100 protein-coding genes and 4 pseudogenes (2 of these 104 running past the window's edge) are annotated in these 114879 nt (G+C 70.7%); 65 read left to right on the top strand and 39 right to left on the bottom strand.

Translation table 11 applies throughout. From position 1 onward, the window contains the following. A protein-coding gene (locus tag LWJ43_RS11605; RefSeq protein WP_277332203.1) for a serine/threonine-protein kinase crosses the window boundary here: on the bottom strand, positions 1–1191 show its 5' portion. Its footprint begins 258 nt before the window's first position; the window shows 1191 of its 1449 coding nt (coding positions 1–1191); the start codon lies at positions 1189–1191; its stop codon lies beyond the left edge, outside the window. A 179-nt stretch (positions 1192–1370) separates the two neighbouring features. Here LWJ43_RS11605 and LWJ43_RS11600 point away from each other — a divergent pair, with 179 nt between their 5' ends. Beyond that, positions 1371–2675, top strand: coding sequence for an Nramp family divalent metal transporter (locus LWJ43_RS11600; RefSeq protein WP_277332202.1), 1305 nt, complete (start codon positions 1371–1373; stop codon positions 2673–2675). A 94-nt stretch (positions 2676–2769) separates the two neighbouring features. Here LWJ43_RS11600 and LWJ43_RS11595 read toward each other — a convergent pair whose 3' ends face one another. After that, entirely contained in the window at positions 2770–4500 is a 1731-nt protein-coding gene (locus tag LWJ43_RS11595; RefSeq protein WP_277332201.1) for a chitinase, read from the bottom strand. Positions 4501–5060: 560 nt separating this feature from the next. Between LWJ43_RS11595 and LWJ43_RS11590 the strand changes: the two genes are divergently transcribed. The 15 genes from LWJ43_RS11590 (at position 5061) to LWJ43_RS11520 (ending at position 18332) form a co-directional block, all read left to right on the top strand. Then, a complete protein-coding gene (locus LWJ43_RS11590) occupies positions 5061–5927 on the top strand; it encodes a hypothetical protein (protein ID WP_277335866.1) in 867 nt (288 codons plus the stop codon). An 82-nt stretch (positions 5928–6009) separates the two neighbouring features. After that, on the top strand, positions 6010–6714 hold the full coding sequence (gene cpaB, locus LWJ43_RS11585; RefSeq protein WP_277332200.1) for a Flp pilus assembly protein CpaB: 705 nt from the start codon (positions 6010–6012) through the stop codon (positions 6712–6714). 7 nt (positions 6715–6721) lie between these two features. Then, on the top strand, positions 6722–7996 hold the full coding sequence (locus tag LWJ43_RS11580) for an AAA family ATPase (RefSeq protein WP_277332199.1): 1275 nt from the start codon (positions 6722–6724) through the stop codon (positions 7994–7996). Then, complete coding sequence (locus LWJ43_RS11575; RefSeq protein ID WP_277332198.1) at positions 7993–8412, top strand: TadE/TadG family type IV pilus assembly protein; 420 nt, start codon at positions 7993–7995, stop codon at positions 8410–8412. The genes LWJ43_RS11580 and LWJ43_RS11575 overlap by 4 nt, the downstream gene beginning before the upstream one ends. Before the next feature lie 6 nt (positions 8413–8418). Further along, entirely contained in the window at positions 8419–8814 is a 396-nt protein-coding gene (locus LWJ43_RS11570; protein ID WP_277332197.1) for a TadE/TadG family type IV pilus assembly protein, read from the top strand. Positions 8815–8845: 31 nt separating this feature from the next. Then, positions 8846–10183: a CpaF family protein gene (locus tag LWJ43_RS11565; RefSeq protein ID WP_277332196.1), complete on the top strand. Its 1338-nt coding sequence runs from the start codon at positions 8846–8848 to the stop codon at positions 10181–10183. Between the two features lie 10 nt (positions 10184–10193). Continuing rightward, positions 10194–11129, top strand: coding sequence for a type II secretion system F family protein (locus tag LWJ43_RS11560; RefSeq protein ID WP_277332195.1), 936 nt, complete (start codon positions 10194–10196; stop codon positions 11127–11129). A gap of 13 nt (positions 11130–11142) precedes the next feature. Further along, on the top strand, positions 11143–12030 hold the full coding sequence (locus LWJ43_RS11555; RefSeq protein WP_277332194.1) for a DUF5936 domain-containing protein: 888 nt from the start codon (positions 11143–11145) through the stop codon (positions 12028–12030). A 10-nt stretch (positions 12031–12040) separates the two neighbouring features. Further along, entirely contained in the window at positions 12041–13393 is a 1353-nt protein-coding gene (locus tag LWJ43_RS11550) for a sensor histidine kinase (RefSeq protein WP_277332193.1), read from the top strand. Between the two features lie 75 nt (positions 13394–13468). Further along, positions 13469–14569: a response regulator transcription factor gene (locus LWJ43_RS11545; protein WP_277332192.1), complete on the top strand. Its 1101-nt coding sequence runs from the start codon at positions 13469–13471 to the stop codon at positions 14567–14569. Between the two features lie 224 nt (positions 14570–14793). Beyond that, entirely contained in the window at positions 14794–15018 is a 225-nt protein-coding gene (locus LWJ43_RS11540; protein ID WP_277332191.1) for a hypothetical protein, read from the top strand. After that, positions 15015–15656: a pilus assembly protein TadG-related protein gene (locus LWJ43_RS11535; protein WP_346772009.1), complete on the top strand. Its 642-nt coding sequence runs from the start codon at positions 15015–15017 to the stop codon at positions 15654–15656. Before LWJ43_RS11540 ends, LWJ43_RS11535 begins: the two co-directional genes overlap by 4 nt. A gap of 225 nt (positions 15657–15881) precedes the next feature. After that, a complete protein-coding gene (locus LWJ43_RS11530; RefSeq protein WP_277332190.1) occupies positions 15882–16271 on the top strand; it encodes a hypothetical protein in 390 nt (129 codons plus the stop codon). A gap of 8 nt (positions 16272–16279) precedes the next feature. Further along, positions 16280–16930: an OmpA family protein gene (locus tag LWJ43_RS11525; protein ID WP_277335864.1), complete on the top strand. Its 651-nt coding sequence runs from the start codon at positions 16280–16282 to the stop codon at positions 16928–16930. A 97-nt stretch (positions 16931–17027) separates the two neighbouring features. Then, on the top strand, positions 17028–18332 hold the full coding sequence (locus LWJ43_RS11520) for a hypothetical protein (RefSeq protein WP_277332189.1): 1305 nt from the start codon (positions 17028–17030) through the stop codon (positions 18330–18332). Here LWJ43_RS11520 and LWJ43_RS11515 read toward each other — a convergent pair. Both LWJ43_RS11515 and LWJ43_RS11510 read right to left on the bottom strand, forming a co-directional pair. Beyond that, positions 18320–18511 carry a hypothetical protein gene (locus tag LWJ43_RS11515; RefSeq protein WP_277332188.1) on the bottom strand — a complete coding sequence of 64 codons (192 nt, stop codon included), beginning with the start codon at positions 18509–18511 and terminating at the stop codon, positions 18320–18322. The genes LWJ43_RS11520 and LWJ43_RS11515 overlap by 13 nt on opposite strands. Before the next feature lie 11 nt (positions 18512–18522). Beyond that, positions 18523–18806 (bottom strand): annotated as a pseudogene (locus LWJ43_RS11510) (Scr1 family TA system antitoxin-like transcriptional regulator); the annotation flags it as partial. Here LWJ43_RS11510 and LWJ43_RS11505 point away from each other — a divergent pair. Further along, positions 18696–19181: a hypothetical protein gene (locus LWJ43_RS11505; protein ID WP_277336069.1), complete on the top strand. Its 486-nt coding sequence runs from the start codon at positions 18696–18698 to the stop codon at positions 19179–19181. The pseudogene LWJ43_RS11510 and the gene LWJ43_RS11505 overlap by 111 nt on opposite strands. On the opposite strand, the gene LWJ43_RS11500 is transcribed toward LWJ43_RS11505, so the two are convergent. Beyond that, the gene (locus LWJ43_RS11500) at positions 19110–20192 is read right to left on the bottom strand and encodes a hypothetical protein (RefSeq protein WP_277332187.1); all 1083 of its coding nucleotides are present in this window, start codon (positions 20190–20192) and stop codon (positions 19110–19112) included. The two genes, LWJ43_RS11505 and LWJ43_RS11500, sit on opposite strands and share 72 nt — an antisense overlap. Positions 20193–20435: 243 nt before the next feature. Between LWJ43_RS11500 and LWJ43_RS11495 the strand changes: the two genes are divergently transcribed. Together LWJ43_RS11495 and LWJ43_RS11490 are read left to right on the top strand one after the other, a co-directional pair. Then, positions 20436–22733, top strand: coding sequence for a Tox-REase-5 domain-containing protein (locus tag LWJ43_RS11495; protein WP_277332186.1), 2298 nt, complete (start codon positions 20436–20438; stop codon positions 22731–22733). A 52-nt stretch (positions 22734–22785) separates the two neighbouring features. Further along, on the top strand, positions 22786–23514 hold the full coding sequence (locus LWJ43_RS11490) for an Imm52 family immunity protein (protein WP_277332185.1): 729 nt from the start codon (positions 22786–22788) through the stop codon (positions 23512–23514). Between the two features lie 25 nt (positions 23515–23539). On the opposite strand, the gene LWJ43_RS11485 is transcribed toward LWJ43_RS11490, so the two are convergent. Genes LWJ43_RS11485 through LWJ43_RS11475 form a run of 3 tightly spaced genes read right to left on the bottom strand, consistent with a single transcriptional unit; the run spans position 23540 to position 26596 of the window. Continuing rightward, positions 23540–23983, bottom strand: coding sequence for a DUF3592 domain-containing protein (locus tag LWJ43_RS11485; protein WP_277332184.1), 444 nt, complete (start codon positions 23981–23983; stop codon positions 23540–23542). Between the two features lie 20 nt (positions 23984–24003). Further along, entirely contained in the window at positions 24004–24582 is a 579-nt protein-coding gene (locus tag LWJ43_RS11480; protein ID WP_277332183.1) for a hypothetical protein, read from the bottom strand. A 19-nt stretch (positions 24583–24601) separates the two neighbouring features. Further along, complete coding sequence (locus LWJ43_RS11475; RefSeq protein ID WP_277332182.1) at positions 24602–26596, bottom strand: hypothetical protein; 1995 nt, start codon at positions 26594–26596, stop codon at positions 24602–24604. A gap of 898 nt (positions 26597–27494) precedes the next feature. Here LWJ43_RS11475 and LWJ43_RS11470 point away from each other — a divergent pair. Continuing rightward, positions 27495–28682, top strand: a complete 1188-nt coding sequence (locus LWJ43_RS11470) for a hypothetical protein (RefSeq protein WP_277332181.1) — start codon at positions 27495–27497, stop codon at positions 28680–28682. Positions 28683–28776: 94 nt separating this feature from the next. On the opposite strand, the gene LWJ43_RS11465 is transcribed toward LWJ43_RS11470, so the two are convergent. Beyond that, on the bottom strand, positions 28777–29166 hold the full coding sequence (locus tag LWJ43_RS11465; RefSeq protein ID WP_277332180.1) for a DUF192 domain-containing protein: 390 nt from the start codon (positions 29164–29166) through the stop codon (positions 28777–28779). 104 nt (positions 29167–29270) lie between these two features. Between LWJ43_RS11465 and LWJ43_RS11460 the strand changes: the two genes are divergently transcribed. The 3 genes from LWJ43_RS11460 (at position 29271) to LWJ43_RS11450 (ending at position 31511) form a co-directional block, all read left to right on the top strand. Then, complete coding sequence (locus LWJ43_RS11460) at positions 29271–30062, top strand: prepilin peptidase (RefSeq protein ID WP_277332179.1); 792 nt, start codon at positions 29271–29273, stop codon at positions 30060–30062. A 71-nt stretch (positions 30063–30133) separates the two neighbouring features. After that, complete coding sequence (locus LWJ43_RS11455; protein WP_277332178.1) at positions 30134–30952, top strand: class I SAM-dependent methyltransferase; 819 nt, start codon at positions 30134–30136, stop codon at positions 30950–30952. Between the two features lie 103 nt (positions 30953–31055). Next, entirely contained in the window at positions 31056–31511 is a 456-nt protein-coding gene (locus LWJ43_RS11450) for a hypothetical protein (RefSeq protein ID WP_277332177.1), read from the top strand. Between the two features lie 97 nt (positions 31512–31608). Here LWJ43_RS11450 and LWJ43_RS11445 read toward each other — a convergent pair whose 3' ends face one another. Continuing rightward, complete coding sequence (locus tag LWJ43_RS11445; RefSeq protein ID WP_277332176.1) at positions 31609–32787, bottom strand: winged helix DNA-binding domain-containing protein; 1179 nt, start codon at positions 32785–32787, stop codon at positions 31609–31611. Positions 32788–33105: 318 nt separating this feature from the next. Then, entirely contained in the window at positions 33106–34143 is a 1038-nt protein-coding gene (gene mgrA / locus LWJ43_RS11440; protein ID WP_277332175.1) for an L-glyceraldehyde 3-phosphate reductase, read from the bottom strand. A gap of 206 nt (positions 34144–34349) precedes the next feature. Here mgrA and LWJ43_RS11435 point away from each other — a divergent pair, with 206 nt between their 5' ends. From LWJ43_RS11435 to LWJ43_RS11420, 4 genes are all read left to right on the top strand, one after another. Then, positions 34350–35111, top strand: coding sequence for an isoprenyl transferase (locus tag LWJ43_RS11435; protein WP_277335863.1), 762 nt, complete (start codon positions 34350–34352; stop codon positions 35109–35111). Positions 35112–35448: 337 nt separating this feature from the next. Next, positions 35449–36771, top strand: coding sequence for a PhoH family protein (locus LWJ43_RS11430; protein WP_277332174.1), 1323 nt, complete (start codon positions 35449–35451; stop codon positions 36769–36771). A gap of 389 nt (positions 36772–37160) precedes the next feature. Continuing rightward, positions 37161–37865, top strand: coding sequence for an aggregation-promoting factor C-terminal-like domain-containing protein (locus LWJ43_RS11425; RefSeq protein ID WP_277332173.1), 705 nt, complete (start codon positions 37161–37163; stop codon positions 37863–37865). 131 nt (positions 37866–37996) lie between these two features. Beyond that, on the top strand, positions 37997–39403 hold the full coding sequence (locus LWJ43_RS11420; RefSeq protein ID WP_277332172.1) for an AI-2E family transporter: 1407 nt from the start codon (positions 37997–37999) through the stop codon (positions 39401–39403). Between the two features lie 123 nt (positions 39404–39526). Here the strand turns inward: LWJ43_RS11420 and LWJ43_RS11415 are convergent, their stop codons facing one another. Both LWJ43_RS11415 and LWJ43_RS11410 read right to left on the bottom strand, forming a co-directional pair. Further along, positions 39527–40063, bottom strand: a complete 537-nt coding sequence (locus LWJ43_RS11415) for an alkyl hydroperoxide reductase (protein WP_109881012.1) — start codon at positions 40061–40063, stop codon at positions 39527–39529. A 12-nt stretch (positions 40064–40075) separates the two neighbouring features. Further along, the gene (locus LWJ43_RS11410) at positions 40076–40630 is read right to left on the bottom strand and encodes a peroxiredoxin (protein WP_014154322.1); all 555 of its coding nucleotides are present in this window, start codon (positions 40628–40630) and stop codon (positions 40076–40078) included. Between the two features lie 132 nt (positions 40631–40762). Here LWJ43_RS11410 and LWJ43_RS11405 point away from each other — a divergent pair, with 132 nt between their 5' ends. Continuing rightward, a complete protein-coding gene (locus LWJ43_RS11405) occupies positions 40763–41722 on the top strand; it encodes a hydrogen peroxide-inducible genes activator (RefSeq protein ID WP_277332171.1) in 960 nt (319 codons plus the stop codon). A gap of 51 nt (positions 41723–41773) precedes the next feature. Here the strand turns inward: LWJ43_RS11405 and LWJ43_RS11400 are convergent, their stop codons facing one another. From LWJ43_RS11400 to LWJ43_RS11380, 5 genes are all read right to left on the bottom strand, one after another. Next, a complete protein-coding gene (locus LWJ43_RS11400; RefSeq protein ID WP_277332170.1) occupies positions 41774–44110 on the bottom strand; it encodes an ABC transporter permease in 2337 nt (778 codons plus the stop codon). Next, the gene (locus LWJ43_RS11395; protein WP_277332169.1) at positions 44107–44793 is read right to left on the bottom strand and encodes an ABC transporter ATP-binding protein; all 687 of its coding nucleotides are present in this window, start codon (positions 44791–44793) and stop codon (positions 44107–44109) included. Before LWJ43_RS11395 ends, LWJ43_RS11400 begins: the two co-directional genes overlap by 4 nt. After that, positions 44790–45314 carry a PadR family transcriptional regulator gene (locus LWJ43_RS11390; protein WP_277332168.1) on the bottom strand — a complete coding sequence of 175 codons (525 nt, stop codon included), beginning with the start codon at positions 45312–45314 and terminating at the stop codon, positions 44790–44792. Before LWJ43_RS11390 ends, LWJ43_RS11395 begins: the two co-directional genes overlap by 4 nt. 103 nt (positions 45315–45417) lie before the next feature. After that, positions 45418–45684 carry a type II toxin-antitoxin system antitoxin gene (locus LWJ43_RS11385; RefSeq protein ID WP_277332167.1) on the bottom strand — a complete coding sequence of 89 codons (267 nt, stop codon included), beginning with the start codon at positions 45682–45684 and terminating at the stop codon, positions 45418–45420. Next, positions 45681–46652, bottom strand: coding sequence for an SPFH domain-containing protein (locus tag LWJ43_RS11380; protein ID WP_277332166.1), 972 nt, complete (start codon positions 46650–46652; stop codon positions 45681–45683). The genes LWJ43_RS11385 and LWJ43_RS11380 overlap by 4 nt, the downstream gene beginning before the upstream one ends. Before the next feature lie 222 nt (positions 46653–46874). Between LWJ43_RS11380 and LWJ43_RS11375 the strand changes: the two genes are divergently transcribed. Next, complete coding sequence (locus LWJ43_RS11375; protein ID WP_277332165.1) at positions 46875–49106, top strand: transglycosylase domain-containing protein; 2232 nt, start codon at positions 46875–46877, stop codon at positions 49104–49106. A 78-nt stretch (positions 49107–49184) separates the two neighbouring features. Here the strand turns inward: LWJ43_RS11375 and LWJ43_RS11370 are convergent, their stop codons facing one another. From LWJ43_RS11370 to LWJ43_RS11355, 4 genes are all read right to left on the bottom strand, one after another. Next, the gene (locus tag LWJ43_RS11370) at positions 49185–51131 is read right to left on the bottom strand and encodes an ATP-binding SpoIIE family protein phosphatase (RefSeq protein WP_277332164.1); all 1947 of its coding nucleotides are present in this window, start codon (positions 51129–51131) and stop codon (positions 49185–49187) included. Between the two features lie 382 nt (positions 51132–51513). Beyond that, complete coding sequence (gene fomD / locus LWJ43_RS11365; protein ID WP_277332163.1) at positions 51514–52233, bottom strand: cytidylyl-2-hydroxypropylphosphonate hydrolase; 720 nt, start codon at positions 52231–52233, stop codon at positions 51514–51516. 44 nt (positions 52234–52277) lie between these two features. After that, positions 52278–53681 (bottom strand): class II fumarate hydratase, encoded by a 1404-nt coding sequence (locus LWJ43_RS11360; RefSeq protein ID WP_277332162.1) that lies wholly within the window; start codon positions 53679–53681, stop codon positions 52278–52280. Positions 53682–53846: 165 nt separating this feature from the next. After that, positions 53847–55514 carry a fumarate hydratase gene (locus tag LWJ43_RS11355; protein WP_277332161.1) on the bottom strand — a complete coding sequence of 556 codons (1668 nt, stop codon included), beginning with the start codon at positions 55512–55514 and terminating at the stop codon, positions 53847–53849. A 202-nt stretch (positions 55515–55716) separates the two neighbouring features. On the opposite strand from LWJ43_RS11355, the gene LWJ43_RS11350 reads away from it, so the two are divergent. Together LWJ43_RS11350 and LWJ43_RS11345 are read left to right on the top strand one after the other, a co-directional pair. Continuing rightward, positions 55717–56388: a DUF1707 SHOCT-like domain-containing protein gene (locus LWJ43_RS11350; protein ID WP_277332160.1), complete on the top strand. Its 672-nt coding sequence runs from the start codon at positions 55717–55719 to the stop codon at positions 56386–56388. 166 nt (positions 56389–56554) lie between these two features. Next, entirely contained in the window at positions 56555–56926 is a 372-nt protein-coding gene (locus LWJ43_RS11345) for a WhiB family transcriptional regulator (RefSeq protein ID WP_277332159.1), read from the top strand. Positions 56927–56987: 61 nt separating this feature from the next. On the opposite strand, the gene glpX is transcribed toward LWJ43_RS11345, so the two are convergent. Next, positions 56988–58019 (bottom strand): class II fructose-bisphosphatase, encoded by a 1032-nt coding sequence (gene glpX / locus LWJ43_RS11340; protein WP_277332158.1) that lies wholly within the window; start codon positions 58017–58019, stop codon positions 56988–56990. Positions 58020–58163: 144 nt separating this feature from the next. Between glpX and LWJ43_RS11335 the strand changes: the two genes are divergently transcribed. Continuing rightward, the gene (locus tag LWJ43_RS11335; RefSeq protein WP_277332157.1) at positions 58164–58724 is read left to right on the top strand and encodes a DUF4245 domain-containing protein; all 561 of its coding nucleotides are present in this window, start codon (positions 58164–58166) and stop codon (positions 58722–58724) included. Between the two features lie 101 nt (positions 58725–58825). On the opposite strand, the gene LWJ43_RS11330 is transcribed toward LWJ43_RS11335, so the two are convergent. From LWJ43_RS11330 to LWJ43_RS11315, 4 genes are all read right to left on the bottom strand, one after another. Continuing rightward, on the bottom strand, positions 58826–59416 hold the full coding sequence (locus LWJ43_RS11330; protein ID WP_277332156.1) for a malonic semialdehyde reductase: 591 nt from the start codon (positions 59414–59416) through the stop codon (positions 58826–58828). 153 nt (positions 59417–59569) lie between these two features. Beyond that, positions 59570–59827, bottom strand: a complete 258-nt coding sequence (locus LWJ43_RS11325; protein ID WP_277332155.1) for an exodeoxyribonuclease VII small subunit — start codon at positions 59825–59827, stop codon at positions 59570–59572. A 40-nt stretch (positions 59828–59867) separates the two neighbouring features. Continuing rightward, positions 59868–61079, bottom strand: a complete 1212-nt coding sequence (gene xseA / locus LWJ43_RS11320; protein WP_277332154.1) for an exodeoxyribonuclease VII large subunit — start codon at positions 61077–61079, stop codon at positions 59868–59870. A 30-nt stretch (positions 61080–61109) separates the two neighbouring features. After that, the gene (locus LWJ43_RS11315) at positions 61110–62459 is read right to left on the bottom strand and encodes an APC family permease (RefSeq protein ID WP_277332153.1); all 1350 of its coding nucleotides are present in this window, start codon (positions 62457–62459) and stop codon (positions 61110–61112) included. 79 nt (positions 62460–62538) lie between these two features. On the opposite strand from LWJ43_RS11315, the gene LWJ43_RS11310 reads away from it, so the two are divergent. Together LWJ43_RS11310 and ppgK are read left to right on the top strand one after the other, a co-directional pair. Continuing rightward, entirely contained in the window at positions 62539–63579 is a 1041-nt protein-coding gene (locus LWJ43_RS11310) for a 4-hydroxy-3-methylbut-2-enyl diphosphate reductase (RefSeq protein ID WP_462100876.1), read from the top strand. Positions 63580–63687: 108 nt separating this feature from the next. Continuing rightward, positions 63688–64425, top strand: a complete 738-nt coding sequence (gene ppgK, locus LWJ43_RS11305; protein WP_277332151.1) for a polyphosphate--glucose phosphotransferase — start codon at positions 63688–63690, stop codon at positions 64423–64425. Positions 64426–64442: 17 nt separating this feature from the next. Here the strand turns inward: ppgK and LWJ43_RS11300 are convergent, their stop codons facing one another. Next, entirely contained in the window at positions 64443–65051 is a 609-nt protein-coding gene (locus LWJ43_RS11300; protein WP_277332150.1) for a DUF6542 domain-containing protein, read from the bottom strand. Between the two features lie 230 nt (positions 65052–65281). Between LWJ43_RS11300 and ychF the strand changes: the two genes are divergently transcribed. Beyond that, positions 65282–66370, top strand: a complete 1089-nt coding sequence (ychF, locus tag LWJ43_RS11295; protein WP_147959315.1) for a redox-regulated ATPase YchF — start codon at positions 65282–65284, stop codon at positions 66368–66370. 132 nt (positions 66371–66502) lie between these two features. On the opposite strand, the gene LWJ43_RS11290 is transcribed toward ychF, so the two are convergent. Then, positions 66503–66895 (bottom strand): cupin domain-containing protein, encoded by a 393-nt coding sequence (locus tag LWJ43_RS11290; RefSeq protein WP_277332149.1) that lies wholly within the window; start codon positions 66893–66895, stop codon positions 66503–66505. Further along, positions 66895–67146, bottom strand: a complete 252-nt coding sequence (locus tag LWJ43_RS11285; RefSeq protein ID WP_277332148.1) for a hypothetical protein — start codon at positions 67144–67146, stop codon at positions 66895–66897. The genes LWJ43_RS11290 and LWJ43_RS11285 overlap by 1 nt, the downstream gene beginning before the upstream one ends. Before the next feature lie 563 nt (positions 67147–67709). Here LWJ43_RS11285 and LWJ43_RS11280 point away from each other — a divergent pair. Beyond that, positions 67710–69890 (top strand): DEAD/DEAH box helicase, encoded by a 2181-nt coding sequence (locus tag LWJ43_RS11280; RefSeq protein ID WP_277332147.1) that lies wholly within the window; start codon positions 67710–67712, stop codon positions 69888–69890. Between the two features lie 13 nt (positions 69891–69903). Continuing rightward, a pseudogene (locus LWJ43_RS33050) lies at positions 69904–70097 on the top strand (hypothetical protein); the annotation flags it as partial. Between the two features lie 202 nt (positions 70098–70299). Here LWJ43_RS33050 and LWJ43_RS11270 read toward each other — a convergent pair. Then, complete coding sequence (locus LWJ43_RS11270) at positions 70300–72885, bottom strand: glycosyl hydrolase family 65 protein (RefSeq protein WP_277332146.1); 2586 nt, start codon at positions 72883–72885, stop codon at positions 70300–70302. A gap of 90 nt (positions 72886–72975) precedes the next feature. On the opposite strand from LWJ43_RS11270, the gene LWJ43_RS11265 reads away from it, so the two are divergent. The 7 genes from LWJ43_RS11265 to LWJ43_RS11235 all read left to right on the top strand — a co-directional run bounded on the left by LWJ43_RS11265 (position 72976) and on the right by LWJ43_RS11235 (position 80805). Continuing rightward, positions 72976–73458, top strand: coding sequence for a cupin domain-containing protein (locus LWJ43_RS11265; RefSeq protein WP_277332145.1), 483 nt, complete (start codon positions 72976–72978; stop codon positions 73456–73458). 338 nt (positions 73459–73796) lie between these two features. Continuing rightward, the gene (locus tag LWJ43_RS11260; RefSeq protein ID WP_277332144.1) at positions 73797–74549 is read left to right on the top strand and encodes a GntR family transcriptional regulator; all 753 of its coding nucleotides are present in this window, start codon (positions 73797–73799) and stop codon (positions 74547–74549) included. A 202-nt stretch (positions 74550–74751) separates the two neighbouring features. After that, positions 74752–76473, top strand: coding sequence for a purine-cytosine permease family protein (locus tag LWJ43_RS11255; RefSeq protein WP_277332143.1), 1722 nt, complete (start codon positions 74752–74754; stop codon positions 76471–76473). Between the two features lie 202 nt (positions 76474–76675). Beyond that, complete coding sequence (locus tag LWJ43_RS11250) at positions 76676–76858, top strand: SPOR domain-containing protein (protein ID WP_277332142.1); 183 nt, start codon at positions 76676–76678, stop codon at positions 76856–76858. A 43-nt stretch (positions 76859–76901) separates the two neighbouring features. After that, positions 76902–77306 (top strand): (deoxy)nucleoside triphosphate pyrophosphohydrolase, encoded by a 405-nt coding sequence (locus tag LWJ43_RS11245; RefSeq protein ID WP_277332141.1) that lies wholly within the window; start codon positions 76902–76904, stop codon positions 77304–77306. 285 nt (positions 77307–77591) lie between these two features. Continuing rightward, positions 77592–78029, top strand: a complete 438-nt coding sequence (locus LWJ43_RS11240; protein WP_277332140.1) for an ATP-binding protein — start codon at positions 77592–77594, stop codon at positions 78027–78029. 193 nt (positions 78030–78222) lie between these two features. Then, positions 78223–80805: a SpoIIE family protein phosphatase gene (locus LWJ43_RS11235; protein WP_277335862.1), complete on the top strand. Its 2583-nt coding sequence runs from the start codon at positions 78223–78225 to the stop codon at positions 80803–80805. A 16-nt stretch (positions 80806–80821) separates the two neighbouring features. Here LWJ43_RS11235 and LWJ43_RS11230 read toward each other — a convergent pair. Together LWJ43_RS11230 and LWJ43_RS11225 are read right to left on the bottom strand one after the other, a co-directional pair. Further along, positions 80822–81199 (bottom strand): annotated as a pseudogene (locus tag LWJ43_RS11230) (PspA/IM30 family protein); the annotation flags it as partial. Next, on the bottom strand, positions 81130–81897 hold the full coding sequence (locus LWJ43_RS11225) for a TPM domain-containing protein (RefSeq protein ID WP_462100875.1): 768 nt from the start codon (positions 81895–81897) through the stop codon (positions 81130–81132). The gene LWJ43_RS11225 and the pseudogene LWJ43_RS11230, both read right to left, overlap by 70 nt. Positions 81898–82163: 266 nt before the next feature. Here LWJ43_RS11225 and LWJ43_RS11220 point away from each other — a divergent pair. The 14 genes and pseudogenes from LWJ43_RS11220 to LWJ43_RS11155 form a co-directional block, all read left to right on the top strand. Beyond that, positions 82164–82319, top strand: a pseudogene (locus LWJ43_RS11220) (cysteine hydrolase); the annotation flags it as partial. A gap of 193 nt (positions 82320–82512) precedes the next feature. Beyond that, positions 82513–84738, top strand: coding sequence for an ABC transporter family substrate-binding protein (locus LWJ43_RS11215; RefSeq protein WP_277332139.1), 2226 nt, complete (start codon positions 82513–82515; stop codon positions 84736–84738). A 335-nt stretch (positions 84739–85073) separates the two neighbouring features. Continuing rightward, positions 85074–86948 (top strand): translational GTPase TypA, encoded by a 1875-nt coding sequence (typA, locus tag LWJ43_RS11210; protein WP_277332138.1) that lies wholly within the window; start codon positions 85074–85076, stop codon positions 86946–86948. Between the two features lie 447 nt (positions 86949–87395). Next, the gene (locus LWJ43_RS11205; RefSeq protein WP_277332137.1) at positions 87396–89021 is read left to right on the top strand and encodes a peptide ABC transporter substrate-binding protein; all 1626 of its coding nucleotides are present in this window, start codon (positions 87396–87398) and stop codon (positions 89019–89021) included. Positions 89022–89142: 121 nt separating this feature from the next. After that, positions 89143–90072, top strand: coding sequence for an ABC transporter permease (locus LWJ43_RS11200; RefSeq protein WP_277332136.1), 930 nt, complete (start codon positions 89143–89145; stop codon positions 90070–90072). Next, a complete protein-coding gene (locus LWJ43_RS11195; RefSeq protein WP_277332135.1) occupies positions 90065–91006 on the top strand; it encodes an ABC transporter permease in 942 nt (313 codons plus the stop codon). The genes LWJ43_RS11200 and LWJ43_RS11195 overlap by 8 nt, the downstream gene beginning before the upstream one ends. Before the next feature lie 11 nt (positions 91007–91017). Further along, positions 91018–92076 (top strand): ABC transporter ATP-binding protein, encoded by a 1059-nt coding sequence (locus LWJ43_RS11190; RefSeq protein ID WP_277332134.1) that lies wholly within the window; start codon positions 91018–91020, stop codon positions 92074–92076. Beyond that, positions 92069–93211 (top strand): ABC transporter ATP-binding protein, encoded by a 1143-nt coding sequence (locus tag LWJ43_RS11185; RefSeq protein WP_277332133.1) that lies wholly within the window; start codon positions 92069–92071, stop codon positions 93209–93211. The genes LWJ43_RS11190 and LWJ43_RS11185 overlap by 8 nt, the downstream gene beginning before the upstream one ends. A gap of 162 nt (positions 93212–93373) precedes the next feature. After that, a complete protein-coding gene (locus LWJ43_RS11180; RefSeq protein ID WP_277332132.1) occupies positions 93374–94999 on the top strand; it encodes a peptide ABC transporter substrate-binding protein in 1626 nt (541 codons plus the stop codon). Positions 95000–95142: 143 nt separating this feature from the next. Then, positions 95143–96066, top strand: a complete 924-nt coding sequence (locus LWJ43_RS11175; protein ID WP_203182282.1) for an ABC transporter permease — start codon at positions 95143–95145, stop codon at positions 96064–96066. Further along, the gene (locus LWJ43_RS11170; RefSeq protein ID WP_277332131.1) at positions 96059–97051 is read left to right on the top strand and encodes an ABC transporter permease; all 993 of its coding nucleotides are present in this window, start codon (positions 96059–96061) and stop codon (positions 97049–97051) included. Before LWJ43_RS11175 ends, LWJ43_RS11170 begins: the two co-directional genes overlap by 8 nt. Before the next feature lie 13 nt (positions 97052–97064). Then, the gene (locus tag LWJ43_RS11165) at positions 97065–98042 is read left to right on the top strand and encodes an ABC transporter ATP-binding protein (RefSeq protein WP_277332130.1); all 978 of its coding nucleotides are present in this window, start codon (positions 97065–97067) and stop codon (positions 98040–98042) included. Beyond that, the gene (locus LWJ43_RS11160) at positions 98032–99234 is read left to right on the top strand and encodes an ABC transporter ATP-binding protein (protein ID WP_277332129.1); all 1203 of its coding nucleotides are present in this window, start codon (positions 98032–98034) and stop codon (positions 99232–99234) included. The genes LWJ43_RS11165 and LWJ43_RS11160 overlap by 11 nt, the downstream gene beginning before the upstream one ends. A 215-nt stretch (positions 99235–99449) precedes the next feature. Continuing rightward, complete coding sequence (locus LWJ43_RS11155) at positions 99450–100574, top strand: hypothetical protein (protein ID WP_277332128.1); 1125 nt, start codon at positions 99450–99452, stop codon at positions 100572–100574. 28 nt (positions 100575–100602) lie between these two features. Here LWJ43_RS11155 and LWJ43_RS11150 read toward each other — a convergent pair whose 3' ends face one another. After that, on the bottom strand, positions 100603–102729 hold the full coding sequence (locus tag LWJ43_RS11150; protein ID WP_277332127.1) for a S9 family peptidase: 2127 nt from the start codon (positions 102727–102729) through the stop codon (positions 100603–100605). A 166-nt stretch (positions 102730–102895) separates the two neighbouring features. Here LWJ43_RS11150 and LWJ43_RS11145 point away from each other — a divergent pair, with 166 nt between their 5' ends. The 4 genes from LWJ43_RS11145 (at position 102896) to LWJ43_RS11130 (ending at position 106810) form a co-directional block, all read left to right on the top strand. Next, complete coding sequence (locus tag LWJ43_RS11145) at positions 102896–103090, top strand: hypothetical protein (RefSeq protein WP_014154257.1); 195 nt, start codon at positions 102896–102898, stop codon at positions 103088–103090. 78 nt (positions 103091–103168) lie between these two features. Next, positions 103169–104104 (top strand): N-acetyl-1-D-myo-inositol-2-amino-2-deoxy-alpha-D-glucopyranoside deacetylase, encoded by a 936-nt coding sequence (mshB, locus tag LWJ43_RS11140; protein WP_277332126.1) that lies wholly within the window; start codon positions 103169–103171, stop codon positions 104102–104104. Continuing rightward, the gene (locus LWJ43_RS11135; RefSeq protein WP_277332125.1) at positions 104101–104565 is read left to right on the top strand and encodes a DUF6113 family protein; all 465 of its coding nucleotides are present in this window, start codon (positions 104101–104103) and stop codon (positions 104563–104565) included. The genes mshB and LWJ43_RS11135 overlap by 4 nt, the downstream gene beginning before the upstream one ends. Before the next feature lie 175 nt (positions 104566–104740). Beyond that, positions 104741–106810, top strand: coding sequence for a hypothetical protein (locus LWJ43_RS11130; RefSeq protein WP_462100874.1), 2070 nt, complete (start codon positions 104741–104743; stop codon positions 106808–106810). A 250-nt stretch (positions 106811–107060) separates the two neighbouring features. Here LWJ43_RS11130 and LWJ43_RS11125 read toward each other — a convergent pair whose 3' ends face one another. The 3 genes from LWJ43_RS11125 to LWJ43_RS11115 all read right to left on the bottom strand — a co-directional run bounded on the left by LWJ43_RS11125 (position 107061) and on the right by LWJ43_RS11115 (position 110960). Further along, positions 107061–108854 (bottom strand): coagulation factor 5/8 type domain-containing protein, encoded by a 1794-nt coding sequence (locus tag LWJ43_RS11125; protein WP_277332123.1) that lies wholly within the window; start codon positions 108852–108854, stop codon positions 107061–107063. A gap of 226 nt (positions 108855–109080) precedes the next feature. Beyond that, positions 109081–109932, bottom strand: a complete 852-nt coding sequence (locus LWJ43_RS11120) for a transglutaminase-like domain-containing protein (RefSeq protein ID WP_277332122.1) — start codon at positions 109930–109932, stop codon at positions 109081–109083. Continuing rightward, positions 109929–110960 (bottom strand): GNAT family N-acetyltransferase, encoded by a 1032-nt coding sequence (locus LWJ43_RS11115; RefSeq protein ID WP_277332121.1) that lies wholly within the window; start codon positions 110958–110960, stop codon positions 109929–109931. Before LWJ43_RS11115 ends, LWJ43_RS11120 begins: the two co-directional genes overlap by 4 nt. 117 nt (positions 110961–111077) lie before the next feature. Here LWJ43_RS11115 and fdxA point away from each other — a divergent pair, with 117 nt between their 5' ends. Together fdxA and dapC are read left to right on the top strand one after the other, a co-directional pair. Next, positions 111078–111398 (top strand): ferredoxin, encoded by a 321-nt coding sequence (gene fdxA, locus LWJ43_RS11110; RefSeq protein ID WP_014154250.1) that lies wholly within the window; start codon positions 111078–111080, stop codon positions 111396–111398. Positions 111399–111517: 119 nt separating this feature from the next. After that, the gene (dapC, locus tag LWJ43_RS11105) at positions 111518–112621 is read left to right on the top strand and encodes a succinyldiaminopimelate transaminase (protein ID WP_277332120.1); all 1104 of its coding nucleotides are present in this window, start codon (positions 111518–111520) and stop codon (positions 112619–112621) included. A gap of 89 nt (positions 112622–112710) precedes the next feature. On the opposite strand, the gene LWJ43_RS11100 is transcribed toward dapC, so the two are convergent. Next, complete coding sequence (locus LWJ43_RS11100) at positions 112711–113073, bottom strand: ATP-binding protein (protein WP_277332119.1); 363 nt, start codon at positions 113071–113073, stop codon at positions 112711–112713. Between the two features lie 308 nt (positions 113074–113381). Continuing rightward, complete coding sequence (locus LWJ43_RS11095) at positions 113382–114284, bottom strand: hypothetical protein (protein WP_277332118.1); 903 nt, start codon at positions 114282–114284, stop codon at positions 113382–113384. Between the two features lie 62 nt (positions 114285–114346). On the opposite strand from LWJ43_RS11095, the gene dapE reads away from it, so the two are divergent. Beyond that, a protein-coding gene (dapE, locus tag LWJ43_RS11090; RefSeq protein WP_277332117.1) for a succinyl-diaminopimelate desuccinylase crosses the window boundary here: on the top strand, positions 114347–114879 show its 5' end (the start). Its footprint extends 547 nt past the window's final position; only the first 533 of its 1080 coding nucleotides appear in the window; its start codon is at positions 114347–114349; its stop codon lies beyond the right edge, outside the window.

Raw genomic sequence — 114879 nt, 5'->3', positions numbered from 1 at the left:
GGCCTTCCTCCGCTCCAGCTCCTGCTGCCACTCCCGCTCGCGCAGCCGCTCCTGGGCGAGCAGGGCCCGCTCGCGCTCCACCCGCTCCTTCTCGGCGCGCTCACGTTCGGCCCGCTCCCTCTCGGCGCGCTCGCGTTCGGCCCGCTCCCTCTCGGCGCGCTCGCGTTCGGCCCGCTCACGTTCCTGCGTGTACACACGGGTCGGTTCCGGCGGCGGGACCATCCCCGTGCGCTGGTCGACCGTGATCCCCTCGGCCGTCGCCCCCGCGCCGATGCCCGCACCACGTGCCAGGTCCCGCCCGTGACGCTCGTACGCGCCGATCAGGTCCGTCCAGCGCTGTGGCAGCCAGCGGCGGCCGCCCTGCGACACCGGAAGCCCGGCGAGTGATTGCCGGAAGCGCGCCAGCATCTCGGCCGGGACGGGCCGCCGGCCGGGATCGACCGCCAGGCAGGGGCGGATCAGCGCCGTGAGTTCCTTGGGCAGCCCGTCGAGGTCGAGCTGGCCCCGCTGCACCTGAGCCAGCAGGCCGAGCGTGTCGCTGTCGGCCCGGTAGGGAGGCCTGCCGAGCGCCAGATGGAACAGGGTCGCCCCGAGCGAGTACACGTCGGACGCCTCGGTCGACGGTTCGCCCCGCGCCTGCTCCGGTGAGGTGAAGGCGATCGTGCCCAGGGTGAGGCTCGTGCGGGTGAGGTCGTTCGCGTGCGAGATGCCGAAGTCGATCACCCGCGGGCCCGGGAGCGGCAGCAGGATGTTCTGCGGCTTGAGGTCCCGGTGGATGATGCCCTCGCCGTGCAGGGTGACCAGCGCCTCCGCGGTGCCCGCCGCCAGCCACTGGACCGCCGATGCCGGCAGCACGCCCGCGGTGCGCACCAGTTCGGACAGCGGTGGCGCGGCGATGTAGTCGATCGCCATCCACGGCAGCTCGGCCTGTGGGTCGGCGTCCCGCACGCGTGCGGTGAACGCGCTGTCGATGCGCTGGGCCAGCTCCACCTCGCGTGCGAACCGCCGTCGCTCGACGTCGCTGACGACGCCCTCGGCGAGCAGCGTCTTCACCGCGACCAGCTGCCCCTCGGCGCTCCGGGCGAGATAGATGCGCCCCATGCCGCCGGAAGCCAGCCTCCCGATCAGTTCGTAACCGCCGAGCGTCGCCGGATCCCCGTGCACCGGCGGATCGACCCGTGCGCCTGCCATGTGACTTCCCCCGTCCAGCGCCCTACGGTCCAGCGCGACAAGCGTCCCACGAGGACGGGGTGACTGCACCGATATCTCCTGTCACGGAACGTCCACAGCTGTCCTGACGAGGAGAGGGCCTGGCGGGGGTATCACACGCCCCCTTGTGCGAACCGGAACTTTGCGCTTCGTTGATCGACATGGCCGAGACGAGCGACACCACAGAGACCGGGGAGCTGGACTCCCGCCCACGTAGATCGAGTTGGAAGTACATCGGACCCGGCATCGTCGTCGCGGCGACGGGTGTCGGAGCCGGCGACCTGGTCGCGACCCTCATCGCGGGCAGCAAATTCGGCTACACCCTCATGTGGGCGGCGGTGATCGGCTGCCTCGTCAAGATCTCCCTCGCGGAGGCGGTGGGCCGCTGGCACCTCGCGACGGGCCGCACCCTCTTCGACGGCTGGCGCACCCTCGGCGGCTGGACCACGGGCTACTTCGCCGTGTACGTCGTGGTCTGGGGCTTCGTCTACGGCGCGACGGCCATGTCGTCCAGTGCCCTGCCCATCGTGGCGCTCTTCCCCGACGGGCCCGGCCTCAAGACGTGGGCGATCGTCACCGGGCTGATCGGCCTGGTCTTCGTCTGGTTCAACCAGTACGCCGTCTTCGAGAAGGTCATGACGGTCCTCATCGGCGTCATGTTCGTCGTCGTGGTCTACGTCGCGATCCGGGTGGTGCCGGACATCGGCGCTTCCTTCGCCGGGCTGCTCCCCGTGCTCCCGGACGGCTCGCTGATCTACACGCTCGGTCTGATCGGCGGGGTCGGCGGCACGATCACCATGGCGGCGTACGGGTACTGGGTGAACGCCAAGGGCTGGTCCGACACCTCCTGGATGAAGGTGATGCGGATCGACAACCGGGTCGCCTACATCACGACGGGCATCTTCGTCGTCGCGATGCTCGTCGTCGGCGCCGAGCTGCTGCACTCCTCGCAGATCGCCCTGACGAAGGGCGACCGGGGGCTGATCGACCTCGGCCAGGTCCTGGAGGACCGCTTCGGCGCGGGCACCGCGAAGCTCTTCCTGGTCGGTTTCTTCGCGACGTCGTTCTCGTCGCTCATCGGTGTCTGGCACGGCGTGAGCCTGATGTTCGCGGACTTCGTCGAGCGGATCCGGGCCGCACGTGGTGAGACGGCCGTGGAGAAGGCGGGCAGCGACACCGTCGGCCGGCAGGAGCGCTCCGTGCCCTTCCGCGCCTACCTGCTCTGGCTGACCTTCCCGCCGATGACGCTGCTCTGGCTGGACGAGCCGTTCGGGCTGGTCATCGGCTACGGAGTGCTGGGCGCGTTCTTCATGCCGTTCCTGGCCCTGACCCTGCTGTGGCTGCTCAACTCCTCCCGTACACCCAGGGAGTGGCGCAACGGCTGGCTCAGCAACGGGATGCTGGGTGCTGCCGGACTCCTCTTCGTCGTGCTGTGCGTCCAGCAGGTGCGCGAACTGCCCTGGTGACGACCGCGTGCGGATCCACGCGCACGTGGCAGCGCCGCCGGGGGAGCGGCGGCGCTGCTGGACGGACGGGCCGGTGGAGCGGCGGCAGCCGGGGTTACGGCAGCCCGTGGACGTGCGGGCCGACCGCGTTGGACCAGGCGTTGCCCGCGGTGGCGTCCCAGTTGGTGGACCAGGTCATCGCACCGCGCAGGTCCGGGTAGGTCCTGGAGGGCTTGAAGGAGCCGCAGCTGGTGCCCTTGGCCAGGCAGTCCAGGGCCGCGTTCACGACGGACGGGGCGACGTAGCCGCTGCCCGCACCGCGGGTGGAGGCGGGGACACCGAGGCCGACCTGGGACGGGGCGAGGCCGCCCTCCAGCTGGATGCAGGCGAGTGCGGTGAGGAAGTCCACCGAACCCTGCGAGTAGACCTTGCCGTCGCAGCCCAGCATGGAACCGCTGTTGTAGTACTGCATGTTGACGACGGTCAGGATGTCCTTGATGTTGAGCGCCGTCCTGAAGTACTCACCGGAGGTGGACTGCATGTCGATGGTCTGCGGCGCCATGGTGATGACGAGGCCGGAGCCCGCCTTCGACGAGAGCGAGCGCAGGGCCTTCGTCATGTAGGTGGAGTTGAGGCCGTTCTCCAGGTCGATGTCGACGCCGTTGAAGCCGTACTCCTGGATGAGTGCGTACACCGAGTCGGCGAACGCGGTCGCGGAGGCGTCGCTGTTGACCGCGACGGCCCCCCGCTCGCCGCCGACGGAGATGATGATGTTCTTGCCGGCGGCCTGCTTGGCCCTGATGTCGGATTTGAACTGGGCGACCGTGTAGCCGTTCAGCCCCGCCGAGTCCAGGGTGAAGGTGACCGCGCCGGGCGTGGCGGTGGCGTCCGCGAAGGAGACCGCGATGATGTCGTAGTTCGCGGGGACGTCACTGAGCCTCTGGACTGCGGCGCCGTTGTCGAAGTTCTGCCAGTAGCCGGTCACCGCGTGCTTGGGCACCGAGGTGGTGGGGCCGCCCGGGTCGGTCGCCTTCGCCGTACGACCGCTGACGGTCGCGGACTTCACGGACTCACCGGCGGCGTTGGTGGCGCTGACGGCGAACTGGTACGCGGTGTCGGCCGCCAGCCCCGTCACCGTCGCGGAGGTGCCGGTGGACGTGGTCGCCTTCGTGCCGTTCCGGTAGACGGTGTACCCGGTCGCGCCGGACACGGAGCTCCAGCTCAGGGCGACCGAGGACGTGGTCGTCGCTCCCACGGTCAGCCCGGCGGGGGTCCCGGGGATCGCGGGCTCCGGGTCGGTGCCACCGCCGCCGTCCGGGCCGGTCACCTGGACGTCGTCCGCGAAGTACGCGGCCTGGCCGTACCAGCCGTGGGTGTAGACGGTCACGGAGGTGGTGGAGGGGCCGGTGGTGAAGGTGGTCTTCAGCTGGGTCCAGCTGCTGGATCCGGGTGTCCAGGTCGAGACGTCTGTGGTCCCGGTGCCGCTCGCCCCGAGGTAGGCGTAACCGCCCTGCACCCAGGAGCTCAGCGCATAGGTGGAGTTGGGCTTCACGGCCACGGTCTGCGTGCACTTGGCGTTGTCCTGCCCGGCCGGGGTGGCCTTGAGCGCGGAGGTGCCGCCGTGCACGGGGGAGGAGACGGTGGTGCCGCTGCCCGCGGAACAGGTCCAGTTGGCGAGCCCGGACTCGAATCCGGCGTTCCTGGCCACGTTGACGTCGGCGGCCTGCGCAGTGCTCACGAGCCCGGTGACGGCCAGCGCCCCCGCCGCGACGACGGCGACCGCCCCGCCGAGGAGAGGCCGGACCCGGCTCCTTCTGTGTCTGCTGCTGCCTGCGGAGCGTTCCACTTGCTGCCTCCGGTGGGGGAGTTGGGGGGTGCTGGCGGAAACGGTGGCCACCGTTGGCCGATAAACTGGTCCAGACCAATCGAGTTGTCAAGACCTCTGGCGCCCGGATGTGTGCGACGGGCCGGGGTCGGATGGCCGCCGGTGTTCGCGCACACCTTCGGGTGACTGTTCGCGGAGTGTCGGGTGTGCACTCGCGCGGGTGACCCGGCGGGGGTGTCCGGAACGTGACGAGGGGGATATCGCGGAAGGCCCGGGAAAACGTCCGCAATCCGCTCTGACGTGGGCGGATCAATTCCATCGCTTTTCAAACCGGTTCGGCCGGGGTGACTCTGCGCAGTGGTGCAGAAGTTAACCACTTTGCTTTTCGTCCGATTTCGCACAGAGGCGTAGCGAACGCCGGTGCCGCACGTCTTCGTACTGGGTTCCGATATCTGTTCTCTGCCCGGTCTGACGTGGTTAAAGTGCTGGGGAAGAAGCACGGAGCAGGAGCGATTGCGGCCGAAGTCACCCCCGACGACGGCCGGAGCCGAACGGGGAAGAGCGTGCCCACCGCAATAGCAGTGACCAGTGCCGATCTGGTGCTACCGCCGACCGATCAGCAGACACCCACGGCGGCCCTGCTGCAGGCACCCGAAGCCCAGTCCCTCGACCAGGCCATCGGTGACATGAACCTGCTCCTGGAGCAGCACGGTCACGTCGTCGCGGTTTGTCCCACGGGCATCGGCGCCGCACACGAACGCAGACTGCACGCCATCCGCTCGGTCCTGGAGAGCGACCGTATCGCCCTGCTCAGGACGGACCTGCCGCCCCTGGGCGTCGCCGTCCTCGTACGCCAGCTGCGCCAGCTCTCCGTCTGCGACTTCAGTCCCGGAGTGGTGGCGTCGGCGGCCCGCCTCCTCGCCCACTACATCCACGCCGGCGCCCTGCTGAACTCCGTGGCCAGGCTCGACCGGGTCCCCGTCAGCCTCAAGACCCACGCCAAGTCCTGGGTCCCCGGATCGCAGTTCGCCGTGGTCGCCGGCCCCAGCCCGCAACTCGTCAGGATCGGGCCGTCGGTCGAACCGCCGGCCGGACCGCCGTTCGCCACGCAGCTGCTGGTCGCCAGGGGGCAGCTGACCTCCGAATGGGTCCAGCAGACCCTCGCCCCGGCATGGGGCGTACAGGCCGTTCAGGAGTGCGCGCTGCCAGCCGGCTCGCCACGCTGGTGGGGGACGGGGAAGCTGGTGGAATTCGCGTCTTTCCTTCCGGACATCTCGGTGATCTACCAGCTCGTTTCCTCCGTGCGCCGGGAAAACTGCCACTGGTGCGGAATGGAGCTCATCGGCGACCGCTGCGCCTTCTGTTCCTCCCCGCTCACCCCGCCGGAGAACCGAACGCACTCCCCGGGTGTCCTGAGCCAGGGAGCGCCCGCACCGCCCGCCACCTAGTGCGCTGGGCTCTCCGCAGACACCGCGCATCCCTCTCTGTCCGCTGCTCCACGCATCCGATTCGAACGAGGTTGTCCGGCTCATGAACTCCCGCCAGCGCCGCGGCGTGATACTCCTGCTCCTGTCGGTCCTGTGCGCCTTCGGAGCCTTCGCAGGGGTGCTCTCGGTGATCAGCGACGTCAACTCGAAGGTCGGACCCGAGGTCGACGCCTACCGGCTCAAGGACAACGTGTCCCCGTACACGGCCCTGTCCGCCAAGCAGTTCGAGAAGGTCTCCATGCCGAAACGCTGGCTGTCGGAGAACGCCGTCACGGACATCGACGAGATCAACGGCAAGATCGCCGTCACCGAACTGCGCGAGGGCTCCCTGATGCAGTCCGACATGATGGTCCGGAGCCCCGAACTGCGCCCGGGCGAGCAGGAGATCGCCATCATGATCGACGCGGCAACCGGCGTGGCCGGCAAGATCCGGCCCAACGACAAGGTGAACATCTACGCCACCTTCGAGGGCGAACGGGACGGCGAGGCGGCCCAGTCCAAGGTCATCGTCTCCAACGCCAAGGTCCTCGACGTCGGTGAACTGACCGCCCTGGAACCGAAGAAGGACGACAGGAACCAGGCCTCCGAGGCCGTGCCGATCACCTTCGCCCTCAACACCCTCGACACCCAGCGCGTGGCCTACGCGGAGTCCTTCGCGCAGCACGTGCGTCTCGCGCTGATCGCCCCGGGCAGCGACGGCGTCATCCGTCCGGGCGACCGGACCTACACGCTCGACAAGGACAAGTGAGGATCGGATGACCACCAGAATCCTCCCGGCGGTCGGTGACACCGACGCGGCCAGGTCCGTGACCACCCTGCTCAGCCAGCTCCCCGACGCGGAGCCGGCCGCGCCGGTCGCCGACTCGACGCAGCTCATCGACACCCTCGCCCGGCTCGCCGGCGAGTCCATCGAGGAACTGCCCGAGGTCGTACTGGTCCACGAGCGGATCGGCCCGGTGCCCGCACTGGAGCTGATCCGGGAGGTCTCCCTGCGCTTCCCCGCCGTGGGCGTCGTGCTGATCACCGCCGACGCGAGCCCCGGGCTCTTCGCCGCGTCCATGGACGCGGGGGCGCGGGGCCTCGCGACCCTCCCCCTGAGCTACGAGGAGCTCGCCAACCGCGTCCAGGCCGCCGCGCAGTGGTCCACGGGCGTACGGCGCCACCTCGGGACGGGCAGCGACGTGTTCACCGGCCCCGGGGGCACCGTGGTCACGGTCACGGGGGCCAAGGGCGGAGTGGGGGCGACCGTCACAGCCGTGCAGCTGGCCCTGGCCGCGCAGGCGTCCGGGCACACCGCCGCACTCGTCGACCTCGACCTCCAGACGGGCGACATCGCGGCCTACCTCGACGTGCAGTTCCGGCGTTCCGTCGTCGATCTGGCAGCCATCACCGACATATCACCACGGGTCCTCTCCGACGCCGTGTTCTCGCACGACACCGGCCTGGCGCTGCTGCTGGCACCCGGGGAGGGCGAACGCGGCGAGGAGGTCAGCGACCGTGCGGCCCGCCAGATCGTCAGCGCCCTGCGTTCGCGCTACGAGGTCGTCGTCATCGACTGCGGAAGCCAGATGAACGGGGCCAACGCCGCGGCGATCGAGATGGCGGACACCGCAGTGCTGGTGACGACCCCGGACGTCGTCGCCGTGCGGGGCGCCAAGCGCATCGTGCGGATGTGGGACCGCCTCCAGATCCGCAAGGCCGAGGAGACGGTCACCCTCGTCAACCGCCTCAACCGCAACACGGAGATCCAGCCGCCGCTCATCCAGCGCATCACGGGGACCCGGATGTCGGGCACCGCGGTACCGGCGAACTTCAAGGAACTCCAGGGCGTGGTGGACTCGGGCCGGATGCACGAACTGGACCCACGCTCCACCGTGAAACAGGCCCTCTGGGCCCTGGCGGGAGAGCTCGGAATCGTGAAGCCTTCGCAGAAGACGGAGGCGCGCGGCGGCATGCTGCGCGGCGACCGGGGTTCGATCGGCGGCCGCAGGCGCAGGGGCGGCACCACCAGCGGGGGAGGCCGGCAGTGACGCAGCGCAGGGGAGAACCCGACCGGATACGGGCGCGGGCGGGACGCGACCGCGGGCAGCTGAGCATCGAGTTCACCGGGATGGTGCCCATCATCCTGGTGACGCTGGTGCTCCTCTGGCAGGCGGTCCTGGTGGGGTACACCTTCACCCTGGCGAGCGGCGCCGCCGACGAAGGCGTACGCAAAGCCGCCGCAGCGGGCGACGGTGACCGCGAGAGCAGGTGCAGGGACGCCGTGTACGAACGGCTTCCGAGCGCCTGGGAAGGCCCCGCGGAGATCAGCGGCCCCTGCGGGGCCCAGGGGGACGACGTGGTCACGGCCACTGTCGTCCTCAAGGCCCCCGTCCTGTTCCCGGGCTTCGCCAGCCTCCCCATCCCCGTCGAGGCCACGGCCGGCGCGGCCGCGGAAGGGAAGTGACGGGTCATGGCACCGGTACGCACCTCACACACCGCCGGCCGGGGACGCGGCAGGCGCGGGGACCGCGGCTCGACCGCCCTCGAGTACCTGGGCTTCCTCCCCGTCCTCATCCTCATCGGTCTCGCCGGGATCCAGCTGGGCCTGATCGCCTACACCGCGCAGCAGGCCGGCACCGGCGCCAGGGCCGCCGCCCGCACCGCGTCCCAGGACGACCTGCGCGGGTCGTACGAGCGCGTCGGCAAGGCGTCGATGACCGGCTGGGTGGCCCAGCGGGCCCGGATCGCCCCGCCGACGGGAGGCGACTCGGTCACGGTGACGGTCACGGTCACCATCCCGGACGTCCTCCTCGGCCTGCTCGGGGACCGGACCGTCGAGAAGTCAGCCACCATGCCCCGCGACTGAGTTCACCCACCCCATCCGAGGAGTACCACCCATGAGCCTGCGGGCACGCATCACCGCCCCCGAGGAGCGCGGAGGGGGACGGGAGGACGGCCACCTGGTCGCCACGTACCGCGCGAAGCTCCTCGAGGAGATCGACCTCGCGGAGATGTCCTCGCTGGCCGCCACCGACCGCCGGGCCCGCCTGGAGCGCGTACTGGGACACATCATCAGCCGTGAGGGCCCCGTCCTCTCGACCGTCGAACGCTCCCAGCTCATCCGCCGGGTCGTCGACGAGGCCCTGGGACTCGGCGTCCTCGAACCACTCCTGGAGGACGCCTCCATCACGGAGATCATGGTCAACGGACCCGACCAGATCTTCGTCGAACGGGCCGGCCGGGTCGAGCAGCTCCCGATGCGCTTCGCCAGTCACGAGCAGCTCATGCAGACGATCGAGCGCATCGTCTCCACCGTCAACCGGCGGGTGGACGAGGCCAACCCGATGGTCGACGCCCGCCTGCCCAGCGGCGAGCGCGTCAACGTCATCATCCCGCCGCTCTCCCTGACCGGTGCCACGCTCACCATCCGGCGCTTCCCCCGGTCCTTCTCGCTCCAGGAGATGATCGCCTTCGGCTCGCTGGACCAGCAGATGCTGCTCCTGCTCGCCGGGCTCGTCCAGGCGAAGTTCAACGTGATCGTCTCCGGGGCCACCGGCACGGGGAAGACCACCCTCCTCAACGCGCTCTCCGGACTCATCCCCGAGGGCGAGCGCATCGTCACCATCGAGGACTCCGCCGAACTCCAACTCCAGCAGAACCATGTGATCCGGCTGGAGTCGCGCCCCGCGAACGTGGAGGGCAAGGGCCAGATCACCATCCGCGACCTGGTCCGCAACTCCCTGCGCATGCGCCCCGACCGCATCGTCGTGGGTGAGGTCCGAGGCGGCGAATCGCTCGACATGCTCCAGGCGATGTCGACCGGCCACGACGGTTCGCTGGCCACCGTCCACGCCAACAGCGCGGAGGACGCGCTGATGCGCCTGCAGACGCTGGCGTCGATGTCCGAGATCAAGATCCCCTTCGAGGCCCTGCACGACCAGATCAACAGCGCCGTCGACGTGATCGTCCAGCTCACCCGGCACGCCGACGGCACCAGGCGCGTCACCGAGATCGCGGTACTCGACTCACACGGGCGCGACCCGTACAGGATCGTCACCGTCGCACGGTTCGACGCCCGGCCCATGGACACCGACGGCGTGATCCACGGCGAGTTCCAGGCCCTCCCGCTCCCGCGTCGTATCGCCGACCGGCTCCACATGGCCGGACAGCCGATCCCCCAGGCCTTCGGGGTCGCCCCGTCAGAGGAATACCTCGCCACCCGAGAGGCCAGATAGGTACCCCGACATGGACAACCTCGCACCGCTCACCATCGGCGTCACGCTGCTGTGCTGCGTACTCGGCGTCCTGGGCCTGCACGCCTACACCTCGGGCAAGGCCCAGCGCGAAGCGCTCGTGGACCGGCTCTCCTCGACCGGCCAGATCGACATGGGCCCGCAGCGCCGCTTCCGGGGCCTCGACCGCCGGCTGCGCCGTACGAAACTCGGCAAGAGGATCGAGCTGAAGCTCGCGGCCACGGGCCTCGACATCACTCCGGGCGAGTACTTCCTCTACGTCGTCGCCTCCGTGGCGGCACTCTGGCTGATCGCGGCCTCCGTCCTGGCCTCGTTCTTCGGCCCGCTCGCCGGACTCGCCGCGATCTGGGGCGCCGGCACCTTCCTGAACTGGCACCGGGCCAAGCGCACCGAGGCCTTCATCAGCCAGCTGCCCGAGATCTCCCGCGTACTCGCCAACGCCACCCAGGCCGGGCTCTCCCTGCGCACCTCCATCGCCATGGCCGCCGACGAACTCGAAGCGCCCGCGGGCGACGAACTCCGCGTCGTCGCCGACCAGCTGGGCGTGGGCCGCACCCTCGACGACGCCCTCGGGGAACTCGCCGAACGCCTGCCCTCCCGCGAACTCGTCGTCCTGGTCTCCACGTTGATCCTGTCCAACCGGGCCGGCGGCCAGGTCGTGTCCTCGCTGCGCAACCTCACCGTCACCCTGGAGGAGCGCAAGGAGACCCGGCGCGAGGTCCGCACCCAGCTCTCACAGATCAACGCCACGGCCTACGCCGTCCCGGCCATCGGCGTCGGCGCGATGCTACTGGTCAACTCGATCCTCCCCGGAGCGCTCGACCGGATGACCGGATCCGTCGCCGGACAGGTCGCCGTCATCGTCTCGCTCGGCCTCTACGCCCTCGGCTTCGTCGCCATCCGCCGCGTTTCCAAGATCGATATCTGAGGAGGGGGCCGTCATGGAACTACTGCTCGCCCTCGTCGTCGGCTTCAGCGTCTTCGGCGTTTTCAAGGGCGTACGGATGTACCGCGCCGAGGCCACCCTCCCCGGCGACCTCGCGCTCGCGCTCGAAGTCGGGTCGACCCGCACCACCGCGGTGGGCTCCGGCATCGACCGCCTCGGCATGCGCTGGGCGCCCCTGGTCCTGCGCCTGATGGGGCCCAAGAAGGTCAACGAGAAGCGCCGCAGGATCGACATGGCGGGCAACCCGGGCGGCCTCACCATCGACCGCTACGCGGCCCGGCGCGCCGTCTACAGCGCCCTCGGAGGATTCGCCGCCTTCGCCATGCTCACCAGCGGCAAATTCTTCATGGCCCTGTTCATGATCGCCTTCGGCCTGTTCTGGGGCGAGGTCGGCATCTGGGCCGCCGTCCGCAAGCGCAGGGACGACATCGACCGCACACTCCCCGACTTCCTGGACGTCCTAGCCGTCGTCGTCTCCGCGGGCCTCGGCTTCCGGCAGGCCCTCGACCGGGTCGCCGAGAAGTACCAGGGCCCCTGGTCCGACGAACTGCGCATCACCCTCCGGCAGATGGACATGGGCGTCAGCCGCCGCCAGGCCTTCGACGAGCTGCGCAGGCGCAACGACTCCGAACAGGTCGCCATGTTCGTCACCGCGCTCCAGCAGGGCGAGGAACTCGGCGCGCCCATCGTCGACACGCTCATCGCCATCGCCAACGACATGCGCCGCACCGACGCGCAGAACGCCCGGCGCAAGGCCGCCAAGGCAGTCCCCAAGGCAACCCTGATGGTCACCACCTTCATGATCCCCGCCACCATGATCCTCATGGGCGCCGCCATGCTGCTCGGATCCGACACCGACCTCGGATCCTTCACAGGGGAGTGAGCGGCCGCCCATGACGATCTCCCTGCACCCGGGCGCCGAGGACGCGCGGCACGCCGCGCTGTCCACTCCCGCCGGCCCGGCGCCCACCGTGTCCATCCAGGTCAACGCCCTCTCGGCGCTGGCCCGCCAGGTGTTCCTCTTCCGCCTGGCCATGATCGCCATCGGCACCCCGCAGGCCCTCGACAACACCGCCCCCGGCCTCGCCAGCTGGCTGGTCGCCTCCGCCGTCCTGGTGACCTTCGTCGGTTCGTACGCCCTCTACCGCGACTGGGAGCGCTTCGGACCACTCCTCGTACGCTCGCCGCTCCTGCTGGGTGCCGACACCGTGTTCGGCGCCCTGCTCCTGTTCACCGCCACACCCGACTCGACCCTCGGCTACGCCGTCGTCTGCACTCCGCTGCTCGCCGGACTGCTCTACGGCTGGCGGGCCGCCGGAGTCTTCGCCGTACTCGAAGTCCTCATCCTGGCCGCCGCCTACGGCGCCGACCAGCAGTTCCGGGGAGGGCTGGCCAACGCCCTGCTGCTCCCGGGCTTCTGCGTCCTCGCCGGCGCGGTGGGCGTCACGCTGCGCAACCTGATGCTCCGCGTCGGAGCGGCCAGCCAGGCACTGACCGAGACCCGGGCCCGCCTCGCCGTCAGCGTCGCCGTCGAGGACGAACGCGCACGACTGGCACGCGAGATGCACGACTCCGTGGCCAAGACCCTGCACGGCCTGGCCCTCGCCGCCGACGGACTGGCCCACTCCTCCGGGCGGACGGACCCGCTCACCCTCCGGCACCAGGCGGAACTGGTCGCCAGGTCCGCCCGACGGGCCGCCGCCGAATCACGGGAACTCCTCTCCGACCTGCGGCGCGAGTCCGGCCTCGACGGCGGGGTGGACCTCATTGCCGAACTCCGTTCCAGGACGCAGGACTTCACCCGGAGACGCGGATTGAACACCGTCTTCCGCACCCTCGGCGACACACCCGTACCCCCGGTCCCCCAGGTCGTCGCCCGGCAACTCCTCACCGTCGCCTCCGAAGCGATGGAGAACGCCGACCGGCACGCCCACCCCACCTACCTCGTCGTCCTCGCCGGTATCAAGGGCGACGTCCTGCGCGTCAGCGTGTACGACGACGGGCAGGGCCTGCCCGCGGGCACCACCCTCGACGACCTGAGGCGGGCCGGCCACTTCGGGCTCGTCGGCATGGTCGAACGCGCGGCCTCCATCGGCGCCCGCATCCGGATCGGCAAGGGCAAGGCGGCCAAGGGCACCGAGGTCCGCGTCGAACTCCCGACCGCGGCCCTGGCACCGGCCCGGGCTGCGACTGCCGCGTCAGCGACTGCCGTCGCCCCTGCGGCGGATCCGGCTTCCAGCCCTTGACCGCACCCGCACGACCCCTGCCCCAATACCGCTATCGCACCCTCGTCCCCATGACACCTGAGAGGAGGTCGCAGAATGCCGGACGACGTCTCCCGCACATCTGGCCAGGACCGGGCCGCACAGAACCACGCCTCCCCGCACACGTCCTCGCACGGCTCCCCGCTCAGCAGTGAACTCAGCTCCCCCGCATTCCCGGCCACCGCACCACCGCCCACGGCGGCACAGCCGCTGCCCGCCTTCCCCGACGCCCCCGACCGTCCGGCCCCCGGGTCCCTGCGCGTCGTCGTCGCGGACGACAACCCCGTGGTCCGGGCGGGACTCGGCGTGCTGCTCAGCGGCCGGGCCGACATCGAGGTCGTGGCCGAGGCGGCGGACGGGCGCGAGGCCTATGAAGCCGCCGTACACCACCGGCCGGACGTCATCCTGCTCGACGTACGGATGCCCGGGGTGGACGGTCTCTCCGCCCTGCCTCACCTGGTGCAGGTTGCACCCGTGATGATGCTGACGTACAGCCGCGAGAGCGACATCGTGCACGAGGCACTGCGCATGGGCGCGGGCGGCTACCTGGTCCACGGCGAGTTCACGGCAGACGAACTCGTGCAGTCCGTACGCGATACGAAGAGCGGCCGCGCACCCTTCACCGCCACGGCGGCGAGCGCGCTTCTCGCCCATATGCGGCAAGGGCCGAACCAGCAGCCGAGGTCGCTCCCGGACGGGCTGGGAACAGCCCTGAGCGCCGACGCCCCCCACGGCGGGCCCGGCTCACAGACCCAGCCCCCGGGCAGCGCCTCCCACCGCGTGCGGGCCCCTGCGCCGCGTTCTGCGCATCCGCTGCGTCCGCCGCATCCGGCCGAAAATCCACAAAACCTTTCGCAACTGCAACCTTTTGTGGGACAGTCTTCGTCCGGTACGGAATCCAACGGGCCTCAGGCGCCCAACAGGCGGCAGTACGAACTGAGTTCGAGGGAGGCGGAGGTCATGGAGCTCATCTCCTCGGGCCTGAGCAACCAGCAGATCGCCGCCACCTGCTTCATCAGCGAAAAGACCGTCAAGAACCACATCAACAGGATCTTCACCAAGCTGCACAGCACCAGCCGCAGCGAGGCGATCGCCCGCTGGCTCGGCACGGCGCCGGGCTCGGGACCTGGAACGAGGGGGACAGGCAGCCATGGCTGAACGGGGGAGGAGCCCCGGCGCGGGTACGCACGCGCGGCAAAGGGCCCAACGTCCGCTTTGGGCCCGGTTTTGGGCCCTGGGGCCCTGCGGCGGACGGGGTGTCCAGCCGTACGTTTCTCATGTCGCGAGCGGCACCGGCCAGGAGGAAGCCGGTAACGCGAGCGCCACCGCACAGACGTACACGCCGGCCGGCATCCGGCCGTCCGCAACCGGAGGGGAACACCATGAGCAAGCTGATGCTGAAGGCTTCCGTCAACGCCAAGGTCTGGGCGAACACGTCCGTCGAGCGCATGAAGGCCCGGGCGGACCGGGGCCAGGGCGCGGTGGAGTACCTGGGCATCATCGTGGTGGTCGTGGCGATCATCGGGGTGCTCATGACGACGAACTTCGGAACCACGATCGCGACGGCCATCACCACGCAGATCAACAAGATCACGGGCGCAGGCTGATCGTCAGAAGGACTCGTGAGGCAGGGCAGGCCTTCCCCATCTACATCATGGTGGTGGCGGGCCTGCTCTTCCTCGCGTTCGCTTACTTTGCTGTCGGGCAGGCTTCGATGAAGAGGAACGAGGCACAGACGGCCGCCGACGCTGCCGCCCTGGCAGCGGCGCAGGACGCGCGCGACGAGTGGAGCTGGCCGGGGGTGTTCGATTTCGGCGAATGGGACGACCTGCTGAGTGGCCAGGAAATCGGAAGCGGATCGTGCTCCGCCGGTGAATCGCTCGCGTCGCAGAATGACGCCCGTCAATTGACGTGCTACGGGGCTCTCTCGCCCGAGGCGTCGTACACGGTCACGGTCGAGACGAACAAGACGGTCGGAAGCTCGGTGATCGCCAGCACGAAGACGACGAAAGCCTCTGCGACCGCACGCGCCGTCATCGAGCCACGCTGCCGCATCGAAGAAGACACACGTCCCGCGCCCAGCCTCCCCGCCGATGACGACGACGGCGACACGGAAGAGGCCGAGGAACAGAAGGCGTACAAAGTTGTCTGCGACGATGTCGACGACTTCCGTATCGACCCGAAAAACCTTGACCTGCTGCCCGATCTGGCAGACCTTTTCTCCGTCCACCTGGCCGACAACTAAGTGAACGTCACCGAGAGGAACACGCCGATGCGTGCAGCCATGACCCGGATTCGCTTCAGGGGGGCCGCCGTCGCTGCCGCCTCCGTAGCCATGGCTGTCGTACTGACGGCTTGTGGGGGCGACGGGGGGTCGGACGAACCAGAAGGCAAGCCTGAGGGGTCTGCGCCTTCGGCGTCCAATCAGGATAGTGAGACACCTGCACCTGCTGAGGACGACGAGGGTCAGGTGCTGGCCTCGATCAAGGGCAAGGACGGCGTCGAGGCAGTCATCAGCTCGGTCAAGCGCGAAGCCGGTGGTTTCGTCACCGTGAAGGGCCGGGTCAAGAACGGGTCGAAGCAGATCTGGGCGGCGGTCGGCTGGCAGGGGATCGAGCAGGAACTGGTGAACAATGGCGCGTCCATGGCAGGGGCGACACTCGTGGACCAGCAGGGCAAGAAGCGGTACCTGATCCTCAGGGACACCGACGGCCGCTGCCTGTGCACCAAGTTCGAAGGGTTGACGCCGGGAGCGGAGGCGCCGTTCTTCGCTCAGTTCCCCGCCCCGCCTCAGAGCACCACCGAGGTCGACTTCCAGATCCCCACCATGCCCACCGCGACGATCAAGATCTCGGGGTGACGAACGTAATGCAGCCACCCACCCCCACACCGGTCATCCCGCGAGGCGCACTCCGATGCCGCATCGGTCTCTGCGCCGCCGCTGCCGTCGTGCTCGGCACCTCGACCCTGTGGGGTGCCACGTCGGCCTCGGCGGACGAGAACCCCACCGCTGTCCCGAGCGCCTCGCCCCCCGTGGAGGTCGACGCCAACTCGCCCGGTCTCATGCTCGGTGACGGTGCGACCCTCGGTGACGTCCGCGTACTCGACATCAAGTCCATCGTCGAGGACATGGGCGGCGAGGAGCGCCGCGAGGACACCAACGCCGACATCACCTTCGCCCTGCAGGCCGAAGTCCTCTTCGGCAAGGACAGCGCCAAGCTCAGCGGCGAGGCCACGGCCCGCATCAACGCGATCGCCACCGAGATCCAGACACAGAACGCCCCGAGGGTGCGTGTGTTCGGCTTCACGGACAACCTCGGATCGTCCGCTCACGGTGACGTCCTGTCCAAGCAGCGTGCGAACGCCGTCCAGGGCGTGCTCGCCACCAAGCTGCCGAGCGTCACCTTCGAGATCCGCGGTTACGGGGAGCAGTACCCGATCGCCAGTAACGACAACGAAGAGGGTCGTAAGAAGAACCGGCGTGTGGAAGTCTCCTTCCCGCGCACCAACGGCTCGTAGAGTCAGCACGTAGTCCCGGGGGGTTCGGCACCTTGGCCACAGGCCGTTGGCCGAGCCCTCCACGAATGGTTTCCCGTTTGTCGGAGGGTAGGAGCGAATGGTGTCGAGGCCCCGAGGCGGTGCTGCCGCCGGGGTGGCGGCAGCGCTCTGCGTACTGCTGCTGCCGACAGTCGCGGCAGCGCACCCGCGCTCGGACGACGCCCCAGGAGGCGCCGTCCCCTCGTACCGGCTCGCCGACGGAGCCGTGCCCGTCACCGGCACCGCGTCGAGCGCCGACGGCCCCCAGCTGGAGCGCGCGAAGGTCTACTCGGACACCATCTCCCCGGGCGAGAAGAAGTACTACCGCGTGCGGCTCGACGACACGTCCAGCGCCTTCGTTTCCACGGTCCTCGCCCCGCCCCCCGGTAGCGAGAGCGCCATCCTCGACGGCATCCAGGTCTCCCTGGTCTCGACCGACAACAGGTCGTGCGGTTCCAGCCCGGCCGTCTACTTCGGGGGCGAAACCGCCCGGCCGATCGCGGCCTACGCTTCGCGCCGTATCGGCGACAGCAGCGTTCCCTGCCAGGAGGCCGGGGACTACTTCTACACCGTGGCCTGGGCGGGGTCGAAGACCGGTGGGACGTCCAAGTGGCCGATCGAGCTGAGGTACATGTCGGAACCCGGCCTCAAGCCCGGTGCCGCCGAGCCCGAGGCGCCGACCGGCTGGAGCTCGAAGGCTCCGTCACCCGGAGAGGGCGGAACCCCGCAGAAGGTGAGCGGTGGCACGGGCTTCAACGACGCGGCAGCCGTGGACGACGGCGCCTGGAGGGACGACATCAGGCCGGGCGAGAGCCGCTTCTACAGGGTGCCGGTCGCCTGGGGCCAGCAGCTCTTCCTCCGCGCCCAGCTGGCCAACACCACCTCCGACGGATCGTCCTTCACCGCCAACGGGCTGCGCCTCGCCCTGTACAACACGGCCCGTGGCCGCGTCGCCGACAAGAGCACGGGCTATACGGGTGCCCCCACCGGGGTCGATCTCGGCACGGCCCCGGCCGCCTACGCGAACCGGTTCGAGGGTGACACCGACGCGGAATCGGCGATGCGGTTCCAGGGCTGGTACTACGTCCAGGTGAGCCTCGACCCCAAGGTGTCCGGCAGCGTCCCCCTGACGCTGGACGTCGGCATCGAGGGAACGGCACAGCAGGGGCCGGCGTACGACGGGGACGCGGCAGCGGCAGGCTTCGGCCTCGGAGACGCGGACGGCTCGACCAGCGGTACGTCCTTCCCCATGCGGGCGCTCGGATTCACCGGAATCGGCGTCGGAACCGTACTGGTCCTGGGCCTGGGCGCCTGGCACCTCCTGAGCCGTCGCAGGCACCCGGCCGAGAGCCGTACGGACACGGAGCCCGCCTACAGCAGGTGATCGGCCTTGCCGGCCTTGATGTCCCTGATCATCTGCTGGAGGGCTTCGCGGCTGTCGGTGAGGTGACGATCCTCCTGTCCGAGGACGGCGATGAACGCATTGCCCTCGGTGTCCGTCCCCAGCCGGAAACAGTTGTTTCCCTCGCCGCAGTAGGGCTCTTCCCAGTTGATCTCGGCCATCGTGAGACTCCTCAAAGTTGACGTGCGACGACGTGGATGAAGTCCCTTGACTCAGCGGCGCCCAACGCCGCCTCCTCCATCCAGTCCAGATGGGCTCGGTACTTGGTGAGCTGCGCCTCCGCGTGCATGAACTCCGGGCCGTGCGCGGAATCCAGCTGCACCGTGTCCAGCTGAGGCACCACCCGTGCGCGTAGAGAAGGGCGTGCCCTGCGCCAGGGAAGGCTCCGCGGTCCACCGGGACGACCCGCAGCTCGACGTTCTCGCGCTCCGATGCCTCACACAGATGCGCGAGCTGGCCACCGCCGCCCTGCCCACGTACGGGTTCCGCTCCCATGCCTGGCCGGTCACCCACGCCGTCACCGAACTGATCGCCGTCAACGCCGCACTCACCCCCGGCCGGGACCTCTACCTCTCTCTACGTCAACGTGACGGCGCCCTCCGCCTGGTCCTCTGGGACCAGCACCCCCGCCACGCCGACCCGGACGCCCTCGCTGGCTGCGAGCTTCGCCGCCGCCGGGCGCTCTGGTTGCTGGCGGCCGTCGTCGACGACTGGGGCGGCAGTGGGGGCTCGCCGGTGCCCAGCCACCGCACACGGGTGTCAGATCCTGGGTCGTGCTGCCGCAGTAGGTGGAAAGAGAGCTGGTTCGGACGAAACGCCACAGGCGGCTGAAGAAGAAGTGCCGGATTCCCTGGGGAAGTCGCTCTCCAGCCCGTCCAAGGCGGCGCGGACCTCGGCGACGAAGCGGTCCGGGTGGCGGAAGACCTCGGTGGCGGTGAAGCGCAGGATGCGGCGGACCTCCGGGCAGCTCTGCAGTTCGTTGAAGCGGTGGAGGTCCAAGGCATGCGCCTCGCGGGTCCAGTGGAAGGCATACCCCTCCACCTCGACCACCAGTCCCTGGGCGCGGAAGAGGAAGTCGGGGCGGAGCGAGCGGCCCGACGCGGTGCGCAGAGCCGCCTGAGCGACAGGGCGCAGGCCCGCGTCGTGCAGGCGGAGGCGCGCGATGGTTTCGGCGGGCGAGCCGGAACGGGGGTCGAGGAGGGGCAGCCAGGCACGGGCACGGGTGGAGCCCGCGCGGCGGGCGGTCAGCTCCGTCCGCAGGGTGGCCGTGTCGAGCAGCGCGGGCCGGCGAACTCCTCGGACCGTACGGGTGCTGAGCGCGGAGTCCGCGGCTGTGACTGCCTCGTCGCGCGGGAGGCACCGTATGAGGTCCCCGACCGTGCGCGCCGGAGCGGTCGTGCACAGGCCACGGCGCACCGTCCGGTCGGCGGGGCCGAGGGCCATCTGGTGCACGCGGACGCCGGGGCGCTGGTACACGCCGGGGCGGGGGTCGGTGAACTCCGCCTCCGGGCGCGGGCGGCCCAGCAGCTCCACCAAGTGGAGCGCGGCGGCCGTCCGGTGGCTGCAGACCAGGTGCGGCTGCAGCTTCTGCGCGACCCAGGCATGGGTCAGCCAGTCCACCAGTCGGCCCGGGGCCGCCCAGGCGCCCTGGTGTACCCGCTGCCAGCCGCCCTTGTGCAGGCGTCTGTTCAGCAGCCGCGGCGGCCAGTCGGCAGCCAAGGCCGTCGAGATGAGGAGGATGCCGCCGATCGCCAGGGCGGCCAGCTCCCGCAGCTCACGGTCACGGCGGCAGGGGCGGGTCTCCCTGGCATCAGGCGGGGTCCATGCGTTGATCCAGCTCATGCGCCAACGATCCACGATCGGGGCGTGAGCTGCACAAGCCTGTGGATAACCTGCGTTTTTGGGCCCTGGGGCCCATGCCTGCCGCCTCTCCCTTGTGGTCCGATGGCCCGGGCGGGTGAACTTTCGCCTCACAGCGTCTGGTTGGGGGCCGGGATGTCTGGTGCAGGGGGATTCGCGGCGTCGGGGGACTTCGGTGGGGTGCCGGCTCCGACTGGCAGGGCCCCGCTGCCACGGACGTTGCAGGTGGTGCTGCTCCTTGTGCGGACCTTGTTCGTGTTCACGGTCGTCGGAGGCATCGGCGTACTCCTCCAGGCGTCGTCGCTCGACGCCATCGACGGTGAGCTGCTCGGGCTCCTGCTGTACGCGGCGCTGCCGGGTACGGCCGGGTTCGCCCTCTCGCTGTACGTGCGATCCGGGGACACCTGGATCTGGCGTGGACTCGTCGCCGTACACGGGTGGTTCGTGCTCGGTGCGCTGGCGACGCTGGGTGGCGACGACGGAGCGCGGGGCGTACCGCAGCTGGTGATCCCGGTCGTCACCCTGGTCCTGCTGCTGCGGCGCAGTTCGCGTGACTGGTTCGACCTGCCGGCCGCGCAGCGGATGGAGCACCGGCCGTTCAGCGTCGCGCGGCTGATCAGATGGCGCCGGGACGGTGGCCAGTCCGCGGTGGAGTACCTGGGTCTCATCCTGATCGTCGGCGCGCTCGTGGGTGCGCTCCTGATGACCGGTATCGGCGGTCAGATCAGTGGAGGGCTGCGCAGCGCCATCTGTGAAGTGACCGGCAGCGCCTGCCCGGCACCTGGGGGCGAAGAAGTGGCCGCGGGCGACGGGCCCGATTCCGGCGAGAAGCCCGACCCAGGAACCGGGGATTCCGGCACTGCCGGGGCAGACGGCGCGGCTGGAGGCACCGGGGGAGCCGCTTCGAGTGGCACCCGCGGGGGCGCGACCGGGGGAGCGGAAGGTGGCACCCACGGCGGCACGACCGGCGGCACCCAGGGCGGCGCGACCGGGGGAGCCGAGGGCGGCACGACCGGCGGTGCCACGGATGGCGCCACCGGGGGTGCGACGGATGGCGGCACCGGCGGATCCGGCGGCGACGCCGACGCCGTTGTGCCCGTCGGTGACGGCGGTGACGACGTGGACGCCTCGGAAGGGGCGGACGGCGGCGGTCCGGGGAACGGCGTCACCGACGACGAGGAGAAGCCCGGAGAGAGCTGCACCTCGGGGGTGGGCGCGTTCTTCTCCTGCGCCGCGCATCAGACCGGCGGGTTCTTCACCGGGGTGTTCGCCAACGGCCTGTGGGGAGACGTCACCGGCACGTTCGACACCGTCCTCCACCCCGTCAAGGCGTGGAACGGCCTGATGGACTACGGCAAGAGCCTCGGCGACAAGTGGTCCCAGGACTCGGCGGGCGCCGGTGACAAGTGGTCCGACGGCGACTACCTCGGCGCTGTCTGGGACTGGACCAAGGCCGGCGGCGGCACCGGTGTGAAGGTGCTCGACGACGTCTTCATCGGCGACGAGGTCCGGGACCTGTGGAAGGACGGGAACGAGGGCCAGGCGATCGGCACCGGCCTCTGGAACATCGGCTCCCTCTTCATCCCCGGCTACGGCGAAGCCAAGCTCGTGGGAAAGCTGGGGAAGCTCGGCAAACTGGGAAAGCTGGGCAAGCTGGGCGAGGTGGCCCAGAAGGCCTCCGAAGCCGCGGCGAAGGCCAAGAAGGCCGCCAAGGCCGGCGACGTGGACGGTGCCGAGAAGGCGGCCGCCGAGGCGCAGAAGCACGCCGACGACGCGGCGGACGAGGCGGGCCTGACCGGCTGCACCGTCGGACTGGGCGGTCTCCCGCGGGTTCCGTACGCCACAGGAGGCGGCGGAGGCACGGGCACCGCCACCATGGCCGCGGTGCGGGCCTCCGTGCCCGTCGGGTTCCTTACCCAGCAGTGCGACGAGGTCGACCCAGAGAAGAAGGAAGCCGCCGAAGAGGCGCAGCAGCAGGCCGACGAGGCCAAGAAGGCGGCTGCCGAGGCCAAGCGGAAGAAGGAGCTGGAGCGGGCCAGGAACCAGCCGAAGCCGGCGTGGTACAAGGACCTCAGGAATCCGCGGGCGGGATCGAAGGACGGCGGCACGGGCGCCTGGACGAAGATCAAGCCCGGCGTCTGGAACTACCCGACCGAGATGGGCGCCCGCTACCAGGAGCAGATCTCCAAGGTGACCCGCGGCAAGGAGTACCAGGTCCCACTCGACAAGCTCACCGGGAAGCCGGTCGACTTCGACGGCTGGGACGCCGCGAGGGGCACCTATCTGGAGGCGAAGTACGGCTACCGGGGCAAGGACTTCTACGACGCCGGGACCGGGGAGCTCACCCCCAAGGTCCAGCAGCGCTGGGCGGACCAGGCCACCCGGCAGGTGGACGCGGCGCGCGGCAAGCCCGTCGAGTGGCACCTGTCCGATCCGGACGTAGCCGAGGCCGCGCGGGAGCTCTTCGAGGACCGGGGCATCGACGTTAAGGTGATCAACACGCCTGACGATGTGACGGGGTGAAGGGCCGGCAGGAGCGCGCGCCGGAGCTGTCGAGAAGGCCGAGGAGAGCATCGTGCTGAACGTCGTCGTCAACGGATTCTGGGGCGCCAGGGAAGAGGACCCGCAGGCGATCGCCCAGCGGTGGTACGACACCCTGGCGCGGCTCCGGGACATCGACGGCGGGACGTTCCACGAATGGCACGAAGCGGGGGACGGCATCCCGTCCGACCCTCTGCTGATGCCCTCCGTCCCCGCTCTGGCCGACTACGTCGTCCGGGAGAACACCGGCCCTGACCTCGACGTGGTGGGCTACGGGGCATCCCTGTGGGCGCACAACCAGGAGGCGGCGAAGGTGACCTCGGCCGTCCGGGCAGGTGGCTCGTCCCCGTACGTCACCCGCTCCGTCTCGGTCTCCTTCCGCTCGCGCACGGTGGACGAGGACGCGGACGTCATCCGCCGCACACCGGAGATCCTGGCGGTCATCGGCGAGGCGTGGGACATCGACGCGGGGCAGGTGTACGACAGGGCGCTGTACAGGGCGGTGGCCGGCCACTTCGGCCTGGAGAACTCCGATCCCCGCTGCGGCAGGGCGGTCTTCCTCTCCGAGCGACGGGCCGCACTCGCCCCCGAGGGGCTCCCGGGCGCGTACACCCCGGTCGCGAACGGCGGGCTGGTCATCGACCTGACCCGGGGCGGTACGCGAGCACCGTCCACGGAGACCGTCATCGGCGTCAACGAGGAGCTCCGGGCCACCGGCGCGCTGGAGCCGCTCACCGTGCCCTTCGACCGTGCGAAGCTCTGACGGACCGGCCTGTCGGCCCGCTCCCTCAGCCCACCGTCACCGCGAACGCGCCCAGCAGTCCCAGTGAGAACAGACCCAGTACCGCGGCGAACACCGCCGGCATCAGCAGCGGGCCCCAGGCCCCCGGTCCCGCGACCGTGGCCCTGAGGTCCGGGGCCGCCGGGTCGTAGGAGACGCGCACGGGGGCCCCGACCTCGAAGCCGAACGGGCCCGGGGCGTGATCGGTGAACTCCACCTCCCGGCCGTCCGGGGTGCGGAAGGCGAAGACGTACTCCGTGCGGTAACGGTTCTCCGTCCCTGTCCCGCGTTCCTCCACGCGCCGGTCCGAGCACCTGCCCTCGGCGCGCTCGCCGCGCCGGACCAGCCGCAGCACGCGGTACAGACGCAGGCAGGAGCGGATCGCGAACACGCCGAGGAACACGCCGAAGAGCAGCAGGAAGGTGGCCGTGCCACCGGGCAGTACATCCATGGACAAGGCTCCGCTGAGGGTCACTTGACGGTGATCGACGCGACGAACGAGTCGAGGTCCGCAGGGCTGAGCGCACCCTTCACCGCGTTGATCCGGATGGCGAACGGTACGTCCTTCGAGTCGACACCGGCCACCACGACGCCCGTCATCCGCGTCCCCCCGGCCGGGGTCGACTCCTCGCCGCTCGAGGTGAACTCGTAGTCGATCCTGCGTGCTTCGCGGGCGCTCTCCGCACCCGCGAGCCGCACGTCCCGGGTGTCCTCGCGGGTGGCTCCGAGCCCGATCCCGGCGCCCGCGGCTGCGGCCGCCTCACCGGCGTCGCCGACGCCCGTGGCGAAGTGCAGCTGGACCGAGACCATTCCGGTGCGCACACCCTTGTCCTCCTTGAGCGCGACGGCCGCGTTGGCCTTGCTGCGCTCGGCGGCGGGCTGCGGCGCGTACCCCTGGTCCTCGGGGTAGCCGACGGACACGCTCTTCGTGTCGAGCGTGCCCCAGCCGTCCGGGACCGCGGCGGCCTCCGGGCCGCCGCAGCCGCTGAGCAGCGTCAGACCGAGGGCGGCGACGGCCGTGCCGGTCGTCCTGGACTTCGTCAACGTCATCGCCTCTTCGCGTGGGTGGTCACTGCGCGCAGTAGCTGTACGGGAGGTAGGTGCGCTTGTCGCCCTGCGGAGCTCCGAGGAACCGCGCGTCCGTCAGTGTCTCCTCCTTGTGCTCGTCGGAGACCGAGAACCCGAGACTCATACCCAGGGAGACCTCGAAGCCGAACTCCTGGGCGTCCGTCTCGCCGTGGTACTGCATCGTGCTGGACAGGCCGTCCTGGAACATCAGCTGCTCGAAGGGGTCGGTCCCCGCGGGCTTCTTCTGCAGGGACCGGTCGCCGAACATGTACTCGAACGGGGCGGTGTTGTCGCCGGAGCCGTCCAGCCACTGCTCGGCGAGGGCGCGCTTGTCCTCCGTGGCCTGGTCGGTCTCCTTCCCGAACACGATCGAGTTCGTCTCGACCTCGATGCCCGTGTCCCCGGAGGAGTCCGTCACGCTGCCCTTGCCGCCCCGCTTGTCCTTGTCCTTCTTGCCGTTGTCCCCGCCGGCCTCACCTTTGTCGGACGTCGAGGTCTTCTCCACCGTCTTCGTCATGTCGATCCGGACGATCTTCCCGGTCTTCTGGTCCCGGGTGACGGTGAGGGCCCCGGTGCGGGTGTCCTTCGCGCCGGCGGTGCCGCCGAGCGGGCCCGCGTTGCCGCCCACCTTGCCCTCGATCTCGAGCTTGGCGGTGTAGGTGTACGACTCGTTGCCGTTGACGTCGTCCTTGGTGATCGTGACGTCCGGCGAGAACTTGGCCTTGCCGCCGAGCTTGGCGCTGAGCTTGTTCTCGTCGCCCGGTTTCAGGGAGAGGCCCCCGTCCGCGTAGACGTTCAGCCCGATGGTCGAGTAGGAGATCTTCTTGTCGCCGATCTTCTTCTCGATGTCCTCCTTCTTGTCCGCCCACTTCATGCCGGAGTACCAGCCGCCGCCGTAGCCGCCGCTGTGCTTCATCGAGGTCTCCCACATCTTCATCTCCTCGATGTCGTCCCTCATCTTCTGGGCGTCCGCCTCGCTCCTGAACACCCAGGTGTCACCATTGGTGATCTTGATGCCGCCGCCGATGTCGACGTCCGCCTTGCCGAGGCTGCCGAGTTTGACGCCGGGCGTGCTGGCGTTGACGCCCGCGGAGGCGGCGTCGGTGAACGTCATGTAGACGAGCTTGTCGTTCTCGTCGACCTTCCCGTCCCCGTTCACATCGGTGTTGGCCTGGGCGACCTTCTGCTGGAAGCCGTACTCCTCGCCCCATTCGAACCAGCCGATCTTGACCTTGCCGCCCGCCGTGTCCGAGACGTTCGATATCTGGCAGAGCTTCGGTTCGTAGTCGGCGTCGGTCTTCGGCCCGGCGGTGCCGTCACCGCCCGTCGTGCAGCCGCCGCTGCCCCCGGTGAGCGAGGTGATGGCACAGCGGATGCCCTCCCCGATCCGTCCCCCGAGTCCGGCCAGGGCGAGCGCGCCGATCAGTGCGACGACCAGGACGATGACGCCGAGGTACTCGGTCGCCGTGGCGCCGCCGTCGCGCCAGTCGTAGGAGCGTCGGGACGAGGACGAGGACGAGGGCCCGTCGTCCCGGTCATCGAGGAGCCGGTCCAGGGCCAGCCCCACGGCGGAGCCGGTGACCATGGCGACCGCCGGCATCATGAGGCCCTCGGTCCCCACGACGTCCCAGGCGACGGCATAGCCGTACGCGAGTCCGGCGACGGGCACGGCGAGCGAGCCGAGGAGATGCAGCGGGCGTGAGTCGCGGTGGCGGGCGGGAAGTACCCGGGCGGCTGCCAGGACCGTCAGCACGGTCACGAGCACGGCGGGCAGGTGCAGCAACGCCAGTCGCCAGCCATAGAGTTCGAGCCGTTCGTCGGTGGCGAGGGTCTCGACGAGCGCGCGAGTCATCAGGAACCCGGCGACGACGTAGACGAGGGCGCCGGCCGCCCAGCTGAGGCTCAGGGGGAAGAACCAGCCGCCCCCGCCGCTGCCGTGGCCGCCCGTTGGTACCGGGCCCGGGACCCTGCTTCCCCAGTCGCTGCCACCGCTCACGGTTCACCTCTCCCCGACACACCCTGTTGTCCCTCGGGGCGAATGTATGACCGGGAACCCGTGCCTGACCTGGGCCCCCGGCCCCAAATACGGGCCCAACTCCGCCCGTTCGCCGCCCGGCCGGGGACGTGCAGGACCCGCGGATCCGATGCGGCCGCCCGGTGAACGCGGGGGCGGTGCACGTCGGACAGACGTGACCAGGGGCCCCGCTTCGCGCGGTCAGCGTCGATGACGTGTCTCGTCCTGAGGTTGTGCGTCGTCGGTCGCGGAAGAAGGTGCCCGAGGAGGAGACCGCCCCGGGAAAGGGCGCCGAAGCCGTCGGGACGTGGTCCGGCTGGTTGCAGCTGCGGGTGGTGAGGGGCGGTGCGGGCGCCCGCCGTCATCTCCTGGAGCTGCTCGCCGGGCACGGCAGGACGAAGAGGATCCGCCGCCTCGCGTCCGGGTCCGCGGCGGACCTCCGCGAGCGCCGGCCCACGGCACGGCCGAGCGCTGAGGGCCCGGGTGGGGCGCGCCCCCGGAACCGGCCGGGAGGACTGAGCCCCGGGTTGGGTCCCTGGGCCCAAGACGCGGGGCCGCCGGGACATTAGCGTCAGCGCCGCAGGTGATCGACGCCCGTCCCGGCGTACCCCCACGGCGCCGGGCCGGGCCGCAACCGGAAGGTGGCCCCACGTGCCCACGGCGCAGCAGCTGACCCCGTGACCATGGGTCTCGACGGCGCCCAGGACCTGAACCGGTGCGGCACGTCGATGCAGCTGAAGCTGATCCAACCGTCGCTCCGCTGGCCGACCGCGGGCTCGGCACCCGGCCGGATCCGCACAGCGAGGTCCTGAGGGCAGGAGGGGGCCCCCGCCGGGACCCGTGCGGTGAGCCGGGCGCAGGCAGGGCCATAATCGCCCGTATGCCTGATCAGCTCACGCGCTGCCGCCCGGAGTCGCCCGGAACCCGCGGCAATCGGCACCGTGCCATGGCTCTGCTCACCGCCGCCGCCCCCGCCCTCGGGGCCTACGCGGCGGTCAGGGCCCTCGGGCTTCTCGTCCTCCAGGTGTCGGCGTCGGCCGCCGGGAAGGACGCCCTGCATCTGCTGGGAGGCCGCTGGGACTCCGTCTGGTACCAGCGGATCGCCGAGCACGGCTACGGCCACACCGTCACGCTCCCCGACGGTGGCGTCCACCCCGACCTGGCCTTCTTCCCCCTCCTCCCTGCCCTGGAGCGCGGCCTCGCCGCCGTCACCCCGTTCACCGTCCAGGGCGCCGGCATCGCCGTCGCCTGGCTGGCCGGGCTCGTCGCGGCCTGGGGGATCTTCGCCGTCGGCGCGCGGCTGCACGGAGCGCGGACCGGGATCGTGCTGGCCGCACTGTGGGGCGCGTACCCGACGGCGTTCGTGCAGTCGATGGCGTACACCGAGACCCTGTTCACCGCCCTCGCCGCCTGGTCGCTGTACGCGGTGCTCCGGAATCGCTGGATCGCCGCGGGCGCGCTGTGCGTGCTCGCCGGACTGACGCGCCCCTCGGCGGCCGCGCTCATCGCGGCGCTCGCCCTCACCGCCGCCGCCGTCCTCGTGCGGGAGTGGCGGTCGGGCGGACGGCGGGGTCTGCTCCGGCGGAACGCCCGCATGCTGCTGGGGGTGTGCCTGGCACCGCTGGGATGGCTGGCCTACGTGGTGTTCGTCGCCGTCCGCGAGGGCGGCCCGTTCGCGTACTTCGACGTCCAGGCGCAGTGGGGCAACAGCATCGACGGGGGCCGGGCGCTCGCCGCGTTCATTGCCGGGCTGCCGCTCCCCGCCGCTCTCGGGCTCTGCGCCGCGCTGGGTCTCCTGGGGTGGCTGGTATTCCTGTGCGTACGGCAGCGGCAGCCGCTCCCCGTGCTCGTGTACGGAATCGCGGTCGTCGTCGTCTCGCTCATCGGCTCCGGCTACTTCGGCTCCCGGCCGCGCCTGATGATGCCCGCGTTCCCCCTGCTCCTGCCCCCGGCCGTCGCCCTGGCACGGCTGCGCACGACGCTCCGCACCGGGGCCGTCGTCGCGGCGCTGGCCCTCGGCTCCGCCGCGTACGGGGCGTGGACGCTGCTGGGGCCGGGGCCGCCGTGAGTTGGGCCCACGGGCCCACGGGCCTACGGACCCACGCGCCGGAGCCGCGCCGGCTTCCTGACGTCGACGACGCCCGAGGCCCCGGCCGCACGCGTCACCGCACAGGCGGCGAAACCTCCGTGACCGGAACCGAGACCCGGACCCTCGTCCCGGGCCGCAGTCCCCACCCCTCCATCGCCCCGGCTTCCGACTCCACCACATGACGGGCGCGGAACCTGGGCCGGCCGAGCCGGCCGGGCTTCATCGTGCGGACCGCCAGGACGTTGAACCCGCGGTCCAGGTACGCCACATCGATGGTGAACCGCATCCGGAACGTGTGCACGCTCCCGCACGGTGTGATCAGCAGGGCGCCTTCGACGCCGTCCGCACCGAGCAGCCCCCGCGCCCGCGCCCGGTAGGAGGCGGCTATGCGCAGGGGCACCTCCCGTACCTCGGAGGCCGAACCGACCGTCAGTGTCCCGCTGCCGTCACGCCATTTCCCCATGGGAGCCGACCGTAGCCCTCCCCGCCCGCGCGTGGGTCCCGAACGGGCCGCAGTGGGCCCCAGGACCCAAGACCCCGCCGTGCGGGCCGGATTAGGGTCGGATCGTGGACGCCACACTGATTGCGGTCGCCGCGCTCTGGGGCGCCGCCGCCGGACTGCTGCTCCCGCGCGCCGCGTACCGCTTCTCCGTCGAGCCCGAGGAGCCCTGGCGGGACGCCTGCCCGGCCGGGCACGCGCTCACCGGGCCCGCCCGTGGCTGGCTCGGTCCCGCCAGATGCGCGGCGTGCGCCGTGGCCGTCCCCTCGCTCCCGGCAGCCGCCGCCCCCCAGGCCCCGGTGCCCGCCGGGCAGGGCCGCTACGCCCCCTCCGCCGCCGCCCCGGTGGTCACCCTGCTCGCCTGCGTCGCCCTCGCGGCCGCGGCAGGGGCCCGCCCCGAGGCCGTCGTCTGGGTGCTCCTGGCGCCCGTCGCCGTGCTCCTCGCAGTCATCGACCGCCGCGTCCACCGGCTCCCCGACGCGCTGACCCTGCCCCTCGCCGGCGCGGCGGCGGTGCTTCTGGGCGGAGCCGCCCTGCTGCCCGGACACGGCGGCTCCTGGACCTCCGCACTCCTCGGCGGGGTGGCACTCGGAGGCTTCTACTTCGTCCTCTTCCTGATCAACCCGAACGGCATGGGCTTCGGCGACGTGAAGCTCGCCCTCGCGCTGGGCGTGGCGCTCGGCTGGTACGGCTGGGCGGTGCTCTTCGCGGGAGGCTTCGCGGGATTCCTGTTCGGCGCCCTGTACGGGGCGGGTCTGATGCTGGCCCGGCGCGCGGGGCGCAGGACCGGTATCCCGTTCGGCCCGTTCATGGTCGCCGGAGCGCTGATCGGCCTGTTGTCCGGGGGCATCGCCTCCTGAGCCTCACCCGGCGCACGGACATACGGAATATGGGATCGCGCCGGGCCGTGCCGGGCTGACACCCTGCCCGTGTGACCGGATCATCCGCACCTCTCGGCTCCTCCGCCTCCGACGCGCGCTTCGACGCCCTCGTGGCGGAGGCGGACGCCGTCTCCGTCGACGGCTGGGACTTCTCCTGGCTCGACGGACGGGCCACCGAGCAGCGCCCCTCGTGGGGGTACGCGCGCGCCATGGCGGGCCGGATGGCGCTGGCCGGGGCCGCGCTCGACATCCAGACCGGGGGAGGGGAGGTGCTCGCCTCCGCCCCCGTGCTGCCGCCGCTCACGGTGGCCACGGAGTCCTGGCCGCCCAACACGGCCCGCGCCGCCGCGCTGCTCCGTCCCCGCGGTGCCGTCGTCGTCGCGGACTCCGACGAGCCGCCGCTGCCCTTCGCCGACGACGCCTTCGACCTGGTCGTCAGCCGCCATCCGGTGAGGGCCTGGTGGGACGAGATCGCCCGGGTGCTCGCCCCCGGAGGCACGTACTTCTCCCAGCAGGTCGGCCCGGAGAGCGTGTTCGAGCTCGTCGAGTACTTCCTCGGCCCCCGCTCCGCCGAGGAGCGCGGTGCCCGTGACCCGCGGCGCGCACGGGAGGACGCGGAGGCCGCCGGGCTGGAGGTGACGGACCTGCGCGCCGAGCGGCTGCGCGTCGAGTTCCTCGACATCGGATCCGTCGTCTACTTCCTTCGCAAGGTCATCTGGATGGTGCCGGGTTTCACCGTCGGTGCCTACCTTCCCCAACTGCGATCCCTCCATCGCCAGATCGAGGAGGACGGGCCTTTCGTCGCGCACAGCGCCCGCTTCCTGATCGAGGCGCGGAAACCGGCTAGGGCGCCAACGACCGTACGCTGAGGGCGCCTTCACAGGCTGCCGATGCAACGGCATCCCCTGCTCCTCCGTCCTACCCATGAGTAGTGCGATTCTGGTGGTTGAGCGCACAACGAAGGAGCAGGTCATGTCGGTGGGAAGGGAAATGCCGGGCGGAGAGATCAGCCCGCCGGCCGGCCGTCTGCGCCACGGGAAGGCCGACTGGCTCACGGGCGCGCGGATCACCGCCGTCCTCGGCCTGTTCTACCGGCCCGAAGGGCGCGCAGGGGAACCGGAGGCCGTCGAATTCGTCCTGGAAGGAGGGCAGTCGGTCCTGCTGACCTGCGCCTCCGACCACACGCTGAGCATCACCTCCGGAGCCTGGCCCGGCCTGCCCGACTGGTGCGTGCCCGCGGGCCAGTGGCAGTTCGAGCAACTGAGCCGGCTGCCGCCCCCTCCGTACGGCGGTGCCTGGACGGTCACCGGCACACAGGAACGGCGTGACGAGCACGGCGAGGTGCGCGAGGCGGTGATCCGGTGCGAGAACGGCGACTTCGCGGTCGTCGGAGGCGACACCGTGGCGATCCGCTTCCTCGCCCGCTGAGCCCACCGAGTCCGCTGAGTCCGCTGGGCCCGCTGAGCTCCCTGGGCCGCGCTGGGCCCGCCGGGCCCCTGAGTCCGCCGAGCCCGGCGAGCCCCTGCTACGCGTGGCCGCCCACCGTCACCTTCCCCACCACGAGCTCCGGGGTGCCCTCCATCACCTCGCCCAGCCTCTCCACCTGTTCCCCCAGTGCCCGCGTCCGCCCGGCGTCCAGCGGGCTCAGCGGCTCCACGGTCACCGTGATCCGCCGGCCCGAGCGCCGCTGGTGCCACACCCCGGCGACCTCGCCGTCCACCAGCAGCACCGGGAAGTTGCCCGCCTGGCCGCCGGCCAGCGCGCGCTCGTACGCAGCGCCGGGGAAGAGGCGCTCGCGCGGCTGGGAGGCGATGGTGAACGCGTCGAAGTAGGGGAGCAGCCGCACCCCGCGCGGCGCCTCTGCCGGGAACCGGGTGTCGCCCGCCACCACCCACGCCGCCCCGCGGTCCTCGAAGGCCACCTCCTCGATCTCGCCGGCCCCGGCCTGTTCCCCGAAGAGCCGGCCGGCCCAGCCGCGCGGTGCCGCGAGCCACCGCGCGAAGTGGGCCGGGGTGGCGGGACCGTACGCCAGCAGATAGCGGCGTACGAGCGCGGCCGTCGCCTCCCGCTCGGGCATCGGGACGGTCCCGGGGTTCGTGTACGTGGCCTTCCGGCCCCGGTTCGGCGCGTAGGACAGGGCCCCGCGGTGGCCCGCCAGGTGCAGCACCTGGCGCCAGCGGGGCCACATTCCCTGGAACGCGGGCATCACGGGGTCACCCGCCCAGGGTCCGGTACGGCCGATCACCTCGTCGGAGAGCTCGTCGATCGTGAGCTCGGCATCCTCCAGGGCGTCGGCGACGGCGGCCACGACCACCTCGACCTGGGCCGGCGTCATCCGCGCGTCCTTGGAGAAGGGGCTGCTGCCCGTCGGCACGGCCGACAGGGCTCCGGTCCACATCGGTAGGTCCTCGGCGGGCAGCAGATGCACGGTGCCGCGCGGGCCGAACGTCTTGACGAGGGTCCGGTCGGTCCACAGAGCAGTCCGCACATCCGTGCGTGTCGTCCCCGGGGAGCGGAGCCCGACCGAGAGTTCGGCGGCGGACAGAACCTGCGCGTGTGCCCCGAGCATCGCGGCGACGGCCCCCGTCACGCCGTGGGCGGTGCGACGGGCGGACGGGGCGCTTCCGGCGGGGAACTGCCTGTCCAGCCGCCGGGCGTTCGCCCGGGACCAGCTCACGGCGGTCTTGTGGGTGCGTGTCGTCATGGGCCGAATGTAGGACGGCAATAGGACGGAATCCGTCCTCGAAGACTGCGTCCCGGCGCCTTTCGCATGCGCTTGGAATGTGCCCGCAGCGCATTCCGATGAATTCGGAGAGTAATTATTCGGTGGCGTGGCACGCAGCAGCACTTACGAAGGGTTATGGTGGAAACCCCCCCTCGGGCCGGTCCGTACCCCCCCCCACGGACCGGCCCGTTTTTTGCCCGGACGACTTCCCGGGTGTGTGGCCTTTGTGCAGGGCCGGTGGTGTTCCTGTGCGCGACCCGGTAAACCCGGGGAATTCGGAGCCGGGAAGGCCAGGAATCAGCTGCGGTTGGCCCAGATGTTGGTGCTCGCGGTGTCCACGGCGAACGTGTCGATCTCCTTCAGCTCGGCGGCGGTCAGCGCGGGCGCGGCGAGCGCGGCCACGTTCTCCTCCAGCTGCTTCACACTCGACGCGCCGATGAGGGCCGAGGTCATGCGGCTGTCCCTCAGGACCCAGTTGAGCGCCAGCTGGGCGAGGGACTGCCCACGCCTCTGTGCGATGTCGTTCAGCCCGCGCAGCCGGCGGACCATCTCGTCGGACAGCAGATCCGGGTCCAGGGACTTGCCCTGACTGGCGCGTGAACCCTCGGGGATGCCCGCCAGGTACTTGCCGGTGAGCAGCCCCTGGGCGAGCGGCGCGAAGGAGATGCAGCCCATGCCGGCCGTCTCCAGCGCGTCGAGCAGCCCGTCGGACTCCACCCAGCGGTTCACCATCGAGTAGGACGGCTGGTGGATCAGGGCGGGCACCCCCATCTCCCGGAGGATCCGGGCAGCCTCGGCGGTCTGCTCCGCGTTGTAGGAGGACACGCCCGCGTACAGCGCCTTCCCCCGGCTCACCGCGGAGGCGAGGGCGCCCATCGTCTCCTCGAGCGGAGTGGAGGGGTCGAAGCGGTGGGAGTAGAAGATGTCGACGTGGTCGAGGCCCGTCCGCCGCAGCGAGGCGTCGAGCGAGGACAGCAGGTACTTGCGGGATCCCCACTCGCCGTACGGGCCGGGGTGCATCCGGTACCCCGCCTTGGTGGAGATGATGATCTCGTCCCGGTACGGGGCGAAGTCCTGGTGGAAGATCTTGCCGAAGTTCAGTTCGGCGGAGCCGGGCGGCGGGCCGTAGTTGTTGGCCAGGTCGAAGTGGGTCACACCGAGGTCGAAGGCGCGGCGCAGGATCGCCCGCTGGGAACCCAGGTCGCGGTCGTCGCCGAAGTTGTGCCAGAGGCCGAGCGAGACGGCGGGCAGTTTGAGCCCGCTGCGGCCGGTACGGCGGTACTCCATGGAGTCGTAGCGCGACGCGTCGGGGAGGTAGGAGAGGGAATCAGTCACGTTTCACTCCTTATCACGGACTTGTGACAGGCCGGGTTGGGCCCCCGTGACCCGTCCGCAGTAATGTGGCCGCTTCGGGACATGCCGGTCCGCAGCGCGAGAGCGCGGTGTGCGGACCGCACGGTGATCCCCCGGGGGGCGGCCCCGGACCCCCGCCGAGGGGGAGCGCGGGCCAGGGCCCGTACGGAACCGAGAGGGTGAACTCAGTGAACTTGCGCGACCTGGTGTACGGGCTCTACGCACGCCGGGTGGGAGGCCGCCTGGATCACGACCAGGTGCCCAAGCACATCGGAGTCATCCTCGACGGCAACCGGCGGTGGGCGAAGGCGTCCGGCGGTTCGGCCGTGCAGGGGCACCAGGCCGGGGCGGACAAGATCTCGGAGCTGCTCGGGTGGTGCAGCGAGACCGACGTCGAGGTCGTCACGCTCTGGCTGCTGTCCACGGACAACTTCGACCGGCCCGAGGCGGAGCTCATCCCGCTGCTCGGCATCATCGAGAACACCGTCCGCCAGCTGGCGTCCGACGGGCGGTGGCGCGTCCACCACGTCGGCACGCTCGACCTCCTGCCGTCCAGGACCCAGACCGTCCTCAAGGAGGCGGAGGAGGCCACGGCGGGGGTCGACGGGATAATCGTCAACGTCGCCGTCGGCTACGGCGGACGCCAGGAGATCGCGGACGCGGTCCGCTCCCTCCTCCTCGAACACTCCTCCCGCGGCACCACCTTCGAGGAGCTCGCCGAGGTCGTCTCCACGGACCTCATCTCCGAACACCTCTACACCCGCGGCCAGCCCGACCCGGACCTCGTGATCCGTACGAGCGGGGAGCAGCGGCTGTCGGGCTTCATGCTCTGGCAGAGCGCCCATTCGGAGTACTACTTCTGCGAGGTCTTCTGGCCGGCCTTCCGCAAGGTCGACTTCCTGCGCGCCCTGCGTGACTACGCGGCGCGCCACCGGCGTTACGGGGCCTGAGGGCGCACCGCGTACCGGCCTTGCGGCCGGAGGACGGCGGCGGCGCCCGGACGCACCTTGTCGCAGGCCGGGGCATGGCTTCGCGTGTTCGAGGGAATACAGCTCTCAGGTCGACGTCCGGTCAGTAACCAGGCGGATGTCGCAGCCAAGTGAGCGGCACCCAGCCCGCTCGCCCGGGAGGCCCTTTGCACACGAAGGACCGCACACCGTGCGGCCGACGCGCAGAGCCGGTGTTCGGCCCGCGCACGGGGCCCGAACCCGGTCCGTCCTCTCCCTTCGGGAAGTTCCGCGACCTCCGTCGCACTCCCCGACCTCGTCCGAGGGGGTACGTCCTTCCGTGGTGACCAGCAACAAGCGCCGCATGCCCGACAGGCGCACCTACGTTCTCGACACCAGCGTCCTGCTGGCCGACCCCAAAGCCATGACCCGGTTCGACGAGCACGAAGTCGTGCTGCCGATCGTCGTGGTCACGGAGCTGGAGGCCAAAAGGCACCACCCCGAGCTCGGATACTTCGCCCGGCAGGCCCTGCGCCTGCTGGACGACTTCCGGATCCGGTACGGCCGGCTGGACGCCCCGATCCCGCTCGGGGACCTGGGCGGGTCGCTCCGTGTCGAACTCAACCACTCCGATCCCGGCGTCCTGCCCGCCGGCTACCGGTTGGGGGACAACGACTCACGGATCCTCGCGGTCGCACGCAACCTGCAGGCCGAGGGGTACGACGTCACCGTCGTCTCCAAGGACCTGCCGCTCCGGATCAAGGCGTCCTCGGTCGGCCTCCTGGCCGAGGAGTACCGCGCCGAACTCGCCGTCACCGACTCCGGCTGGACGGGGATGGCGGAACTGACCCTCGCCGCGGACCAGGTCGACCTGCTGTTCGGCGAGGAGAGCCTGTACGTCCCCGAAGCCTCCGAGTACCCCGTGCACACCGGGCTGGTCCTCCAGTCCGAGCGCGGCAAGGCGCTCGGCAGGGTCACGGCCGAGGGCAACGTACGCCTCGTCCGCGGCGACCGGGAGGCCTTCGGGATCCACGGCCGCAGCGCCGAGCAGCGCATCGCGCTCGATCTGCTCCTGGACCAGGACATCGGGATCGTGTCCATGGGCGGCCGGGCGGGCACCGGCAAGTCGGCCCTGGCGCTCTGCGCGGGCCTGGAGGCGGTGCTGGAGCGCCGGCAGCACAAGAAGGTGATGGTCTTCCGGCCGCTGTACGCGGTCGGCGGACAGGAGCTCGGCTATCTCCCCGGCAGCGAGGCCGAGAAGATGAGCCCCTGGGCGCAGGCCGTCTTCGACACGCTGTCGGCGGTCGCCGGGCGCGAGGTCATCGAAGAGGTGCTCGGGCGCGGGATGCTGGAGGTCCTGCCGCTCACCCACATCCGGGGCCGTTCACTCCACGACGCGTTCGTGATCGTGGACGAGGCGCAGTCCCTGGAGCGGAACGTCCTGCTGACCGTCCTGTCCCGCATCGGGGCGAATTCGCGGGTGGTGCTCACCCACGACGTGGCGCAGCGGGACAACCTCAGGGTCGGCCGGTACGACGGAGTCGTCGCCGTGGTCGAGAAGCTGAAGGGGCATCCGCTCTTCGCGCACGTCACGCTCACCCGGTCCGAGCGTTCGCAGATCGCCGCGCTGGTGACCGAAATGCTGGAGGACGGCCACATCTGACCCTGAACGTCCCGTAGATGCCGCCCGGCGAGCGAAGGAGCTTAGCCGGGCGGCATCGTGTTGCGCCGTCATTTCCGAAAAAGTTGTGCGCCAAACGGGGTGTGAGCTTTCACACGCAACACAGAATTGCAACGCGCCGTGTCCTTCCGGCAGAGTCTTGCTTCCGTCAGGCCCCGCATACGGCACTTGGGCACCTCCAGAGGCGCCACGCACCACACAACTCAACAATCGCCGTCCGTATGCCGCCCGCGAGTACCACGTGGCGCTCCCGTGAGGGAGCGCCCACCGGGCCCGTGCCTCCCGTGACCCAAGCAGTAGGGAGGCCAGTGTCAGGGGGCACGATTGCGCCCGCGAGGTCACCTAAGCGGGCGATGCTGGAAGGACACCATGTGAGCCGGATCTCGGTCCGGGGGTTCGCCGTGGCATCTGCCACCGCGGTCACCACCGTTGGCGCCGTCGTAGGCGTTGCGTCGGGCAGCACTCCCGCTGTCGACGACAACAACTTCGAGGCGGCCGCAGCCGACACCACGCTGCTCGCAGACATCCCCGCGGGCCAGCAGGCCCAGGTCCAGACCGCTTCGCTGACGCAGCAGGCCGACGCCCAGGCGTCCGCGGCCGACGCGGCGGCGAAGAAGTCGGCCGAGGAGACGGCCCGCATCCAGGCCGCCAAGGACGCCAAGTCCAAGAAGCAGGCGGCCGAGGACAAGCTGGAGGCGGAGCGCGAGGCCAAGGAGAAGGAGGCCGAGCGTGCGAGCCGGTCCTCCGTCCGCGACGCCTCGTCCTTCTCGGCACAGGGCTCCTACTCGGTGGCCGAAGTACAGGCGATGGCCCGGCAGATGATCCCCGGCGACCAGTTCCAGTGCTTCAGCAACATCGTGAACCACGAGTCGACCTGGAACTACCGGGCGAGCAACCCGTCGTCCGGGGCCTACGGTCTCGTGCAGGCGCTGCCCGGCTCCAAGATGTCGTCCGCCGGCGCCGACTGGCAGACCAACCCGGCCACCCAGATCAAGTGGGGCCTCAGCTACATGGACGGCCGCTACGGCAGCCCGTGCGGCGCCTGGTCGTTCTGGCAGGCCAACCACTGGTACTAGGACCCCGCGAGGTCCAGCGACCGACTTCGAGATGCCCCGCACCGCTCCACGGTGCGGGGCATCTCGCGTGTACGGTCGATCCGGACATCTCCGGGGGCGTGCGGGGAGCGAACGGGGGAAGGGAACGATCCATGTCAAAACTTCCGGGGTGGCTCGGTCGGCTGGGCGCCGAACTCACCGAGATCGGGGCGCGACTGGAAGAACGCCGCGCCGAGGACGAACGCCGGGCCGACGAGAACGCCGTGAGCGTCTCGTCGTCGACGATCTCCACGGTGGCCACCGAACAGGTGCCGCGCCCGCCCGCGTACGCCCCCGCCGTGGCGGCGAGACCCGACCCGGTCTCCGCGATCCCCTGGGGGATGCGCGTCGCGGCCGAGGCGGGCTGGCGGCTGCTGGTCCTGGCGGGCACGCTATGGATCCTGATGCGCGTCATCAGCGCCATCCAGCTGGTCGTCCTGGCCTTCGTCGCCGCCCTGCTGGTGACGGCGCTGCTCCAGCCGACCGTCGTGCGTCTGAGGCGGCTCGGGCTGCCGCGCGGGCTCGCCACCGCGGTGACCGCCGTTCTCGGCTTCGTGATCATGGGCCTGGTCGGCTGGTTCGTGGTGTGGCAGGTGATGGACAATCTGGACACGCTGTCCGACCGCGTCCGTGACGGCATCGACGAGCTGAAGCGCTGGCTCCTGGACAGCCCGTTCCACGTCACCGAGTCGCAGATCAACGACATCGCCAAGAACCTCAGTGACACCATCGGCACCAACACCGAGGAGATCACCTCCGCCGGGCTCCAGGGTGTCACCGTGATGGTCGAGGTCCTCACCGGGCTGCTGCTGGCGATGTTCTCGACGCTCTTCCTGCTGTACGACGGCAAGCGCATCTGGCAGTGGGTGCTCAAGCTCGTGCCGGCCCAGGCCAGGCCGGGTGTCGCGGGCGCCGGGCCGCGTGCCTGGCGGACGCTGACGGCCTACGTGCGGGGCACGGTGATCGTCGCCCTGATCGACGCGATCTTCATCGGGCTCGGGATCTACTTCCTCGACGTGCCGATGGCGGTCCCGCTCGCCGTCTTCATCTTCCTCTTCGCCTTCATCCCGCTGGTCGGCGCCGTGGTCTCCGGCGCTCTCGCCGTGGTCGTCGCACTCGTCACCCAGGGCGTGTTCACCGCCCTGATGGTGCTGATCGTGGTCCTCGCCGTGCAGCAGATCGAGGGCCACATCCTGCAGCCCTTCATCCTCGGCCGGGCCGTACGCGTCCATCCGCTGGCCGTGGTGCTGTCGGTCGCGGCCGGCGGCATGATCGCCGGGATCGGCGGCGCCGTCGTCGCCGTGCCCTTGGTGGCGGTGACCAACACGGTGGTCGGCTATCTGCGTTCGTACGGGCAGGACCCGGCCGCGCTCCAGGGGCCCGGGCCGCACGGCGCCACCGCTCTCTCGGCCGTGCCGCCGAAGCAGCCTCCGGCCCCTGCGGACGCCCCGGTGGCCGGAGCCGCGGACGACCGCGGCGGCGAGGGCGCGGACCGGTCGCCGGACGACCGGAAGCAGTAGGACACGGCGGCCCGGACGCCGGGGAGGCGGCCGGGCCCTTCCCGCGCCGGACGCGGACACGAAGAAGGGCCCCGTCGACGGTCGGTCGTCGACGGGGCCCTTCCCGTACAAATGTACTGCGGGTCACTGACCGGCGAGCACGGCCTCGGAGTCGAGGGTCACGCCGACCGCCTGGATCACCGAAGCGATCTTGACGGCTTCCTGGACGGTCTCACGGTCGACACCGGCCTTGCGCAGCACCTGCTCGTGCGAGTCCAGGCACTGGCCGCAGCCGTTGATCGCGGAGACGGCGAGCGACCACAGCTCGAAGTCGACCTTCTCCACGCCCGGCTTGCCGATGACGTTCATCCGCAGGCCGGCACGGAGGTTCCCGTACTCGGGGTCCGACAGCAGGTGCCGGGTGCGGTAGAAGACGTTGTTCATCGCCATGATCGCCGCGGCCGACTTCGCCGCGGTGTACGCCTCGGCGGAGAGGTTGGCCTTGGCCTCCGGCTCCAGCTCGCGCAGCACCTTCGGTGAACGCGAGGCGATCGCGCAGGCCAGGACGGTGCCCCACAGTTGCTGCTGCGGGAGCTCGCTGTTGCCGATGACCGAACCGAGGTTCAGCTTCAGGTCCTTGGCGAAGTCCGGTATGGCGGACTTCAGTTCGTCGAGTGCCATGTCGGTATCAGCTCACTCGCCGGAGAGGAGGGCGACCGGGTCGAGGGTGTTCTCGCCCTTGGTCCAGTTGCAGGGGCAGAGCTCGTCGGTCTGCAGGGCGTCGAGGACCCGCAGGACCTCCTTGGGGTTACGGCCCACGGAACCGGCGGTCACCATCGTGAACTGGATCTCGTTGTTCTGGTCGACGATGAAGACGGCGCGCTGGGCGAAGCCGTCCTCGCCCTCGATGCCGAGGTCACGCATGAGCTCGTGCTTCGAGTCGGCCAGCATCGGGAAGGGCAGGTCGGTCAGGTCCGGGTGGTCCTTGCGCCAGGCGTGGTGCACGAACTCGGAGTCGCCGGAGAAGCCCAGGACCTGCGCGTCACGGTCGGCGAACTCGTCGTTCAGCTTGCCGAAGGCGGCGATCTCGGTGGGGCACACGAAGGTGAAGTCCTTCGGCCACGCGAAGACGATCTTCCACTGACCCTCGTAGGTCTTGTGGTTGATCTGCTCGAACTCCTTGCCGCTCTCCAGCGACACACAAGCGGTCAGGTCGAACTCGGGGAACTTGTCACCGACAGTGAGCACGCGCACTCCTTGCTGCGTAGGAACTCCCCTTTTGAGGGCGTTCCTGGGGGTTGGACTGCCCCCACCTTGGCACACAGTGCATTGATCGCGGAAATAGCTACACTCGGTCGGGATGATCGGAGGTGCCTATCAGTGGCGTATGTAAATCAGGTCAATAGGGTCAAGCAGCCCAGCCTCTCGCAGCTGCGCGCCTTCGCGGCCGTGGCGGAACATCTGCACTTCCGGGACGCGGCGGCAGCAATCGGTATGAGTCAGCCGGCACTCTCCGGAGCGGTGTCCGCGCTCGAGGTGGCACTGGGTGTCCAGCTCATCGAGCGTACGACCCGCAAGGTGCTGCTCACGCCCGCGGGGGAGCGCCTCGCGGTGCGGAGCCGGGTGGTGCTGGAGGCGCTCGGCGAGCTGATGGAGGAGGCCGAGGCGGTACGCGCGCCGTTCACCGGGGTGCTCCGGCTCGGTGTGATTCCGACGGTGGCCCCGTATCTGCTGCCGGCCGTGCTGCGGCTGGTCCACGAGCGCTACCCGGACCTCGACCTCCAGGTCCACGAGGAGCAGACCTCCTCGCTGCTGGAGGGGCTGGCGGCCGGACGGCTGGACCTGCTGCTGCTCGCCGTGCCGCTCGGAGTGCCGGGCGTCACGGAACTGCCGCTGTTCGACGAGGACTTCGTGCTCGTCATGGAGAAGGAACACCCTCTCGCGGGGCGCACCGGCCTGCCGCGCGAGACGCTCCGGGACCTGCCGTTGCTGCTGCTCGACGAGGGCCACTGCCTGCGCGACCAGGCGCTGGACATCTGCCGGGAGGCAGGGCGCACGGCGGGGGCGCCGGTGACGACGACCGCGGCGGGGCTCTCCACGCTGGTGCAGCTCGTCGCGGGCGGGCTGGGGGTGACCCTGCTGCCGCGCACGGCGGTGACGGTGGAGACCGGGCGCAACGAGGCCCTGTCCACCGGGTACTTCACGGATCCGGCGCCTTCACGGCGGGTGGCGCTGGCCGTGCGGACGGGCTCGGCGCGGCACGAGCAGTTCGAGGAACTGGCGGACGCGCTGCGCGGTGCCATGGGGACGCTGCCGGTACGGATGTCGGAGAAGGGGTGAATGCGCCCCCCGGCGCACTCACTCCTCCGGCTCACTCGGAGTCTTCGGGTGTCACTCCGTACGCAGCCCGTCCGGGCGCATCAGACGCCACAGAAGGGGGAGCGAGAGCAGGGTCACGGCCACGACGAGGGCCGCGCCCGCACCCGCCATCGGCAGGAACAGCGACCACCGGGTCACCGTCTTGGCCAGCATCCAGGTCATGGCGGCACCGAGTCCGAGACCGCCCGCGATCGCGACCAGGAGGCCGGCGGTCATCGGCACGGCGGTCTGCCAGAGCACCGACCAGCCGAGGGTGACGCGCCTGGTGCCGAAGGCGACCAGGACCGACAGCAGCCGCTTCCGCTCCCGGAGCTGCTCCAGCTGCGAGATCAGCATCGAGGCGGCGATGAGGAGGAGCGTCGCCACCGCGCCGGACCGCAGGCCCGTCTGCACGCTGGCGTACTGGCGGTCGCGTTCCGTCGAGGCCAGGGTGGTGACGCGCATGCCGGGGTCGATCCGGGCCGCCGTGTTCCGTACGTACTCGGAGACGTCCTCCACGCCGTCGTCGACCTTGATCTGGGCGATCGTCCGGGCGCTCGGCAGGCTGCGGGGGTCGACGGCGCCGACCGTCGCCATGATGCCCGAGTGCTCCTCGCCGATCGGGTCGCGGCTCGTCGTGACCGTGGCCGCGTCCGCGGGCAGGGTCCACCGCACCGACTCGGCCCCCGGGTCCCATTCGACGGAGGAGTTGAGCTCGATCTCCTCGCCCTTGCGCGCGGTCTCGTCGACCCAGTCGCTCAGCTCCTTGTCGCCCCGGGGGTGGACGACGAAGGCGTCGCCCTCCTTGCAGGAACGGATCTCGGCGAGCTCCTTCAGGGTGCCGCAGTCGCCGACGGTCAGGGAGGTGGTGGGCGTGACCTCGTTCTCCCCGAACGTCCCCGGCCTGACCACGTAGGTCTCGACCGTGCCGATGACGCGTTCCACCCCCTCGGTGGCCCGGAACTCCTCGATGGTCCGGGCGGCGGCTTCGCCGGTGACCACCTCCGAGGAGGTGTGGAACCGGGCGCGCGAGGGGTCCTGGCCCGTCATCGTCCGGAACTCGTCGCCGACCGCCGCGAACAGCATCTGGAGGGCCACCGCGCCGGCGACGGCGACGGTGATGCCGCTGACGGCCCGGGACGCCGCGCCGCTGTTCAACTGAAGCCGGCGCACCGCCAGCTGCCAGGGCAGCGGACCGCCGTGCAGCCTGCTCACACAGGCCTCGAGCAGCCAGGGCAGCAGCAGCGCGAGCCCGAACAGGACGAGTACGGCACCGGCGGCGATCGGATACGGGTTGACGGTCATGTCTGCCTCGACCCTGCCCGTCAGTCCCAGGACGGTCAGGCCCAGGGCCGGCACCAGCAGACGCCACCAGACGCGGCGCCGGCGGTTGCCCGTGCCGCGCATGACACCCAGCGGTTCGACGGCCACCGCGCGCATGGCGACCAGTGTGATGAGCACGGCGCACAGCGGCACCGCCACGGCGATGAGTGCGGCCTGCCAGGGTGCGGGGGTGAGGTCGGACGGGAAGACGCTGAGGTTCCACAGCTCGATGTCGCCGACGAATCCGCGGCCCACCAGGAAGAACACCAGCCCCGCCAGCAGTCCCAGCAGCGAGCCGAACAGCGCCTCGCCCGCCGCGATCCGGCGTGTCGTCCGGATGTCGGTGCCCACCAGGCGGAGGGCGGCGAGCCGGCGGTCGCGGCGCTCGCCGCCGAACCGCACGGCGGTGGCGATGAAGATCGCGACGGGCGCCAGCAGTACGACGCAGATCAGGATGACGAGGACGACCAGGACGGGTGTGAGCGGTTCGCCCGGGGTGTCGTCGCCGTAGCCGGCCAGCCGGTGCCCGCCGGCGTCGCGGGTCAGTGAGTCGCTGCCCACGTAGAAGTACAGCTCGTGCGGGGAGCGCAGACCGGTGTCCGCGATCGTCGAGGTGACCCGGTACGGCAGCCGTTCCCTGAGGAGCGCACCGCCGGGAGAGGCCAGCAACTCGCGGAGGGCGGGCGAGGCCGCCATCTCGCCGGGTCCGGGGAAGGCATCGACCCCGGGCGGCACAGCCGGGTGTGCCCCCTCCGCGCGCATCAGGAACCCGCCGACCGTCCGGCCCCGGTACGTCGTCGCCGCGTTGACCCGCAGGACCGTGGTGTCCGACTTCGGGACGTCGGCGTCGCGCGACGCCGGGACCTCGGCACGGGCCTGGTCGCGCGAGGAGCGCTGGTCGAGCAGATGGGGCACGGACGCCGCTGCCAGCAGCAGTGCCACTCCCAGTCCCACCCCGACGGCGGTCAGCGCGGTCCGCGCCCAGCCCTCACGCCCGCCCGCGGCGGCGAAGCGCAGGCCGAGGCCGAGGTCGCGCAGCCAGGTCATACGGCGTGCTCCAGGTCCCGGCAGCGGCCGTCGCGCACGACGACGTCGCGGTCCGAGTACGCGGCCACGCGCGCCTCGTGGGTCACGAGCACGACGGCGGTGCCGGCGGTGCGCGCGGACTCGGTGAGCAGTTCCATGACCCGCTCGCCGTTGAGGGAGTCCAGCGCGCCCGTCGGCTCGTCGGCGAAGATCACCCTGGGGGTGGCCACCAGGGCACGGGCCACGGCCACGCGCTGGCCCTGCCCGCCGGACACCTCGCCGGGGCGCTGGGCGGCGACGTTCTCGACCTCCAGGCGCTCCATCCACTCCAGGGCGGTGCGCTCGGCCTCCTTCCGCTTGACGCCGTCGAGGCGGAGCGGCAGGGCGACGTTCTCGACGCAGGTCAGTTCGGGGACGAGCTGGCCGAACTGGAAGACGAAACCGAAGTCGCTGCGGCGCAGGGCGCTGCGCTCGGCGTCGGACATCGCGGACAGCTCGCGGCCGCCGTAGGTCACGGTGCCCGAGTCGGGGGTGACGATCCCGGCGAGACAGTGCAGCAGGGTCGACTTGCCGGAGCCGGACGGGCCCATGACGGCGACGACCTCGCCGGGGTGGACGGAGAACGAGGCGCCGTCGAGCGCGGGGGTCGAGCCGTAGGTCTTGTGGAGGTCGTGGGCGGCGAGCAGGGAGCCGGTGGGAGTCACGGGAGGACCACCTCGGCGAGCCGGCCGAGACGCGCGGAGGTCAGTTCCAGCCAGCGCAGATCGGCTTCGAGGTGGAAGAGAGCGTGGTCGCAGATCAGCTGGTCGGCGAGGTCGCCCTTGCGCTTGCGGTCGGTGAGGACGCGCATCAGGCGCAGGTGCTCGGAGCGCTGGGCGTCCAGCAGGTCGGCGGCGTCGCGGCCGGTGAGCAGGGCGAGGACGACCTTGGTGTACAGGGTCGACTGGAGGTAGGGCTCCGGCTTCTCGGGCTGTGCGAGCCAGGCGGTGACGTCGGTGATGCCGGCGTCGGTGATGGCGTACCGCTTGCGTTCGGGGCCGCCGTCGGACTCGACGCCGTCGACCTCGACGAGTCCGTTCTTCAGCAGGCGGGACATGGTCGCGTAGACCTGGCCGTAGTGCAGGGGGCGATCCTGGCCGAACTTCTCGTCGAAGCTGCGCTTCAGGTCGTAGCCGTGGCGGGGGCCGGACTCGAGGAGCCCGAGGAGTGTGTGACCGATTGACATGCCGCGCACAGTACACGGTGTGTATACATCGCATGTATACGGGCCGCGGGCTGCGGGAGCTGGGAACGGGCGGTGGGGGCGGGCCGCCGGCCCGCCCCCACGCTCACTCCACCGCTCCGGGCGGCTCCGGCGGGGCCTTCGGCGGTCGGCCCCTGCGTGCGATCGGGGCCGCGCCGCCGGGGAGCCTGCCCGCCTCCGCGAGGGCCCGCCGCAGCAGGAACTCGATCTGCGCGTTCGCGCTGCGCAGCTCGTCCGAGGCCCACCGGGCCAGCGCGTCGTGCACCGCGGGATCCAGCCGCAGCAGCATCTGCTTGCGGGCGGGGCCGCGCCGGGGCGTCCGGCCGGGGGGAGGGGCCGCGTCGTCGGTCACTGGTAGAGCGTGCCCGTGTTCAGGACCGGCTGGGCCGCACGGTCACCGCACAGGACCACCATCAGGTTGCTGACCATGGCGGCCTTTCGCTCGGAGTCGAGTTCGACGATGTCCTGCTCCGCGATCCGGGTCAGTGCCATCTCGACCATGCCCACGGCGCCCTCGACGATCTGCTGACGGGCGGCGACGACCGCGCCCGCCTGCTGCCGCTGCAGCATCGCCGAGGCGATCTCGGGGGCGTAGGCGAGGTGGCTGAAGCGGGACTCGATGATGCGCACGCCCGCCGCCTGCACCCGTGCGGTGAGCTCGACCGCGAGCTTCTCGGTGATCTCCTCGGCGTTGCCGCGCAGGGAGAGGCCGCCCTCCTCGTGGGCGTCGTACGGGTACTCGATGGCGATGTGCCGGACGGCCGCCTCGGTCTGGGTGGCGACGAACTCCAGGAAGTCGTCGACCTCGAAGAGCGCCTGTGCGGTGTCCTCGACCTTCCAGACGACGATCGCGGCGAGCTCGATCGGGTTGCCGTAGGCGTCGTTGACCTTCAGGACGGCGGTCTCGTGGTTGCGGACCCGGGTGGAGATCTTCCGGCTGGAGGTCAGGGGGTTGATCCAGCGCAGGCCGTCCGCCCGGATCGTGCCGACGTAGCGTCCGAAGAGCTGGATGACCCGCGCCTCGCCGGGAGCGACCATCTTCACACCGCTCATGCAGAAGAACGAGGCGATGGTCAGGAGCAGCCCGAGGATGAAGAGCGGGACGCCGGTGCCGTTGTGGCCGTCGGACCCGAGGACGCCCCCGACGATGCACAGGGCCACGCCGAGGAAGACTCCGAGGACGGTCAGCAGGAGGCCGACGCCGCCGGGGATGGAGTGGGCGACCGTCTCCCTGACCTGCGGTGCGGGCATCTCGGGAGCGTCCGGCGTCAGGTCGGCGCCGGGGCCGGGCGTGCCGGGAAGGTCGTGCGGTGCGGACATGGATCCCCCGTTTCGAGCGGCATAGCGCCGCGCTAGCAATGTGATTACACATTATCGCGCCTCGCAACCTTGCGCATCCCTCGCGAGTCGGTTCCTTCGGGACCGGGTGCTGATTCTCACGTCCGGAAAAGACCGGATCGCCCGCCATTTGTCCAGGCTTTCGGTGTTAGCTGGCAGGTCTGACCGGAGCGGTACGAGCAGAAGAACAGGAGCACCACAGCGATGGGTCGAGCGGACGCGCGGCGAGCCCAGGGGCGAGAAGCCCGCCGGGCCAAGGGCGGTGGCATACGCCGGCTCTTCACCTGGCGGAAGATCCTGGGCACGTTCTTCGGACTCTGCCTGCTCGGAATGGGAGCCCTCGCGGCGCTCTACATGTACGTCGACGTGCCGGAGGCCAACGCCCAGGCCGAGAAGCAGAGCAACGTCTACAAGTACAGCGACGGCACACTTCTGGCCCGGAGCAACTCCGAGGTCAACCGGGAGATAGTCGACCTCGACGTCGTACCCAGGAGCGTCCAGCACGCCTTCGTGGCCGCCGAGAACAAGTCCTTCTACCGTGACCAGGGCGTCGACCTGAAGGGCACCGCGCGCGGCCTGTTCAACACGGTCACGGGCAAGGGCAAGCAGGGCGGATCCACGATCACCCAGCAGTACGTGAAGAACTACTACCTCACGCAGGACCAGACGGTCACCCGCAAGCTCAAGGAGCTGGTGATCTCCCTCAAGGTCGACCAGCGCACGAAGAAGGACGACATCCTCGCCGGTTACCTCAACACCGTGTACTACGGACGCGGTGCGAGCGGCATCCAGGCGGCGGCGCAGGCCTACTACGGCGTCGACGCCAAGGACCTGGACACCTCCCAGGGCGCCTACCTCGCGGCCCTGCTCCAGGCCCCCAGCCAGTACGACTGGGCGAACGCGACGCCCACCGGCAAGAAGCTCGTCAAGGAGCGCTGGGCCTACACGCTGAACAACATGGTCGGCGAGGGCTGGCTCGACAAGGCCGAGCGGGACAGGATGACGTTCCCCGTGCCGAAGTCGCCCAAGGCCGCCCCCGGGATGGAGGGACAGACCGGTTACCTCGTCGAGGCCGCGAACGACGAGATGAAGCGGCAGGGCGTCACCGAGGAGATGCTGGACGCCGGCGGCTGGACCGTCACCCTCAACATCGACAAGAAGCGGCAGAAGCAGCTCGAGAAGTCGGTCGACCGGCAGCTGGAGAGCCAGCTCGACCGGAAGGACAACAAGGTCGACGCGACCGTCCAGGCCGGCGCCACGTCCGTGGACCCGAAGACCGGCAAGGTCGTCGCGCTGTACGGCGGTGTCGGGGCCACCGAGCACTGGTACAACAACGCCACCCGGCAGGACTACCAGCCGGCCTCCACCTTCAAGCCGCTCGTGCTCGCCTCCGCCCTGGAGAACGAGTCGACCACCCAGGACGGCGACCTGATCGGCCTGAACACGGTCTACGACGGCACCAGCAAGCGCCCGGTCGTCGGCAGCGACACCCCGTTCGCCCCGCAGAACGAGGACGACGTCAGCTACGACAGCCCGACCGTCCAGAGGGCGATGGACAAGTCGATCAACTCCGTCTTCGCGCAGATGGTCGTCGACGTCACCCCGGCCGCGGTGAAGAGGACCGCGCTCGACATGGGCGTACCGGACAAGAACTTCCCCGAGCGACCCGCGATCACGCTCGGCACCATGAACGCCTCGACGTGGGACATGGCCGGGGTGTACGCCACCCTCGACAACCACGGCAAGAAGGTCACCCCGGCCATCGTGAAGACCGCGGAGCACCGTGACCGCACCATGGAACCCGTGGACGGTGTGGGCGGTCAGGCGATCAGCCGTGCGTCCGCCGACACCGTGACGAAGGCGCTGACCGAGGTCGTCGACCTCGGCTCCGGACGCGAGGCGAACACCTCCGCCTACGACGCCGCGGGCAAGACCGGCACCTCCGAGAACAACAAGGCGGCCTGGTTCGCGGCCTACACCCCGGAGCTCACGACGGTGGTCGCCCTCTACGGCGAGTCCCCCAAGGAGGGCGGCGGACAGGTCAGCCTCACGGGCACGGCCAACTCCGGCCGGGCCAACGGCGGTGGGTTCCCCGCGAAGATCTGGGCCGACTACACCCTGGACGCGCTCGGGGGAGGGTCGGACGCGACCTTCGACCTCCAGGGGGTCGAACGCGGTGAGACGGCAGTGACCGAGACGCCCTCGGCCACCCCCTCCGAGACCCAGGAGCCGTCCGAGACGCCCAGTGAGGAGCCGACGCCCTCGGAAACGCCGTCCGAGACGCCGACCGAGGAGCAGCCGACGCCCTCCGACACCCCGAGCCAGACGCCCACCTCGACGCCGAGCGGGACGCCCAGCACCACGACGGATCCCGAGGACGGCGGCGCCCAGCCGCCCGGCGAACGGCCGGGCGGCGACACCCTGCTGGGGCAGTAGCGGCCACCTGCGGGGGCCACGCGTGAGGGGCGGTGCCGGCCGGCACCGCCCCTCATCCGTGTCCACGGGAAGGCACCCTCAGCGGGTGGCCATCTCGAACCAGACCACCTTGCCCGTCGACAGCCGGGTCGCCCCCCACCGCCGCGCCAGCCGGTTGACCAGGAACAGCCCGCGTCCGCCCTCGTCCGTCTCACGGGCCCGCCGCTGACGGGGCAGCTGCGGGGCGTCGTCGCCCACCTCGCAGCGCAGGATGTCCGTACGCAGCAGCCGCAGCGTCACCGGACGCTCCGCGTAGCGCACGGCATTGGTCACCACCTCGCTGACCAGCAGCTCCACCTCGTCCGAGAGGTCGTCCAGACCCCAGCGGCTCAGCGCCCTGCGGGCCAGCCTGCGGGCCCGGCCGGGGGCCGCGTCCTCCGGCTCCAGGAACCAGTAGGCGACATCGCTCGGCGCGATCCCGTCGAACCGGGCGGCGAGCAGCGCGATGTCGTCGTCCCGGTCGCCCGGACCGAGCATGTCCAGCACGTCGTCGCAGAGCGCCTCCAGCGGCGGCGAGTGGTCCGGACCGGTCAGCTGCGCGGTGGTGGCGAGCCGCTCGCGCAGGATCTCGATGCCCGTCCAGACGTCCCGCAGCCGCGACTCCACCAGACCGTCCGTGTACAGCAGCAGCGTCGCCCCGGCCGGCGCGTCCAGCTCGACGGCCTCGAAATCGACCCCGCCCACACCGATCGGCGCACCCGGCGGCACCCGCAGCACCTCCGCCCGGCCGCCCAGATGCAGCAGCACGGGCGGCGGGTGGCCGGCGTTGGCGATGGTGATGCGGTGCGCGACGGGGTCGTACACCGCGTACAGGCAGGTCGCCATGCGGTCGCTGCCGAGCCGCTGCGCCTGCTCGTCCAGGTGGTGCAGGACCTCCTGCGGAGGCAGGTCGAGGCCGGCCAGGGTCTGGGCCGTGGTGCGCAGCTGGCCCATGATCGCCGCCGACGTCATGGAGTGCCCCATCACGTCACCGACGACCAGCGCGACCCTGCTGCCGGGCAGCGGGATCGCGTCGTACCAGTCCCCGCCCACCCTGGCCGTCTCGGCGGCCGGGAGGTAGCGCGAGGCCAGCCGCACACCCGTCGGCTGCGGAAGCGAGTCGGGCAGCATCGTGCGCTGCAACTCGTCGGCGATGTAGGCCTCACGCCCGTACAGCACCGCCTTGTCGATGCCGAGCGCGGTGTGCGTGGCCAGCTGGGCCGCGACCAGGAGGTCGTTGGCCTCGAACGGCGGACGGTCCGGACCGCGCAGGAAGACGGCGGCACCGATCACCCGGCGCCGGCCGCGCAGCGGAGCCAGGATCGCGCGGTGCCCGGTCGGTACGGTCCGGCCGGCACCCAGCAGCTCCGGCAGGGCGACGCGGGCCGCGGCGGAGTCCCCGAAGACGGGCCGCACCCCGCGCAGCACCTCGGCGAGCGCGCCGCCCGCCCGGATCTCACACAGGTCGGCGGCGGGCAGCAGCCCCGCCTGCGAGCCGGCGACGGGCAGTCGCAGCCGCTCGCCCTCCGGCCCGCCGTCGCTCTCCTCGCCGGTCAGCCGCAGCCTGTCGGTACGCCGCAGCCGCAGGACGAACGGGGTGGCCGGCCGTTCGTCTCCGACGGGGAGCGGGTCGCGGAGGTAGACGAGTATGGCGTCGGAGAACGTGGGTACGCTCGCCCGGCACAGACCCAGCACGATCTCGTCCAGGTCTATGCCGCGCGCGATCCGGCGGGTCGCCGCGCCGACGAAACGCAACCGGTCGCCCTCGCGGCGGGCCGGCGCCTGGGAGTCGGCGGCGGGTCCGGTCGCGTCCGCCGCGCCGGGCACAGGATTCGGCACCGCGTTCGGTACCGGGCCCTTCGCCGTGTTCGGCACGGGAGAGGGGCCGGGGATCGCGGCCGTGGCAGCGGCGCCCGGTGGGGCCTCCTGCTGCCGGGGCCGGGCGCGTTCCTGCGGCCGGGCGGCGAGAGGCTGCCGGCCTTCGTGGGAGGTGGGATGCTCCGTCACGCGTGGGATTCCGTCCGTCCGGGCCGGTTGTATGAGGCAATCACCTCGGGGGGCTGCGCCACTGTGCCCCGGCAAGAGCGGTGAGAACAACGGCTGTCACCGGATGCCCTGGGAAATGGGGCCGAAACCGGGTACCCGGCAAGGTGGCCGGTACGAGGTCTTCCGATGGCCGGGCAGCGGACAGCGTGCATGTCTCCACCCCCTCGCAGTGGTTCGTGCGCCGCGTGACCCAACGGCTTCGTGGACCGTGTGACTCGTGCGACGCGTTCGGTGACTGGTGGTCAGGCCCCGTGCCGGTCACGCCGGTTGTGGCCTGTCGTTCCGGCGGAGCGGTTCATGGAAGGCGATCCTACGTTTGCCCCCCTGGGGTGCATCAAGGGTCTCACGACGGGGTTGTGGCGGGGGTGCGGTCCCAGTCATCCGGCAGCGGGGGGACCTTCCACCGGGGGTCGGGCCGCCAGTGCTCCCAGCCGTCGCTGAACGGCGCGCCCCACCGCTGGATGACCTCGACCGCGGCCAGCCCCGCCTCGCGCACCCTTCGGGCGGTGGTCCCGTCCATCAGCCCGACCCGCTGCGCCTGCGCGAACTCGTCCTCGTCGAGCCACTCCCAGCTGTGGTCGGGGCGCACGGAGATGTCGAGGAAGTGGTCCTGCGAATCGACCCCGCCCGCCCAGCGGGACCGGGGCTCCTCGAGGTTGACGTACCAGTTGCGGAAGAGCCAGCCACGGTCCCAGAACAGCCAGACCGACCAGGGGTCGCCCGGCCGTGCGAGCTTCAGCACGCCCGAGCCGAACCACCGGGAACGCACCGTCGTGCGGGGGCGGGTGTACCGGGTGGCGAGCGGCTCGGCGTGCACCTGGGTCCCGTCGGCGAGGACCGGCCGCACACACTCGGTGCCGGACGCCATCCACACGGCGAGGAGGTCGTCGGTGTCCTGGACGACGGTGACCGGCCGGCAGATGTGGACCGCGCTGCCGCCGCCGTCACCGGGCTCCCCGTTGGCCCGGTAACGCCAGAGGATCCGGTCCCCCGGCGCCCAGCGCACGCCGTCTCCCGCACCCGCCCCGGAGCCTGCTCCCGTACCCGCTTCCGTCGCTGTCATGAAGAGATCTTAGTGACGCGCCCGCCGGGGCGGTGCGTTACACGTCAAGGCCTGGTCATCCGCAGCACGTCCAGGGCCTCGTCGAGCTGCTCCCGCGTCAGGTCGCCGCGCTCGACGTAGCCCCCGGCCAGCACGGTCTCCCGGATCGTCGTGCCTTCGGCCAGCGACTTCTTGGCGACCTTCGCCGCCTCCTCGTAGCCGATGTACTTGTTCAGCGGGGTGACGACCGACGGCGAGGACTCCGCGTAGCGCCGCGCCCGTTCCGCGTCGGCCGTGATGCCGTCGACCGTGCGGTCGGCGAGCAGGCGGGAGGCGTTGGCGAGCAGCCGCACCGACTCCAGCAGGTTCTTGGCGATCACCGGGAGCATCACGTTGAGCTCGAAGTTGCCGGCCGCTCCGGCCGCGGCGACCGTGGCGTCGTTCCCCGTCACCTGGGCCGCGACCATCAGCACGGCCTCCGGGATGACCGGATTGACCTTGCCCGGCATGATCGACGACCCGGGCTGCAGGTCGGGGAGGGCGATCTCGGCGAGCCCGGTGCGGGGCCCGGAGGCCATCCAGCGCAGGTCGTTGGAGATCTTGGTGAGCGACACGGCCACCGTGCGGAGCTGGCCCGAGGCCTCGACGAGCCCGTCCCGGGCGCCCTGTGCCTCGAAGTGGTTCCGGGCCTCGGTGAGCGGCAGGCCGGTCGTGCGGGCGACCTCCGCGATGACCGCGGCGGAGAAGCCGGGGGGCGTGTTGATCCCGGTACCCACCGCCGTTCCGCCCAGGGGGAGTTCGGCGAGCCGGGGGAGCGAGGCGCGCAGCCGCTCGACGCCGTGGCGGATCTGCGCCGCGTAGCCGCCGAACTCCTGGCCCAGGGTGACGGGCGTGGCGTCCATCAGATGCGTACGGCCCGACTTCACGATCTCCGAGAATTCGGCCGATTTCCGCTCCAGGGACGCGGCCAGGTGTTCGAGCGCCGGAATCAGGTCGGCGGTGACGGCCGCCGTCGCGGCGATGTGGATGGACGACGGGAACACGTCGTTCGACGACTGGGAGGCGTTGACGTGGTCGTTGGGGTGGACGTCACGCCCGAGACGCTCGGTGGCGAGCGTGGCCACGACCTCGTTGGTGTTCATGTTCGAGGACGTGCCCGAACCCGTCTGGAACACGTCGACGGGGAAGTGCTCGTCCCAATGCCCCGCCGCCACCTCGGCGGCGGCTTCCTGGATAGCCTCCGCGACGTCCGGATCCAGCACCCGCAGCTCGGCGTTGACCTTGGCCGCGGCGGCCTTGATCCGGGCGAGGGCCTCGATGTGGGCCCGCTCCAGCCGTTGCCCGGAGATGGGGAAGTTCTCCACCGCGCGCTGCGTCTGGGCACGCCACTTGGCGTGCGCGGGCACCTTCACCTCGCCCATCGAGTCGTGCTCGACGCGGTACGTCGTTTCCTCGGCCGATCCGTCCATGGTGTCCAACCTCCTGATGCAGATGAGCGCCCGGCGCGCTCCGCGTATTCCCCGGGCCGCCGTCCGCCAGAAGGTATCCGGAGCGTGCCCGGCAACCGGCCGGACACGACGGAGGGGTGCCCGGCCACCGGCTGGGCACCCCTCCGTCGGTCACTGCCGGGAAGATCAGCCGAGGCCGGGACCGCGGACCGGGATGCTGGTGAACGTCGGCGCCGGGGCGGGCTCGGTGAAGAAGTCGTTGCCCTTGTCGTCGACCACGACGAACGCCGGGAAGTCCTCGACCTCGATCCGCCAGACCGCCTCCATGCCGAGCTCCTCGTACTCGACGACCTCGACCTTCTTGATGCAGTCCTGGGCGAGACGGGCGGCGGGGCCGCCGATCGAGCCGAGGTAGAAACCGCCGTGCGCGTCGCACGCGTCCGTGACCTGCTTGGACCGGTTGCCCTTCGCGAGCATCACCTTGGAGCCGCCCGCCGCCTGGAACTGCGCGACGTAACTGTCCATGCGGCCGGCCGTCGTCGGGCCGAAGGAACCGGACGCGTAACCCTCGGGGGTCTTCGCCGGGCCCGCGTAGTACACCGGGTGGTCCTTGAGGTACTGCGGCATCTCCTCGCCCGCGTCCAGCCGCTCCTTGATCTTGGCGTGCGCGATGTCGCGCGCCACGACCAGCGGACCGGTCAGCGAAAGACGGGTCTTGACCGGGTACTTGGTCAGCTCGGCGAGGATCTCGTCCATGGGGCGGTTGAGGTCGATCCGCACCACGTCACCGGACTCGTCCAGGTGCTCGTCCGTGGTGTCCGGGAGGAAACGCGCCGGGTCCTTCTCCAGCTGCTCCAGGAACACGCCCTCGGCGGTGATCTTCGCGGTCGCCTGACGGTCGGCCGAGCAGGACACGGCGATGGCGACGGGCAGCGAGGCGCCGTGCCGGGGGAGGCGGACGACCCGGACGTCGTGGCAGAAGTACTTGCCGCCGAACTGGGCGCCGATGCCGATCTTCTGGGTCAGTTCGAAGACCTTCTGCTCCAGCTCCTCGTCCCGGAAGCCGTGACCGGTCGGGGAACCCTCGGAGGGCAGCTCGTCGAGGTAGTGCGCGGAGGCGTACTTCGCGGTCTTCAGCGCGAACTCGGCCGACGTGCCGCCGACGACGATCGCCAGGTGGTAGGGCGGGCAGGCCGCCGTGCCCAGCGAACGGATCTTCTCCTCCAGGAACTTCATCATGGAGTCCTCGTTGAGGACCGCCTTCGTCTCCTGGTAGAGGAAGGACTTGTTGGCCGAACCGCCGCCCTTCGCCATGAAGAGGAACTTGTAGGCGCCGCCGTCCGTCGCGTACAGCTCGATCTGCGCCGGGAGGTTCGAGCCGGTGTTCTTCTCGTCCCACATGGTCAGCGGGGCCATCTGCGAGTAGCGCAGGTTGAGCTTCGTGTACGCGTCGAAGATGCCGTGCGACAGGGCCTCCTCGTCACCGCCCTCGGTGAGCACGTTCTGGCCGCGCTTGCCCATGACGATCGCCGTGCCGGTGTCCTGGCACATCGGGAGGACGCCCGCGGCGGCGATGTTCGCGTTCTTCAGGAGGTCCAGCGCGACGAACTTGTCGTTCGACGAGGCCTCGGGGTCGTCCACGATGCGGCGCAGCTGCGCCAGGTGGGCGGGCCGCAGGTAGTGGGAGATGTCGTGCATCGCCTCGGCCGCGAGGGTACGCAGGGCCTCCGGAGCCACCTTGAGGAACGTACGGCCGTCGGCCTCGAAGGTCGAGACGCCCTCGGCGGTCACCAGCCGGTACGGCGTGGTGTCCTCTCCCAGGGGGAGCAGATCGGAGTACGCAAACTCTGGCATTACGGCCATTCCTCACTCGGCGACAGCGGCTGGCCTCCCTCGGGCAGCGCATCCACCAGGGTAGAACCCCCGGGGCCCGCCGGGTCTGTGAGGTAAGGCTCACCCGGACCACCCGGACCTGCCGTCCGAACCGGCGGCCGGAATCCAGGGAAGGCCGGTGAGGCACTGGTCGCGATCTATCGCGTTTCGGTAGGCTGGGTCGGTGGACCTCGAGAAGCAGCCTCAGCAGCCCGTCGCACCGGCAGCTCCCGCGCCTGCCGGAATCCGCGCCTCCGACGCGGACCGCGACCGGATCGCGGACATCCTGCGGGAGGCCATGGCCGAGGGCCGGCTCACCGTCGAGGAGCACGCCGAGCGCGTCGACCTGGTCTACCGGGCCAAGACGGTCGGTGAACTGGAGCCGCTGGTCCAGGATCTGCCGACGCCGGCCGGCACCGCACGCCAGGCGTCCCCGTCCTACGGCTACGGCCCCGAGGGGGCGACAGGGCCCGCCGAGAACCTGGTGGCGGTCTTCAGCAGCTCCACCCGCAGGGGCCGTTGGCGCGTCGGAGGGCGCACGAACGCCTTCGCGCTCTTCGGCAGCGTCGAGATCGACCTGACCGAGGCCCTGTTCGGCCAGCGTCTGACGGTCGTCAACGCGACGTCCATCTTCGGCAGCGTCGAGATCAAGGTTCCCGAGAACATCTCGCTGCGCGGCAGCGGAACAGGCATTTTCGGCAATTTCGAGGTCGACACACTGGAATCCGCCGACCCGGAAGCCCCTGTCGTCGTGGTCAACGGCTATTCGGTGTTCGGGAACGTCGAGGCGAAGCCCAAGCGGGGCAAGCTCATCACCAACCTCCACCGGCAGTTGCGGAAACACCTCGGCCACTGATCCGGGACCGCGGGTGCCTCCGACTGTTTCAGGCCAGTCGGTGACGTGGCGCCCCCACGGCGGCCCGAGGGCGGCGCCACTCAGTGCATAGGCGTGCGTACAGCGGGTAGGGAGTGCTGCATCGCCTCTCGCTCACGAAGCCCCAAGCCGTCGTCAGGAGTGGACCGTGCTGCACATGCCGCATCAGCCCCTGCAGGTCGCCGCCGTGCCGTCCCAGCGCACTCCCGCGCGGGAGGACCAGGCGGGGCCCTGGCACTCGGAGGCGGTGTGCCGCCGGGACGAAGCCGGGCTGTTCTTCGCCCCGTCGAAGGAGCCGACTGCTGCCCGGCTCTCCCGTGAGGAGGCAGCCAAGCAGGTCTGCGCGAGGTGTCCGGTGATGGTGGAGTGCCGGGAGCACGCGCTCATCCAGCCCGAACCCTACGGAGTGTGGGGCGGCCTCACCGCCGCCGAACGCCGTGTGGCGCTCGCGCGGCGCCGCAGACGCGACATCGAGCTCAAGGCCGCGTCCCAGACGGGGCGCATAGCCGCGGCGGGCTGAGTCCACGCACCCGCGGTCGTGGGGGCCGCCCGGGCTGCCCCCGCGACCGCGGGTGCGAGGACTACTTGGCGCGGTCGAAGTCGATCGCGCTGTAGGCGCGGAGCTTCGAGAGCCGGTGCGTCGAGTCGATCCTGCGGATCGTGCCCGACTTGGACCGCATCACCAGGGACTCCGTGGTGGCTGTCTCCGCGCGGTACCGCACACCGCGCAGCAGTTCACCGTCGGTGATCCCGGTGGCGACGAAGAACACGTTGTCCCCGCTGACGAGGTCGTCCGTCGACAGGACCCGGTCCAGGTCGTGGCCGGCGTCCAGCGCGCGCTGCCGCTCGGCCTCGTCCTTGGGCCAGAGCTTGCCCTGGATGACACCGCCGAGGCACTTTATGGCGCAGGCCGAGATGATGCCCTCGGGGGTGCCGCCGATGCCCATCAGCAGGTCGACGCCGGTGCCCTCGCGTGCGGCCATGATCGATCCCGCCACGTCGCCGTCGGAGATGAACTTGATCCGGGCGCCGGTCTCCCGGATCTCCTTCACGACGCCCTCGTGCCGGGGGCGGTCGAGGATGACGACGGTGACGTCCTCGGGCGCCGAGTTCTTGGCCCGCGCGACGCGCCGGATGTTGACGGACACCGGCGCGTTGATGTCGACGAAGTCGGCGGCTTCCGGGCCGGTGACCAGCTTGTCCATGTAGAAGACCGCGGACGGGTCGAACATCGAGCCGCGGTCCGCGGCCGCCAGTACGGCGATCGCGTTGGGCATGCCCTTGGCGTTGAGCGTGGTGCCGTCGATCGGGTCGACGGCGATGTCGACCTCCGCTCCGGTGCCGTCGCCGACGCGCTCGCCGTTGAACAGCATGGGGGCTTCGTCCTTCTCGCCCTCACCGATGACGACGACACCGTTCATCGACACCGTGGAGACGAGCGTACGCATGGCGTTCACGGCGGCACCGTCGGCGCCGATCTTGTCGCCGCGGCCGACCCAGCGCCCGGCGGCCATGGCTGCGGCCTCGGTGACCCGCACCAGCTCCAGGGCCAGGTTGCGGTCGGGGGCCTCCGGGGAGACCTCGAGCGGGGACGGCAGATGATGCTCGGACATCGGAGCGCACCTTTCTGTACGACGACGACCGGAAAAGAGGGTGCTGTGACTCTATCGGTAGGTCGATAAAATGAGCAGGGCGGGTCACGTATGAGCGGGCGCCCGCTGGCGGGGCGGTCGGAGGCTCATGCCACCATTGAGTCCGTGGCAAGCAAGCGAGGCAAGCAGACCGTCCGGGACATGATCCTGTCGATGCTCGTGATCACCGCAGTGGCGGGCGTCGTCTACCTCTTCATCCCGCACGACGACAAGGCCGACCCGATCAAGGCGGTCGACTACCGGGTCGAGCTCGCGACGGCCCGTCGTGCCGCGCCGTACCCCGTGGCGGCGCCGGACGGCCTGTCGAAGGGCTGGAAGCCGACCTCCGTCTCGTACGAGGGTCACAACGGCGCCGGCTGGCACCTGGGCTTCCTCGACCCGGACGACCGGTACGTCGCCGTGGAGCAGTCGACGACCCCGGCGAGGAAGTACGTGCCCGAGGTCAGCCAGGACGCGGAGGACACCGGCCGCACGCGCGAGGTCTCGGGCCGGGCCTGGGAGGTCTGGGAGGGCGCGAAGTACGACGCCCTCGTGCTGCACGCCGAGGGTGTGACGACGGTCGTCACCGGCTCGGCCCCCACGGACCGGCTGGCCGAGATGGCCGCCGCGCTGAAGACCGGCCCGGCCGACGACGCCCCCGCTTCCGAGGCCCCCGCCGCTTCCTGACGGCCCGCTCGGCTCCGGAACCGTGAGAGCCCCGCGACGCTCGGCGTCGCGGGGCTCTCACGTTCCCGGGAGGGGACCGGGTCCACCGGTCCCGGGAGGGGTCAGACGGTGGTGACGACCTCGTCGTAGGACAGGCGCGGCAGGCGCGGGAACCAGGCGTCCTCGCCCGGCTTGCCGATGTTGACGGCCATGAGCAGCTTGTGGTCGCCGTCCAGGAACTCCTTCTCGATGCCCGCGGCGTCGAAGCCGGTCATCGGGCCTGCGGCCAGGCCGGCGGCGCGGACGCCGATGATGAAGTACGCGGCCTGCAGCGAGGCGTTCAGTGCGGCGGACTGCTCGCGGACCGGGCGCTCGGAGAAGAACGCGTCCTTGGCCTGCGGGAAGTGCGGCAGGAGGGCCGGGAGTTCCTCGTGGAACTCGTGGTCCGCGACGAGGAGCGCGACCAGCGGGGCGGTGGAGGTCTTCGGGCGGTTGCCCTCGGCCATGTGCTTGACCAGGCGCTCGCGGCCCTCGGCCGAGCGGACCAGCACGACGCGCAGCGGCGACTGGTTGAAGGCGGTGGGGCCGTACTTGACCAGGTCGTAGATCGCCTGGACCTGCTCGTCGGTCACCGGCTCGTCGGTGAACGTGTTGGCAGTGCGGGCCTCGCGGAAGAGGAGGTCCTGGGCGGCGGGGTCAAGAACGAGGGACATCTGGGGGGTTACCTTCCGGACGGATGCGTCGAGCGATGAGATCATCGTAACCGGAGAATAGATTAAAGTTCAACTAAATCGATCCCGGAGTGATCCACCGCACAGCGCCCCGCGACGCCCAGGTGTCGCCGTGTGCGCCGCCCCGGGGCCTTCTCAGTCAGTGCCGCCGTCCGCCTCGGAGGGGTCCTCGGGGCGGGCCAGGGCCGCGTCGAGCCGGGCCCGCGCGCCCTCCAGCCAGTGCCGGCAGACCTTCGCAAGCTCCTCGCCGCGCTCCCACAGGGCCAGCGACTCCTCCAGCGTCGTACCGCCCGCCTCCAGGCGGCGCACGACCTCGATCAGCTCGTCCCGCGCCTGCTCGTACCCGAGCGTGCCCGTCGCGGCAGCCGCCGTCGTCGTCCCGTCGTCCGTCATGCCGACCACCCTATGCGCGGGCTCCGACAGTCCCGGCCCCTCACCGGTCGACCCGCACGGTGAACTCGCCCTCGGAGACCCGCGCCCGCAGCTCGTCGCCCGGTGCCCCGGCATCCGTGGGGGAGCGGACCACATGGCCGTCCGGCCGCTGCAGCACCGCGTACCCCCGCTCCAGTGTCGCCGCAGGCGACAGCGCCACGACCCGGGCGCGGGTGTGCGCGAGCTCCGAGTCGGCGCGGTCCAGCAGATGCCCGAGCACCCTGCGGCTCCGCCCGGCCAGCGCGTCCACCTCCGCCTCCCGCTCGTCCACCATCCGCTGCGGCCGCTCCATGGAGGACCTGCCCAGGGCATGGGCCAGCCCCCGCTCCTCACGGTCGATCAGCCCGCGCACGGTCCGCAGCGCCCGGTCCCGGAGCTGCTGCACCCGGTCGAGCTCCTCGCCCACGTCCGGCACGACCTTCTTCGCCGCGTCCGTCGGCGTCGACGCCCGCAGATCCGCCACCAGGTCGAGCAGGGGCGAGTCCGGCTCGTGCCCGATCGCGGAGACCACCGGCGTGCGGCACGCGGCCACCGCCCGGATCAGCGCCTCGTCCGAGAACGGCAGCAGGTCCTCGACGCTGCCGCCGCCGCGGGCGACGACGATCACGTCCACCTCCGGCAGCCCGTCCAGCTCCTGTACGGCCTGGACCACCTGGTTCACGGCGTGCACCCCCTGCACCGCGGTGTTGCGCACCTCGAAGCGCACCGCGGGCCAGCGCCGCCTGGCGTTCTCCAGCACATCGCGCTCCGCCGCGGAGGCCCGCCCGGACACCAGGCCGATCAGCTGCGGCAAGAAGGGCAACCGCTTCTTCCGGTCCAGGGCGAAGAGCCCCTCGGCCGCCAGCGACTTCTTCAGCTGCTCCAGCCGCACCAGCAGCTCACCGATGCCCACCGGCCGTATCTCCGTGGCCCGCAGGGACAGCTGCCCGCGAGGGGCGTACCACTCGGGCTTGGCGAGGACGACCACCCGCGCGCCCTCCGTCACCACATCGGCGATCCGGTCGAAGACCTGCCGGAAGCAGGTCACGCTCACCGAGATGTCGTGGGACGGGTCGCGCAGCGTCAGGAACACCACCCCGGCACCCGGCCGGCGCGACAACTGCGTGATCTGCCCCTCCACCCATACCGCGCCGAGCCGGTCGATCCACCCGCCGATCAGCCGTGACACGTCGCCGACGGGCAGCGGGGCTTCCGGGGACGTAGTGAGAGCCATACGGGCGAGCGTATCGGCCGGTGCCGACAATCAGGCGGCCCGCCGCCCCCACTGGAGCGCGAGCACCACCAGGCCGATCCCCAGCCAGCACACACCGACCAGCTGGGCGGTCGCCGTCGCCTCGAGGATCACCGCGACCAGCACGCCGGCGCCCACCACCGGCACCACGACGTGGCGCCACCAGCTCGGCGGCCCCTCCATCCGGCGTACGGCGAACCAGCCGACCACCGACGCGTGCAGCAGCACGAACGCGGTGAGCGCGCCGACGTTCACCACCGACACCAGATGGTCGAGGCCGTCGTCACGCCGTGCCGCCCACACCGCCGCCACCAGCGTCACGGCCGCGGCGCACGCGATCGCGACGCGCGGCACCCCCGATCCGCCGTCGACCCGGGAGAGGAACGACGGCAGCCGCCCCTCCCTGCCCATCGCGAACACCAGCCGCCCGGCCGCCGCCTGCCCGGCCAGCGCCGCGAAGGCCGCCCCGATCGCCTTGCTGGCGGCCACCAGGTCGTGCAGCCAGGTCCCGACCGAGGCGTCCACCGCGTCGTAGAACGCGGAGCCCTGCTTCACCGGGTCCGCGGCGAGTTCCGCCGAACTCACCGGCTCCAGCATCGCCGCCAGATACGACTGGACCACGAACAGCGCCCCGGCGAGCAGCAGGCAGAACAGGACCGCCCGCGCCACCTTCGCCGAACCCCCCGTCACCTCCTCCGCGAACGAGGCGATCGCGTCGAAGCCCAGATAGGACAGCACGGCGACGGAGACCGCCCCCAGCACCGCGGTCATCGAGAACCCGGTGTCCCCGGTCAGCGGCGTCAGCCACCCGCGCTCCGCCCCGTCCCTGGTCAGCACCACCACGGCCGAGACCACGAACACCAGCAGCACCACGATCTCCATGGCGAGCACGGCGAGGCCCACCCGGGCCGCCGCCCGCACGCCCCAGAGGTTCAGCAGGGTCGTCACGACGACCGCGATCGCCGTCCACACCCAGCGGGACACCTCGGGAACCAGCGCGTTCATCGCGATCCCCGAGAAGAGGTAGGCGACCGCCGGGATGAGCAGGTAGTCGAGCATCGCCATCCAGCCCGCGATGAACCCGGGCCCCTCCCCGAGCCCCTTGCGGGCGTACGCGAAGACCGACCCGGCGAGCGGGGCGACATGGACCATCTGGGCGTAACTGAACGCGGTGAAGGCCATCACCACGGTCGCCACGAGGTAGACCAGCGCCACGGCCCCGTCGGACTTGGCGTCCAGCGTGCCGAACACGCCGACCGGAGCCATGGGCGCGATGAACAGCAACCCGTAGACCACCAGGTCCCGGAACCCGAGTGTGCGCCGCAGCCTTCCCTCGGCCGTGCTGCCGCCGCTGACCGCCATGGAGCCTCCGTAGCTGGATTCGCGTACGCCTCAGTCTCCCGACCCCGCTGATCCGGCGCCTGTTCGGTACGGCCTTACGATGGGACGCATGACTGCAACGCCCAGCCCGTCACCCGCCACCGCCGCGAGCGGAGACGCTTCGCGCAGCAGTGGCGACCGCCGTGTCCTGCTCGCCGCGCCCCGCGGCTACTGCGCGGGCGTGGACCGCGCCGTGATCGCCGTCGAGAAGGCCCTGGAGCAGTACGGCGCCCCGGTCTACGTCCGCCACGAGATCGTGCACAACAAGTACGTCGTGCAGACCCTCGAGAAGAAGGGCGCGATCTTCGTCGACGTGACCGCGGAGGTGCCCGAGGGCTCCATCGTGATGTTCTCCGCGCACGGGGTCGCCCCGACGGTCCACGCGGAGGCCGCCGAGCGCAAGCTCGCCACGATCGACGCGACCTGCCCGCTGGTCACCAAGGTCCACAAGGAAGCCGTCCGGTACGCCAAGGAGGACTACGACATCCTCCTGATCGGCCACGAGGGCCACGAGGAGGTCATCGGCACGAGCGGCGAGGCCCCCGACCACATCACGCTGGTCGACGGCCCCGACGACGTCGCGAATGTCGAGGTCCGTGACGAGTCGAAGGTCGTCTGGCTCTCCCAGACCACCCTCTCCGTCGACGAGACGATGGAGACCGTCGGGGCGCTCAAGAGCAAGTTCCCGAACCTCCTCTCCCCGCCGAGCGACGACATCTGCTACGCCACGCAGAACCGCCAGGTCGCGGTGAAGAAGCTGGCCGAGGACGCCGAGCTGGTCATCGTCGTCGGCTCGAAGAACTCCTCCAACTCGATCCGCATGGTCGAGGTCGCCCTGGACGCCGGCGCGCCGGCCGCCCACCTGGTGGACTTCGCCTCCGAGATCGACGAGGCCTGGCTGGAGGGCGTCACCACGGTCGGCCTCACCTCCGGGGCCTCGGTGCCCGACGTCCTGGTCGACGGCGTGCTCGAGTGGCTGGGCGAGCGCGGTTACGCGGACGTCGAGACGGTGAAGACCGCCGACGAGTCGATCACCTTCTCGCTGCCCAAGGAGCTCCGGCGCGACCTCCGCGCCGAGGCCGCCGCGCTCTCCGCGAAGTGACCCCGGCGGGACCTCGGGTGCGCCCGCTCCCGTGAGGTGACCCGGGCGCACCCACCGGATCGCCCCTCCGGGGAGTGATCCGTGCCACCTGCCCGTACCGTGGATCACATGGAGATCTTCGGTGTGGACATCGGCGGTTCAGGGATCAAGGGCGCGCCCGTGGACCTGGACCGCGGAGAGCTGGCGCAGGAGCGCCACAAGGTACTGACGCCCCACCCGGCCACGCCCGAGAGCGTGGCCGACGGTGTGGCCGAGGTCGTCGGCCATTTCGACTGGAAGGGCCCGGTCGGCATCACGTTCCCCGGAGTCGTCACCGGCGGCATCACCAGGACCGCGGCCAACGTGGACAAGGGCTGGATCGACACGGACGCCCGGAAGCTGCTCAGCGAGCGGATCGGGCAGTCCGTCACGATCCTCAACGACGCCGACGCCGCCGGTGTGGCCGAGATGACCTTCGGTGCCGGCCGTGACCGCAAGGGCACGGTGATCATGCTGACCCTCGGCACGGGCATCGGCAGCGCGCTCTTCACCGACGGACAGCTGGTCCCCAACACGGAGCTCGGTCACCTGGAGCTGCACGGCCACGACGCGGAGAAGCGCGCCTCCACGAAGGCCAAGGAGGACGAGGACCTCAGCTGGTCCCACTGGGCGCACCGGGTGCAGAAGTACCTGGTCCACGTGGAGATGCTGTTCTCGCCCGAGCTGTTCATCATCGGCGGCGGGGTCAGCCGCAAGGCGGAGAAGTTCCTGCCGCTCATCGAGCACGTACGCGCCGAGATCGTCCCGGCCCAGCTGCAGAACAACGCGGGCATCGTCGGGGCGGCCATGGCGGCCGCCGGCAGGTAGCTCCCGGCAAGCAGGCCCTAGGTGCGGGGGCGGCGGGCTGCCCGGTCGGCCCGGAGCAGGTGGCGCTGCCGCTCCCGCATCTGCCGGATCTTCCGCACGGACGCGATGAGGCCCGCGACGAGTGTGCCTCCGTACAGCCAGCCGGCCTGGACGGCGAGCGCGGTCACGACGGCCATGGCCTGCCCGCCGAAGCCGCCGGTGCCGCCCGCCACGGGGATCACGCCGACCGCGAAGGCGATGGGCACGATGATCGGGGCGGTCACCAGGTCGGCGGGCCGCACCCAGAGCGCGGTCAGGGCGCTGACGGGCAGGAACAGCACCCCGTACACGATCTCCGAGCCGCCGAGGAGCAGCCGGTCGACGCAGGCCAGCAGGAACATGGTCAGGGCCGCGAAGAGCCCGGCGCCGATACCCGTCAGCCGCGGGTTGGGAAACCTCCGCAGCGCCAGGACCACGGGCGGGACGCCGCCGGGCCGGGGACCCCGCGCCGGGCCGGTCGTCGGGGCCGGGGCGACCGCCACCGACACCTGGCCGCCGGCCTGGACCTCGCCGAGACCGCCGGACGGTGCGGGCTGAGCCTGCGGGGGCTGCCTGCGCTGCGGGGTACGTGTCCTGTGCTGCTCCACCCCGACAACCTAGGTCGCCGGGTGCGTTCTTTCGGGCGTTGGACACGCGCTTTGGCCTACCTTGGCACTGCGTTCGATCCCACACGGCCGAAACGCCACCGTTCGGCCCCCGGCCGGGCTCCGCCCCCGCACCCGTGACGGGCCGCCCGGCCCCGCCCGTAAACTGGAGAATCGGCCCACCCACGGGCCCGCCCGCGCAGCCCCTCTCCTCACTCCAGGAAGTCGCCAAAGTGTCGCTCACGATCGGAATCGTCGGTCTGCCGAATGTCGGCAAGTCGACCCTGTTCAACGCCCTGACCAAGAACGACGTGCTGGCGGCCAACTACCCGTTCGCCACCATCGAGCCGAACGTCGGCGTCGTGGGCGTCCCCGACCCCCGCCTGGACAAGCTCGCCGAGATCTTCAGCTCGCAGAAGCTGCTCCCCGCCACCGTCGACTTCGTCGACATCGCGGGCATCGTGCGCGGCGCCAGTGAGGGCGAGGGCCTGGGCAACAAGTTCCTCGCGAACATCCGCGAGTCCGACGCGATCTGCCAGGTCATCCGCGCCTTCAAGGACGAGAACGTCGTCCACGTCGACGGTAAGGTCTCGCCCAAGGACGACATCGAGACGATCAACACCGAGCTGATCCTGGCCGACCTCCAGTCAGTCGAGAAGGCCGTCCCGCGGCTGACCAAGGAGTCCCGCCTCCAGAAGGAGAAGGTCGCGGTCCTCGCCGCCGTCGAGGAGGCCCAGAAGATCCTCGAGGCGGGTGACACGCTCTTCTCGCAGGGCATCACGGCCGGCACCGAGAAGGGCCGCCTGCTCCACGAGCTGCACCTGCTCACGACGAAGCCCTTCCTCTACGTCTTCAACGTCGACGAGGACGAGCTGGTCGACGAGGACTTCAAGAACGAGCAGCGCGCCCTGGTCGCCCCGGCCGAGGCCATCTTCCTGAACGCCAAGATCGAGTCCGAGCTGATCGAGCTCGACGACGACGAGGCCCTGGAGCTCCTCCAGTCCATGGGCCAGGAGGAGCCCGGCCTGGCCACCCTCGGCCGCGTCGGCTTCGACACCCTGGGCCTGCAGACCTACCTCACGGCAGGCCCGAAGGAAGCCCGTGCCTGGACGATCAAGAAGGGCGCCACGGCCCCGGAGGCGGCCGGTGTGATCCACACCGACTTCCAGAAGGGCTTCATCAAGGCGGAGATCGTGTCCTTCGACGACCTCGTCGAGACGGGCTCGGTCGCCGAGGCCCGCGCCAAGGGCAAGGCGCGCATGGAGGGCAAGGACTACGTGATGCAGGACGGGGACGTGGTGGAGTTCCGCTTCAACGTGTGACGAGCAGTCAAGAAATGTGCCCGGCCCGCTTGTTGGTGGGTCGGGCACAGGTGTACGTCCGCGTGGAGTCCTTGTGCCGCGAAGCGCTGAGGTGTTGGTGACGGGTCTGGTTGGTGCGACTGCGGCCGGCGTTCAGACCTTGACGACCTCTACGGCGGGGCCGCACAGGAGCGTCAGGTCCTCGGGATCGGAGGTCAGGACGGTGACCGGCTGGAGTGCGGTGCGGGCGATGACCGCGAAGGCGGCGTCGATGGCGTACTTGTGGCCGTGGAGGCGGTGGCTGCGCAGGAGGGCTGCGGCCTGATCGGTGATCTCCTTGGTGACGTCGTGAACGTCGACGCGGGAGAGGACCCACTTGATCCGGGCGGGGTGAATGCGTTCGTAGTCGGCCTCGAGGGTGGTCATGGCGCTTGTGGCCACGCGGATGCCTTCCTCCGATGCCGCTTGGATCAGGGCCATGACGGTGCGGTCCTTGCGGTAGAGCTTGGAGAGGCCTTCGCTGTCGAGCAGTAGGGTGCCGGGCATCAGGCTGCGGCCCCGCCGACCTGCCGGTGGTCATGGCGCAGCAGCGTGCGGGCGGCTTCGACTTCCTCGCGGGTGAGCTCGTCATTGTCGGTCGCGAAGTCGGCGACGACCTCCCGGAGCTTGTCCATGGCGACCCGTTGTTCGAGGGCTTCGGCGACGTAGGACGAGAAACCGCCGGGCCCGACGTGGGCGCGTGCGGCTTCGGCGAGGTCCTCGGGCAGGCTGATCGAATACTTCTTGCTACTACTCATGGTCCCCATGCTACCGGTGGTCGTAAGTGTCTGGGTGTAAATGGTCGTAGCCGCGTGGACTGTGCGGACGGGTATCCGTCCGGTCCGCAGAGAGTCCGCGGGACACCCGTAAGCGCCCGCCACAGGCCAACGCGAGCCAAAGGAGAAGTGGCTGGTCAGGGCCCTGGATGGGGCTCCTTCGCAGGTCAGGATCAGACCGCAGACATTCCGCTTCAATGTGTAGCAGCTGACCTGTCATCACGTCGCCGATCTGGCAAACGTGCAGGTCGGACAGGGTCCGGCTCTCCGGAGTCGGGCCCTTGGTTTTTCCGGTGCCGGGATGGAGCAGACGCCGAGGTCAGACGTCCTTGATCTGTACGCGGTCGCCGCACAGGTTCGACCAGTCGTCGGAAACCGCCGGGCCCGACATGGGCCCGTACGGCCTCGGCGAGATCCTCGGGAAGTCCGGGATGCGGACGGCTGCCCCGGGGTTGCTCGACCCGGGAGGAGCTGCGAAAGCCCGTCGAGGCCCGTGTGGGGCGGTGGGAAGATGAGGGAAGGGCCGGGTGAGGGGCGGGGGAAGCGTGGGGCGTGAAGAGCGGGACACACTCGCGAGGGGAACGCGACTGTACGAGGCGGCGCAGGCTGTGGTCGGTGACCACGGAAGGGCAGTGGAGGCGGTACGGGCGGCGCTGAAGCCGATCCACGATGCGGCGGTGAAGCGGGAGCTCGACGCCATTCCCGTCGCCCGGCTGCAGGACGTCACCGAAGGGCGGCTGCGGCTCGGGAGCGTCGAGAAGAGCGGACTGCGCACCGTGGGCAGTGTGCTCGAAACGGCTCCCTACCGGCTGCGGCAGATTCCCGGTGTCGGCCAGCGCACTGTCGACCAGATGCTCGCCGCCGCCCGCCGGCTCTCCGAGGCCGTGCACGAGACCGTGGCCGTCCACATCGACGTGGACCGGCCGGAACCGGGCACCACCGTGCTCGTCAGGGCCCTGCACGTCCTGGTGGCGGCCGGCCCGGACGCTCGGCGTGCGGTCGACAACGCGACCGTCCTGGCGGAACGGCTCGGTCTGTTGCTGGCCGACGCGAGGCCCGCCGCCGGTAGGGTCCGGATGCTTCTGGCCGGCCGGGAGAAGAAGGCTCGCGCGTGGGCGGCGGTAGCCGGGACCCGGTCGCTGGTGGACGAGGCGGAGCAGGCGGGCCTGCCCGAGCTGCTCGCCCAGGCGTCGGTGGACCTGCTCCGGGGGCTCTCGTCCGACGTCGCGGCCTGGGTGGACTTCGAACTCCGCTCCGCCGAGTACTACAGCCTGCTCGCCGAGATCTCCGGGCGGCTGCCGGACGCGGCTGCCGCAGAGGGCTTCCTGCCGGACGAGATCGCGGAGCGGGTACGGACCCAGCACCTCGACGACACGCACCGGCGGGTCTCCCTGCGTGGCTACCAGGCGTTCGGCGCACGGTTCGCGCTGGCGCAGCGCAAGGTGATACTCGGCGACGAGATGGGCCTCGGGAAGACCATCCAGGCGATCGCCGTCCTCGCCCACCTGGCCGCCGAGGGACAGAGCCACTTCATGGTCGTCTGCCCGGCGAGCGTCCTCGTGAACTGGACACGGGAGATCGAGGCCCGCAGCGCCCTGCGCGTCGTGGTGCTCCACGGTCCCGACCGGCACTACGCGTTCGCCGACTGGGAGGGGCAGGGCGGCGTCGGGGTGACCACGTTCGACGCGCTGCGCGGCTTTCCCGCACCGGGCGGCGGGGAGGTCGGGCTGCTGGTAGTCGACGAAGCGCACTCCGTGAAGAACCCGAAGGCCAAGCGCTCCCAAACGGTCGGCCTGTGGGCGGAGCGTAGCGAGCGCACCCTCTTCATGACCGGAACCCCGATGGAGAACAGGGTCGTGGAGTTCCGCAACTTGGTCCACATGCTCGATGGCGACGTCGCGGACTCCCTCGGCGAAGGGGACGCGTTGGCCGGCTCGGTCGCCTTCCGCAAGGCTGTGGCCCCGGTCTACCTGCGGCGCAACCAGGAGGACGTGCTGACGGAACTCCCAAGCCTTCAGCAGACCGACGAGTGGGAGGAACTGAGCGCTTCGGACGAGGAGGCGTACCGCGAAGCCGTGCGCGCGGGCAACTTCATGGCCATGCGCAGGGCCGCGTACATGTGCCCGGAGAAGTCGGCCAAGCTGGACCGGCTCCTGGAGATCGTTCAGGAGTCCGGCGAGAACGGGCAGAAGACGGTGGTCTTCTCCAACTTCAAGGACGTACTGGGGGTGGTGAAGGAGGCCCTCGCGGCCGGAACCGCCAAGACCACTCCGGTGTTCGGTCCGCTGACCGGCGGCGTCCCGGCCCAGCGTCGCCAGGAGATCGTCGACGACTTCGCCGGTGTCCAGGGCCCGGCGGTGCTCCTGGGGCAGATCCAGGCCGCGGGCGTCGGCCTCAACATGCAGGCTGCCTCCGTCGTCGTCATCTGCGAACCCCAGATCAAGCCGACCATCGAACATCAGGCGGTGGCCCGGGCTCACCGTATGGGCCAGGTCAGGCCGGTCCGCGTGCACCGTCTCCTCGCCACCGGAGGTGTCGACGAACGCATGGTGAGGATGCTGGAGACCAAGACGCGGCTCTTCGACGCCTATGCGCGCCGCAGCGCCATGGCAGAAGCCACCCCGGACGCGGTCGACGTGTCGGACACCGAGCTGGCACGCCGGATCGTCGAGGAGGAACAGGCTCGTCTGGGTATGACGGACGAGAGGCTCATGCCGGCCGAGTGAATCGGGCACAGGGCTGGTTCACGTCGGTATCAAGAAGCTCGGCGGCATTCCCGATGAGGGCGGCCACCGCGTCAGGGCACGTTCTTCACCAGCCACGGAATCACCGTCGAACGCGTCCTCACCGGAAGCGGCTCCTGCTACAGGTCCCATGCCTGGGGCGACATGCCGGCCGCGGCCGGCATCACCCACAAGCGAGCACGCCCCTTCGGTTCCCGTCCGGGACGGTGCTGGGACATGGCACGGCATTGCTGGACCCCGAGGTGACTCAGCGACTCGTGGGCAGGCGCGCCGCCCGGGTCCGGCCCGGCGACGACACCCCGCGCGACGCGACGACCCGCTGATCCACGCGGGCTGGAGGTTCCTCCGGCGAGGCGGCCGTGGCCGGCGGCATCGCAGCCGGCCACGCCGTCTACTCGGCTGCGGTGGCGGTCAGTTCGCTCACCCCCACCGGCTTCTCCGCGTCCGCGGAGCGGACCGTCAGCCGGACCTGGCGGGCCGCGCCGCCCGCCCGGTACGGGCGCCAGGTCCGGCCGTCCAGGGAGGTCTCCAGGGTGTGCGAGGCCGGGGCCACGTCCGTCCAGCGGGGCGTGAGCGAGGCGATCCGCGTGACGTGGCGCAGCGTCACCGTCAGCGCGCCCGTGGCGCCGTCCGGGGACCAGGAGGTCGACGGGCTGCCGTCCACCGCCGCCTCGGCGTACAGGCCCGGGGCCTCGGAGGTGGCGGTCGCCGGGCGGCAGCGGGCCGCGTCGGACGTCGGGGTCAGGTCGGGGCGGCGGGTGGGGAGCGTGAGTGTGCCGGAGAGGCGGCGCGGGCCCGCGGGGGTGTGGACGGTGAAGGGGGCGCCGTCCGTCAGCCGGACCGTGGTGGTCCGGGGGCCGACGGCGACGTCGTACGTCCGGCCCCGGTAGCGCAGTCCGGTCAGTTCCACGCCCTCGCGGAGCTGCGGGGGCAGGAGCGGGTCGAGGCGTACACCGTCCTCGCGCAGCCTGAGACCGGTCAGACCGTGCGTGAAGAGTTGGAGGAAGCCGCCCTTCCCGGTGAGGAAGTCCTCGGCGGGGAAGCCCGAGAGCGGGTCCTGGGCGCCGGACTTCTCTCCCCGGGCCTCGGAGAACAGGTGGTAGGGACCGCGGACGAACGGCCGGACGGCGCGCCGGAGATACGTGTACGTCGAGCAGCCCGGCTCCCCGATCGCTGCGGCGTCGACCGCGTGCACCGAATCCGTCATCGCGGGGCCGTCCGGATCGGTGCGGGCCGCGTAGTGGTCGAGCGTGGCCGCGGCGGCACCCTCCGGCATCGGCCACTCGAGCGGGTACACGAGCAGCACCGTGTCGGCCTGTTTGATGGTCGAGTCGTTGTACCCGGCGTACTGGAGGTAGATCTTCCGCTCGGCGTCGTACGGGATGCGCAGCCCGTCGGCGACCCGGGTCCAGCCGGCGGGTGCCCGGTGGCCGAGGAGCCCGGCGGCGCGGGTGGCGTTGCGCAGGGCGGTGGCGGCCACCGCGTTGGTGAAGACGCCGTCCGTGACGCCGTTGCTGTACTCGTCGGGGCCCGCGACGTTCTTCACCGAGTAGCTGCCGTCGGCGTTCGCCGTGGCGCGTGACTCCCAGAAGTCGGCGATGCCCTTCAGCAGGGGCCAGCCCCGGCCGGCCAGCCATGCGCGGTCGCCGGTGGCCAGGTAGTACTGCCAGACGGCGAGCGCGATGTCACCCTGGAGGTGGTTCTGGGTGAGGCAGTGCGGCGGGTCCCAGCTCTGGCACTCGGAGTCCAGACGTCCCCTGCTCGCGCTCGTCCACGGGTAGAAAAGTCCCGCGTGGCCGAGCTTCGCGGCGTTCGCCCGGGCGGCGTCCCGGGTGCGGTAGCGGTACTCGACGACGCTGCGGGCGAGTTCGGGCCGGGTGGCGAGCAGACCCGGATACATCCAGGTCTCGGCGTCCCAGAACACCATGCCCGCGTAGTTGTCGCTGGTCAGCCCGGCCGGCGCGATGCTGTCCGACGAGCCGGGCCGGGTGTTGGCGAGCAGCCCGTACTGTGCGGCCCGCAGCCACGCCTGGAGGTCGGGGCTGCCCGGCACCCTGACGTCGGACGCCCAGGCCCGGCGCCAGGCGGCGGCGTTGGAGGCGACGACGCCGTCCCAGCCGCGCCGTGCCGCGCGTTCCGCCGCCGCGGTGGCGGAGGCACGCGGATCGGGGGAGGTGAGAGAGGTGTCGACGCCCACGTACTTCTCGAAGGTGTACGTGCGGCCCGCGCCGACCCGGGTGGCGCGGGCGCCGTCCGTGCCCCGCTGGGCGATCGCGCCCTCCGTGTCCGTGCCGCGTGTGCGGAAGGTGCCGTCGGCGGCGGCCGTGACCCGGCGCGCCCCCCTCCCGTCGAGCCGGCCCGTCACCGTCGCGGTGCCGCTCCAGTGCGGGGTCATCCGCAGGCGTACGGCGCCGCTGTGCACGTCGGAGCGGTCGGCCAGCACCTCGTAGGTCAGATCGGTCGCGCGGCCGTCGGCCGTGGTCCACCGCAGGGAGGTGACCACCGTGCCGCAGCGCAGGTGGAGGGTCTGGCGGTAGCGGGAGACACGGCCGGCGGGAGTGCCGGAGCCGTACGTCTCGGAGCCGACCCGCACGTCGAGCGTCGTCCAGGACGGCAGTGCGGCGATCACCTCGCGGCCCTCGGCGAGGTCCGCTTCACGGGAGTAGAGCCCCGAGACGAAGGCTCCGTCGTACCGTGGTGTGTAGAGGGGCCAGCCCGTCTTCTCGCCCGGGGCGGCGTATCCGGCGCCGGTGGCGGGCACGCGGTGGCCCAGGTAGCCGTTGCCGACATAAGGGTCGTATCCCCGAGCCTCGCCGAAGGTGGTGGACGTGGGTGCCCACGAGGCGTCGGAGGGCCGGGAGGTCCTGCCGCACACGGGGTCCGGGGCCCGGTCGGCGGCGTGGGAGAGCGGCGGCAGGGGGGCGATCAGCGCGCCCGCGACCAGGGGTACGAGAACGGACATGCGCGTGAGTCTCACGGCACGAAGGTAGGCAGGGCGACGCCCACGGTGCGGTAACGGCGCGCGAAACGAGCGGACCGGTCCACGACCGGAGGCAGGGAGAGCGGCATGTCGTATCCGGAACCCGTCTACACGGACGGCGCGGGCGAGATCAACGCGGAGTACCGTCCGGCCGGAACCACCCCGAACCTGCTGACGCGCAGTGGCGGCAGCACGCACTACCTGGCCACCGCCGAGTCGACGCACGGCGAGTTCGGGCTGTACCGGATCAACATGGGTCCACGGGCCGGCGGCCCGGCCGAGCACTTCCACCGGTCGATCTCGGAGTCGTTCTTCATCCTCGACGGGACGGTGAGGATCTACGACGGCGAGCGGTGGACCGACGCAACGGCGGGCGATTTCCTGTACGTCCCCCAGGGCGGTCTGCACGCCTTCCGCAACGACAGCGACGAACCCGCCTCGATGCTGCTGCTCTTCACACCGGGAGCGCCCCGCGAGGAGTACTTCGAGAAGGTGGGCCAGGTCTCCGACTGGCCGGAGAAGGAACGCGCGGAGTTCTTCATCAAGCACGACACGTACTGGACGGGCTGACCGTTCGCGTCACCGGGAAGAGGCCCCCGGCGGCCGGGCTCCACTGCGGCGCACGTACCTGACCTCCCGTCACATTCAGTCGGGTGCAGCCCGATTCGCGGACGGCGGCGAGGAGTGCGGGGTGCGCGGCGGACGACCGGAGACGCGCCGCGCACGGAAAAACATTGGTCTGGACCGAAAAGAGTCAGGGGTCGCGGGCATGGCTGGCGCACACCTGGGTCAGGTATGCCCTGGTGGGCGGGGAATCATCACTTCGGGTGAAACTCTGGCCCGTGCTTGCGGTTCCCGACTGACGGTTGCCACGCTTTTGCTGTCTGTCAACCTGTTGGGAGTGGCCCGTGCCTTTCGGTGAGCAGCCCGCCTATCTGCGCGTGGCGAGCGATCTCAGGGAGAAGATCGTCAACGGCGCGCTGCCGCCCCATACCCGCCTGCCGTCGCAGGCCCGCATCCGCGAGGAGTACGGGGTCTCGGACACCGTGGCGCTTGAGGCGCGCAAGGTGCTGATGGCCGAAGGGCTCGTCGAGGGGCGGTCGGGCTCGGGCACGTATGTGCGCGCCCGCCCGGTCCCGCGCAAGATCGCCCGCTCCGGCTACCGGCCGGGCGCCGGCGCCAGCCCGTTCCGTCAGGAACAGACGGCGGAGGGCGCGCGGGGGACCTGGGAGTCCCGCAGCGAGCAGGAGGGTGCGAGCGCCGAGACCGCCGAACGGCTCGGGATCGAGCCCGGTGACCGGGTGATGCGCACGGCGTACGTCTACCGGGAGGCGGGCGAGCCGATCATGCTGTCCACGTCCTGGGAACCCCTGGCCGTCACGGGGCGCACCCCGGTCATGCTGCCGGAGGAGGGCCCGCTGGGTGGCTGCGGTGTCGTCGACCGCATGGCGGCGATCGACGTCGTCGTGGACAACGTGGCCGAGGAGGTCGGCGCCCGCCCGGGGCTGGCGGAGGAGCTCCTGGCGCTCGGCGGCGTTCCGGGCCACGTGGTGATGGTGATCGGGCGGACGTACTACGCCTCGGGGCTGGCGGTGGAGACGGCCGACGTCGTCGTCCCCGCCGACCGTTACCGGATTGCCTACCATCTGCCGGTCAGATGAGCCCCGGTGCGGCCGGGACGACAGGTGGGGCGGCCGCGGTGACCGCTGGGGGCGACGGCTTGTCCGCCTTCCGTGATGCGGAGTTAACGGTCGCGCGCCGCACGTAACCGGCGGGCAACCGTCCGCCGTCACAACTTGTCATGTCCAAGTCTTAGCTTCCCGTTCGTCACCGCACACCGGACCGACGGACGGGAAGCCACCGATGACGGACACCGCAACGCCCGCGACGGGCGAAGCGCCGCACCAGGAGCCGCAGGAAGATCCCCGGGCGCCCAGGCGAAGCTACGCCAGGCTCGCGGCAGACGAGAGCCGCGAGGACTACTCCCTCCGGTACGCGCCGCACTCCTTCCGGCGCTGGTCGCCCTCCATGGTCGCGGGGACGGCGCTCGGGGGCATCGCGTACCTGGCCGACTTCGCGATCGGCGCGTCGATCGTCTTCACCTACGGATTCACCAGCGGGCTCGCCTCGATCCTGGCCGCGGCGGCGATCATCTTCCTCACCGGCATCCCGATCGCCCGGGCGTGCGCGAAGTACGGCCTGGACATGGACCTGGTCACCCGGGGGGCCGGCTTCGGATACTTCGGGTCGACACTGACCTCGCTGATCTACGCGTCCTTCACCTTCATCTTCTTCGCCCTCGAAGGCTCGATCATGGCGCAGGCCATGCATCAGGCCTTCGGGCTCCCCGTCGAGGCCGGGTACCTGGTCACCACGCTGATCGTCATCCCGATCGTGTTCCGGGGCATGGGCGCACTGGCCAAGGTGCAGGCCTGGACGCAGCCGGTGTGGATCGTCGGCATGGTGCTCCCCTTCGTCGTGCTCGCCGTCGAAGCCCCCGGATCCTGGGGCGCGTTCAGCTCCTTCACGGGCACGGAGGGGGCCGCGCCGGGCTTCTCCTGGATCGCCTTCGGGCTGGGCACGGGCGTCGCGCTCTCGCTCATCGCCCAGATCGGTGAGCAGGCCGACTACCTGAGGTTCATGCCGGCCAGGACCGAGGCCAACAGGCGGCGGTGGAATCTCGCCGTTCTCGCAGCGGGGCCCGGCTGGGTCGTCATCGGGGCGGCGAAGCAGCTCGGGGGAGCGTTCCTGGCCTTCGTCGCGCTGGAGGCGGTCGGCAAGACGCACGCGCTGGAGCCCATCGCGCCGCAGATCGAGGCGCTGAAGCCCTGGCTCGGCTCGTTCGCGCTCCCGGCCGCGGCCCTCTTCGTGATCGTCTCCCAGATCAAGATCAACGTGACCAACGCCTACAGCGGCTCGCTGTCCTGGTCGAACTTCTTCTCCCGGATCACCCACAGGCACCCGGGCCGGGTCTGGTACATCTTCCTCAACCTCGTCATCGCGCTGACGCTGATGGAGATGAACATGTTCGCGGCCCTGAACAAACTGCTGGGCTTCTACTCCAACGTGGGCATCGCCTGGATCGCGGCCGTCGCCGCCGACCTGGTCATCAACAAGCGGATCGGACTGAGTCCCCGCCACATCGAGTTCAAGCGCGCCTACCTCCACGCCGTCAACCCGGCGGGCTTCGGTGCCATGGTGATCGCGTCGACCGTCTCGATCCTCGCCTTCTTCGGCCTGTTCGGCAGGTACGCCGAGGCCTTCTCCACCTTCATCGCGGCCGGCCTCTCCCTGGTCCTCTGTCCGTTGATCGCCTGGCTGACCAAGGGGAAGTACTACCTTGCCCGGCCGAACCCGGTGAACGGCCCGGGCGTCGAGATCGCCGACATCACCGCCACGTACACCTGCGCGGTGTGCGAGACCGCCTACGAGCTTCCGGACATCGCGGACTGCCCGGTCCAGGCAGGACCCATCTGCTCGCTGTGCTGCTCACTGGACGCGGAATGCGGAGACGTCTGCCGCAAGGAGCCCGCGGCGGGCCCCGTGCCGCTGCCGATGCCCGTCGTCCGGACACCGGCCGGCTGACCCCCGGCGGGCTGTCGAGAGGGGCGCATCCGGAAGTGCGCCCCTCTTTGGTTTGGCCGGATGCGTGGCTCTTTGTGTAAAGACGCATCCGCTGAGTGAAGGTCAGGCGTACGCTCGGGCATATGCGTACTGCGGTTTCCTGGGGATCCTTAGAAGCGTGCTCACGACTGGGGAGAGGGGCGGGATGCTGGGGAGGAACGCCATGACGGACAGCGGCGCGGTGCTCCCCTGGCTGGTGATCAGGCAGGACGACAACGGCAACAGGTATCGCGTCGGGCGCTACGCGACACAGGACGAGGCGCAGAAGATCGCGGACGGCCTGGACCGCCACGGACACAAACAGCTCTACTGGGTGGAGCGGACGACCCGGAGCGCGCGCCCGTAGGGGCGGCTCTGCGGGGGAGGGGTCACCGGCTACGCTCCGGCTCATGAGTGATTCCGTGGTGGTGGCCGGGGCCGTCTGCGACGGTGGACGGCTCCTGGCCGCCCGCCGCAGCGCCCCGCCGGAGCTGGCCGGGCGCTGGGAGCTGCCCGGCGGCAAGCTGGAGCCCGGGGAGAGCGGCGAGCAGGCGCTCGTGCGGGAGCTCCGGGAGGAGCTGGGCGTGGAGGCCGAGCCTCAGGAGCGCATTCCGGGGGAGTGGCCTCTGAAGCCCGGCCTCGTGCTCAGGGTGTGGACCGTCAGACTGCTGTCCGGCGTGCCCAGCCCGCTGGAGGACCACGACGAACTGCGCTGGCTCACCCCCGACGAGACGGACACCGTCGACTGGCTGGACCAGGACCGACCGGCCGTGGCCGAGGCGGTACGCCGTCTGCGGGAAGCCGCGCGCGCCTGAGCCGAACAGCGCGAGGCGGGGGCGCCGCGCGCGACGCCGGCGGCGAGTCCGCGAGCGGTGCGGGTCGCAGGCCTCCGCGGCGACGGAGTGAGGCGCCGTGCCGCGCGGCCGGGGCTACGTCCGGGGCCGGGGCCACGTCCGGGGCCGGGGCCACGTCCGGGGCCGGAGGAATGGTTGCACCCGTGCGCCCCATACCCCGGCACGTGCGATAACTTGTTCCGTATATCGGGTATGTGCCGATTAGGCCCTCTGAACAGGGTGCGCCCCCGCTGCCGGCCCTGGGAAGTGATCGGCGTGACCGATACCGAAGGCGACTGCGCCGAGTGGAGCTTTCCGGCGGTGCCGGGCTCCGTGCGCAGCGCCAGGCACGCGGTCCGTGACGCATTGCACTACTGGGGGTTCGAAGCGGCGGTCGGGGACGTCGCCGTGCTGCTCGTCAGCGAGCTGGTGACCAACTCCCTGTGCTACGCCTCCGGCCCCATCGGCGTCCGGCTGGTGCGGCCGCACCCCGACGGCGGCGGGCCCGGGTCCGGTGCCGACGGGCAGTGCCTGCTGGTGGAAGTCTCCGATCCGGTTCCGGATCCGCCCACCGAACGTACAGCCGGACCCGAGGACGAGGGCGGTCGTGGACTGCAGCTCGTGGCTTGTTCCGCGCGCCGCTGGGGGACCCGGCGCGGAAATGGCGGCAAGACCGTGTGGTTCGAGCTCGCTCTGCCTGGTTAGGAGTGGGGAGGGACGCACAGCGATCACCGGAGGTCGGGCACAACCTGGCTGAAAGGGACTGAGACCGTGCTGTGATCGTGAACGCCGTGCCGGTGAGGCCCGTAGTGCTGAATACTGCGGGCAGGACCGGTCCGGTGTGTGAGCTGGAGGGGACGGTCGCGTGAGCGATATACCTGGGACGGCGGGCGACGTCATGTGGCAGAGCAGCCCGCCCGGCTCGATCTATGACTACATCAGGATCGCGTCGTTCTCGATCGGGCCCGACGGCCTGATCGAGCAGTGGAGCCGACGGGCCGCGGGTCTCTTCGGCATGGCCTCGGACGAGGTGGTGGGCAAGGACCCGGTGGAGGCCTTCATGCCCGCCGAGCTGCGCCCGGACGCCCACAGGCGCGTCGGCGAGATCCTGGACGGCAAGGAGTGGACGGGACTCGTCCCGTTCCGGATCCCCGGCGAGAACGCGGTCCGCGGGCTCGCCGAGATCTACGTCATGCCGAGTGAGACGGAGACGGGCGAGCGCGCGGCGCTCTGCATCGTCGTCGACGTCAGGGCGCTACGGCGCATCGAGACGGACCTCGCCGCCTCGCAGGCGATTTTCGGCCAATCTCCGTTCGGTTTCGTCCTTTTCGGCACCGACTTCACGGTCGTGCGCGCCAACAAGCGGTTCGCCACCGTCTTCGGGGGCGAGGCCGACGACCACCGCGGCCGCACGGTGGAGGACTACCTGACCCGCCCGGAGGCCGACCGGCTCGCAGGCACGCTCAGGCGCGTCCTGGAGACCGGCGACGCGGTCACCGACCTCCAGCTCGTCGGCACCCCTCCCGGCTCCACGGGCAGGCGCCACTGGTCCATGAACCTCTACCGGGTGCACAGCGGTTCCGGCCGCCCCGTCGGCATCGCCGGACTCGCCACCGACGTCACGCAACGGCACATCGCGGCCCGCGAGGCGGCCAGCGCCCGTCGCAACCTCGCCCTGCTCAACGAGGCCAGCGCGCGCATCGGCAACAGCCTCGACCTGGAGACCACCGCCCGGGAGCTGCTCGACGTCGCCGTGCCCGGCTTCTGCGACCTCGCCTCGGTCGACCTGTACCAGGGACTGCTCACCGGGGAGGAGGCCTCGCCCGGCAGCTGGGGCGGGCGAGGCCACGAGTCCGGCGCCGGATCGGCGGAGCTGCGGCGGGTGGCCCACGCCAGCGCCGTGTCCGACGCGCTCCCGGGGGTCATCCCCGGCGCCCGGACGGGCGAGGCCGCGGAGGCGGACGGGGGCACGGGGCCGCCCGCGCTCGGCTCGGTCCACCGCTACCCGTTCCACTCGCCCTGTGCCGTCGCCCTGCGCACCGGCCGCGTCGAGGACGTGCCCGGCGACGAACGCGGCTTCGTCCACTCCACCCTCGCCGTGCCGATGGTCGCGCACGACGTCGTCGTCGGCCTCGTCCAGTTCTCCCGCACCAAGGGCAGCGAGCCCTTCGGCGAGCGGGACCGGGCCCTGGCGACCGAGCTCGCCGCCCGCGCCGCCGTCTGTATCGACAACGCCCGCCTCTACCGCCGGGAGCACGAGCGCGCGCTGATACTCCAGCGCAGCCTGCTCCCTCCGGGCGACCCCGAGGCGGCGGGCCTGGACATCGCCTGCCGCTACCTGCCCGGCAACACGGCCACCGAGGTCGGCGGGGACTGGTTCGACGTGATCGAACTCCCCGGTCACCGCACGGCCCTGGTCGTCGGCGACGTGATGGGCCGCGGGCTGCGGGCCGCCGTCGCCATGGGCGAACTGCGCACCGCCGTGCGGACGCTGGCCCTGCTGGATCTGGAGCCCGCCGAGGTGCTCTCCGCCCTGGACGAGGTCGCCCGCGGTCTCGGCACCCCGGGTGGCGGCGAGCGGAGCGACGGCTTCGGCGGGGGCGGCGGCGCCCAGTGGCCCTCGCGGGCCGCCCACAAGTCACGTGAGGCCGACCTCTCCGAGGTGTACCTGGCGACCTGTGTGTACGCGGTGTACGACCCGGTCACCCGGCGGTGCACCTTCGCCAACGCCGGTCATCTGCCTCCGGTGGTGGCCGAGCCGGGCGAGGCCGCGACGCTGCTCGACGTACCCCCGGGCATGCCGCTCGGCGTCGGCGGCGAACCCTTCGAGGAGGTCGAGGTCGAGCTCAAGGAGGGCTCCCTCCTCGCCCTCTACACGGACGGGCTCGTCGAGTCCCGGGACCATCCGCTCGACGAGGGTCTCGACGCCTTCCGGCAGGCTCTCGCCGAACCGTCGCAGCCGCTCGAAGAGGTCTGCGACCACGTGCTGACGACCCTCGACACCCGGCACGGCGAGGACGACATCGCCCTGCTGATGGCCCGTATCCAGGGGCTCGCCCCGAACGCGGTGGGTGACTGGCGGCTCCCGCGCGAGCTCCGCTCCGTGTCCCGCGCCCGTGAGCTGGCGCGTGTGCAGCTCACCGCCTGGGGCCTGGACGAGCTGGTCGACACCACCGAACTGCTCGTCAGCGAACTCGTCACCAACGCACTGCGCTACGGCGAGGGCGAGATCAGGCTCAGGCTGCTCCGCGACCGCACGCTCGTCTGCGAGGTGTGGGACGCCGGGCTCGTCCAGCCCAGGCGCCGGCGCGCCCGCGACACCGACGAGGGCGGGCGCGGGCTGCAACTGGTCGGACTGCTCAGCGCGGCCTGGGGCTCGCGGCGTACCCCGCGCGGCAAGACCGTGTGGTTCGAGCTGGCGCTGCCCGACGGGGAGCCCGCCGCCGAACTCTCCGTGGAGCAGTTGCTGAGCATGTACTGACGGGGCTCTTCGCCGGTCACGAAGGGGACTTCAGGGCGGCGAGCCGGGCCTCGATCTCCGCGCTGTCCCCGAGGCTGTCCAGCTGTGCGAACTGGGCGTCCAGGGACGACGCGGCGAGTTCCCGCCTGCCCACCGCCCTCGCCTCCTCGTGCCGCGCCTTGTCCTCGAAGCGGCTGAGCCCGCTCGTCGGATCCATGACGTCGATGCTCCTGACGGCGTCCGTCATCCGGTTCTGCGCCCGGCCGGAAGCGGCGCGCGCGACCAGTTCGTCGTGCTTGGACTTCAGCTGGGTGAGTTTGCTCTTCATCTCGTAGAGTCCCGACTTCAGCTCGTCCACCACCACCGTCTGCGAGGCGATCGCCGGCTCGGTCGTCTTCGCCTCCTGCCGGCCGCGGGGGTCGTCCGGGTCCTCGTACGCCGTCGGCGGCGGCTGAAGGTGAGGACTGCGGTCGCGAGCGCGACGACGAGCACGGCCAGGGGCACGAGCAGGTTCGCCGAGAACCCGGTGCCGGCGGAGCCGTCCCCGGGCTCCGCGGCGCCCGGGGTGACGGCGGGGGCGGTGACGGGGTCACCGGAGAGCACCGCGGCGTATCCGTCGGCGGCGCCGACCGCCGCTGCCGCCCAGTCGTTCTGCCGGAGGGCCGGCTCGACCGCCGTGTTCGCCACGTCCCGGAGCCGGTCGTCGGTGAGGCGCGACCCCTGGTCGACGGAGTACGCGTACCGCCGGTCGTGCGTGGCCACGGCCAGCAGCACGTCGTCCTGGCCGAGGCCGAGGCCGTCGCGGTTCGCGGTCTCGTCGGTCCAGGTCTGGGCGTCACGGCCGGAGAAGTCAGGGACGCACGCCACGGACAACTTCACCCGCCGGGTTTCGAACAAGCGGTCGAGAGCGGTCTCGGCCTGCGGCTTCCGGCTGCCGAGCGCCCCCACCTCGTCGGTGATCTGCCCCTCGCGGGAGAGGGGGACGGGCTCGGTGGCTCGGGCGGCCGGGGTGCCCGGCAGGGACATCCACAGCGCCGCCGTCAGGGTGGCGGCGAGGATCCTGCCGGGTATCGAAAGCCGGGACACCCCGGGGCGGCTCGCAAGCGGCGTCACACAGGGGACGTTATGTCCGCCTCCGGGCACCCGCGACCCGGCGCGTCCCGCCCCCGGCGGGCGGGAGCCGCCACGGGGTCCTGGCTCGCGGCGGCCCCACCCGACGCTCAGACGCTGAAGCGCTCCGCGGCGAGCAGGGGGCGCACCCGCGACCGGAAGCCACCCGGCCGGAACCGCCGCTGCAGGCCGGGCTCGCCGTCGACGTGCCGGTCGCGCTGATCACCCTCGGCGCCGCGCTGCTTCGGATCCCGGCCGACCCGCCGCGCGCCCGGGCCACGCACGAGCACGGCTGCCACGTCACCGTCGTCACCGACGCGGTCACCGGCCTGGACGCCGACGCCCACCGCGACAGCCTGGAGAAGATCTTCCCGAGGCTCCCCGAGACCGGCACCACCGCGGCCGTCGCCACGCCCCTCGGCTGACCGTCGCCCGGCCGGTACCGGGGCCGCCCGGGTGACGTCCGCGGCCCCACCGGCCACGTCTGCCTCCCCTCGCGCGTACACGTGCGTTCAGTGGATCAGCGAATCAGTCTGATCAACTGCAAATGCCACCAGTACGCATCATCCGGTCCATTCCGGTACGGGGTGGACCGGGCCGGCCCCGGAGGTATCAGCCATGTCCCACGTCGGCGTCCCACGCGGGACGGCCCGAAAGCGCCGGTCGGTCGTGCTCCTGGCGACAGGCGTGCTCACGATCCCGGTGCTGGCGGGCTGCACCTCGGACAGCGAGAGCCCCACCTCGGCGGCCGCCCCCCAGGACATCGCCCCGGCCTCCCGGGACCGGGTGACCGACGGATCGACCCTCACCTGGGCGATCGACTCGGTCCCCGCGACCCTCAACGCCTTCCAGGCCGACGCCGACAGCGCGACCACGCGGATCACCGGAGCTCTGCTGCCCTCGCTGTTCCCCATGGACGCGAAGGGCGAGCCCCGCCTCAACCCCGACTACCTGGAGTCGGCGAAGGTCATCGAGCGGGAGCCCAAGCAGGTCGTCCTCTACAAGCTCGACCAGCAGGCGGTGTGGAGCGACGGCCGCGAGATCGGCGCCCCCGACTTCGTCGCCCAGTGGCGCGCGCTGAGCGGTAAGGACTCCGCCTTCTGGACGGCTCGCAACGCCGGCTACGAGCGGATCGAGAAGATCGAACGCGGCAAGGACGACCTCCAGGTCCGGGTCACGTTCTCGAAGCCGTACGCCGACTGGCGCTCCCTGTTCTCGCCGCTGTACCCGAAGGAGGTGACGGGGTCCCCCGGCACCTTCAACGACGGCGCCCGGGCCACCCTCAAGAACACCGCGGGGCCGTTCCGCCTGCGCAGCGTGAACAAGCCCAGGGGGACGGTCGTGCTGGACCGGAACCCGCGCTGGTGGGGCGACGAGGCCAAGCTCGAATCCCTGGTGTTCCGCGCCGTCGAGCCCGGGAAGCGCGCCGACGCGCTGACCGACGGCACGGTGGACGTCGCCGACATCGACCCGGCGACCGCGAACAGCATCGCCATGGCTGCCCGCTACCGCGGCGGGAACGGGCAGCAGCCCGTCCACGGCCCGGGAGCCGGCATCACCCCGGCCGCCGCCCTGCGCTCCTGGGCGCTGGCCCACGGTTCGGACGAGGAGGCCGCCGAGACGGCGCAGGCCGCCCGTGAGAAGACCCGGGAAGCCGTCGCGGCGTACGCAGCCGAGCAGAAGTCACTGCGCGGCTTCGCCGTGCGCAAGTCGCTGGAGCCCTCCTACACGCAGCTCGCGCTGAACGGCGAGTCCGGGCCCCTCTCCGACGACCGGGTCCGCCGCGCCATCGCCCGGACGCTGAACCGGCAGGAGCTCGCCGACGTGGTCCTGAAGCCGCTCGGTCTGCCCGCGAAGCCCCCCGGCAGCCACCTGGCCCTGGCCGGGCAGCCCGGGTACAAGGACGGCAGCGGCGCCCTCGGCGAGCAGGACACCAAGGAGGCGCAGGCCCTGCTGGCGGACGCGGGATGGACCCCGGGCGGAGCGGTCCGCAGGACCGAGGACACCAAGGCGGGCAGCGAGGCCGAGAAGAAGGACGAGGGGAAGAAGCCGGCCGGGGAGAAGGACGAGAAGGCGGGGGACGAGAAGACCGAGGACACGGAGGAGGACAAGGCCTCGCGTGAGGACGGGGCGTACACCGTCGGCGACGACAAGCCGGGCAGTCACGCCTCCGGCGGCTCGGAGGTCGCCGCCCAGGACAAGCGGCCCGGCGGCCCCGCGGGTGCCTACGCCCCCGCCGGAACCGCGGCCCCGGCCCCCGCCTCCGTGAAGGACCGCCTCGGCAAGGGCGGCAAGCCGCTGAGTCTGCGCTTCGTCCTGCCCTCGGGCCCCGGATCGCAGTCGCTGCGCACCGTCGGGGAGAAGATCGTCGAGATGCTGGACTCGATCGGCATCAGCACCCAGGTCACCAAGGTCGCCGACGACAGCTACTTCAAGGACCACATCGCCTCCGGCGACTACGACCTGGCGCTGTACTCCTGGCCCGCCACCGCCTACCCGGCGACCGACGGGCGGCCGATCTTCGCCAAGCCGGAGCCCGCCACCGACGGCTCACTGCTCGTCGCGCAGAACTACACACGGGTCGGCTCGGACCACATCGACCAGCTCTTCGACCGGGCGGTCGCCGAACTCGACGCCAACGCGTCCAGGGATCTGCTGAAGCAGGCTGACGCGCGGATCTGGGCCGCGGCAGGATCGATTCCGCTGTATCAGAGGCCACAGCTGGTCGCCGTCGACAAGAAGCTGGCGAACATCGGTGCCTTCGGCTTCGCCGCACCCCGCTACGAGGACATCGGATTCACCGGGCGCCAAGCGGCAGGATCCCCCGCGAATCGGAAGAAGTAGCAGGTCAAAGCCGTATTCAAAGCTCAGATACAGCTCAATTCCCTTGCCCGCCGGAGCCCCCGGCGGGCAAGGTGGTGTCCGCCCCGACCCGGGCTGCACGTCTTCTCACACCCCTTGCCGTCCGGCCTCACACCGCCTGGATGATGACGTAATACCGGCTGAATATCGGCTGAATTGTGGCTCCGGTCCCGCCCTGAGGCTCGGGCCGGGAAGCCCCGGACCCGTCGGGCCCGTACCATTGGACTAGCCGTGGCGTGCCGCCCGGCGGGCGTACGAGGACTCGAAGACCGACTGAGACGCCTGATCCCACGATCCGAGAGAAGCGCAAGCCACCCATGCCCACGCGCCACGACATCCGTAACGTAGCCATCGTCGCCCACGTCGACCACGGCAAGACCACGCTGGTCGACGCCATGCTCAAGCAGGCGGGCGCCTTCGCCGCGCACGCCGCCGAGAACCTCGACGAACGCATGATGGACTCGAACGACCTGGAGCGTGAGAAGGGCATCACGATCCTCGCCAAGAACACGGCGGTGAAGTATCACCCCAAGGACGGCGGGGACCCGATCACGATCAACATCATCGACACCCCCGGCCACGCCGACTTCGGCGGCGAGGTCGAGCGCGGTCTGTCGATGGTGGACGCGGTCGTCCTGCTCGTCGACGCCTCCGAGGGCCCGCTGCCCCAGACCCGCTTCGTCCTGCGCAAGGCGCTGACGGCCAAGCTGCCGGTCATCCTGTGCATCAACAAGACGGACCGTCCGGACTCCCGGATCGCCGAGGTCATCGACGAGACGTACGACCTCTTCCTCGACCTGGACGCCGACGAGGACCAGATCGAGTTCCCGATCGTCTACGCCTGCGCCCGTGACGGCGTCGCGTCGCTGACCAAGCCCGAGGACGGCAGCGTCCCGGCGGACAGCGACAGCCTGGAGCCGTTCTTCTCCACCATCCTCTCCACGGTCCCGGCCCCGGAGTACGACGAGGCCGCCCCGCTGCAGGCCCACGTCACCAACCTGGACGCCGACAACTTCCTCGGCCGTATCGCGCTGTGCCGCGTCGAGCAGGGCGAGCTGCGCAAGGGCCAGACGGTCGCGTGGATCAAGCGCGACGGCACGATCGCCAACGTGCGCATCACCGAGCTCCTGATGACCGAGGCGCTCACCCGCAAGCCGGCCGAGAAGGCGGGCCCGGGTGACATCTGCGCGATCGCCGGTATCCCGGACATCATGATCGGCGAGACCCTGGCCGACCCCGAGAACCCGATCGCGCTGCCGCTGATCACGGTCGACGAGCCGGCCATCTCGATGACCATCGGCGCCAACACCTCGCCGCTCGTCGGCAAGGGCGGCAAGGGCCACAAGGTCACCGCGCGCCAGATCAAGGACCGCCTCGACCGCGAGCTCGTCGGTAACGTCTCGCTGCGCGTCCTGGACACCGAGCGTCCCGACGCCTGGGAGGTCCAGGGCCGTGGTGAGCTCGCGCTGGCGATCCTCGTCGAGCAGATGCGCCGTGAGGGCTTCGAGCTGACCGTCGGCAAGCCGGAGGTCGTCACCAAGCAGGTCGACGGCAAGACGCACGAGCCGATCGAGCGCATGACCATCGACTCCCCCGAGGAGCACCTCGGCGCCATCACGCAGCTGATGGCGACCCGCAAGGGCCGCATGGAGACGATGACGAACCACGGTTCGGGCTGGGTCCGCATGGAGTGGATCGTCCCGTCCCGCGGTCTCATCGGCTTCCGTACGGAGTTCCTGACCCAGACCCGCGGTACGGGCATCGCGCACTCGCTCTTCGAGGGCCACGAGCCGTGGTTCGGCGAGCTGCGCACCCGTCACAACGGCTCCCTGGTCGCGGACCGCGCGGGCACGGTGACGCCGTTCGCGATGGTCAACCTCCAGGAGCGCGGTGTCATCTTCACCGAGGCCGGCACCGAGGTCTACGAGGGCATGATCATCGGCGAGAACTCGCGCGCCGACGACATGGACGTGAACATCACCAAGGAGAAGAAGCTCACCAACATGCGTGCGGCGTCCGCCGACACCACGGAGAACGTGGTGCCGGCCCGCAAGCTGTCGCTGGAGCAGTCCCTGGAGTTCTGCCGCGACGACGAGTGCATCGAGGTGACCCCGGAGACCGTGCGCATCCGCAAGGTCGTCCTGGACCAGAAGCAGCGCGGCCGCACGGCCTCGCGCGCGAAGAACGGCTGACCTGAGCTGACCGGGGCCCTCGGCCCCGGCCGGCGTACCGTCGGTACGAGCCGTTGACACGAGGCCCGGGCCCCCGCAGAGACTGTGGGGGCCCGGGCCTTTCGTCAACCGATTTTCCTGACCGACGTGTCCGCATATCGTGCGTCGCTCTCCGGAACATGTGTTAACGGTCCGTTTCGGGGGTGTCTGTCTGGGATCACTTTGTCCGGATTTCGGGCAACCATGGCTTCTCGATGTTGTCAAACCGAGACCCTTTAAGTGTGGTTTACAGCCCGTCATTCCTTAATAGTTGGCTCCATTGAGCTCGGGTCAATGGGTCGGCGCACTGTGGGGAGTGCGGACTCACGAGCACACTCGGGGCACTGAAAACGATCGCCGTCAGGGGTGTCGGTGGATCTCTACGGTGCCCCTCTTGTAGTCAAAAGTGGACTCATGAGGAGGAAACCCATGCGCGGTGCCAAGAGCGCCAAGTGGGTCGCGGGAGCGGCAATCATCGCCCTGGCCGCGACTGCCTGTGGCGGGGGCGACAGCGACGACAGCAGCAACGCGTCGAAGGAGAAGGGCAAGCCCGCGGGCTACGTCTCCATCGACGTCGGCGAGCCGCAGAAGCCGCTGATCCCGGCCGACACCAACGAGTCGCTGGGCAGCTACGTCATCCAGTCGATCTTCACCCAGCTGCTCGACTTCGATGCGGACGGCAAGATCGTCTACACGAACGCCGAGTCGGTGCAGTCGACGGACAACAAGACGTGGACGGTCAAGCTCAAGGCCGGCTGGAAGTTCCACGACGGCACCCCGGTCACGTCCGAGTCCTACATCAAGGCGTGGAACTGGTACGCGAACGTCAAGAACGCCCAGCAGAACGCGTTCTGGTTCGAGGACATCAAGGGCTACGCGGACGTCCACCCCGAGAAGGGTGACCCGAAGGCCACGGAGATGTCCGGTCTGAAGGCCGTCGACGACACCACCTTCACGATCGAGCTCAACAAGCCCGTGCCGTACTACGAGTACAAGCTCGGCTACACCACCTTCGCCCCGCTGCCGGAGGTGTTCTACAAGGACACCAAGGCGTTCGGCCAGGCGCCGGTCGGCAACGGTCCCTACGTCTTCGAGAAGTGGGACCACAAGAAGCTCATCCAGGTCAAGGCCAACCCTGACTACCAGGGCCCGAACAAGGCCAAGAACAAGGGTGTCCTCTTCAAGAACTACGCGACCGTCGAGGCCGCGTACCAGGACCTCCTGTCCGGCAACCTGGACATGATCCGCCAGGTCGGCCCGAAGGACCTGCCGAAGTACAAGACCGACCTCGGTGACCGCGCGATCGACGAGCCGTACGCGGCCATCCAGTCGCTCGTCCCGACCTTCTACTCGAAGACCTTCAAGGACATCGACCCGAAGGTCCTCCAGGGTCTGTCGATGGCGATCGACCGTGACACGATCACCAAGACCGTGCTCAACGGCACCCGCAAGCCCGCCACCAGCTTCACGCCTCCGGGCGTCGCCGGTAACCAGGACCTGGGCACCGACGTGTTCAAGTTCGACCCGGCGAAGGCCAAGAAGCTCGTCACCGAGGGCGGCGGCGTCCCGGAGAACAAGATCTGGATCCAGTACAACGCCGACGGCGGCCACAAGGAGTGGGTGACCGCGGTCTGCGAGTCCATCCGCAACGCCACCGGGGTCGACTGCGTGCCGGACGCCAAGCCGGACTTCCAGACCGACCTGGAGGCGCGTGACAACGACCAGGTCAAGTCGATGTACCGCGGTGGCTGGGTCGCCGACTACCCGCTGAACGTCAACTTCATGCGCGAGCTGTACGGCACGACCGCCGAGGCCAACAACGGCCGGTTCTCCGACAAGGAGGTCGACGCGGCCTTCAAGAAGGGCGACAACGCGGCGTCGCTCGAGGACTCCATCAAGGCGTACCAGGACGCCGAGAAGCTGGTGCTCCAGAAGATGCCGGCGATCCCGCTCTGGGAGTACAAGACCAACGGTGGCTACTCCAAGGCGGTCGACAACGTGACCATCGACTTCCACGGTGACTACAACATCACCGAAGTCACGGTCGCCAAGTAACAAACGCCTGAGGGCCCCCACTCGGCCATCAGCCGCCCACACCAGGCAGTAGGTCCCGGGGGGCCGCTCTCCGTATCCGGAGGGCGGCCCCTGGGCTGCTTTATCCCTATCGGAGGCAAACATGGGGCGTTACGTCGCGCGGCGACTGCTCCAGATGATCCCGGTCTTCCTCGGATCAACCTTGCTGGTCTTCGCCATGATGTACGCGCTGCCCGGCGACCCCGTGCGCGCACTCGCCGGTGAACAGGCAGTCGACCCGACGCAGATCGCGGAAATGAAGAAGGAGCTCGGGCTCGACCTGCCGCTCTGGCACCAGTACTGGAACTACCTCGTGAACCTGTTCCAGGGTGACTTCGGCACACAGATCGCCAGCGGTCGGCCCGTCGCCGACATCATCTCGGAATCGTTCCCGATCACGGTCAGACTGGCTCTGTTTGCCTTCATCTTCACGGTCGTCGTCGGTATCTCCATGGGCGTCTTCGCCGGTCTGAAGGCCGACACCCTCCGCGACCGCGGACTGCTCGTGCTGACGCTCCTGCTCATCTCGGTGCCCTCGTTCGTACTCGGCTTCCTCGGCCAGTACTTCTTCGCCTTCCAGCTCGGCTGGGTCCAGCCCAACGTGAGCCTCGAAGCGAGCGCGGACGAATTGATCCTGCCTGCTGTGGTACTCGGGTCCTTGTCGCTCGCCTACGTGGCACGACTGACCCGCACCTCGGTCGCCGAGAACCTGCGCTCCGACTACATGCGCACCGCCGTGGCCAAGGGGCTGCCGCGCCGCCGCATCATCGGCATCCACCTGATGCGCAACTCGATGATCCCCGTGGTCACCTTCCTCGGCACCGACCTCGGTGCCCTGCTCGGCGGCGCGGTCATCACCGAGGGCATCTTCAATATCAAGGGTGTCGGCTCCGCCGTCTTCGGCGCGCTTCGGCAGCGCGAAGGTGCCACCGTCGTCGGCATCGTGACGCTGATCGTCATCGTCTATCTCGTCGCCAGCCTGGTCGTCGACCTGCTTTACGCGGTCCTGGACCCGAGGATCCGTTATGCCTGAGACACTGAAGGAAGCCACCGCGGAGACCCCCGGGGCCGTGGCCGCGCCCGTCGCCGCCGCAGCCGTCGGCAAGCCCCGCAGCCTGTGGTCGGACGCCTGGCACGACCTGCGGCGCAGCCCGCTGTTCGTCGTCTCGGCGATCCTGATCGTCTTCCTGCTGGTGATGGCGATAGCACCCGGCCTGTTCACCGGCGCCGACCCGCGTTACGCGGACCTGGCCCACCACTACCTGCAGAAGCCCAAGTGGGGGAACTTCTTCCAGGAGGACTGGTTCGGCTACGACATCCAGGGGCGTTCGATCTACGCGCGTGTCGTCTACGGCGCACGGGCCTCGATCACCGTCGCCGTCGTCGTCACCGCCCTCGTCACGATCCTGGGTACCGTGATCGGCATGCTCGCCGGCTACTTCGGCGGCTGGATCGACACGATCCTGTCCCGGGTCACCGACATCTTCTTCGGCGTGCCCTTCATCCTCGGCGCGATGGTCGTCCTGACCTCGTTCGAGGAGCGCAAGATCTGGGTCGTCATCCTGGCTCTGGCCTTCCTCGGCTGGACTCAGATCGCCCGTGTCGCGCGCGGCTCCGTCCTGACGATCAAGCAGGCCGACTACGTGATGGCGGCCAAGGCGCTCGGCGCCTCGACCACCCGCATCATGCTCCGGCACATCCTGCCCAACGCGATCGCCCCGGTGATCGTCGTCGCGACCATCGCGCTCGGCGGCTACATCTCGGCCGAGGCCACCCTGTCCTTCCTGGGCATCGGCCTCGCCGAACCGACCGTGTCGTGGGGTGTCGACATCTCCTCCGGCCAGGAGCAGCTGCGTAACGCCGCGTTCGTGCTGATCATCCCGTCGGTCATGGTGTCGATCACCGTCCTGGCGTTCATCATGCTCGGCGATGCGGTACGCAACGCCCTCGACCCCAAGCTGCGCTGAGGGAGGCGTACATGACCATCATCGACAAGACGGCGGATGTTCCTGCTCCGCGTGGTTCGAACGACGAGAGCGGCCCGCTGCTCGAAGTCCGTGACCTGCACGTGGAGTTCCACACCCGCGACGGCGTGGCCAAGGCCGTCAACGGCGTGAACTACAGCGTCAGCGCCGGCGAGACCCTCGCCGTGCTCGGCGAGTCCGGCTCCGGCAAGTCCGTGACCGCCCAGGCGGTCATGGGCATCCTGGACATGCCCCCGGGCCGCATCCCGAAGGGCGAGATCTTCTTCCGCGGCCAGGACATGCTCAAGATGTCCAACGAGGAGCGGAGGAAGATCCGCGGCCAGAAGATCGCGATGATCTTCCAGGACGCGCTCTCCTCGCTGAACCCTGTGCTCTCCGTGGGCTACCAGCTCGGCGAGATGTTCCGCGTGCACCAGGGCCTCTCCAAGAAGGAGGCCAAGGCCAGGGCCATCGCGCTGATGGACCGCGTGCGCATCCCGGCGGCCAAGGAGCGGGTCAACGACTACCCGCACCAGTTCTCCGGCGGTATGCGCCAGCGCATCATGATCGCGATGGCGCTCGCCCTGGAGCCCGACCTGATCATCGCGGACGAGCCCACCACGGCGCTCGACGTGACCGTCCAGGCGCAGGTCATGGACCTGCTCGCGGAGCTCCAGCGCGACTTCAACATGGGCCTGATCCTGATCACCCACGACCTCGGCGTGGTCGCCGACGTCGCGGACAAGATCGCCGTGATGTACGCGGGCCGGATCGTCGAGACCGCTCCGGTCCACGAGATCTACAAGCGCCCGGCGCACCCGTACACCAAGGGTCTGCTGGAGTCGATCCCGCGCCTGGACCAGAAGGGCCAGGAGCTCTACGCGATCAAGGGCCTGCCGCCCAACCTGCTGCACGTGCCGTCCGGCTGCGCCTTCAACCCGCGCTGCACGATGGCGCAGGACATCTGCCGTACGGACATCCCGGCACTGCGCCCGGTGACCGAGCAGGACGGTACCGAGCTGGTCGGCCGCGGCAGCGCCTGCCACTTCTGGAAGGAGACGATCCATGGCTGAGCTCGACAAGGAGTCCGTGGACGCCACCCCGAACGTCACCGAAGTGGCGACGGTCAACGCGGTCACCGAGACGGAGGCGGTGGCCGCCCTCGACGCCCCGGTGTCGCAGGGTGAGCCGATCCTCCAGGTGCGCAACCTGGTCAAGCACTTCCCGCTGACCCAGGGGATCCTGTTCAAGAAGCAGGTCGGCGCGGTCAAGGCCGTGGACGGCATCTCGTTCGACCTCTACCAGGGCGAGACGCTCGGCATCGTGGGCGAGTCCGGCTGTGGCAAGTCCACGGTCGCCAAGCTCCTGATGACGCTGGAGCGGGCCACCGCCGGTGAGGTCTTCTACAAGGGCCAGGACATCACCAAGCTGTCCGGGCGCGCGCTGAAGGCCGTGCGGCGCAACATCCAGATGGTGTTCCAGGACCCGTACACCTCGCTGAACCCGCGCATGACGGTCGGCGACATCATCGGGGAGACCTTCGAGATCCACCCCGAGGTGGCCCCGAAGGGCGACCGGCGCCGCAAGGTGCAGGACCTCCTGGACGTCGTCGGCCTGAACCCGGAGTACATCAACCGGTACCCGCACCAGTTCTCCGGCGGTCAGCGCCAGCGCATCGGGATCGCCCGGGGCCTCGCGCTCAACCCGGAGATCATCATCTGCGACGAGCCGGTCTCCGCGCTCGACGTGTCGGTGCAGGCACAGGTCATCAACCTGATGGAGAAGCTCCAGGACGAGTTCAACCTCTCCTACCTCTTCATCGCGCACGACCTGTCGATCGTCCGGCACATCTCCGACCGGGTCGGCGTCATGTACCTCGGCAAGATGGCCGAGATCGGTACGGACACGCAGATCTACGACCACCCGACGCACCCCTACACCCAGGCGCTGCTGTCGGCGGTCCCCGTCCCGGACCCGGACGCCCGCGAGGGCCGCGAGCGGATCATCCTCTCCGGTGACGTCCCGTCGCCGGCGAACCCGCCGTCGGGCTGCCGCTTCCGCACGCGGTGCTGGAAGGCCCAGGACAAGTGCGCCACCGAGGTGCCGCTGCTGGCGATCCCCGAGCGCTTCAAGGCCTCGGACACGCCCGCCGCGCACGAGTCGGCGTGCCACTTCGCCGAGGAGAAGGACGTCGTACACGCGGCGTAGTACCTGATCCGACCTACGAGGACGCCCGGCCCCCCGAGGGGCCGGGCGTCCTCGCGTTCCCGCGGCCCCGTAGGGCGTACGGCGTATGCCGACATGCGACGAAGTGTCATATGGGGTGGTATGAGGCATTGAGCCACTCAAGGGAACCTCAGGAGGCACTCCATGCGCGGAGCCACACAGGCCAGGTGGGCCGCATGTGCCGTCGCCGTCGCTCTGACGGCCACGGGCTGCGGCGGCGGGGACAGCGGCGGGGGTGGAGCCGGCGGGATCGTGAGCTCGTCCTGGGGTGATCCGCAGAACCCGCTGGAGCCGGCGAACACCAACGAGGTCCAGGGCGGCAAGGTCCTCGACATGGTCTTCCGGGGCCTCGTGCGCTACGACCCCAAGACGGGCGAGGCGCAGAACGAGATCGCCGAGAAGATCGACTCGAAGGACTCGCAGAACTTCACCGTCACGATCAAGGACAACTGGACCTTCAGCAACGGTGAGAAGATCACCTCGAAGTCCTTCGTGGACGCCTGGAACTACGGGGCCGCGCTGAAGAACAACCAGAAGAACGCTTACTTCTTCCAGTACATCGACGGCTACGACGCGGTCCACCCCGAATCGGGTTCGGCCACCGCCGACACCCTCTCGGGCCTGAAGGTGGTCAACGACACGACCTTCACGGTCAAGCTGTCGCAGAAGTTCTCGCTCTGGCCCGACACCCTCGGCTACGCGGCCTTCGTGCCGCTCCCGAAGGTCTTCTACACGGACCACGACGCCTGGCTCTCCAAGCCGATCGGCAACGGTCCCTACACGATCGACCAGTACGCCAAGGGCTCGTCGATGAACCTGCGCAAGTGGGACGGCTACCCCGGCGCGGACAAGGCGCAGAACGGCGGCATCGACCTCAAGGTCTACACGGACAACAACACCGCCTACACCGACCTGACCGCCGGCAACCTCGACCTGGTCGACGACGTACCGGCCTCGCAGCTCAAGAACGTCAAGGCGGACCTGGGCGACCGGTACATCAACACGCCCGCCGGCATCATCCAGACGCTCGCCTTCCCGTTCTACGAGAAGGCCTGGGACACCCCCGGTGCGGTCAAGGTCCGCCAGGGCCTGTCGATGGCGATCAACCGTGAGCAGATCACCAATCAGATCTTCCAGAAGACCCGCACTCCCGCCTCCGACTGGACCTCACCGGTCCTCGGCGCGGAGGGCGGCTTCAAGAAGGGCCTGTGCGGCTCCGCGTGCGAGTACGACAAGGCGGAGGCCAAGAAGCTGATCCAGGAGGGCGGCGGCATCCCCGGCGGCCAGCTCAAGATCTCCTACAACGCCGACACCGGCTCCCACAAGGAGTGGGTCGACGCGGTCTGCAACAGCATCAACAACGTCATGGGGAACAACAAGGCGTGCGTCGGCGGGCCCGTCGGCACCTTCGCCGACTTCCGCAGCCAGGTCTCCACCCAGAAGCTGACCGGGGCCTGGCGGGCGGGCTGGCAGATGGACTACCCACTGATCCAGAACTTCCTCCAGCCGCTCTACTACACCAACGCCCCGTCCAACGACGGCAAGTGGAGCGACACGAAGTTCGACGACCTGGTCGACAAGGCCAACGCGGAGAGCGACAAGGCCACGGCCGTCAGCACCTTCCAGGACGCCGAGAAGGTCCTCGTCGAGCAGATGCCCGTCATCCCGCTCTGGTACCAGAACGGCAGCGCGGGCTATTCGGACAGGGTCGAGAACGTCTCGCTGAACCCCTTCAGCGTCCCTGTGTACGACCAGATCAAGGTCAAGTGACCCCCTGAAGCCGGGGGCCGGTGCGAACGCCGCACCGGCCACCCGGCTTTCCGGTCCTTCCGCACGCTCACCCAGGGGTGTCCTGCCGGCCACGCCGGGGTCCGGCCCGACCGGCAGGACACCTCCAACCCCCGGAGCCCCTCATGGGACGTTATGTGATCCGGCGGCTGCTGCAGATGATCCCCGTCTTCTTCGGCACCACGCTGCTGATCTTCCTCATGGTGAACGTGATGGGCGACCCCATCGCGGGCCTCTGCGGCGACCGCCAGTGCGACCCCGCGACCGCCGCCCAGCTGCGCACCGAGTTCGGCCTCGACAAGCCCGTCTGGCAGCAGTACCTGACCTACATGGGCAACATCTTCACCGGGGACTTCGGCACCGCGTTCAACGGGCAGAAGGTCACGGAGCTGATGGCCACGGCCTTCCCCATCACCATCCGGCTGACCGTCGTCGCGATCGTCTTCGAGATCGTCATCGGGATCAGCCTCGGCGTCGTCACCGGACTGCGCCGCGGACGGCCCGTGGACACCGTGGTGCTCATCCTGACCCTGGTCGTCATCGCCGTGCCCACGTTCGTCACCGGCCTCCTGCTCCAGCTCCTCCTGGGCGTGGAGTGGGGCATCATCAAGCCTTCCGTCTCCTCGGAGGCGCCGGTCGACGAGCTCATCGTCCCGGGCCTCGTCCTGGCCTCCGTGTCGCTGGCCTACGTCACCCGGCTCACCCGGACCTCGATCGCCGAGAACGCCCGCGCCGACTACGTCCGTACCGCCGTGGCCAAGGGCCTGCCCCGACGCCGGGTGGTCGTGCGGCACCTGCTGCGCAACTCCCTCATCCCCGTCGTCACCTTCATCGGCACGGACGTGGGAGCCCTGATGGGAGGGGCGATCGTCACCGAGCGCATCTTCAACATCCACGGAGTCGGCTACCAGCTCTACCAGGGCATCCTCCGCCAGAACTCCCAGACCGTCGTCGGGTTCGTCACCGTCCTGGTCCTCGTCTTCCTGGCGGCGAACCTGATCGTCGACCTCCTGTACGCCGTACTCGACCCGAGGATCCGCTATGCCTGAGCAGAAGCCGTGGGACGAGACGACGGGCAGCGGAGCGATCTCGGGGGCGGGCGCGGGCGGCGGCATGGACCTCGCGATGGACGAGGGCACCACGCTGGAGAAGACGCCCGGCGGCCCGGAGGGCACCGGACCCGCCGGCAAGCCTCGCAGCCTCTGGTCCGACGCCTGGCGCGACCTGCGCCGCAACCCGGTCTTCATCATCTCCGCCCTGGTCATCCTGTTCCTGGTGATCATCTCGATCTGGCCGTCGCTGATCGCGGACCAGGATCCGCTCGACTGCGACCTGGCGAAGGCCCAGGAGGGCTCCCAGCCAGGGCACCCCTTCGGATTCGACGGCCAGGGCTGCGACGTCTACACCCGCACCGTCTACGGCGCCCGGACCTCGGTGACGGTCGGTGTCCTGTCCACCCTCGGGGTCTCCCTGCTCGGCGGAGTGCTGGGCGGTCTCGCCGGCTTCTTCGGGAAGGGGTGGGACGCCGTGCTCTCCCGCATCACGGACGTCTTCTTCGGCATCCCCGTGGTCCTCGGCGGCCTGGTCTTCCTGTCCGTCGTCACCAGCTCCACCGTCTGGCCCGTGATCGGCTTCATCGTGCTGCTGGGCTGGCCCCAGATCGCCCGCATCGCGCGCGGCTCCGTCATCACCGCCAAACAGAACGACTACGTCCAGGCGGCCAGGGCCCTGGGCGCCTCCAACTCCCGGATGATGCTGCGCCACATCATGCCCAACGCCATCGCGCCCGTCATCGTCGTCGCGACCATCGCCCTGGGCACGTACATCTCGCTGGAGGCGACGCTCTCGTACCTCGGCGTCGGCCTGAAGCCGCCGGCCGTCTCCTGGGGCATCGACATCTCCGCCGCCTCGCAGTACGTCCGCAACGCGCCGCACATGCTGCTCTGGCCCGCCGGGGCACTGGCCGTCACCGTGCTCGCCTTCATCATGCTCGGCGACGCGGTGCGCGACGCCCTCGACCCCAAGCTGCGCTGAGGAGTCCGCTGCCATGTTGCTCGAAGTGCGCGATCTGCACGTGGAGTTCCACACCCGGGACGGCGTGGCCAAGGCCGTCAACGGGGTCAACTACTCGGTCGCCGAGGGCGAGACCCTCGCCGTCCTCGGGGAGTCCGGGTCGGGCAAGTCCGTCACCGCCCAGGCGGTCATGGGCATCCTCGACATGCCGCCCGGGAGGATCAGCGGGGGCGAGATCCTCTTCAAGGACCGCGACCTCCTGAAGCTCAAGGCCGAGGAGCGCCGGCGGATCCGAGGCCAGGAGATGGCCATGATCTTCCAGGACGCGCTGTCCTCGCTGAACCCGGTGCTCAGCGTCGGGCAGCAGCTCGGCGAGATGTTCGTCGTGCACCGCGGGATGTCCCGCGGGGACGCCAAGGCCAAGGCCATCGAGCTCATGGACCGGGTCCGCATCCCGGCGGCCCGGGAACGCGTCGGCGACTTCCCGCACCAGTTCTCCGGCGGCATGCGCCAGCGCATCATGATCGCCATGGCGATGGCGCTGGAACCCTCGCTGATCATCGCCGACGAACCCACCACCGCCCTGGACGTGACCGTGCAGGCCCAGGTGATGGACCTGCTCGCGGAGCTCCAGCGCGAGCTCAACATGGGGCTCATCCTCATCACGCACGACCTCGGCGTGGTCGCCGACGTCGCCGACAAGATCGCGGTCATGTACGCCGGCCGGATCGTCGAGACCTCCCCCGTCCACGAGATCTACCGGGCCCCCGCCCACCCGTACACCAAGGGCCTGCTGAGGTCGATCCCGCGCCTGGACCAGAAGGGCCAGGAGCTCTACGCGATCAAGGGCCTGCCGCCCAACCTGCTCCACATCCCGCCCGGCTGCGCCTTCCACCCGCGCTGCCCCATGGCCCAGGCCGTGTGCCGTACGGACGTGCCGCCGCTCTACACCGTGGACGAGGAACGCCGGAGCGCCTGCCACTTCTGGAAGGAGACGCTCGATGCACGCTGACGACGCGGGACGCGAGGGGCTCTCGGGCGGCTCCACGCTGCTCACCGAGGCGCGGGAGGCGGACCGTACGCGGCCCTACGCCGAGGGGGACCCGATCCTGGAGGTGAGGGGCCTGGTCAAGCACTACCCGCTGACCCGGGGCATCCTCTTCAAGAAGCAGATCGGCGCGGTCAGGGCCGTCGACGGTGTGGACTTCGACCTGGCGGCCGGCGAGACGCTCGGCATCGTGGGGGAGTCCGGGTGCGGGAAGTCGACCGTGGCGAAGATGCTGGTGCACCTGGAGCCGCCGACGGGGGGAGTGATCCGGTACAAGGGCGAGGACGTCACCCAACTGTCCGGGCGCGCGCTGAAGGCCGTGCGGCGCAACATCCAGATGGTGTTCCAGGACCCGTACACCTCGCTGAACCCGCGCATGACCGTCGGCGACATCATCGGGGAGCCGTACGAGATCCACCCCGAGGTGGCACCCAGGGGGAGCCGCCGGCAGAAGGTGCAGGACCTGCTCGACGTCGTCGGTCTGAACCCCGAGTACGTCAACCGCTATCCGCACCAGTTCTCCGGCGGTCAGCGCCAGCGCATCGGGATCGCTCGGGGCCTCGCGCTCAACCCCGAGATCATCGTCGCCGACGAGCCCGTCTCCGCACTCGACGTGTCGGTCCAGGCGCAGGTCGTCAACCTGCTGGACCGGCTGCAGGCCGAATTCAGCCTGAGCTTCGTGTTCATCGCGCACGACCTCTCGATCGTCCGGCACATCTCCGACCGGGTCGGGGTCATGTACCTGGGCCGGATCGTCGAGGTCGGCACCGACGAGGAGATCTACGACCATCCGACGCACCCGTACACCCAGGCGCTGCTGTCGGCCGTCCCGGTGCCCGACCCGACGGCCCGCGAGCACCGCGAACGGATCATCCTGCACGGCGACGTTCCCTCCCCGGCGAACATCCCGTCCGGATGCCGCTTCCGCACCCGCTGCTGGAAGGCGCGGGAGCGGTGCGAACTGGAGGTGCCGCTGCTGGCCGTCCCGGCGGTCTTCCGGGACTCCGGGACTCCGGCCCGGCACGACTCGGCGTGCCACTTCGCCGAGGAGAAGCAGGTGGTGCCGCCGGAGGCGCAGAGGGAGACGCCCGGGGACGCGGAGAGGGCGACCCCGGGCGAGGCCGACCCGGACTCCGCAGGCCCGGACGCCGGGTGACGAAGAGTGGTGAACAGGTCTCGGTTTCGTTAACACGGAGGCAACTCGACCGTCGTCGCACCGATATACGAACGCTCCACCATGAAGAACGTACGGCCGTGCGGGTGCCGTGAACCGGCCGGGGCGTCCATCACGTCGCCCCGGCCGGTTACCCGTTCCCGTCCGCCCCGGAGGTCCCCTTGTCCATCGGCGGACCGCGGTGGAGTATCGCTGAGGTGATACTCACACGGGGAGCCAGAATCACCGGAGCGGTGCTGTGCGCCGTGCTCGCGGCCCTTGTCGCCGCCTGGATCGTGCGGGACCTCCGGGCCGTCGGAGATCCGTCCGCCCTGCTGCGCTACTGGGCGGGGTACACGGACGGGTGGCCGGAGAAGATGCCCGCCACCCTGCAGGCCGATCCGGTGCTGCTCGTCGTCCACCTCGTCGCCCTGTTCGCCGCGCTGCGCTCCTCGGTGGCGGCGTCCACGCTGGTCGTCACCGGACTGGTCACGCTCGCCCTGCGACTGCCGGGCCTCTGGATCATCGGTACGTCCTGGATGGGCGACCGGTTCGGTGACGAACTGCGGACGCGCGCGCTCATCGGCACCTTCGTCACCCTCGCCGCCGGCCTCGCGCTCGTCGTCACCGGGGCCGCGGGCCGCCGGCGCCCCGAGGACGCGTACGAGCGACTGCCCACCCGTCCCGGCCGGGGGGCCGGCGTCACGGCGTTCCTGGTGCTCGGAGCCTCGGGGGCGGTACTGATCGCCTGGGAGATCCGCCAGCTCTTCACGCTGCCCGACGAGGTCTATCCCGCCTGGTACGTCGGCGGAGAGGTCCTGACGCTCGGGCTCACCGCCGCCCCGCCGGGCTGGAGCGGCGTGGCGCTCGGGGTGATCTGCCTGGTGGTGGCCTGTACCGCGCTCTTCCGCGCCGTCCACTCCCGCCCGCTCGGCATGACCGCCGCCGGTTTCCTGCTGGTGTCCGGCGTCTGCGGGATCGCCCGGGCCGTCCACAACGAGTGGCCGGCACACTTCGGGGAGATGGAGACCGAGCAGCGGCTCGGCATGCTCACCTCGTTGCTCCTCGCCCTCGCGGGGGCGACGGCCCTGCTGGTCCTGGCACGCCGGGGCTTCGAGAGCGCCGACGGGGAGGGCCAGGGGTACGCCGGCTACGGCCATCCGCAGGGCGGGGCGCCCGCCTACGGCTACCCGCAGGGCGCGAGCCCCGGTTACGGCTACCCGGGGGCCGGCACCCCGGGCTACGGCCATCCGCAGGGCGGCGGCCCCGGGTACGGCTACCCGCGGAGCGGCGGCGGATCCGATGCCCCGCCGCCGCCCGCTTCCCCGCCGCCCGGCTGGTGAGGCCCCGGCGCGATCAGGACGGGAGGGGCTACGGCCGGGGCAGGCCCAGGGACCGCCGGAGGAAGTCCACCTGGAGCAGGAGCAGATTCTCGGCGACCTGCTCCTGCGGGGTCATGTGCGTGACCCCGCTCAGCGGCAGTACCTCGTGCGGACGCCCGGCGGACAGCAGCGCGGAGGAGAGCCGCAGGGCGTGGGCGACCACCACGTTGTCGTCGGCCATGCCGTGGACGATCATCATGGGCCGCACCGTACCGGCCGGCGCGGAGAGCCCCTCGTCGGTGACCAGGGAGTTGCGGGCGTACACCTCGGGCTGCTCGGCGGGGTCGCCGAGGTAGCGCTCGGTGTAGTGGGTGTCGTACAGCCGCCAGTCCGTCACCGGGGCGCCGACGACGGCCGCGTGGAAGACGTCCGGGCGCCGCAGTACCGCGAGCGCCGAGAGGTAGCCGCCGTACGACCAGCCGCGCATCGCCACCTTCGACAGGTCCAGCGGGAAGCGTCCGGCCAGGGCGTGCAGGGCCTCGACCTGGTCGTCGAGGGTGAGGGTGAGGTCGTCCCGCACCGCCTTCTCCCAGCCGGGCGAACGGCCCGGTGCTCCCCGGCCGTCCGCGACGATCACGGCGAAGCCGTGGTCCGCGAACCACTGCGACGTGAGGTGCGGATTGTGGGCGGCCACCACCCTGCGGCCGTGCGGACCGCCGTAGGGATCCATCAGCACCGGAAGCGGACCGTCTGATTCCTGGTATCCGGTGGGGAGCAGCACGGCGCACGGGATCCGCCGTGCGCCCCCCTCCGTCAGGCGGACCTTCGCCGTCAGGACCGGCTCCTGGGCGAGATTGGCGACGGAGGCGATCCGCTTGCCGTCCCGCAGCACCCGGACGGCCGTCCCCGGGTGTTCCAGGGACGCCGACACCAGGACCGTCACACCCCCCGCGCGCACCGCGGAGTGCACCCCGGCGTCCTCGCTGACGCGCTCCACGCCCAGCTCGTTGACCCGGTACACATGGCTCTGCCCCGTCTCCGGGTCCGCCGCGTCCTCGCCCGCGGTCGCCTGCACCAGGATGTCCGACTCCCCGATGTCCAGCACCGCCTGGACGTGCAGCTGGCCGCCGGTCAGCGGCCGGTCGCCCAGCGAGAGCACCCGCGCGCCCCCCTCGTCGGCGATGCGCACGAGCCGCCCGTCGGGTGCCCAAGCGGGCACCCCTGCGAAAAGATCAAGCCAGACCTCGTCCTCGTCGACGTGCACCGTGCGGGTCGCCCCGCTCTCCGGGGCGACGGCCAGATACCGCTGGCTGCGCTGGTCGCGGGCCTGGACCAGGAGCAGCGGGGCGCCGCCCGACGACCAGTGCACCCGCGCCAGGTACGGGAAGCGGGACCGGTCCCAGACCACCTCGGTGCGGGCCCCCTCCAGATCCGCCACGAAGAGCCGCACCTCGGCGTTGGCCGTCCCGGCCGCCGGGTAGCCCACCTCGGCGGGCCGGCTGCCGGGGTGCGCCGGATCGGCGATCCACCACCGCTGTACGGCGCTGTCGTCGACCCGGGCGACCAGCAGGCGGTCCGAGTCCGGTGACCACCAGAAACCGCGGTAGCGGCTCATCTCCTCGGCCGCGACGAACTCCGCGACGCCGTAGGAGACGTGGTCGTCCTCCGGCTCCGCGACCGGGCGGTCGCCGTCGCCCTCCGCCCCCACGACCCGCAAGGCTCCCCGCGAGGCGTACGCGACGTGGCGGCCGTCGGGCGAAGGACGCGGGTCGACCACCGGGCCCGGCACCGGCAGGGCGCGTGCCGTACCCGCCTTCAACTCCGCGACGTACGCCCGGCCGGAGAGCGCGAAGGCCGCCAACTCCACGGCGTCGTCCACCGCGTAGCCCACGATGCCCGCAGAACCCTCCCTGACCCGCTCCCGCCGGGCCCTCTCCTGCGGTGACAGCTTCTCCGCCGAACCGCCCAGCAGGGTGTCCGGGTCGGCGGCCACGCGCTCGTCACCCGTCCCGGGGTCCAGAACCATGAGGCGGTTCGTCCGGTCGGCGCCGGAGGCGGACCGGAGGAAGACCACCCGCGTCCCATCCGGTGAGACGGTGAAGGCCCGGGGTGCGCCGAGAGTGAACCTCTGGGTCCGGGCGTGCTGGAGGGGAAAAGACAGCTTCTGCGAGGTCATGGCACCGAACCTAGTCCGCCCCGGGCGGTCCGTGCGCCCCTCGTGCTGCTGTGCCCCGATCAATGCGTCCGCACGGATAGTTATGATCCGTAGCGCTCGGTGGGTATGAACCTGCTGGCTCCATGTGTGCTGCCCGTCCCGACCGTACTGATGGAGGTGAACCGCCGTGGCACTCTCGATTTCGGCGGTGGTGCTGCTGGCGATCGTCGTCTTCCTGCTGATCCGGAAATCCGGACTCAAGGGCGGACACGCGGTGGTCTGCATGTTGCTCGGGTTCTACCTCGCGAGCTCGTCGATCGCCCCGACCATCTCGGAGGTGACCTCGAACGTGGCCGGCATGATCGGAGGGATCAAGTTCTGACGGGTGCGGTGCGCCGCCGGGCGCCCCGGCACCGCGGGGCGTTCGGCCGGGGGTGCGGCGTGCTCGTAGGGTGGTCCCATGAAGGACCTTCCCGCCCGCCGTCTGCTCCTGGTGCACGCGCACCCCGACGACGAGTCGATCAACAACGGCGCCACCATGGCCAGGTACGCGGCCGAGGGCGCACACGTCGCCCTGGTGACGTGCACCCTCGGTGAGGAGGGCGAGGTCATCCCGCCGGACCTCGCGCATCTCGCCGCGGACCGTGACGGCGGCCTGGGCGACCATCGCGTCGGTGAACTCGCCGCCGCGATGCGGGAGCTCGGGGTCACCGACCACCGGTTCCTGGGCGGCCCCGGCCGCTTCCGCGACTCCGGGATGATGGGCACCGGGCAGAACCACCGGCCCGGCGCCTTCTGGGCCGCCGACGTCGACGAGGCGGCCGGGCACCTCGTCGGGGTGATCCGCTCCCTGCGCCCCCAGGTCCTCGTCACGTACGACCCCGACGGCGGCTACGGCCACCCCGACCACATCCAGGCGCACCGCGTCGCCATGCGCGCGGCGGACCTGGCCGCCGATCCCGGGTACGACGCCGGCGCCGGAGCCCCGCACACGGTCGCCAAGATCTACTGGAACCGGGTGCCCCGCCCGGCGGCCGAGGAGGCCTTCGCGCGGCTGCGGGAGACCGCCCCCGACGCGTTCCCGGGCATCGCCCCCGTCGACGACGTCCCCGGAGTCGTGGACGACGCCGTGATCACGACGGAGATCGACGGTTCGGCGTACGCCGCGGCGAAGACCGCCGCCATGCGGGCACACGCCACCCAGATCGCCGTCGAAGGATCGTTCTTCGCTCTTTCGAACGACCTGGGCCAGCCCGTGTTCACCACGGAGTACTACGAGTTGGCGCGAGGCGCCCGGGGCGGCGACGGGCGCGCCCGGGAGCACGACCTCTTCGCGGGCGTGCCGGACGCGGACCTCGCACCGGGAGCACCGGGAGCACCGGGAGTACGGACATGAGCAACAGGCAGAGGCAGCGCGCCTCGTCGTCGCAGTCGCCGCGCACCAACGCCCCGCCCAGGAGCTCCGGGCCGTCCGGTCTCGCTGCGCCCCCGAACCCCCGGCGGATGCCGCTGTACGTGGGTCTCGCGGTGCTCGGCGCGGCCGTCGGGCTCGCCGGCACCCTCGTCCAGGCGGCCCTGTTCCCGGGCGGGTTGCTGCTCGCGCTCGCCGCGTCGGCGGGACTGTTCTACGGCGGCCGGGTGCTGACCCGGACGCAGCTCGGCGCACTGGTGCCGGCGGTGGGATGGTTCATCGCCGTCATCGTCCTGCTCGGCGGGCGGCCCGAGGGTGACTACGTCTTCGGTGAGGAGATCGGCCTGGCGCTCTTCATGCTCGGAGGGATGGCCGTTGCTGTGATCTGTGCCACGATGTCGCGGCTGCCGTATCCGGCCAACGACACCGGCCGATCCGGCACGTGATGTGGTATGTCCGCCCCCGGATTGCCCCTCCGCGCGGCGCCGGGTGCATCCTTGTTCCCCCCGTGCGCGGAGAGTCTTACGGCGGCGGCCAGTATGGTGGTGCGCGCGCCGAGCCGTCCCCTGGCCTGCGGCATGGGGGAAGTACGGGCGGCGGAGCCAATCGGGAGAACCTGCTTTGAGTCGTGAAACTGACAGTTCGTCCTCCGGGCCCCAGGGGCGCGGAGGAGCCGCGTACCCGTCGGGTACGCCGCCGTACGGATCACGCCAGTATCCGTCGCTGCACCCGTCTCAGGACGGCCCGGAGGAGACTCCGGAGGCTGCGGACCCGCCTCGGCCCGAGGAGCCCAGAACAGAGACGACGCTGACGACGCGTATCCGGATCAACATCCCGGGCTCGCGTCCGATCCCGCCGGTCGTCATGCGTACGCCGATGAGCGAGACGGACGCGTCGGGCGGACGCCCCGCCTCCGAGCGGACCGGCAGCACCCCGAGGCCCGGCGCGCCCGCGGCGACGTCCGGTGGTGCCCCCGAGCCCGGACCGGACGCGCGGGACGGCGGCCCGGCCGCCGAGGCACCTGGCGAGAAGCCCGGCAAGGAGAAGAGCGGCAGCGACTGGTTCGCTCCGCGCAAGGCCCCCGCCCCGGTGCCCGGTGCGGGCGCGGCTCCCTCGGGTTCGGCCGCGGGAGCGCCCGGCTCCGGCCCCGGCGGGCCCTCCGCCGGCGGTCCTCCCGGACCCGGCGGTGATTCCGGCCGCCCGGCACCGCCCCGCGTCGACTCGCCGTACTTCTCGGACGGTCCGCAGCAGCCCGGCGACCGTGGCAGTGCTCCCCGCCCGGGGCGCAGCGCCCTCGACGACCTCGACGGCGGCCCGCGCCCCACGCCGGTCCCCGGTGTGCGGCCGCAGGACGGCCCCGGCCCCTCCGGACCCACCACCGGACCCGTCACCGGGAGTTCGTCCCTCACGCCGGACCTCGGCCGTCTTCCCGGCGCGCCCGGCCGGACGGCTCCCGGGGGCCCGGCCGGCTCGGGCGGCGTACCCCCGCGGATGTCGGACGACACCGCGATCCTGACGCCGCAGGTGCCCGCCCCGGGCCCCGGCTCCGGCGGCCATGTCTCCGGAGACACGCTGACCAGCGGCATCCCCGTCATTCCGGCGGAGCCCCGCTCGGCGTTCCCGGGCGGCCCCGGAGGGATCCGGCCGCCCGAGGGCCCCACGGGCGGACGCCCGGGCGACGCGGGTGCCCCGGCGCCCGCTCCCGCCCCCCGGCCCGCCCCCAAGGCCGCGCCGCCCGCCAGGAGGGGCCGCTCCAAGCTGGTCCTGCTGGGCGCGGGAGTCTTCGTGCTGTTCGGCGTGGCCTACGGTGCCGGCCTGCTGATGAACCACTCCGAGGTCCCCAAGGGCACCACCGTGCTCGGTGTCGACATCGGCGGCGGCACGAAGGAGGAGGCGGTCACCAAGCTCGACGCGGCCCTCGGCAAGCGTGCCCAGACCCCTCTGCGGCTGTCCGTGGACGGCAAGGAGCAGAAGCTCGACCCCGACAAGGCCGGTCTCACCCTGGACAGCCAGGAGACCGTCCGCGGTGCCGCGGGCAGTGACTACAACCCGGTCTCGGTGATCGGCTCCCTGTTCGGCGGGGCGCGCTCCGCCGACCCGGTGATCCCGGTCGACGAGGAGAAGCTCGGCGTCGCGCTCACCGATCTGGCGGGTGTCGCGGGTTCCTCCAACGACGGCACGATCAAGTTCGAGCCGAACAAGGCCGTGGCGGTCCCCGGCAAGTCGGGCAAGTCGCTGGACGTCAACCGTTCGATGATCTCCGTACGCGATGCCTATCGCGCGCAGGTCCAGACCGGCGATCCGGCACTCGTCGAACTGCCCGTCGCGGCCAGCGAACCCACCATCACCAAGGCCGAACTGGACCGGGCGATGAAGGAGTTCGCCGAGCCGGCGATGTCCGGGCTGATCACCGTCAAGGCCGGTGCCAAGTCGATCGACTTCGGCCCCGCGCGGTCGCTGCCGCAGATCCTGTCCATGAAGCCGGTCGACGGCAAACTGGTCCCGGTCTACGACAGGAAGGCGATCGACACCCTGCTCGACGGTGTCTTCGACGGGGTCATGATCACCAAGGGTGACGGGTCGAAGCACCAGGTCAGCTCGACCGACGTGGCCCAGGCCATGCAGGGTGCCCTGCTCGGCAGGACGCCCGCCGAGCGTACCGTCGCCATCGACCTGAGCGGCGAGGGCTGACGGCCCGGCGACCTCGCGATACGACCGCCCCCGTCCGGAGCTATGGACGGGGGTGGTCCCGTGTCGGCGGGCGGACGCGTGGCACCGCTCCAGGGATGCCGAAACGGCTGCATGGCACCCAGGGCACGCACATCGGAGCGGCGTACGGAGGCGCTCACACGCGAGCGCGTCGTCCGGGCAGCCGTCGAACCGCACGCCGAAGCGCGGGGCCCGGCCGTGGGTACGGCCGGGCCCCGCGCTCGCCTCGTCCCTACGGGAAGGACACCACCTGGGAAGGCACGGTGGTGTCACCCGACGTGGGCGATCCGGTGTCGTTGACTACGTGGTCGTACTGGCCCTTGCCGCCCAGCGAGACCACGAGCAGGTCGTGGAACTTCACCCCGGGCTTCACGGGGGCCTGGAATCCGTGCTGCTGGCGGATGGTCGGGTCGACGTTGAAGAAGCAGTAGCTGCCCATGCCCCAGCCTTCGTGGGTGGTCACGGAATCGTCGACCTTGTAGGCGGCGTACCCCTTGATGTCGCCGTTCTGGATGGCGGCCTGGTCCGGGGCGTCGTACGCCTTCTCGTTCTGGAAGAAGATCGTCCTGCCGTTCTCGCCGGACCACTGGACGTCGTACTTGTTGAAGTGTTCGACGAACAGCCCGGTGGCCAGGACGTCGTCACCCTTGACGTGGACGCCGTAGTCGGCCCGGTTGGTCTCCCAGCCGACGCCCTCGCCGTGGTCCGCGCGCCAGACCCAGGTGTGGTCGATGATCGTGTCGTCGCTGTTGACGACGATGCTCGTCGTCGCCTTGCCGGGGCCCGCCCCGCCGATGCGGACGAACACGTCCTGCAGTGAGGTCGGGTCGGCCGAGTGGTCGCCCGAGGCACCCTCGGGCCCGACCTCGACGAGCGTCTCGGAGTTGACGGGGCCGGCGTCCACGAGGAGTCCGGCGAGCTTGACGCCGTCGACGTCACCGACCTTGATCGCGGTCACCCCGCCGTCCGGGATGATCGTGGCGAGGCCGAGGCCCAGGGCGACGGTGTCCGCCCGGTCGATCTCGATGGGCTGGTCGACGTGGTAGACGCCCGGGGTGAACAGCAGGTGGAGGCCCTGGTCGACGGCCGCGTTGATGGTCTGCGCGGTCGCGCCGGGCTTCACGACGTAGAACTGGTCGAGGGGGATCGACTCGCCCTCGGGGGTGCCGTCGGCCCAGGTCGTGCCCCGCGCGTTCGTGCGCTTGGCGGGGACGAACACCTTGTAGTCGTCACCGTCGAGGTAGAGGAAGGGCTTCTCGCGGGAGACCGGGGTGGTGTCCAGCGTCGTGTACGGCGGTTCGGGGAAGCTCTGGGCGGGGGCGCCCTCGACGCCGGAGAAGGTCATGTTCCAGACGCCGTTGCCCCAGCCGCCGACGGAGCTGTCGCGGGTGTACCACTGCTGCTGGGAGTAGGGGCCGACCTGGCCGTCGATCTTGCTGTCCGCGATGTAGCCGCCGCTCGCCCATCCGTAGCCGTCGGGTGCGAGGTTGAGGCCGCCCTTGACGTGCATGCGCCGGAACGGGGCGGCCTGGGAGACGGCCCAGCGGTTCGTGCCGCTGACGGGGTTGAGGGCGAGGTTCTCGGCCGAACGCCAGAAGTTCTGGGTGGCGTTGCCGTTGAACCAGCCGGCGTCGACGGTGACGTCGCCGTTGAAGGTGGTGTCGTCCGGCTTGAGGCCGAGGCCCGCGATGGAGGTGTAGAAGCCGATCTGCGCGTTGATGTTGTTGTAGGTACCGGGCTTGAACATCAGGGCGTAGCGGTCGCTGCCGAACTGCGCGGACTCCTGCTTCTTGAAGATCTCGTCGACCTTGCCCTGGATGTCGGGCGTCGAGGGGTCGAAGACCAGCACGTTGGGGCCGAGGTCGCCCCCGCCGGGCACCTCCTGGGCTTCGTCACCGAACGCCGAACGGGCCGTGGGGAAGGCCATGAGCAGCGAAACGGCGAGTGCGGCGAAGGCGAGCGCCCTGGGGCGGCGGTGCCGGCGAGGTGCGGCGTGGGCCGCTGGGTTCGTGGGGGGAACTTGCATGGATGGCGTCTCCTGGGTCGTGGTGTGGGGGCACGACGGAACCTCGAGAGCGAGAGAGCGCTCTCTCGTATCGCCGATGTAACCCTTGTCGCCCTGGACACGTCAAGAGGTGTGCGTCAGGAGGCTCCTGGGATCGCCGCGACGGGCAACACCTGACGTCGACCACGGGTCGAATGCGGTGATGTGTGCGTGGATGGCGCTTCCCGCGGGTTCACAGGGTGGCCGGTCAGTTCAGCAGTGCCCTGGCCGCCTGGGCGCGGTGGCGGATCGCCTCGGCGGCCGTCGGCTCGATGCCGTCCACGATCTCGGCGTACTCGTCCATCTCCGCCGCTCCCCGCAGGAACTCCCCACGCTGGACGAGGAGCTGGGCCCGCTCGTAGCGGAGTCTGGCCGGGTGCGAGGGCAGAAGCAGGGAGAGTTCGAGTGCCCACAGCGCCACGTCGGTGCGCTCGGGACGGGCCGTCGCCCAGGCGCGGATGTTGTTCAGGATCCGCAGCACCGTCTCCAGCGGCCGGGCCGGCACCAGCATCGACGCCGCCAGGGGGGCTCCGGTCGCCCCCGTCACCATCAGCTCCGCGTCCTCACCGCTCAGCGGGGCGCCACCGGCGAAGGGATCGGCCAGCACATGGTCGGCCGGGTCGCCGAAACCGACCACGAAATGGCCCGGGAGAGCCACTCCGTAGACGGGCGCCCCGGCCCTCCGCGCCACCTCGATCCAGACCACGGACAGCAGGATGGGAAGTCCTCTGCGGCGGCGCAGCACCTGCTGGAGGACCGACGAGTCCAGCCGCTGGTAGTCCGGGGACGAGCCGGCGAAGCCGCAGCGCCCGCCCAGCAGTTCGGCGAGCGCGGACGCCCACGCGCGGGGGCCGCGGGCTCCGTACGGCAGGAGGCCGGCCAGCCGGTCCAGCTCGATCTGCGCCGCGTCGACGCCGTACGGATCGGCGTCACCGGGCGACGGCGGGGAGGCCTCCGCGCCGAGCAGCAGGCAGAGCAGTGCGAGGTCCGGCCGCTCGGCGCGCGCCTCCTCGGCGAACCGCTGCCGTCGTTCGGCCCTGCCGGGATCCTCGGTGCTCATGTAGGACACGTCCCTGCTGCTGTCTCCGCTTCGGGCCGGAAGTGGTGGTAGTGGTGATGGGTGGCGAAGCCCATGCCGTCGTACAGGGCGCGGGCACCTTCATTGTCCGACTCCACCTGGAGCCAGGCGGCCGAGGCGCCCTCGTCCAGCGCCGTGCGTGCCAGCGCCGTCATGACGGCCGTGGCGAGACCCCGGCGCCGGTGCTCCGGGCCCACCTCGACGGCCATGAACCCCGCCCAGCGGCCGTCCACCACACAGCGTCCGATCGCGGCCGGCACTCCCTCCGGACCGTCGCCCGGCACGGAGGCGAACCACACCGAGGGGCCGCTGCCCAGCACCTCCAGCACATGCGGCCCCGGGGTCTCGAAGCGCTGGTACCGGGAGAGCCACGCCTCGTCGGGCTGCCGGGCCGTCCGCACCGCGGAGACGTCCGTGTCCTGGTCGCCGACCGGGGCGAGCGCCGCGATCCGCACCTCGGCCGACACCTCGCGCCGCCATCCGTACTCCTCCAGGTCCGCGCAGAGCCGCTCCTGGGTGCCCTCGGCGCCCGTCGCGGCCTGGACACGGGCGGGCAGCCCCCGGTCCCCGTACCAGCGCCGGACACGCCCGAGCGCCTCACCCAGCGGGAGTCCCGGATCGCCGAGCGGCAGCACGGAGTTGGCGCGCCGGGTGAATCCACCGGCCGCGCGCAGCCGCCAGTCGCCCAGGAGTTCGCTCTCCACGGGCTGCCAGGCACGCGCGGTGACCGGCGCGAGTTCACCGAAGGAGGCGGCGGGGCCGCGGCGGCGTGCCGGAGCCGAAGGCACCACCTTGCCCGCCACCAGCGAGGATTGTGCGAAGTGGATGCTCTCGCCGCTCCTCGTCGTGACCGAGAGCATGTCGTCGTCCCACGATGTGAGAACCCCGACCGTGTCGGTGAACTTCGCACCCTCGCCCGGAGCGTCGACGACGCGCCGTACGGATACCCGTTTTCCCACGTCAGCGGGCGTTATGCGAACCTCGAGCCGTCCGCCCATGGTGAATTCCACAGCTCTGTCTGCCCCTCCTGTTCGGATCGTGCCCCGGAACGGAGATACTAGGGGCGGGCATCGACGACGCCGCGCTCCCGCGCGAGAGCCAACGCCCTACCGAGGAGGAACGACAGCGTGACCTACGTCATCGCGCAGCCTTGTGTCGACGTGAAGGACAAGGCCTGCATCGAAGAGTGCCCCGTCGACTGCATCTACGAGGGCTCACGGTCCTTGTACATCCATCCGGACGAGTGCGTCGACTGCGGAGCCTGTGAGCCGGTCTGCCCGGTCGAGGCCATCTTCTACGAGGACGACACCCCGGAGGAGTGGAAGGACTACTACAAGGCGAACGTCGAGTTCTTCGACGACCTCGGCTCGCCGGGTGGCGCCTCCAAGCTGGGCCTCATCGAGCGCGACCACGCGTTCATCGCCGCGCTGCCGCCGCAGAACCAGTAAGCGGCACAGCGAGCGCCGCCCGGTCCCGTACGGCTCGTCACCGTGCGGGGCCGAGGTGTTTTCCGGGCGCCTCACCCGTACGAGAAAGCCGCCCCACCCGTACGAGAAAGCAGAGTTCCGTGTCCGAAGCAGTTCCCGTCTCCTCCCGTCTCCCGGTCTTCCCCTGGGACAAGCTCGCGCCGCACAAGGCGACGGCCGCGGCCCATCCGGACGGCATCGTGGACCTGTCGGTCGGTACGCCCGTCGACCCGGTGCCCGAGCTGATCCAGCAGGCGCTCATCGCCGCGGCGGACAGCCCCGGCTATCCGACGGTGTGGGGGACCGAGGCGCTGCGTGACGCCCTGACCGGCTGGGCCGGGCGCAGGCTCGGCGCGGTCGGCGTGGCCCACGAGAACGTGCTGCCGGTCGTCGGGTCCAAGGAGCTCGTCGCCTGGCTGCCGACGCAGCTGGGGCTCGGCGCAGGTGACAAGGTCGCCTACCCGCGCCTCGCCTACCCGACCTACGAGGTCGGCGCGCGGCTCTGCGGTGCCGAGCCCGTCGTCTACGACGACCCGACGGAGCTGGACCCCGAGGGCCTGAAGCTGCTCTGGCTCAACTCCCCGTCCAACCCGACGGGCCGCGTCCTGCCGAAGGACGAGCTGACCCGGATCGTGGCCTGGGCGCGTGAGCACGGGGTGCTGGTCTTCAGCGACGAGTGCTACCTGGAGCTCGGCTGGGAGGCCGAGCCGGTCTCCGTGCTCCACGCGGACGTCTGCGGCGGTACGTACGACGGCATCGTCGCCGTCCACTCGCTCTCCAAGCGCTCCAACCTCGCCGGCTACCGCGCGGCCTTCGTCGCGGGTGACGCGGCCGTCCTCGGCGAGCTGCTCCAGATCCGCAAGCACGGCGGGATGATGACGCCGGCCCCGGTCCAGGCGGCGACGGTCGCGGCGCTGGGTGACGACACGCACGTGGCGGAGCAGCGGGCGCGGTACGCGCGGCGGCGCACGGCCCTGCGGGCGGCGCTGGAGGCCCACGGCTTCCGGATCGAGCACAGCGAGGCGAGCCTCTACCTCTGGGCCACGCGTGACGAGCCGTGCTGGGAGACCGTGGCGCACCTGGCGGAGCTCGGCGTCCTGGTGGCGCCGGGCGACTTCTACGGACCGGCCGGGGACCGCTTCGTGCGGGTGGCGCTGACGGCCTCGGACGAGCGCGTGGACGCTGCGGTCGAGCGGCTGTCCTGAGGTCTGTCCGGCCGGATGTGCCGAGGGACCCCGGGAGTGTGCGCTCCCGGGGTCCCTTCACGCGTTCGTTCCGCGCGCGATCCGGTGGATCAGCCGATCGGCAGACCCTTCGTGGGCAGCCCCTGGGTCGGGAGGCCCTTGGTCGGGAGGGCGTCCTCCGTCACCTCGCCGCCCGCCACGGTGCCGGCCTTCTCCAGGGTCTTGCCGGCGGCGGGAAGGGTCGTGCCGACCACCTTGCCGCCGGTCTCGTTCGCGACCTGGGATCCCTGCCGGGAGGCGGAGTCCAGCGTGTTGCTCAGGCCCGCGCCGTCGAGCGAGGTCAGGCCGCCGAGCGCGGGAGTCTGCGGGAGCCCCGCGGCGCCTGCTGTACCGGCCGCGCCGACCACGGGGGCCGCACCCGCGGCGATCAGCAGCGCGGCACGGGCGATCCGACGGGTCAGGGGGAGGGACATGATGCTCCTTCGACGGGACGTCAACGGGTTCTCGGCGGATGTGGAATCCGCCTGTCCGGTGATCGGACGCACTGAACAACCGGTCCGGGGGCGGGGAAGGTTGCGGGGCACCAGGGCAAAGACTGGGTAATGCGTCCGATAATCCGCAATGCGGCAACCCGGGCGAAGGGGGCGTTCCGCAGGCGGCCGACGAACCGTCACTTCCCTTGTCCCGCATGGGGAAGAGGCGGAAGGGCGGGCGGGTCGAAGTGCGGGCGGGAGCGGCCGTTCGGCAAGCTCCGAACGGCCCGTACGGATGACGGGCCGTACTACTGAGCGAGCCGCATCCGGACGCCGGTGGTGCTCGGTTCCTCGCGTCCCGCGCGTTCCGTCCGCCAGCCGGTGTCGGCGGTCCACACCCGGCCCGCGTAGGAGACCTCGTCGACGCGCAGGGTCGCGGCCCGCGCGACCGCCCAGTGGGCGAGCTCCCAGCCGCGGCCGGAGGCGCCGTCCCCGGCGGGCACCGGCACCGACACCGTGCCCGCGGCGGCGGCGCCCGCCGACCCGGGTGACGGCAGGACGCCCTTCCCGAACGCGCGCACCAGATCGGACCGCACCTCTGCCGCGTCGCCGGGGCCCTCGGCGGTCGCCGACGCCTGCGAGCAGGTCAGGGAGGCGTGGGAGCGTCCGGTCAGCGCGGCGGCCAGCAGCGCGGAGTCCGGCTCGTGCTTGGCGTACGCCTGCGGGAAGCCGCTCTTCTGCACCTTCTGGGCGGCGACGGTCAGCGGCAGCCGCGAATAGCCGGGGACCTCGGCGAGGTGCTCGTAGAACTTCCCCGCGGAGTAGACCGGGTCCATGATCTGCGCGGGCGTTCCCCACCCCTGCGAGGGGCGCTGCTGGAAGAGGCCGAGCGAGTCCCGGTCGCCGTGGTCGATGTTGCGCAGGGACGACTCCTGCATGGCGGTCGCCAGCGCGATGGTCACCGCGCGTTCCGGCAGCCCGCGGGTGGTGCCCACGGCGGAGATGGTGGCGGCGTTGGCGGCCTGTTCGGGGCTCAGCTCGTACGTCCGCCCCTCACCCCCGCCGGACGGCCCCACGGTGCACCGGGGCGCACCCTTGTGGCCGGAGAGGTACTGCAGGGCCAGATAGCCCGCCAGTGCCACGAGCACGGCGAAGGCGGCCGCGGCACGGAACAGGCGGCTGCGGCGGGGAGAAGGACTCGTCCGGGGCACGAGGCCAACCGTACTGGAGGGTACGAGCGGGCCGGCGACCGAAGTCGCTTAGGGTCGTGGACATGGACGGACACACGCTTGACCTCTCCCTGGACGGTCCGGAGCTCACCGCCCGGCTGGTCGACTTCCCGTCGGTCAGCGGGCAGGAGAAGGACCTCGCCGACGCCATCGAGGCGGCCCTGCGCCCGCTGCCGCACCTGACCGTCGACCGCCACGGCAACAACGTCGTGGCGAGGACGCGGCTGGGCCGGGCCGAGCGGGTCGTGCTGGCCGGTCACATCGACACGGTGCCGATCGCGGACAACGTGCCGTCCAGGCTCGACGACGACGGCGTGCTGTGGGGGTGCGGGACCTCCGACATGAAGTCGGGCGTGGCCGTCCAGCTCCGGATCGCGGCGACCGTGCCGGAGCCCAACCGCGACCTGACCTTCGTCTTCTACGACAACGAGGAGGTCGCCGCCCAGCACAACGGCCTCGGTCACGTGGCCGAAGCGCACCCCGACTGGCTCGAGGCGGACTTCGCCGTCCTCCTGGAGCCCTCCGACGCGCAGGTCGAGGGCGGCTGCCAGGGCACCATCCGGGTGCACCTGCGGCT

It is taken from the genome of Streptomyces sp. JH34, assembly GCF_029428875.1.
In the GTDB taxonomy this organism is placed as follows: domain Bacteria; phylum Actinomycetota; class Actinomycetes; order Streptomycetales; family Streptomycetaceae; genus Streptomyces.
Note: the sequence above shows the minus strand (reverse complement) of the source record. Positions and strands in the feature narration are given on the sequence as shown.

Coding starts and splice junctions, on each gene's coding strand:
- LWJ43_RS11600 (WP_277332202.1), top strand. CDS start 1,371: ATGGCCGAGACGAGCGACACCACAGAGACCGGGGAGCTGGACTCCCGC.
- cpaB (WP_277332200.1), top strand. CDS start 6,010: ATGAACTCCCGCCAGCGCCGCGGCGTGATACTCCTGCTCCTGTCGGTC.
- LWJ43_RS11580 (WP_277332199.1), top strand. CDS start 6,722: ATGACCACCAGAATCCTCCCGGCGGTCGGTGACACCGACGCGGCCAGG.
- LWJ43_RS11570 (WP_277332197.1), top strand. CDS start 8,419: ATGGCACCGGTACGCACCTCACACACCGCCGGCCGGGGACGCGGCAGG.
- LWJ43_RS11565 (WP_277332196.1), top strand. CDS start 8,846: ATGAGCCTGCGGGCACGCATCACCGCCCCCGAGGAGCGCGGAGGGGGA.
- LWJ43_RS11560 (WP_277332195.1), top strand. CDS start 10,194: ATGGACAACCTCGCACCGCTCACCATCGGCGTCACGCTGCTGTGCTGC.
- LWJ43_RS11555 (WP_277332194.1), top strand. CDS start 11,143: ATGGAACTACTGCTCGCCCTCGTCGTCGGCTTCAGCGTCTTCGGCGTT.
- LWJ43_RS11550 (WP_277332193.1), top strand. CDS start 12,041: ATGACGATCTCCCTGCACCCGGGCGCCGAGGACGCGCGGCACGCCGCG.
- LWJ43_RS11545 (WP_277332192.1), top strand. CDS start 13,469: ATGCCGGACGACGTCTCCCGCACATCTGGCCAGGACCGGGCCGCACAG.
- LWJ43_RS11540 (WP_277332191.1), top strand. CDS start 14,794: ATGAGCAAGCTGATGCTGAAGGCTTCCGTCAACGCCAAGGTCTGGGCG.
- LWJ43_RS11525 (WP_277335864.1), top strand. CDS start 16,280: ATGCAGCCACCCACCCCCACACCGGTCATCCCGCGAGGCGCACTCCGA.
- LWJ43_RS11520 (WP_277332189.1), top strand. CDS start 17,028: ATGGTGTCGAGGCCCCGAGGCGGTGCTGCCGCCGGGGTGGCGGCAGCG.
- LWJ43_RS11515 (WP_277332188.1), bottom strand. CDS start 18,511: ATGGCCGAGATCAACTGGGAAGAGCCCTACTGCGGCGAGGGAAACAAC.
- LWJ43_RS11500 (WP_277332187.1), bottom strand. CDS start 20,192: ATGAGCTGGATCAACGCATGGACCCCGCCTGATGCCAGGGAGACCCGC.
- LWJ43_RS11485 (WP_277332184.1), bottom strand. CDS start 23,983: ATGGATGTACTGCCCGGTGGCACGGCCACCTTCCTGCTGCTCTTCGGC.
- LWJ43_RS11480 (WP_277332183.1), bottom strand. CDS start 24,582: ATGACGTTGACGAAGTCCAGGACGACCGGCACGGCCGTCGCCGCCCTC.
- LWJ43_RS11470 (WP_277332181.1), top strand. CDS start 27,495: ATGCCTGATCAGCTCACGCGCTGCCGCCCGGAGTCGCCCGGAACCCGC.
- LWJ43_RS11465 (WP_277332180.1), bottom strand. CDS start 29,166: ATGGGGAAATGGCGTGACGGCAGCGGGACACTGACGGTCGGTTCGGCC.
- LWJ43_RS11450 (WP_277332177.1), top strand. CDS start 31,056: ATGTCGGTGGGAAGGGAAATGCCGGGCGGAGAGATCAGCCCGCCGGCC.
- LWJ43_RS11445 (WP_277332176.1), bottom strand. CDS start 32,787: ATGACGACACGCACCCACAAGACCGCCGTGAGCTGGTCCCGGGCGAAC.
- LWJ43_RS11420 (WP_277332172.1), top strand. CDS start 37,997: ATGTCAAAACTTCCGGGGTGGCTCGGTCGGCTGGGCGCCGAACTCACC.
- LWJ43_RS11415 (WP_109881012.1), bottom strand. CDS start 40,063: ATGGCACTCGACGAACTGAAGTCCGCCATACCGGACTTCGCCAAGGAC.
- LWJ43_RS11400 (WP_277332170.1), bottom strand. CDS start 44,110: ATGACCTGGCTGCGCGACCTCGGCCTCGGCCTGCGCTTCGCCGCCGCG.
- LWJ43_RS11390 (WP_277332168.1), bottom strand. CDS start 45,314: ATGTCAATCGGTCACACACTCCTCGGGCTCCTCGAGTCCGGCCCCCGC.
- LWJ43_RS11380 (WP_277332166.1), bottom strand. CDS start 46,652: ATGTCCGCACCGCACGACCTTCCCGGCACGCCCGGCCCCGGCGCCGAC.
- LWJ43_RS11375 (WP_277332165.1), top strand. CDS start 46,875: ATGGGTCGAGCGGACGCGCGGCGAGCCCAGGGGCGAGAAGCCCGCCGG.
- fomD (WP_277332163.1), bottom strand. CDS start 52,233: ATGACAGCGACGGAAGCGGGTACGGGAGCAGGCTCCGGGGCGGGTGCG.
- LWJ43_RS11360 (WP_277332162.1), bottom strand. CDS start 53,681: ATGGACGGATCGGCCGAGGAAACGACGTACCGCGTCGAGCACGACTCG.
- LWJ43_RS11355 (WP_277332161.1), bottom strand. CDS start 55,514: ATGCCAGAGTTTGCGTACTCCGATCTGCTCCCCCTGGGAGAGGACACC.
- glpX (WP_277332158.1), bottom strand. CDS start 58,019: ATGTCCGAGCATCATCTGCCGTCCCCGCTCGAGGTCTCCCCGGAGGCC.
- LWJ43_RS11330 (WP_277332156.1), bottom strand. CDS start 59,416: ATGTCCCTCGTTCTTGACCCCGCCGCCCAGGACCTCCTCTTCCGCGAG.
- LWJ43_RS11325 (WP_277332155.1), bottom strand. CDS start 59,827: ATGACGGACGACGGGACGACGACGGCGGCTGCCGCGACGGGCACGCTC.
- xseA (WP_277332154.1), bottom strand. CDS start 61,079: ATGGCTCTCACTACGTCCCCGGAAGCCCCGCTGCCCGTCGGCGACGTG.
- LWJ43_RS11315 (WP_277332153.1), bottom strand. CDS start 62,459: ATGGCGGTCAGCGGCGGCAGCACGGCCGAGGGAAGGCTGCGGCGCACA.
- LWJ43_RS11310 (WP_462100876.1), top strand. CDS start 62,539: ATGGGACGCATGACTGCAACGCCCAGCCCGTCACCCGCCACCGCCGCG.
- ppgK (WP_277332151.1), top strand. CDS start 63,688: ATGGAGATCTTCGGTGTGGACATCGGCGGTTCAGGGATCAAGGGCGCG.
- LWJ43_RS11290 (WP_277332149.1), bottom strand. CDS start 66,895: ATGCCCGGCACCCTACTGCTCGACAGCGAAGGCCTCTCCAAGCTCTAC.
- LWJ43_RS11285 (WP_277332148.1), bottom strand. CDS start 67,146: ATGAGTAGTAGCAAGAAGTATTCGATCAGCCTGCCCGAGGACCTCGCC.
- LWJ43_RS11265 (WP_277332145.1), top strand. CDS start 72,976: ATGTCGTATCCGGAACCCGTCTACACGGACGGCGCGGGCGAGATCAAC.
- LWJ43_RS11255 (WP_277332143.1), top strand. CDS start 74,752: ATGACGGACACCGCAACGCCCGCGACGGGCGAAGCGCCGCACCAGGAG.
- LWJ43_RS11250 (WP_277332142.1), top strand. CDS start 76,676: ATGACGGACAGCGGCGCGGTGCTCCCCTGGCTGGTGATCAGGCAGGAC.
- LWJ43_RS11245 (WP_277332141.1), top strand. CDS start 76,902: ATGAGTGATTCCGTGGTGGTGGCCGGGGCCGTCTGCGACGGTGGACGG.
- LWJ43_RS11235 (WP_277335862.1), top strand. CDS start 78,223: ATGTGGCAGAGCAGCCCGCCCGGCTCGATCTATGACTACATCAGGATC.
- LWJ43_RS11215 (WP_277332139.1), top strand. CDS start 82,513: ATGTCCCACGTCGGCGTCCCACGCGGGACGGCCCGAAAGCGCCGGTCG.
- typA (WP_277332138.1), top strand. CDS start 85,074: ATGCCCACGCGCCACGACATCCGTAACGTAGCCATCGTCGCCCACGTC.
- LWJ43_RS11205 (WP_277332137.1), top strand. CDS start 87,396: ATGCGCGGTGCCAAGAGCGCCAAGTGGGTCGCGGGAGCGGCAATCATC.
- LWJ43_RS11200 (WP_277332136.1), top strand. CDS start 89,143: ATGGGGCGTTACGTCGCGCGGCGACTGCTCCAGATGATCCCGGTCTTC.
- LWJ43_RS11195 (WP_277332135.1), top strand. CDS start 90,065: ATGCCTGAGACACTGAAGGAAGCCACCGCGGAGACCCCCGGGGCCGTG.
- LWJ43_RS11190 (WP_277332134.1), top strand. CDS start 91,018: ATGACCATCATCGACAAGACGGCGGATGTTCCTGCTCCGCGTGGTTCG.
- LWJ43_RS11185 (WP_277332133.1), top strand. CDS start 92,069: ATGGCTGAGCTCGACAAGGAGTCCGTGGACGCCACCCCGAACGTCACC.
- LWJ43_RS11180 (WP_277332132.1), top strand. CDS start 93,374: ATGCGCGGAGCCACACAGGCCAGGTGGGCCGCATGTGCCGTCGCCGTC.
- LWJ43_RS11175 (WP_203182282.1), top strand. CDS start 95,143: ATGGGACGTTATGTGATCCGGCGGCTGCTGCAGATGATCCCCGTCTTC.
- LWJ43_RS11170 (WP_277332131.1), top strand. CDS start 96,059: ATGCCTGAGCAGAAGCCGTGGGACGAGACGACGGGCAGCGGAGCGATC.
- LWJ43_RS11165 (WP_277332130.1), top strand. CDS start 97,065: ATGTTGCTCGAAGTGCGCGATCTGCACGTGGAGTTCCACACCCGGGAC.
- LWJ43_RS11160 (WP_277332129.1), top strand. CDS start 98,032: ATGCACGCTGACGACGCGGGACGCGAGGGGCTCTCGGGCGGCTCCACG.
- LWJ43_RS11150 (WP_277332127.1), bottom strand. CDS start 102,729: ATGACCTCGCAGAAGCTGTCTTTTCCCCTCCAGCACGCCCGGACCCAG.
- mshB (WP_277332126.1), top strand. CDS start 103,169: ATGAAGGACCTTCCCGCCCGCCGTCTGCTCCTGGTGCACGCGCACCCC.
- LWJ43_RS11135 (WP_277332125.1), top strand. CDS start 104,101: ATGAGCAACAGGCAGAGGCAGCGCGCCTCGTCGTCGCAGTCGCCGCGC.
- LWJ43_RS11125 (WP_277332123.1), bottom strand. CDS start 108,854: ATGCAAGTTCCCCCCACGAACCCAGCGGCCCACGCCGCACCTCGCCGG.
- LWJ43_RS11120 (WP_277332122.1), bottom strand. CDS start 109,932: ATGAGCACCGAGGATCCCGGCAGGGCCGAACGACGGCAGCGGTTCGCC.
- LWJ43_RS11100 (WP_277332119.1), bottom strand. CDS start 113,073: ATGTCCCTCCCCCTGACCCGTCGGATCGCCCGTGCCGCGCTGCTGATC.